At 64.5% G+C, this 115,343-nt stretch carries 99 protein-coding genes, 1 pseudogene and 1 riboswitch (2 of these 101 cut by a window edge); of the genes and pseudogenes, 58 read left to right on the top strand and 42 right to left on the bottom strand.

The annotated features are described in order from the left end of the window. Nucleotides 1–3,017, top strand: the 3' portion of a protein-coding gene (gene mfd / locus AC4CS3_RS04035) for a transcription-repair coupling factor (protein WP_490782307.1). Its footprint begins 712 nt before the window's first position; the window shows 3,017 of its 3,729 coding nt (coding positions 713–3,729); the start codon falls outside the window, past its left edge; it ends in the stop codon at nt 3,015–3,017. A 3-nt stretch (nt 3,018–3,020) separates the two neighbouring features. Next, entirely contained in the window at nt 3,021–3,827 is an 807-nt protein-coding gene (locus tag AC4CS3_RS04030; protein WP_490782306.1) for a metal-dependent hydrolase, read from the top strand. Nucleotides 3,828–3,836: 9 nt separating this feature from the next. Here the strand turns inward: AC4CS3_RS04030 and AC4CS3_RS04025 are convergent, their stop codons facing one another. The 9 genes from AC4CS3_RS04025 to AC4CS3_RS03985 form a co-directional block, all read right to left on the bottom strand. Beyond that, the gene (locus AC4CS3_RS04025) at nt 3,837–5,357 is read right to left on the bottom strand and encodes an OmpL47-type beta-barrel domain-containing protein (RefSeq protein ID WP_490782305.1); all 1,521 of its coding nucleotides are present in this window, start codon (nt 5,355–5,357) and stop codon (nt 3,837–3,839) included. After that, entirely contained in the window at nt 5,354–5,863 is a 510-nt protein-coding gene (locus AC4CS3_RS04020) for a hypothetical protein (RefSeq protein ID WP_490782304.1), read from the bottom strand. The genes AC4CS3_RS04025 and AC4CS3_RS04020 overlap by 4 nt, the downstream gene beginning before the upstream one ends. Before the next feature lie 16 nt (nt 5,864–5,879). Further along, nucleotides 5,880–6,719 carry a COG1470 family protein gene (locus tag AC4CS3_RS04015; RefSeq protein ID WP_490782303.1) on the bottom strand — a complete coding sequence of 280 codons (840 nt, stop codon included), beginning with the start codon at nt 6,717–6,719 and terminating at the stop codon, nt 5,880–5,882. 88 nt (nt 6,720–6,807) lie between these two features. After that, nucleotides 6,808–7,287, bottom strand: a complete 480-nt coding sequence (locus AC4CS3_RS04010) for a hypothetical protein (protein ID WP_490782302.1) — start codon at nt 7,285–7,287, stop codon at nt 6,808–6,810. A gap of 358 nt (nt 7,288–7,645) precedes the next feature. After that, a complete protein-coding gene (locus AC4CS3_RS04005; protein WP_236816379.1) occupies nt 7,646–7,870 on the bottom strand; it encodes a hypothetical protein in 225 nt (74 codons plus the stop codon). Between the two features lie 52 nt (nt 7,871–7,922). Beyond that, nucleotides 7,923–8,627, bottom strand: a complete 705-nt coding sequence (gene deoC, locus AC4CS3_RS04000; RefSeq protein ID WP_234750836.1) for a deoxyribose-phosphate aldolase — start codon at nt 8,625–8,627, stop codon at nt 7,923–7,925. 204 nt (nt 8,628–8,831) lie between these two features. Next, nucleotides 8,832–9,740 (bottom strand): FAD-dependent oxidoreductase, encoded by a 909-nt coding sequence (locus AC4CS3_RS03995; RefSeq protein ID WP_490782301.1) that lies wholly within the window; start codon nt 9,738–9,740, stop codon nt 8,832–8,834. A gap of 177 nt (nt 9,741–9,917) precedes the next feature. Then, nucleotides 9,918–10,865, bottom strand: coding sequence for an acetoacetate decarboxylase family protein (locus AC4CS3_RS03990; RefSeq protein ID WP_490782300.1), 948 nt, complete (start codon nt 10,863–10,865; stop codon nt 9,918–9,920). Between the two features lie 74 nt (nt 10,866–10,939). After that, the gene (locus AC4CS3_RS03985; protein WP_490782299.1) at nt 10,940–11,950 is read right to left on the bottom strand and encodes a LacI family DNA-binding transcriptional regulator; all 1,011 of its coding nucleotides are present in this window, start codon (nt 11,948–11,950) and stop codon (nt 10,940–10,942) included. Nucleotides 11,951–12,083: 133 nt separating this feature from the next. Here AC4CS3_RS03985 and AC4CS3_RS03980 point away from each other — a divergent pair, with 133 nt between their 5' ends. Next, nucleotides 12,084–13,553: a sugar porter family MFS transporter gene (locus AC4CS3_RS03980; protein ID WP_490782298.1), complete on the top strand. Its 1,470-nt coding sequence runs from the start codon at nt 12,084–12,086 to the stop codon at nt 13,551–13,553. 320 nt (nt 13,554–13,873) lie between these two features. Then, nucleotides 13,874–17,044, top strand: coding sequence for a GH92 family glycosyl hydrolase (locus AC4CS3_RS03975; RefSeq protein WP_490782297.1), 3,171 nt, complete (start codon nt 13,874–13,876; stop codon nt 17,042–17,044). Here the strand turns inward: AC4CS3_RS03975 and AC4CS3_RS03970 are convergent. The 3 genes from AC4CS3_RS03970 to nirB are packed head-to-tail and all read right to left on the bottom strand — an operon-like array spanning nt 17,041 to nt 21,887. Continuing rightward, the gene (locus tag AC4CS3_RS03970) at nt 17,041–18,201 is read right to left on the bottom strand and encodes a uroporphyrinogen-III synthase (RefSeq protein WP_490782296.1); all 1,161 of its coding nucleotides are present in this window, start codon (nt 18,199–18,201) and stop codon (nt 17,041–17,043) included. The two genes, AC4CS3_RS03975 and AC4CS3_RS03970, sit on opposite strands and share 4 nt — an antisense overlap. A gap of 10 nt (nt 18,202–18,211) precedes the next feature. Further along, complete coding sequence (gene cobA / locus AC4CS3_RS03965) at nt 18,212–19,246, bottom strand: uroporphyrinogen-III C-methyltransferase (protein ID WP_437772956.1); 1,035 nt, start codon at nt 19,244–19,246, stop codon at nt 18,212–18,214. A gap of 13 nt (nt 19,247–19,259) precedes the next feature. Further along, a complete protein-coding gene (gene nirB, locus AC4CS3_RS03960) occupies nt 19,260–21,887 on the bottom strand; it encodes a nitrite reductase large subunit NirB (RefSeq protein WP_490782295.1) in 2,628 nt (875 codons plus the stop codon). A gap of 280 nt (nt 21,888–22,167) precedes the next feature. On the opposite strand from nirB, the gene nirD reads away from it, so the two are divergent. Next, a complete protein-coding gene (gene nirD, locus AC4CS3_RS03955; protein WP_441412274.1) occupies nt 22,168–22,539 on the top strand; it encodes a nitrite reductase small subunit NirD in 372 nt (123 codons plus the stop codon). Here nirD and AC4CS3_RS03950 read toward each other — a convergent pair whose 3' ends face one another. From AC4CS3_RS03950 to AC4CS3_RS03925, 6 genes are all read right to left on the bottom strand, one after another. Further along, nucleotides 22,540–24,288 (bottom strand): phospho-sugar mutase, encoded by a 1,749-nt coding sequence (locus AC4CS3_RS03950; protein ID WP_490782294.1) that lies wholly within the window; start codon nt 24,286–24,288, stop codon nt 22,540–22,542. Between the two features lie 208 nt (nt 24,289–24,496). Next, nucleotides 24,497–26,158 carry a glycoside hydrolase family 32 protein gene (locus AC4CS3_RS03945; protein WP_490782293.1) on the bottom strand — a complete coding sequence of 554 codons (1,662 nt, stop codon included), beginning with the start codon at nt 26,156–26,158 and terminating at the stop codon, nt 24,497–24,499. A 106-nt stretch (nt 26,159–26,264) separates the two neighbouring features. Further along, a complete protein-coding gene (locus AC4CS3_RS03940; RefSeq protein WP_490782292.1) occupies nt 26,265–27,869 on the bottom strand; it encodes a glycoside hydrolase family 68 protein in 1,605 nt (534 codons plus the stop codon). Between the two features lie 547 nt (nt 27,870–28,416). Further along, nucleotides 28,417–29,148, bottom strand: a complete 732-nt coding sequence (locus tag AC4CS3_RS03935; RefSeq protein WP_490782291.1) for a YcnI family copper-binding membrane protein — start codon at nt 29,146–29,148, stop codon at nt 28,417–28,419. Nucleotides 29,149–29,264: 116 nt separating this feature from the next. Next, entirely contained in the window at nt 29,265–29,867 is a 603-nt protein-coding gene (locus tag AC4CS3_RS03930; RefSeq protein ID WP_490782290.1) for a hypothetical protein, read from the bottom strand. Between the two features lie 104 nt (nt 29,868–29,971). Then, nucleotides 29,972–30,772, bottom strand: coding sequence for a purine-nucleoside phosphorylase (locus AC4CS3_RS03925; RefSeq protein WP_490782289.1), 801 nt, complete (start codon nt 30,770–30,772; stop codon nt 29,972–29,974). Between the two features lie 145 nt (nt 30,773–30,917). Between AC4CS3_RS03925 and AC4CS3_RS03920 the strand changes: the two genes are divergently transcribed. Then, a complete protein-coding gene (locus AC4CS3_RS03920; RefSeq protein WP_345449641.1) occupies nt 30,918–32,333 on the top strand; it encodes an NAD(P)H-quinone dehydrogenase in 1,416 nt (471 codons plus the stop codon). A gap of 14 nt (nt 32,334–32,347) precedes the next feature. Here the strand turns inward: AC4CS3_RS03920 and AC4CS3_RS03915 are convergent, their stop codons facing one another. Beyond that, nucleotides 32,348–32,884, bottom strand: coding sequence for a hypothetical protein (locus tag AC4CS3_RS03915; RefSeq protein WP_490782288.1), 537 nt, complete (start codon nt 32,882–32,884; stop codon nt 32,348–32,350). Between the two features lie 145 nt (nt 32,885–33,029). Between AC4CS3_RS03915 and AC4CS3_RS03910 the strand changes: the two genes are divergently transcribed. Continuing rightward, on the top strand, nt 33,030–34,016 hold the full coding sequence (locus tag AC4CS3_RS03910; RefSeq protein ID WP_490782287.1) for a S66 family peptidase: 987 nt from the start codon (nt 33,030–33,032) through the stop codon (nt 34,014–34,016). Nucleotides 34,017–34,040: 24 nt separating this feature from the next. Here AC4CS3_RS03910 and AC4CS3_RS03905 read toward each other — a convergent pair whose 3' ends face one another. After that, on the bottom strand, nt 34,041–34,298 hold the full coding sequence (locus AC4CS3_RS03905) for a type II toxin-antitoxin system RelE family toxin (protein ID WP_490782286.1): 258 nt from the start codon (nt 34,296–34,298) through the stop codon (nt 34,041–34,043). Then, nucleotides 34,295–34,561, bottom strand: coding sequence for a type II toxin-antitoxin system Phd/YefM family antitoxin (locus AC4CS3_RS03900; RefSeq protein WP_490782285.1), 267 nt, complete (start codon nt 34,559–34,561; stop codon nt 34,295–34,297). Before AC4CS3_RS03900 ends, AC4CS3_RS03905 begins: the two co-directional genes overlap by 4 nt. Before the next feature lie 120 nt (nt 34,562–34,681). Here AC4CS3_RS03900 and AC4CS3_RS03895 point away from each other — a divergent pair, with 120 nt between their 5' ends. The 3 genes from AC4CS3_RS03895 (at nt 34,682) to AC4CS3_RS03885 (ending at nt 37,595) form a co-directional block, all read left to right on the top strand. Beyond that, complete coding sequence (locus AC4CS3_RS03895; RefSeq protein WP_490782284.1) at nt 34,682–36,472, top strand: HNH endonuclease signature motif containing protein; 1,791 nt, start codon at nt 34,682–34,684, stop codon at nt 36,470–36,472. Between the two features lie 47 nt (nt 36,473–36,519). After that, on the top strand, nt 36,520–36,705 hold the full coding sequence (locus tag AC4CS3_RS03890; protein WP_490782283.1) for a hypothetical protein: 186 nt from the start codon (nt 36,520–36,522) through the stop codon (nt 36,703–36,705). 131 nt (nt 36,706–36,836) lie between these two features. Further along, nucleotides 36,837–37,595 (top strand): tyrosine-protein phosphatase, encoded by a 759-nt coding sequence (locus AC4CS3_RS03885; RefSeq protein ID WP_490782282.1) that lies wholly within the window; start codon nt 36,837–36,839, stop codon nt 37,593–37,595. Nucleotides 37,596–37,607: 12 nt separating this feature from the next. Here the strand turns inward: AC4CS3_RS03885 and AC4CS3_RS03880 are convergent, their stop codons facing one another. From AC4CS3_RS03880 to AC4CS3_RS03870, 3 genes are read right to left on the bottom strand one after another with little or no spacing between them, the layout of a single operon-like run. After that, nucleotides 37,608–39,170, bottom strand: a complete 1,563-nt coding sequence (locus AC4CS3_RS03880; protein WP_490782281.1) for an FAD-dependent oxidoreductase — start codon at nt 39,168–39,170, stop codon at nt 37,608–37,610. Next, entirely contained in the window at nt 39,167–41,425 is a 2,259-nt protein-coding gene (locus tag AC4CS3_RS03875; protein ID WP_490782280.1) for a molybdopterin oxidoreductase family protein, read from the bottom strand. The genes AC4CS3_RS03880 and AC4CS3_RS03875 overlap by 4 nt, the downstream gene beginning before the upstream one ends. A gap of 1 nt (nt 41,426) precedes the next feature. Then, complete coding sequence (locus AC4CS3_RS03870) at nt 41,427–42,833, bottom strand: MFS transporter (protein WP_490782279.1); 1,407 nt, start codon at nt 42,831–42,833, stop codon at nt 41,427–41,429. A 292-nt stretch (nt 42,834–43,125) separates the two neighbouring features. Here AC4CS3_RS03870 and AC4CS3_RS03865 point away from each other — a divergent pair, with 292 nt between their 5' ends. Further along, nucleotides 43,126–44,535, top strand: coding sequence for an MFS transporter (locus AC4CS3_RS03865; RefSeq protein ID WP_490782278.1), 1,410 nt, complete (start codon nt 43,126–43,128; stop codon nt 44,533–44,535). Nucleotides 44,536–44,626: 91 nt separating this feature from the next. On the opposite strand, the gene AC4CS3_RS03860 is transcribed toward AC4CS3_RS03865, so the two are convergent. From AC4CS3_RS03860 to AC4CS3_RS03820, 9 genes are all read right to left on the bottom strand, one after another. Then, entirely contained in the window at nt 44,627–46,435 is a 1,809-nt protein-coding gene (locus AC4CS3_RS03860; protein WP_490782277.1) for an acetyl/propionyl/methylcrotonyl-CoA carboxylase subunit alpha, read from the bottom strand. Nucleotides 46,436–46,584: 149 nt separating this feature from the next. Continuing rightward, a complete protein-coding gene (locus AC4CS3_RS03855; protein WP_490782276.1) occupies nt 46,585–47,259 on the bottom strand; it encodes a Maf family protein in 675 nt (224 codons plus the stop codon). Nucleotides 47,260–47,437: 178 nt separating this feature from the next. Continuing rightward, nucleotides 47,438–49,960 carry an MMPL family transporter gene (locus AC4CS3_RS03850; RefSeq protein ID WP_490782275.1) on the bottom strand — a complete coding sequence of 841 codons (2,523 nt, stop codon included), beginning with the start codon at nt 49,958–49,960 and terminating at the stop codon, nt 47,438–47,440. A gap of 26 nt (nt 49,961–49,986) precedes the next feature. Further along, a complete protein-coding gene (locus AC4CS3_RS03845) occupies nt 49,987–50,673 on the bottom strand; it encodes a TetR/AcrR family transcriptional regulator (protein WP_490782274.1) in 687 nt (228 codons plus the stop codon). 37 nt (nt 50,674–50,710) lie between these two features. Next, nucleotides 50,711–51,151, bottom strand: coding sequence for a YbjQ family protein (locus tag AC4CS3_RS03840; RefSeq protein WP_490782273.1), 441 nt, complete (start codon nt 51,149–51,151; stop codon nt 50,711–50,713). Between the two features lie 88 nt (nt 51,152–51,239). After that, nucleotides 51,240–52,649 carry a dicarboxylate/amino acid:cation symporter gene (locus AC4CS3_RS03835; protein WP_490782272.1) on the bottom strand — a complete coding sequence of 470 codons (1,410 nt, stop codon included), beginning with the start codon at nt 52,647–52,649 and terminating at the stop codon, nt 51,240–51,242. A 255-nt stretch (nt 52,650–52,904) separates the two neighbouring features. Further along, nucleotides 52,905–54,590 (bottom strand): DUF885 domain-containing protein, encoded by a 1,686-nt coding sequence (locus tag AC4CS3_RS03830; RefSeq protein ID WP_490782271.1) that lies wholly within the window; start codon nt 54,588–54,590, stop codon nt 52,905–52,907. A 143-nt stretch (nt 54,591–54,733) separates the two neighbouring features. Further along, nucleotides 54,734–54,985, bottom strand: a complete 252-nt coding sequence (locus AC4CS3_RS03825; protein WP_490782270.1) for an acyl-CoA carboxylase subunit epsilon — start codon at nt 54,983–54,985, stop codon at nt 54,734–54,736. Continuing rightward, nucleotides 54,982–56,565, bottom strand: a complete 1,584-nt coding sequence (locus tag AC4CS3_RS03820; protein ID WP_490782269.1) for an acyl-CoA carboxylase subunit beta — start codon at nt 56,563–56,565, stop codon at nt 54,982–54,984. Before AC4CS3_RS03820 ends, AC4CS3_RS03825 begins: the two co-directional genes overlap by 4 nt. A gap of 211 nt (nt 56,566–56,776) precedes the next feature. On the opposite strand from AC4CS3_RS03820, the gene AC4CS3_RS03815 reads away from it, so the two are divergent. From AC4CS3_RS03815 to AC4CS3_RS03775, 9 genes are all read left to right on the top strand, one after another. After that, a complete protein-coding gene (locus tag AC4CS3_RS03815; RefSeq protein WP_490782268.1) occupies nt 56,777–57,673 on the top strand; it encodes an SDR family oxidoreductase in 897 nt (298 codons plus the stop codon). Nucleotides 57,674–57,720: 47 nt separating this feature from the next. Continuing rightward, on the top strand, nt 57,721–58,629 hold the full coding sequence (locus AC4CS3_RS03810) for a biotin--[acetyl-CoA-carboxylase] ligase (protein ID WP_490782267.1): 909 nt from the start codon (nt 57,721–57,723) through the stop codon (nt 58,627–58,629). Next, nucleotides 58,622–59,257 (top strand): PH domain-containing protein, encoded by a 636-nt coding sequence (locus AC4CS3_RS03805; protein WP_490782266.1) that lies wholly within the window; start codon nt 58,622–58,624, stop codon nt 59,255–59,257. The genes AC4CS3_RS03810 and AC4CS3_RS03805 overlap by 8 nt, the downstream gene beginning before the upstream one ends. Continuing rightward, nucleotides 59,247–60,410: an adenylate/guanylate cyclase domain-containing protein gene (locus AC4CS3_RS03800; protein ID WP_437772985.1), complete on the top strand. Its 1,164-nt coding sequence runs from the start codon at nt 59,247–59,249 to the stop codon at nt 60,408–60,410. The genes AC4CS3_RS03805 and AC4CS3_RS03800 overlap by 11 nt, the downstream gene beginning before the upstream one ends. Further along, the gene (locus tag AC4CS3_RS03795) at nt 60,410–61,168 is read left to right on the top strand and encodes a PP2C family protein-serine/threonine phosphatase (protein WP_490782265.1); all 759 of its coding nucleotides are present in this window, start codon (nt 60,410–60,412) and stop codon (nt 61,166–61,168) included. Before AC4CS3_RS03800 ends, AC4CS3_RS03795 begins: the two co-directional genes overlap by 1 nt. A gap of 143 nt (nt 61,169–61,311) precedes the next feature. After that, the gene (locus tag AC4CS3_RS03790) at nt 61,312–61,929 is read left to right on the top strand and encodes a hypothetical protein (protein ID WP_490782264.1); all 618 of its coding nucleotides are present in this window, start codon (nt 61,312–61,314) and stop codon (nt 61,927–61,929) included. A 71-nt stretch (nt 61,930–62,000) separates the two neighbouring features. Continuing rightward, nucleotides 62,001–64,259: an NAD-dependent DNA ligase LigA gene (ligA, locus tag AC4CS3_RS03785; RefSeq protein ID WP_490782263.1), complete on the top strand. Its 2,259-nt coding sequence runs from the start codon at nt 62,001–62,003 to the stop codon at nt 64,257–64,259. Beyond that, nucleotides 64,256–65,083 (top strand): inositol monophosphatase family protein, encoded by an 828-nt coding sequence (locus tag AC4CS3_RS03780; protein WP_490782262.1) that lies wholly within the window; start codon nt 64,256–64,258, stop codon nt 65,081–65,083. Before ligA ends, AC4CS3_RS03780 begins: the two co-directional genes overlap by 4 nt. A 16-nt stretch (nt 65,084–65,099) precedes the next feature. Next, on the top strand, nt 65,100–66,305 hold the full coding sequence (locus tag AC4CS3_RS03775) for an AAA family ATPase (RefSeq protein ID WP_490782261.1): 1,206 nt from the start codon (nt 65,100–65,102) through the stop codon (nt 66,303–66,305). Nucleotides 66,306–66,327: 22 nt separating this feature from the next. Here AC4CS3_RS03775 and AC4CS3_RS03770 read toward each other — a convergent pair. Beyond that, nucleotides 66,328–67,209 (bottom strand): annotated as a pseudogene (locus tag AC4CS3_RS03770) (NtaA/DmoA family FMN-dependent monooxygenase); the annotation flags it as partial. Between the two features lie 208 nt (nt 67,210–67,417). Here AC4CS3_RS03770 and AC4CS3_RS03765 point away from each other — a divergent pair. Both AC4CS3_RS03765 and AC4CS3_RS03760 read left to right on the top strand, forming a co-directional pair. Then, complete coding sequence (locus AC4CS3_RS03765; RefSeq protein WP_437772991.1) at nt 67,418–67,930, top strand: GNAT family N-acetyltransferase; 513 nt, start codon at nt 67,418–67,420, stop codon at nt 67,928–67,930. Between the two features lie 57 nt (nt 67,931–67,987). After that, on the top strand, nt 67,988–68,368 hold the full coding sequence (locus tag AC4CS3_RS03760) for a RidA family protein (protein ID WP_490782260.1): 381 nt from the start codon (nt 67,988–67,990) through the stop codon (nt 68,366–68,368). A 77-nt stretch (nt 68,369–68,445) separates the two neighbouring features. On the opposite strand, the gene AC4CS3_RS03755 is transcribed toward AC4CS3_RS03760, so the two are convergent. Continuing rightward, a complete protein-coding gene (locus AC4CS3_RS03755; protein WP_490782259.1) occupies nt 68,446–69,120 on the bottom strand; it encodes a response regulator in 675 nt (224 codons plus the stop codon). Further along, complete coding sequence (locus AC4CS3_RS03750; protein WP_490782258.1) at nt 69,117–70,946, bottom strand: sensor histidine kinase; 1,830 nt, start codon at nt 70,944–70,946, stop codon at nt 69,117–69,119. Before AC4CS3_RS03750 ends, AC4CS3_RS03755 begins: the two co-directional genes overlap by 4 nt. A gap of 226 nt (nt 70,947–71,172) precedes the next feature. Here AC4CS3_RS03750 and AC4CS3_RS03745 point away from each other — a divergent pair, with 226 nt between their 5' ends. The 11 genes from AC4CS3_RS03745 (at nt 71,173) to AC4CS3_RS03695 (ending at nt 84,519) form a co-directional block, all read left to right on the top strand. Continuing rightward, nucleotides 71,173–72,591 carry a CitMHS family transporter gene (locus AC4CS3_RS03745; protein ID WP_490782257.1) on the top strand — a complete coding sequence of 473 codons (1,419 nt, stop codon included), beginning with the start codon at nt 71,173–71,175 and terminating at the stop codon, nt 72,589–72,591. Nucleotides 72,592–72,728: 137 nt separating this feature from the next. Then, complete coding sequence (gene gatC, locus AC4CS3_RS03740) at nt 72,729–73,025, top strand: Asp-tRNA(Asn)/Glu-tRNA(Gln) amidotransferase subunit GatC (RefSeq protein ID WP_078105822.1); 297 nt, start codon at nt 72,729–72,731, stop codon at nt 73,023–73,025. Nucleotides 73,026–73,029: 4 nt separating this feature from the next. Further along, nucleotides 73,030–74,586 (top strand): Asp-tRNA(Asn)/Glu-tRNA(Gln) amidotransferase subunit GatA, encoded by a 1,557-nt coding sequence (gene gatA / locus AC4CS3_RS03735; protein ID WP_490782256.1) that lies wholly within the window; start codon nt 73,030–73,032, stop codon nt 74,584–74,586. Further along, nucleotides 74,586–76,094, top strand: coding sequence for an Asp-tRNA(Asn)/Glu-tRNA(Gln) amidotransferase subunit GatB (gene gatB / locus AC4CS3_RS03730; protein WP_490782255.1), 1,509 nt, complete (start codon nt 74,586–74,588; stop codon nt 76,092–76,094). Before gatA ends, gatB begins: the two co-directional genes overlap by 1 nt. Nucleotides 76,095–76,291: 197 nt before the next feature. Next, the gene (locus AC4CS3_RS03725; protein ID WP_490782254.1) at nt 76,292–76,939 is read left to right on the top strand and encodes a DUF5666 domain-containing protein; all 648 of its coding nucleotides are present in this window, start codon (nt 76,292–76,294) and stop codon (nt 76,937–76,939) included. An 82-nt stretch (nt 76,940–77,021) separates the two neighbouring features. After that, the gene (locus AC4CS3_RS03720) at nt 77,022–78,026 is read left to right on the top strand and encodes a LacI family DNA-binding transcriptional regulator (RefSeq protein WP_490782253.1); all 1,005 of its coding nucleotides are present in this window, start codon (nt 77,022–77,024) and stop codon (nt 78,024–78,026) included. A 282-nt stretch (nt 78,027–78,308) separates the two neighbouring features. Continuing rightward, nucleotides 78,309–79,631: an extracellular solute-binding protein gene (locus tag AC4CS3_RS03715; protein WP_490782252.1), complete on the top strand. Its 1,323-nt coding sequence runs from the start codon at nt 78,309–78,311 to the stop codon at nt 79,629–79,631. After that, nucleotides 79,628–80,593, top strand: a complete 966-nt coding sequence (locus tag AC4CS3_RS03710; RefSeq protein WP_490782251.1) for a carbohydrate ABC transporter permease — start codon at nt 79,628–79,630, stop codon at nt 80,591–80,593. The genes AC4CS3_RS03715 and AC4CS3_RS03710 overlap by 4 nt, the downstream gene beginning before the upstream one ends. Beyond that, a complete protein-coding gene (locus AC4CS3_RS03705) occupies nt 80,586–81,542 on the top strand; it encodes a carbohydrate ABC transporter permease (protein WP_490782250.1) in 957 nt (318 codons plus the stop codon). Before AC4CS3_RS03710 ends, AC4CS3_RS03705 begins: the two co-directional genes overlap by 8 nt. 51 nt (nt 81,543–81,593) lie before the next feature. Then, nucleotides 81,594–83,297 (top strand): DUF4091 domain-containing protein, encoded by a 1,704-nt coding sequence (locus AC4CS3_RS03700; RefSeq protein ID WP_490782249.1) that lies wholly within the window; start codon nt 81,594–81,596, stop codon nt 83,295–83,297. 37 nt (nt 83,298–83,334) lie between these two features. Then, nucleotides 83,335–84,519, top strand: coding sequence for a Gfo/Idh/MocA family protein (locus AC4CS3_RS03695; RefSeq protein WP_490782248.1), 1,185 nt, complete (start codon nt 83,335–83,337; stop codon nt 84,517–84,519). A 119-nt stretch (nt 84,520–84,638) separates the two neighbouring features. Here AC4CS3_RS03695 and AC4CS3_RS03690 read toward each other — a convergent pair whose 3' ends face one another. Beyond that, complete coding sequence (locus AC4CS3_RS03690; protein WP_490782247.1) at nt 84,639–85,595, bottom strand: LysR family transcriptional regulator; 957 nt, start codon at nt 85,593–85,595, stop codon at nt 84,639–84,641. Between the two features lie 115 nt (nt 85,596–85,710). On the opposite strand from AC4CS3_RS03690, the gene tdh reads away from it, so the two are divergent. From tdh to AC4CS3_RS03635, 11 genes are all read left to right on the top strand, one after another. After that, the gene (gene tdh, locus AC4CS3_RS03685; RefSeq protein WP_441414578.1) at nt 85,711–86,757 is read left to right on the top strand and encodes an L-threonine 3-dehydrogenase; all 1,047 of its coding nucleotides are present in this window, start codon (nt 85,711–85,713) and stop codon (nt 86,755–86,757) included. Nucleotides 86,758–86,816: 59 nt separating this feature from the next. After that, on the top strand, nt 86,817–88,025 hold the full coding sequence (locus AC4CS3_RS03680) for a glycine C-acetyltransferase (protein WP_490782246.1): 1,209 nt from the start codon (nt 86,817–86,819) through the stop codon (nt 88,023–88,025). A 6-nt stretch (nt 88,026–88,031) separates the two neighbouring features. Continuing rightward, a complete protein-coding gene (locus AC4CS3_RS03675) occupies nt 88,032–89,432 on the top strand; it encodes a 6-phospho-beta-glucosidase (protein ID WP_490782245.1) in 1,401 nt (466 codons plus the stop codon). A gap of 54 nt (nt 89,433–89,486) precedes the next feature. Continuing rightward, on the top strand, nt 89,487–89,957 hold the full coding sequence (locus AC4CS3_RS03670; RefSeq protein WP_437773009.1) for a pyridoxamine 5'-phosphate oxidase family protein: 471 nt from the start codon (nt 89,487–89,489) through the stop codon (nt 89,955–89,957). Nucleotides 89,958–90,031: 74 nt separating this feature from the next. Beyond that, nucleotides 90,032–91,144: an NAD(P)/FAD-dependent oxidoreductase gene (locus AC4CS3_RS03665; protein ID WP_490782244.1), complete on the top strand. Its 1,113-nt coding sequence runs from the start codon at nt 90,032–90,034 to the stop codon at nt 91,142–91,144. A gap of 11 nt (nt 91,145–91,155) precedes the next feature. Next, nucleotides 91,156–92,379, top strand: coding sequence for an imidazolonepropionase (hutI, locus tag AC4CS3_RS03660; RefSeq protein WP_490782243.1), 1,224 nt, complete (start codon nt 91,156–91,158; stop codon nt 92,377–92,379). A gap of 192 nt (nt 92,380–92,571) precedes the next feature. Then, nucleotides 92,572–93,504: an SIS domain-containing protein gene (locus AC4CS3_RS03655; protein WP_490782242.1), complete on the top strand. Its 933-nt coding sequence runs from the start codon at nt 92,572–92,574 to the stop codon at nt 93,502–93,504. Between the two features lie 8 nt (nt 93,505–93,512). Further along, entirely contained in the window at nt 93,513–94,463 is a 951-nt protein-coding gene (locus AC4CS3_RS03650) for an ROK family protein (protein ID WP_490782241.1), read from the top strand. Nucleotides 94,464–94,471: 8 nt separating this feature from the next. Beyond that, nucleotides 94,472–95,416 (top strand): 1-phosphofructokinase family hexose kinase, encoded by a 945-nt coding sequence (locus AC4CS3_RS03645; RefSeq protein ID WP_490782240.1) that lies wholly within the window; start codon nt 94,472–94,474, stop codon nt 95,414–95,416. After that, nucleotides 95,413–96,252, top strand: coding sequence for a class II fructose-bisphosphate aldolase (locus AC4CS3_RS03640; protein ID WP_490782239.1), 840 nt, complete (start codon nt 95,413–95,415; stop codon nt 96,250–96,252). The genes AC4CS3_RS03645 and AC4CS3_RS03640 overlap by 4 nt, the downstream gene beginning before the upstream one ends. A gap of 23 nt (nt 96,253–96,275) precedes the next feature. Continuing rightward, on the top strand, nt 96,276–97,067 hold the full coding sequence (locus AC4CS3_RS03635) for a DeoR/GlpR family DNA-binding transcription regulator (protein ID WP_345449690.1): 792 nt from the start codon (nt 96,276–96,278) through the stop codon (nt 97,065–97,067). Between the two features lie 14 nt (nt 97,068–97,081). Here AC4CS3_RS03635 and AC4CS3_RS03630 read toward each other — a convergent pair whose 3' ends face one another. Then, nucleotides 97,082–97,762 carry a histidine phosphatase family protein gene (locus AC4CS3_RS03630; RefSeq protein ID WP_490782238.1) on the bottom strand — a complete coding sequence of 227 codons (681 nt, stop codon included), beginning with the start codon at nt 97,760–97,762 and terminating at the stop codon, nt 97,082–97,084. 101 nt (nt 97,763–97,863) lie between these two features. Here AC4CS3_RS03630 and AC4CS3_RS03625 point away from each other — a divergent pair, with 101 nt between their 5' ends. Next, on the top strand, nt 97,864–98,628 hold the full coding sequence (locus tag AC4CS3_RS03625; RefSeq protein WP_490782237.1) for a CPBP family intramembrane glutamic endopeptidase: 765 nt from the start codon (nt 97,864–97,866) through the stop codon (nt 98,626–98,628). A 101-nt stretch (nt 98,629–98,729) separates the two neighbouring features. Here AC4CS3_RS03625 and AC4CS3_RS03620 read toward each other — a convergent pair whose 3' ends face one another. Then, complete coding sequence (locus AC4CS3_RS03620) at nt 98,730–99,368, bottom strand: VOC family protein (RefSeq protein WP_028266517.1); 639 nt, start codon at nt 99,366–99,368, stop codon at nt 98,730–98,732. 246 nt (nt 99,369–99,614) lie between these two features. Here AC4CS3_RS03620 and AC4CS3_RS03615 point away from each other — a divergent pair, with 246 nt between their 5' ends. After that, the gene (locus AC4CS3_RS03615; RefSeq protein WP_490782236.1) at nt 99,615–100,931 is read left to right on the top strand and encodes a bifunctional o-acetylhomoserine/o-acetylserine sulfhydrylase; all 1,317 of its coding nucleotides are present in this window, start codon (nt 99,615–99,617) and stop codon (nt 100,929–100,931) included. A 160-nt stretch (nt 100,932–101,091) separates the two neighbouring features. Beyond that, nucleotides 101,092–101,207: riboswitch (SAM riboswitch) on the top strand. 13 nt (nt 101,208–101,220) lie between these two features. Beyond that, nucleotides 101,221–102,342, top strand: a complete 1,122-nt coding sequence (metX, locus tag AC4CS3_RS03610) for a homoserine O-acetyltransferase MetX (RefSeq protein WP_490782235.1) — start codon at nt 101,221–101,223, stop codon at nt 102,340–102,342. Between the two features lies 1 nt (nt 102,343). Here metX and AC4CS3_RS03605 read toward each other — a convergent pair whose 3' ends face one another. Next, nucleotides 102,344–102,784 (bottom strand): hypothetical protein, encoded by a 441-nt coding sequence (locus AC4CS3_RS03605; RefSeq protein WP_490782234.1) that lies wholly within the window; start codon nt 102,782–102,784, stop codon nt 102,344–102,346. A gap of 67 nt (nt 102,785–102,851) precedes the next feature. After that, a complete protein-coding gene (locus AC4CS3_RS03600; RefSeq protein WP_490782233.1) occupies nt 102,852–103,694 on the bottom strand; it encodes an SGNH/GDSL hydrolase family protein in 843 nt (280 codons plus the stop codon). A gap of 69 nt (nt 103,695–103,763) precedes the next feature. Here AC4CS3_RS03600 and AC4CS3_RS03595 point away from each other — a divergent pair, with 69 nt between their 5' ends. Then, nucleotides 103,764–104,417 (top strand): alpha/beta hydrolase, encoded by a 654-nt coding sequence (locus AC4CS3_RS03595; protein ID WP_490782232.1) that lies wholly within the window; start codon nt 103,764–103,766, stop codon nt 104,415–104,417. A 73-nt stretch (nt 104,418–104,490) separates the two neighbouring features. Here AC4CS3_RS03595 and AC4CS3_RS03590 read toward each other — a convergent pair whose 3' ends face one another. After that, a complete protein-coding gene (locus tag AC4CS3_RS03590) occupies nt 104,491–104,721 on the bottom strand; it encodes an RNA-binding S4 domain-containing protein (RefSeq protein WP_345449698.1) in 231 nt (76 codons plus the stop codon). A 33-nt stretch (nt 104,722–104,754) separates the two neighbouring features. Between AC4CS3_RS03590 and AC4CS3_RS03585 the strand changes: the two genes are divergently transcribed. The 10 genes from AC4CS3_RS03585 to dusB all read left to right on the top strand — a co-directional run. Then, nucleotides 104,755–105,807, top strand: coding sequence for a DMT family transporter (locus tag AC4CS3_RS03585; RefSeq protein WP_490782231.1), 1,053 nt, complete (start codon nt 104,755–104,757; stop codon nt 105,805–105,807). Between the two features lie 83 nt (nt 105,808–105,890). Next, a complete protein-coding gene (locus AC4CS3_RS03580; protein WP_490782230.1) occupies nt 105,891–107,276 on the top strand; it encodes a glycine--tRNA ligase in 1,386 nt (461 codons plus the stop codon). A 2-nt stretch (nt 107,277–107,278) separates the two neighbouring features. Then, nucleotides 107,279–108,253, top strand: a complete 975-nt coding sequence (locus AC4CS3_RS03575) for a GNAT family N-acetyltransferase (protein WP_490782229.1) — start codon at nt 107,279–107,281, stop codon at nt 108,251–108,253. A 323-nt stretch (nt 108,254–108,576) separates the two neighbouring features. Continuing rightward, complete coding sequence (locus AC4CS3_RS03570) at nt 108,577–109,950, top strand: FAD-binding oxidoreductase (RefSeq protein WP_490782228.1); 1,374 nt, start codon at nt 108,577–108,579, stop codon at nt 109,948–109,950. Nucleotides 109,951–110,082: 132 nt separating this feature from the next. Then, nucleotides 110,083–111,555 (top strand): YibE/F family protein, encoded by a 1,473-nt coding sequence (locus tag AC4CS3_RS03565; RefSeq protein ID WP_490782227.1) that lies wholly within the window; start codon nt 110,083–110,085, stop codon nt 111,553–111,555. A 103-nt stretch (nt 111,556–111,658) separates the two neighbouring features. Further along, nucleotides 111,659–112,597, top strand: coding sequence for an ABC transporter ATP-binding protein (locus tag AC4CS3_RS03560; RefSeq protein WP_490782226.1), 939 nt, complete (start codon nt 111,659–111,661; stop codon nt 112,595–112,597). Further along, nucleotides 112,594–113,370, top strand: a complete 777-nt coding sequence (locus AC4CS3_RS03555) for an ABC transporter permease (RefSeq protein ID WP_490782225.1) — start codon at nt 112,594–112,596, stop codon at nt 113,368–113,370. Before AC4CS3_RS03560 ends, AC4CS3_RS03555 begins: the two co-directional genes overlap by 4 nt. Before the next feature lie 22 nt (nt 113,371–113,392). Next, nucleotides 113,393–114,565: a sensor histidine kinase gene (locus AC4CS3_RS03550; RefSeq protein ID WP_490782224.1), complete on the top strand. Its 1,173-nt coding sequence runs from the start codon at nt 113,393–113,395 to the stop codon at nt 114,563–114,565. After that, nucleotides 114,562–115,173 carry a response regulator transcription factor gene (locus AC4CS3_RS03545; protein WP_490782223.1) on the top strand — a complete coding sequence of 204 codons (612 nt, stop codon included), beginning with the start codon at nt 114,562–114,564 and terminating at the stop codon, nt 115,171–115,173. Before AC4CS3_RS03550 ends, AC4CS3_RS03545 begins: the two co-directional genes overlap by 4 nt. 58 nt (nt 115,174–115,231) lie before the next feature. Then, nucleotides 115,232–115,343, top strand: the 5' portion of a protein-coding gene (dusB, locus tag AC4CS3_RS03540; protein ID WP_490782222.1) for a tRNA dihydrouridine synthase DusB. 1,070 nt of this gene lie beyond the right edge of the window; only the first 112 of its 1,182 coding nucleotides appear in the window; its start codon is at nt 115,232–115,234; its stop codon lies off the right edge, out of view.

Below are 115,343 nucleotides of genomic sequence, written 5' to 3'. Positions count from 1 at the left end.
TGGACCAGATGCGCTGGTTCGCCGTGGCAGACCAGCGTTCGCTCTCCGGACCGAGCGTGCACCACCCGAGCGAATTGCACGCCCCGCCTTGCCGGGAAATCCTCATCACGCCGTCGGTCATGTCCCGGGCCGCCAAGCTCAAGGCCGAGATGCCGGCCGCCGCCGACATGCTGGAAAAGATCGCGGGCGGCATCGCCGTCGAGGGCATGGAGTCCCTGGCTCCGGTTTTGGTGGACGCGATGGTGCCTTTTGTGGACCAGCTGCCGGCAGGTTCCATCGGGGTGGTCATCGAACCGGAGAAGGTCCGCACCCGCGCGCATGACCTCGCGGCCACCAACGAAGAGTTCCTCGAAGCGGCCTGGTCCACGGCGTCCGACGGCGGGTCGGCGCCCCTCGATCTCGACTCGGTGTTGGGCTCCCAAGCCGCTTCAGCGTTGCATGCGGCCAGCTTCCAGTCCTTGACGGACACCCGGCACGCGGCGCTGGCCCACGGTGTTTCCTGGTGGTCCATCACCTCCTTGGCCACGGACGAAGAACTGGTCCTCGACATCGACGTCCTGAACCTGCACGCCCGTGAACCGCGCGGCTACCAGGGCGACGTCGCGGAGATGCTCGAATTCATCGGTTCCCACGTGCGGGACCAATGGCGCATTGTGGTGGCGACGGATGGCCCTGGGCCTGCCCAGCGTCTCGCCGAGTTGTTCCACGATGCCGACATCCCGTGCTCCCGCGTCGAATCCCTGGCCCACGAACCCCAAGCCGGAATCATCGAGGTGACCACCGCCGCCGTCGGACGCGGTTTTGTCCTGGACGGCCTCAAACTGGGGCTCCTCACGGAAGCCGACCTCCTGGGCCGCACCTCGGCCGGGTCCACGAAGGACATGCGGCGCATGCCCTCCAAGCGGCGCAACGCCGTCGACCCCCTCCAGCTGCACGCCGGCGACTTCGTGGTCCATGAACAGCATGGAATCGGGAAGTTCGTGGAGCTGATCCAGCGCAAAGTGGCTGGCTCCTCTGCCGGTCCGTCCGGGGGAGACGCGGGTCTTCGCGAGTACCTCGTGCTTGAGTACGCGGCGTCCAAGCGCGGTGCCCCCGGAGACCGGCTCTTCGTCCCGACGGACCAGCTCGACCAGGTGACCCGCTACGTCGGTGGCGATACGCCGTCGTTGAGCAAGATGGGCGGGGCGGACTGGGCGAGCACTAAGTCCAAGGCCCGCAAGGCAGTCAAGGAAATCGCGGGTGAGCTCATCAGGCTGTACTCGGCCCGCATGGCCTCGCGCGGGCATGCCTTCGCTCCGGACACGCCGTGGCAGCGGGAGCTGGAGGAAGCCTTCCCGTATGTGGAGACGCCGGACCAGCTCACCACCATCAACGAGGTCAAGGCCGACATGGAACGCGAGATCCCCATGGACCGCCTGGTCTCGGGCGACGTCGGCTACGGAAAGACCGAGATCGCGGTCCGGGCGGCGTTCAAGGCGGTACAGGACGGCAAGCAGGTTGCGGTGCTGGTTCCCACCACGCTGCTCGCCCAGCAGCATTATGAGACGTTCACCGAGCGCTTCTCCGGGTTCCCGTTGCGCGTCAAGCCGCTGTCCCGGTTCCAAGGTGCGAAGGAAGCCAAGGAGACCATAGAGGGAGTCGAGAACGGCTCCGTGGATGTGGTCATTGGCACGCACCGCCTGCTGTCCAAGGACTTCAAGTTCAAGGATCTCGGCCTGGTGATCGTCGATGAGGAGCAGCGCTTCGGCGTGGAGCACAAGGAAGCGCTCAAGAAGATGCGCACCAACGTGGACGTCCTCGCCATGAGCGCCACCCCCATCCCGCGTACCTTGGAAATGTCCCTCACGGGTATCCGCGAAACATCAACGCTGGCCACACCGCCGGAGGAGCGGCACCCGGTGCTGACGTATGTCGGGCCGTTCACCAACAAGCAGACGTCCGCGGCGATCCGGCGTGAACTCATGCGCGAAGGCCAAGTGTTCTTCGTTCACAACCGTGTGTCCTCGATTGAGCGCATCGCCGCCCAGATCCGGGAACTTGTCCCCGAGGCCCGCGTCGAAGTGGCCCATGGACAGATGTCCGAGAGTCGCCTGGAAAAGATCATCGTGGACTTCTGGGAGAAGCGCTTTGACGTCCTGGTCTGCACCACCATCATTGAGACCGGCCTGGATATTTCCAATGCCAACACCCTGATCGTGGACGGCGCGGACAAGTACGGCCTCTCCCAGCTTCACCAACTGCGTGGCCGCGTGGGCCGTGGCCGCGAACGCGCCTACGCCTACTTCCTGTACCCCTCCGAGAAACCCCTGGGCGAAGTGGCTCTCGAACGGCTCAAGGCCGTCGCGGCCCACAACGAGCTTGGCGCGGGCATGCAGTTGGCCATGAAGGACCTCGAAATCCGTGGTGCCGGCAACCTGCTGGGCGGGGAGCAGTCCGGGCACATCCAAGGGGTCGGCTTCGATCTGTACATCCGGCTGGTCGGCGAAGCCGTGGCCGAATACCGTGGCGAGGCCGAAGAGAAGGCCGCCGACATGAAGATCGAGCTGCCCGTCAACGCCCACTTGCCGCACGACTACGTGCCCGGCGAACGCCTGCGCCTCGAGGCCTACAGGAAGCTTGCCGGGGCCATCACCAACGAGGCGATCGACGAAGTGCTGGCTGAACTCGTGGACCGTTACGGCGAGCCGCCGCTGCCCGCGAAGAACTTGATCGCCGTCGCGCGCTTCAGGGTGGGTGCCCGCGAGGCCGGGCTGTCCGACGTCGCGCTCCAAGGCAACTTCATCCGTTTCTCGCCCGCCCAGCTGCCCGAATCGAAAGTCATGCGGCTCAACCGCATGTACCCCGGCTCGCAGATCAAGCCGGCCCTCGACGCCGTGCTGCTCCCCAAGCCCAAGACGGCGAGGATCGGCGGCCGCGACCTCCAGGACGCCGAGATCCTCGAGTGGGCCAACACGGTGATCGAAGCTATCTTCTTCTCGGCTTCGCCGACGTCCAGCGCTTCGCAGACCGCAGGCTAAGCGATGATGGGAGGACACCACGCCGCGTCCGGGGCCGCGGCGTGGATAGCTATCGCTTCAACCGGCCCGTACGCCTTGGGCTGGTACCCGCTGGACGCCACAGGAATCCTCATCGGAGCGATGACGACGGCGGGAACTGCTTTGGTATGCGATTGGGACCACCGCTCAAGCACCATCGCCCACTCCCTACCGCCGCTGTCCAACGTGATCGCCGTCGGGATCGAGAAGGCCAGCGGAGGGCACCGGCAGGGAACCCATTCGCTGTTGGGGGCCTCGGCCTTCGTGGTCCTCGCCGCCATGGCCGCCCAGTTCCAGCTGGATACTCCCGTGGGCCGTTTGTCCGTGGGGGCCGGACTGTTGTGCATGTTCATGATCAACCTGGCCGCCAAAGCACTCAAGCTGTTCCCGAATACCGGGTGGATCGCCAACTGGGTGTTCGCTCTTACCATGGCCGGGCTGGTCACGTGGTTCGCCCCGCATCAGTGGAGCTGGCTGCCCCTGTCCATGCTCACCGGCGTCGGGATCCACATTGTCGGCGACATGATCACCACCGGTGGAGTGCCGCTGCTGTGGCCCATCGTCATCAAGCCCCCGAAGTTCTGGCGCAAGCTGCCCCTCGTCAGCGGGATCTGGCGGTCCAACGGCGCCTTCTCCATCCCCTTGCTTGGCAAGGCCGGTTCGCGGCGGGAATGGCTGGTCCTGATTCCCGTGGGCGGCTACGCCATGGTTGGACTTGGCCTGGCGGCGTGGGCATTGCTCCGGAACCAGTGGCCAACCGTCCAGGCCCTCATGCTGGGCTTGGGCGGTTGACGGTGGATCTCAGAACCTCGAGGGGGAGCCGGCTGTGAAGGTGCCGGTCATCAGATTGCCTCCTTTGTCCGCGGCGCCTGCAGGCGGGGTGTAGGTCGGCATTTTCGGTTGGATGTTCCCTCCCGGGACGTTAGCCGCATCAGGCTGGCCGAGAGTTATGACGAGTGTCCCGGTGGACTGGGTCCAGGCCATGGTGGACACTGTGAAGATCAGGGGCGACGTAGTGCTTGCGTTGTAGCCGCCGACGAGGGCCACGCTGCCGAATGACGGCGGTGTGCAGGTTGTAGCGCCCGTGCTGGCGAACGTCAAGACTTGGCCGAGGCTGATGCTGACGGTCCCGTTTACGCTCTGGATGGCGGACGTGGAGTTCCAGCCGCTGCACAGAGTGTGTGGGTCCATGTCTGTCGAAAAGACGATGGTGAGCGTGTCTCCCGCGTCGGCTTTCTTTGTGGCGGCGCCGCCGTTGGCCATAGTGACGGAGCTGACCGTCGGCGGAAGGTCGATGGCTATGGCCTGCGTTTGGGTGCCACTGGAGTTGCCGGCCGCATCGGTAGCGGAGTAGTAAATATTGTGGGCTGCCTCCCCTGTGACGCTCACGGAGGCGGTTGCGCCGGCGACCGTGACTTGGGTGCCGGTGTCCACCTGGTAGGTGATGGATGCTACGCCTGAACCGCCGACGTCCGTGGCACCGAGGTTCACTGTCACCGGGCTGGTGGTGTAATCGCCCCGGGAGTTTGGCGATGGCGAGATTGAGGTGACTCCGACGACGGGCACAACGGTATCGATCTTGACGGTTTGGGTCTGCCGTGTGCTGGCGTTCCCGGCGACGTCCGTCGCGAAGTAGGACACTGTGTGAGTGCCGTCGCCGCCGCTCACATTCACCGCGGCTGTGGCCGCGTTGACCGTCACAGTGGTGCCGCCGTCGACAGCGTACTTGATGTTCGCGACGCCGGAACCGCCTGTATTGTCCACGGCGGCGAGATTGACGGTGACCGTACTGCTGCGGTTGAAGCCTGCGGCATTCGGCGCCGGGGAAACGGAGGTCACACTGATGGTGGGCGGAGTCGAATCAGTATTGACGCCTGCGCTCCGCGCGCTTTCGGCACCCGTCCACAAAGAGATGGCTGGTGTGACTGTGTAGTACCAGGTCCCTGCGGGCAGGTTCTGTTCGATGCAGCTGAGGCCGGACACCGTTCCAGCGCAGCCTCCTCCAGCGGCAATACCGGTACCTCCGGAGGCAGACGAGTATCGGGCCACGGTGTAGCCCGCCACTGCGCGTCCGCCCGCTGTGGTGGCGGCCGCCCAGCTGACCGTGACATTGGCGCCGCTCAATGACGCAGCGGGAGTGCCGCCTTGCGGCATGCTGTCGGCTTTGGCGGCGCCGAAATTGCTGCTGCTCAGCGATTGCCAGAAGGCGTTGGCCGCCGGGCCGCCCCAGGAAATGAACAGGACTGCCAATAGCGTCCAGGTCATGCGACGGCGAAGCGCATGCCTGTACCCGCGGCCTGCAGAGTGCTGGGGCTTGTTCATTTGCGGACCGCCATCGTCACTGGAAGGTGGAATACGGAGCCCTGGCAGCTGGATTGTGAAGCCGTCGACATCGATGCTGCGGCGGGCAGGGTGATCAGAACGGAAGTGTTCGCTGGTATCGACACCGTTGGAGTGAGAGGCGCGGCAGGAGCGTTGAACGTGACGCCCGTGGTGGTGCACAGCGGGTGGGATGCATCCGCAGTAACGGCTCCGTTCGCGGTGAAACTGTACACCTGCACCGCGAAGGCATTCGGATTGCTTGCCCGGACGATCACGTCGGCGCTACTGCCGGGAACGAGTGTGGTTGAGGGACTGTCACCTGCTACGAAGGCGTCCACGATGACAGTCTGCATGGTGGCGCTGGCGGCCGAGCCGCTGCCGATCCCGATCGTGGACCAATAGGCGTAGGCCGATCCGACACCCAGCACCAGGCTGAGAACGGCAGCCGTCGCGGCTGCTTTGGCTGCCGCCAAGGAGCCGGTCTTCATCCACCTTTTCGCTTTCATGTCAGTTGCCCGCATTTCAATTGCCCTGTCCCGTTCCGGAGTAGGAAAGCTGGAGGGTTGCGCCTTTGCAACCGTCTTGGTTCAGCGAAGTGTCCAGCATTCTTATCTGTGGCCACCGAGCTGCCGGAATTCCGCTCCCGGAGAGCGAGGAATTGCCGGGCGGGGCAGAGATCGGATAACTGCCGCTGAATTGGGTCACTGTGTAGTCCGCAGGACTGCACGGCCGGTTGTTGGCCACGGCCTGGGCGGTCCGGGTGACTCCCGTGACGGAAACGGTAAGGCCCGTGACATTGAGGCTGGAATTGCCCGGATTCGTCAATTGAAGATTAATCGGTACAGCGCTGCCCGGTGCCAGCAAGCCTGTGGGGCCGCCTGAGATGGTGAACGGCAAGTGCTGGCCGGCGGTCACTGTCAAAGATACGACGACGACGGCGGACTGTAGCGTCCCGCTGCTGCCCTTGAGGCTCAGGGAGTACGTACCAAGGGGTGAGGCGGACGTAGTGAACACGTCGAGGTTCGCTGAGGCCGATCCTGGCCCGGCGGTGACCACTGCAGGCGAAAACGATGCTGTGGCGCCCGCCGGTAGACCCGAGATTGTCAGTGAGACGTTGCCGACAAAACCGCCCGAGGGCTGGACCACGACGTTGTAGCTCGCCGACGTTCCCTGGGTGACGGATCTGCTGCTTGGGGCAAGCTGCAGCGTGATGGCTTTTGAGGTGTTTTGGTTTCCATTGCTGTTGGCGGCGAGCACGACGCCCGATGTGAGAGTCACCAAAAGGAGGCCTGCCAGAAGCACTTTGGCTCCCGCTCGGACGATGCGAAGCGGCGAGTGGAATAACTCCGGAATGCTCGGCACCTGGGCCTCCTCTAGGGTTCTGTGTGGTTTCTACTGCGATCGGACAGCACAAGCTGGTGGGCCCGCGATGGGCCCACCAGCTGGATGGCTAGTGGCTGGCGTAGGCGAAGTTGACGGTGACGTTTTTGCAAGCGTCCTGGTTGGTGGTCTTGTCGTTGAACGCGATCGTCGCACCGTGCCAGCTGTCCACATTCGTGCCGCTGGCTACTTCGTGGCCGACGGTCATTGTCGCGTTGGCGAGGGTGAAGTCGGTCGCGTCGCAGCCGACGGCAGCCAATCCGCCGTTGGTCACGCTCGCGATGCTCGCCGTCACATCCGCGACGTAAACCGGGCTCGAGTTCGTGTTGGTGAAATTGCCGCTCAGGGTCTGAGCTCCGCCGCCCGGCTCCAGACCGGTGACAACGCTAGTCTGATTGGCTGTGATGGTCGTGTTTGTCCCTGATGCTCCGGAACCGACACCGCTGCCGGTGTTGGTCCAGTAGGCGTAGGCTGCTCCGCCGCTTGCTGCTACGAGGGCGATTGTTGCTGCGGCCGCGTAGACTTTTCCCTTTTTGCTCAATTTGCGCATGAGTGAGACTCCTTTTTGAATTGGTGTTCCCCAGAACAGGCGACAGCGGCAATGAATTCGAATATTCCAACCCTTGCTTCGATTGCCCATTCAATCGATGACCAAATGCTTGCATGGGCGGTCTTTAACTAACAACGAGTGGTGTTACCCGTCTTTCGCAGTCAAAAGCGAGTGGTACTACTTGGTTTCGATCACCACTTCTGACCTTCTTTGCTGAAACAACGACGGCGACACACCCTATTTTGGGGCGTGTCACCGTCGTCCGCGTTCAAAAGAGGTCAGAAGTGGTGGAGTCGCATTTAAACTGCTGTGGCCCCGGACTGGAAAGTCCGGGGCCACAGTTTTTGCGGTTGTTTTCTTAGCTTTCGCCAGCCGAGTTGGAGCGGCCGAGAATGGTCTGCGGGATCCAGAAGGCAAGGCCAAAGAGGACCAGGCAAATGGCCATCGGCCAGGTGTTCTCCAGCGTCAGGAAAGTCAAGGAGTAGATGGCACCGAGGAACAGGACCATGCTGAATACAAAGAGCAGAATGCTCTGGCCCATAGGGTTTTCTTTTTCGATGGGCTGGCTGGCGTTCTGGGACATGCTTTCCTCCTCGGCCCCGGGGGGCTCAAAAACTATGGCGGCTGCCGGAAACTCAGTACGCGGATGAACCTTGTTCACCTTTGACGATGGCAATTCCGGAGCTCGCACCGATACGTGTTGCACCAGCAGCAATCATAGCCTGTGCATCGGCCAGGGAACGTACTCCACCGGAGGCCTTGACGCCGAGATCCGGGCCCACTGTCTTGCGCATGAGGGCCACGTCTTCCACCGTGGCGCCGCCACCGTTGAAACCGGTTGAGGTCTTCACGAAGTCCGCCCCGGCCTCCACCGATGCCTCGCAGGCCAGGACCTTCTGCTCGTCATTTAGCAGGGCAGTCTCGATGATGACCTTCAGGATGGCGCCACCGGCGTGGACAGCCTCCGCTACGGTCGTGATGTCATCCACCAATGCGCCTTTGTCGCCGGCACGGGCCGCGGCGATGTTGATCACCATGTCGATTTCATCCGCACCGTCCAACACGGCGCCACGTGCTTCGAAAGCCTTGACGTCGCTGGGAGTGGCGCCGAGCGGAAAGCCGACAACCGAGCAGGTGAGCACTCCGGAACCCTTGAGTGCCTTCGTCACGGTCTTGACCCAAATCGGATTGACGCACACCGACTTGAACTTGTACTCGGCCGCCTCGGCACAGACTTGGCGCACTTCGGCTTCGCTGGCTTCCGGCTTGAGAAGAGTGTGGTCGATGTATGAAGCGATGCTTGCACTGTTGTCCAGTGCGCTGGAGGCTTCGTTGCTCATGGAGGTCCTTCCGTGGCGGGCCCGGTGTGCCGCAAGGGTCGCGGCTCGTCAAATGACCATCTTGCCACACTGCCCGGCTGCCGCGGAGGCTCCCTCAGCGGGGCTGGCGGGCCGGGTATCGGGCTCCCTGAGACTCCCGCCCCAGCCCACCCTCAGGCCCCCAGCCTCGCCTTGGACCCGCTAGCCCCTCAGGCCCGCGTCCCCTCAGGCCGCTGCGGCGGAGCGTGCGGAACGCGGAGGCCGTGTAGGACTGGAAGTGCGGAGCCTGGCGTCTTCCTCAAGCCGGGCAGCGCAGTGTGCCGCGGCGGCATTCGAGGAGAAGACGAGCCCCAGGCGCATGCCGTCCCGCGAGGCGGCGTCCCCGATCGCCCAGATGCCCGGCACCGATGTGGAGAAATCGCGCCCCACCCTGATGCCGCCGTCGGGAGCTGTCTGCAGGCCCGCGCTTTCAGCGAGCCCATTGCGGGGGAGCCGTTCCTCGGCGAGCACCACAAGATCGCCGTTCATGCTGCTCCCGTCCTCGAAGACGATCCCGGTAGCAGGCAGGACTGAACCGGCGACGGAAGGCATGACGGCAGCTGGACGCAAAGTGGTTCGGATGGGGCGGACTCCGCGGGCGCGCAGCACGGCCTCGGCCTGGCCGGCCGCCGGACCGGTGCCAACCAGAATCCCCAGCGGACGACGGCCCAGGACCCTGGTGATGTCCTTGACCGCGGTGCCGATCTGCTCGGCGTCGTCGATGGTGGAGTAGTTGAGGCTGCAAGCTGCGCCTTGGACCGGCGGGTACATGGGGGACGAGCCGGTCGCAATCACCAGCTGATCGTAGGGGAACTCGAGGCCTTCGGTGGTGCTGACCGTGCGGGCCTGGACATCGATGAAGCTCGCGGCCTGGCCGAAACGCACGGAGACTTGGGGTAGGGCGGTTAGCTCCAGGAGGGCATCGGGGCACTCGTCGCGGTTGCTCAGGACGGTGATAGTGCCATGGAACACTGCCGTTCCGGGCTGTCGCGAAGTAGTGCTGCTGCCTGTCAGTCGACGGACCAGGGCCTGGGCTGCCGGCCCGGCTCCTGCGATGACGAGGTGGATGGTGCCTGCGGACGGGGTGATGGACATGGTGGGTCCCTTCGCTGAACTGAGCTGTGGTTGATGTGCCTGTGCCTAGCGTAGGCGGGGGGTTTTTCGGTGGTGTTTCCCTGTTGTTGCCATTTGGCGGTGGCCCGTTCCCTGATGGTTACCAGCCGGTAATGAGCTGGATCACACAGGCGCCGCCGCGGCGTCAATCCTGCACGCCTAGTGCGCTGTGAGGGAGCGGTCCGGAGGTGCCAGCCACTCCCTGCTCTGGCCAAGCCCGACTACGCTGTCCATCGTGCCTCCGCCGCGCAGGGCCGCCGCACCTGCTTCCGTGGTAGCCGTGAGGAACCACGCTTCGACGTGGTCGTCCAGGAGGCTATGAGCTTCGGGAAGCCAGGCGGTGAACACCGGCTTGGGTGCCACGTGGAGGGTTTTCAAGGGCGCGACGCCGGGAGCGTCGCCCAGGACGAGCCGCGCCTTGGCCTGCCCGCCGTAGGCGACGTTAGCGGTGCCCTCTACATAGCTGTCCGACTTCCAGAGCATTCCACGGAAGGCGCCGTAGTTGGCGACCGCGAGCCTCACCGGGAGCCCGACCGGAGCAGGCTTTGCGATTTCGATATAGCAGCCCAGCCTTCCGTCCTGGTCGTACTGGGCTGAGACGGTGGCGTCCGTGACTACGAAGTCGAGGTTGGCCTGATGCTTGGGCATGCCCCAGACTCCCTTGCCGCATTTGACCGAGATTTCGGTGTTGACCGGCAGGTCCACCACGAACTGGCCAAGCCTGAACGACTTCTGGAAGAGGAGCGGCAGAAACGGCGGGACGGGCCGGCTGCCGTGGGTGATGGCAATGGCCAGGGAATGTTCGATGTATGTGCCGATGTCCGTCGACGTGTGGTTGACCACCATGACCATCAGCAGGGCTTTGCCGCCGAGGCTGAAGGGTCGTATTTCCTTGCCTGGGAGCAGCCCGGCGGCGGCGCGTTTGTTGATGGAAAATGCCGCGATCAGCATGGGGGAGTCGTTCGACTTGAGCGGCATCACGTGATTGACGCCATCCGCTTTGGCGTACTGGCCGCTGAGTTTGATCTGGCGGCGTGGGACCGGGGAGGGGAGCAAGCTGTGGAGGGCCCTGTGCATCGCCGCGTGAAGCTGTGCGAAGTTTTTCATGGCCGTTCCTCCGGACCAAGATCGAATCTACGGCCATGGTCCCACCGTGCCGGGCATCTGTCCATGACGAGGAATTAGCGCCTGGGCGCCGCCGTTGAGCTACGGACTACCAGCTCGGGCGTGAGGCGCTCGTCCGCGATGGGAGCCTCGGGATTGTTGAGCCGGTTCATTGCCACGGCTCCGGCGATGTTTCCCAGTTCTATTGCGTGGAGATCGACCGAGGTCAGGTCGATCCCGTGGAGCCGGCCGGTCCGTGAATTGTCGTAGCCCACCAGTGACAGGTCTCCGGGAATGGCCATGCCCCTCGCGTAGGCGGCTTCTCGTGCTGCCAATGCGAACTGGTCATTGTGCGTGAAGATGGCTGTCGGGCGGTCCGCGGAGTCAAGGATTTCAACTGCGGCACGCATTCCGGCATCTTGCGTGAAGTCATCGGCCGGTACGGTCCGGGGAACCATTCCTGCGCCGCGCATTGTCTTCTCGTGGCTCCTTCGGCGGACCGTATGGCCGTCGTAGTCGGGTCCGGCCAGATGGGCGATCCGGGTGTGTCCAAGGCTGAGAAGGTGTTCGGTGGCGGCGCGGGCGCCGGCGTCGTCGTCCGAATACACGCTGTCGACGCCGGGTACGGGCCGCGCGACGCTGACGATCGGGACTATTTGTGCAAGTTCCTGCACCCGTTCGTCCGGGTCGAGCAGCGTTGCGGCGATGATGATCCCCACCCGCGCCTCAATCAGCGAGTCCACGGCTCCCGCGTCCACGCCGTCGATAGACTGGGAGACGCTGAGGATGAGCCGGTTGCGGGCTTGGGGGAGTGCCATCCTTACGCCGCTGAGGATATCGGCATAAACCTCGTTGTGGATGTCCATCAAATAGAGCCCGACGGCGGAGCGATGCTTGCGTGCAAGGTCGGCAGCGGCCGCGTTGGGCCGGTAACCGAGACGTTTTGCCGCGTCGAAGATTGCTTGCTTCGTCTCGCCGCTAACACCGGGAGCATCGCGGAAGGCGAAAGACACGAGCGTGCGGGAGACACCGACTTCACGAGCCACATCGCTCTGTGTAGCGGGACGGAGCTGCCGGTCAAGACCCATGCCCTCATCTTCCCACGGCGAGGAAGTCTCAATTAAGTCATTTGTTAGATTGACCTTACATTTAAGTCTTTCGCGCGTTAGTCTGTTATTCAGAGCGGGTGTATGACCCGCATCACAAGACAAAGGAGTCCTGATGTCTGCTACGCAAAGCCACAGGGGAGTCAGTAGCGCAGTCGCGCTTCCTCCACTGACCAACGGCCCGCATCGTAAGCGCCTTGGCCTGGTCGCACTGATTGCAACCTTCGGTGGCCTGCTCTTCGGTTATGACACTGGTGTCATCAATGGGGCGCTCCGGCCAATGACGGCCGAACTCGGCCTCACACCGTTCACCGAGGGCATCGTTGCCAGCTCACTCGTCTTCGCGGCGGCAATCGGCGCGCTTTCGGGCGGACGCATCTCCGACGGGTGGGGGCGCCGCAAGACGATCATTCTGCTAGCGGTGCTGTTCTTCGCCGGCACCTTGGTGTGCGTGTTCACGCCGAGCTTCGGGGTGCTCGTGGCCGGCCGCGTCCTGCTTGGTCTCGCCGTCGGTGGCGCTTCGGCGGTGGTCCCGGTGTTCCTGGCGGAGATGGCCCCGTATGAGATTCGCGGCTCCCTGGCGGGCCGCAACGAGCTCATGATCGTCGTCGGCCAGCTGGCTGCCTTCGTCGTCAACGCCATCATTGGCATCGTATGGGGCGACGTCCCCGGAGTGTGGCGCATCATGCTTGCGGTCTGCGCGTTGCCGGCGATCGCGCTGTTCTTCGGCATGCTCCGTGTGCCTGAGTCGCCGCGCTGGCTCGTCGAGAAGGGCCGGCACGATGAGGCCCTCAAGGTACTGCGGTCCGTCCGCTCCGAGGACCGTGCGCTCGCCGAGCTCGGCGAGGTCGAGAACGTCGCCAAGGAGGAGCGGGAAAGCCAGCAGATCGGCTGGCGTGCGGTCTTCAGCAACAAGAACCTGTTCCGCATTCTGCTCGTTGGCATCGGCCTGGGCGTCGCCCAACAGCTGACCGGGATCAACTCGATCATGTACTACGGCCAGACGGTGCTCGTCGAGTCGGGCTTCAACGAGAGCGGCGCGCTCATCGCGAACATCGCGCCCGGCGTGATCGCGGTGGTCGGCGGCGTCATCGCGTTGTCTTTGATGGACCGGATCGACCGTCGCAAGACCTTCATCCTCGGGCTCACTCTGACCACCAGCTGCCACCTGCTGATCGGGTTCGCCTCAATGATGCTGCCCGTGGGCAACCCGATCCGCCCGTACGTGATCCTCTTCCTGGTGGTTGCCTTCGTCGGGTCCATGCAGACATTCCTGAACGTCGCGGTGTGGGTCTACCTGTCGGAGGTCTTCCCGCTGCACATGCGCGGCTTCGGTACCGGCGTCTCGATCTTCTTCCTCTGGGTCGTGAACGGTTTCCTTTCGCTGTTCTTCCCGTCGCTGGTCGCGGGGGTCGGGATCACCGGCACATTCTTCCTCTTCGCCGTCGTCGGGGCGCTGGCCCTGGTCTTCGTCGTCAAGCAGGTCCCCGAAACCCGTGGCCGGACCCTGGAAGCGCTGGAGGAAGACGTCACCACCGGTGCCATCTACCTGGTCCACAAGAAGCAGGCACCGGTTGGTTCGTAGCGGGAAGGACCTGGGGTGTGTCTGATAGTTGGTGGGTCCAAGCGATCACGGCGTTTGCTGATCTGGCAGTAGCGACGTTCCTGTTCTTGTAGCCGGCGGCGTCGAGTGGCACGGGTCTGCTGCGGCACGATCCGTGCCATCGCCTCCGACCTCACCCTCCTCAGCGCCAACGATCACGCCAACAACGCTTGTCTGTCCGGCGCATTCGAAGGCCATCAGACGGCGTGCCGGAGCACGATTGACGCCACATGGATACTGGGATATCGTCGCATGGAAACGTTTCCACGTTCTTATTCGCTATGTCAAGGAGGACAGAGCAAATGAAGATTCGTATCCTGGCGAGACGGGCCAGAGGCCTGAAGGCGCACGCAGCGGCATCCCTTGCGGTCGCTCTTGCGGCGGGGCTGATCGGCCCGGCCCTTGTGGCGCAGCCGGCCTCCGCGGCTGGACCCATAGCCAACCCCGCCGCATCCGTCAACACCTTCATCGGCACCAAGGACGAAGGGAACACCTTCCCCGGTGCGTCGGCGCCGTTCGGCATGGCCCAGGTGAGTCCGACTGGCAAACATTTCGCGGGCTGGCAATATGACGACACGACGGTTCGGGGCTTCGGTCATTCCTACCTCTCGGGCGCCGGATGCTGGGAACAGGGCGGCCTGCTTTCCGTGCTCCCCACGACCGGCGAGGTCGGCCCCGGCAAATCGTTCGACACCTCCAACGGGCGCACCTTCGACCACACCCGATATGCCGCGACCCTCACCCACGACGGCGAGATCGGTACCGCCGGCTACTACAAGACCAGGCTCACCTCCTCCGGTGGAATCGACGTCGAAGCCACCGCATCCACCCGCGTCGGGGTGCAGCGATACACATTCCCCGCGACCGGCAACGCCAATGTGTTCCTCAACACCGGTCAGGCCAATCAAACTCTCAAGGTGAAGAACTCCTCGATCACAATCGTCGGCGACCGCACCCTCGTGAGCGAGATCCGCGTGCAGGGATTCTGCTCGGGGAAGGACTTCGAGTACACCACCTGGTTCGCTACGAGGTTCGACCGGCCCTTCGCGTCCTCGGGAACCTGGAATGAGACCGGCGGCATCCCGGGGTCGACCGCTCAGCCATCCGGCGCCGGGCAGAAGGGCGCCTGGGTGAGTTTCGACACCAGCGAGAACCGCACAGTTCAGCTCTCGACCGGACTCTCCTTCACCGGTATGGCCGGCGCCATCGCCAACCTCGTTAAGGAGGGACTCGATGACAGCGGAGCCGTCATCCCTTTCGACGCCGTTAAGGATGCGACGGTCGCGGGGTGGAACACCGAACTCCGGAAAGCCTCTACCTACGGAGGCACCGCCAACGACAATGTCACCTTCTACACCGCGCTGTACCACGCTTTCCTCCAGCCCATCACTTCGACGGACGTTGACGGCCGTTACCGCGGCTTCGACGACAAGAACCATGTGGCGGACGGCTGGACCTATTACCAGTGGTTCTCGCTGTGGGACACCTACCGCTCACAGAATCAGCTGCTTGCGATGTTGCAGCCGGAACGCGCGCGGGATATGGCCAGGAGCGTTCTGACGATTCAGCAGCAGGGCGGCTGGCTGCCGCGCTGGGCGTACGCGAACTATGAAGCCAATGTCATGACGGGCGACCCTGTCTCACCGTTCCTGGCCGACCTCTGGCGCTACGGCGCGGTGACCGGTGGTGTGACGCTCGCCGCCGAGGACACCCGGTCCGGCCGGGCGGTCGAACTCGACGAGAAGCTCCTGCTCAGCGCGCTGCTGGAAAACGTCGACACTGCGCCTCCCGCCGCGAGCCAGTTCGCCGGGCGCTCCGCCATAGCCGACTACATCGCGAAAGGCTATGTTCCGCACGCCCCCGGAGCGCCGAAGAAGGGCATGGACACCGACGAACATCACGGCGGCTCGGCGACCCTGGAGTACGCGGTGGGCGACTGCGCGGTCTCGCTCGTCGCCGGACGGCTCGGCGACAGTGCCTCGGCCCAGCGTCTCGCCGCTCGTGCGGGCAACTGGAAGAACGTGTGGAACGCGGCGGCGACCGAGACGGGGTACACAGGCTTCCCCCGCGCGAAGAACGCCGACGGCAGCTGGGGCGCCGCCGCCGGGGGATTCGAGGAAGGAACGGCGTGGCAATACCAGTGGCTTGCCTGGCAGGATGCGGACGGACTCGCGGACGCCATCGGCGGAGTCGTTCAGGCCATCAGCCGCCTCGACAAATTCTTCGACATTGGACGCGTCTTCACCGATCCGGCCGGCGCCGCGAGGGGATCCTGGGTCACCGGAGCGCTTGACTACAACCGGATCGAGTACAACCCGAACAACGAACCGAACCTGCACGCCGCGTGGATGTACAACTTCTATGGGGAACCTGCGAAGGCGTCGGCGGTGAACCGGGCGGCCCAGACGCTTTTCACCAACAAGCCGAATGGTGTCACCGGAAACGACGATCTCGGAACCATGTCGGCTTGGTACGCCTTCTCGGCGCTCGGCATGTATCCATCGGTCCCTGGCTCCGGTGATCTGCTGCTGCACGCTCCACGCTTTCCGCGGCTGGACCTCGACCTCGGCGACAAGACTCTGACCATCAAGGCAGACGGCGCCGACGGATCGAAACTGCAGTACATTGACGGCGTCTCGTTCAACGGCACTCCACAAAGCGCGAGTTACACCAACTGGGATCGGCTGAAGGAGGGCGGAACGCTCGAGGTGACGCTCACCGCCGACGCGTCCACGACCTGGGGAGAGGCCAGCGCCGACCGTCCGAAGGCTCCGTGTTCGTCGGATGTCGACAAGGTTGCGCCAACGGTGCGGTTGAACACGGCACCGGCGACTCCGGCATCCGGCTGGCACACCGTCGGGGTCACCGTTTCGGTCGCCGCGGATGACAACGGCTCGCGGACGCCAAGCGTCGAGACTCGTCTCGACGGCGGTGAGTGGCAGCCATACACTACGGAGATCCTCTTCGCGGCGGAGAGTGTTCATACTCTCGAGGCGCGCGCGATCGACAAAGCCGGCAACATCTCGGAGATCGCACGTGCGCGTGTGGCAATCGACATGACCGCCCCCGTGACCACAGCTCAATCACTCGCCGCCGATGCGAAGGTCACAACGGCCAAGCTCGTGTTCGATGCGGAGGACGCCCTCTCCGGCGTTGCATCCACCGAATATCGAATCGGCGAAGGGGAATGGAAGCCAGCGCCCGCGGACGGGGTGAAGTTCGACAACGTCGGAAGTCATTCGATCTCGTACCGCTCGACGGACCTCGCAGGCAATGTGGAAGTGGCGCGATCGCTGATCGTGACCGTCCGAGACGGCGGTACCGATCCCGTGGTTACGACGACCTTCACTAGGGACGGCAGCCTTGCCACGACAGGATTCGGCATGGCCGGGCTGGGGCTGCTCGCTACGCTGCTCGTGCTCGCCGGAACGGCAATCGCGATCGTTATCCGGCGCCGTCGAGCGAGATCCTAGACGCGGAGCCGGTAACCCCGTTTGACCACGGTTTCCACGAGCTTTCCGTCCGGGAGCGAGGACCGCAAACGGCTCACCGTCATGTCCAGGGCATGGACCGAGCCACGCAGTTCCAGAAGATCGGAAAGCGCCTCGCGGGACAGCACGGCACCCCCGGCTCCCAAAAGCGCCCGCAGCAGGAGCAGCGGAGCCGGGGCCAGTTCCACCACGGAACCATCGATCCTCAAGCAGCGGCCGCGCAGCTCGATGTTCCCTGCAGGAGTGTCGAGCCGGCGCACATGGTTCAGGGCCAGATGTTCGGTGACGAGCCGGATGAGCGCACCCATGCGGTAGCGGTCCGGGATGAGGGGGGCAAGCCCGGCGTCGATCAGCGGCTGTGCAGTGACGGGCCCGACGGCGGCGACCGTCACCTGGGTCTTGAGGGCCTCGATCAGCTGGCGGTACATGCCCATTTCGTGGGCAGTGCTCCACATGGCGTCTACGGCCGGTGCGCTCGTAAAGGTGAGCACGTCCAAGTCTCCACTGCAGGCGGCTTCGATCAGGCGCGGCAGCTTGTCTTCGCCGTCGGGCTTTACCCAGCGGTAGGGGGTGACGGTGAGGACCGTTGCCCCGGACATGCGGAGGCGCTCCAACTGGCGCACATCGGTGTAGCCGTGCAATTGCACGGCGACGGTCTTGCCGCGGACGCCTTCCTGAAGGAGCATGTCCACCAGTGTGGCGGTGGTTTCGTCACTGCTGATCCCGACGTCGGCAAGGCCTGCCGCGCGGACCGCACCACGGGCTTTTGGTCCGCGCACGAACATGCGGCAGGCAGCCAGGACGTCGAGAAGTTGCTCGCCGATGCCGAAGGAGTCCGCAGCCTCGCACCAGCGCCGCATGCCGTAGGCAGTGGTGGCGATGCAGATATCGGGCTTGGCCGCGATGATCGTTTTCGTGTCCTCGATGAGCGTGACGTCTTCCTGGACCGGCGCGATCTTCAAAGCCGGAGCGTGCAACACGGAAGCGCCGCGCCGTTCAAGCGCCTCAATCAAGTCACGTGAACGCCTGTGTGAAGTCACTCCGATGCGGAAACCGTCCAGCGGCGCATCGTCGTTTGGTACGGGGGCGGCCAACGGCGAGCCTGCATCGATGGAATCTAGGGCATTCAACGTAGTCATGTGTGTTCTTTCAGGCTTCGAGGAGGGAAGCTGCGAGGAGGTTGAGGTCTGCGGTGGCTTCGGTGTGATTGCGGTTGGCTTCGGCAACCCGGACCACTTCGCCAATGACCAGGACGGCCGGGTTGGTGCAGCCTGCGGCCGCGGTTTCAATGGTGCCGAGTTCGGCGATCGTAGTGCGTTGTCCGGGGCGGTAACCGCGCTCGACGACGGCCATGGGCATTGCCGGGTCCATCCCGGCCCGGCGGAGCCCGGCGGCGAGCTGCGGGAGGGTCCCGATGCCCATGAGGACCACGATGGTCCCGCCGAGCCCGGCCAGGTGCGTGTGCTCCTTCTCGGTCAGAGGTGCGTGGCCCGAGACAACCGTGAACATGTGGCTGACCTCGCGGTGCGTGACGGGAATGCCCGCGGCCGCCGGGACAGAGATGGCGCTCGTGACGCCCGAGATGACGCGGACGGGGATGCCCGCCCGCACACAGGCGCTGACTTCTTCGCCGCCGCGGCCGAACACATAAGGATCACCGCCCTTGAGCCGGACCACATTCTTCCCGGTCAGGGCGGCGTCGACCATGAGTTTTTCGATGTCGCATTGGGCTACCTTGTGGTGCCCGGGGCGCTTGCCGACGTCCACCATTTCCGCGGACGTCAGTTGCGCCAGTTCCGCGTAGGGGGCGAGCCGGTCGTAGAAGACGACGTCGGCGTCCCGCAGCGCGTTGACCGCGCCGATGGTCAACAGATCGAGCGCGCCGGGGCCGCCGCCCACCAAGGTGACGTGGCCTGACTCGCCTGCGGCCGGTTCGCTGGCGACCGGGATCCCCGTTTTCCGGCAGCGTTCGAGCAGGGGTTCCCAGCCGGGCTGGCCGTCGTCGACGGCCGCGACCAGAAAGGGGCGTTCGGGCAGCGGGCCGTCAGCGTCGGCTCCGTCGGGGGTGCTGAGCCGATGGACGACGGCGCCGGCGGCTTCGTAGCGCCGGACGGCCTGCCGCGCGGCGTGAGCGGAGCCTATGACCAGAACGTCGCGGCCTGTGAGGTCGATGGTGAGCTGCATGGCTTCTTGCTCCTTAGTCCTGGCCGCGAACGGGGATCGTGCTGGCGATGAGGACGCCGCCTTTTTCCTCGTTGGTGGCGGGGCGGATCTGGCCGCGTTCGGGGACGAAGGTGATGGCTTCGTCTTTCTGGTCGGGGGCGTTGACGAAGGAGCGGAAGCGGCGAAGGCGTTCTGGGTCTTTGAGTGTTTCGGCCCATTCGTCCTGGTAGGTGTCGATGTGGCGGGCCATGGCGGTTTCGAGGTCGTTGGCGATGCCGAGGGAGTCGTGGATGATGACGTCTTCGATGTGTTTGAGGCCGCCCTCGAGCTCCTCCTGCCAGCGGGCGGTGCGCTGGAGCCGGTCCGCGGTGCGGATGTAGTACATGAGGTAGCGGTCGATGTATTTGATGAGGGTATCGTCGTCCAGGTCCTGGGCGAGGAGTTGCCCGTGGGCGGGCAGGAAACCGCCGTTGCCGCCTACGTAGAGGTTCCAGCCTTTGTCGGTGGCGATGACGCCGACGTCCTTGCCGCGCGCTTCGGCGCATTCGCGGGCGCAGCCGGAGACGCCCATTTTGAGTTTGTGCGGGCTGCGCAGGCCGCGGTAGCGCATTTCCAGGTTGATGGCCATGGCGACGGAGTCCTGGACGCCGAAGCGGCACCAGGTGGAGCCCACGCAGGATTTCACGGTGCGCAGGCTCTTGCCGTACGCCTGACCGGATTCGAAGCCGGCCTCGACGAGTTCCTTCCAGATCTCCGGGAGTTGTTCGAGGCGGGCACCGAACATGTCGATGCGCTGGCCGCCGGTGATTTTCGTGTAGAGACCGTACTTCTCCGCGACGCGGGCGATCACGCCCAGGCCCTGCGGGGTGATTTCGCCGCCTGCGATGCGAGGGACCACGGAGTAGGTGCCGTCTTTTTGCATGTTGGCCAGGGCTCGGTCGTTGGTGTCCTGCAGGGTGCCGCGCCCGGCGCCCAGGACGTATTCGCTGTTCTGGCTGGCAAGGATGGAGGCGATTGTCGGTTTGCAGATGTCGCAGCCCGCTCCGGTGCCGTATTTGGCCAGGATGTCTTCGAAGGAGTCCAGTTCCAGGACGCGGATGGCGTCGAAGAGTTCCTGGCGGGAGAGGCTGAAGTGCTCGCACAACGCCTTGGAGACTTCGATGCCGGACTTCTTCAGCTCCCCTTCGAGGAGCTTCTTGAGCATCGGCACGCAGGAGCCGCACTGGGTGCCGGCCCGCGAGCACGTCTTCAGTTCGCCGAGTTCCCGGACGGGGGTGTTGCCGTCGCAGGAGCCGCAGCCGTTGATCGCGTCGCGGATGTTCCCGGCGGGGACGTTGTTGCAGGAGCACAGGATCGCGTCATCGGGCAGTTCGGTGTCGGGGGCCTCCCCGCCGCCCGCGGCAGTGAGGTAGGCGCCCGGTTCGGCGGGGAGCTCCCGGCCGAGCATGGGGCGCAGGCTCATGTAGGGGGTGGCGTCGCCGACGAAGATGCCGCCGAGCAGGGTCTTGGCGTCGTCGGTGGTGACGATCTTCTGGTATACGCCGCGGGCGGGGTCGGCGTAGACGATTTCCAGCGAGTGTTCGGTTGTGGCGAACGCGTCGCCGAAGCTGGCGACGTCCACGCCGGAGAGCTTGAGCTTGGTGGCCGTGTCGAAACCGGGGAAGGTCGCTTGTCCGCCGTGCAGGCGGTCGGCCACGATCTCGGCCATCGTGTTCGCCGGTGCTACGAGGCCCAGGCACATCCCGCCGAAGTTCGCCACCTCACCGATGGCGAAGATTCCGGGGACCGGGGTGGCGCAGTGGTCGTTGATGACCACGCCGCCCTTGTTGCCGAGTTCGAACAGCTGTTCTTTGCCAGCGGTGGGGTCTTGAGCGGCGCGGAACAGTTCATCGCGGGGGCGGATGCCGATCGACGCGATGACCATGTCGGCGGGAATGATGCGCCCGTCTTTCATGAGGACGCCGGTGACCTGGCCGTCGTCGTCGGACAATACTTCGGCGGGGTAGGTTCCCGTAAGAACTTCGAGTCCCTTGGCAGTGACCAGCCGGCCCAATGCCTGGCCGGCGCCCTCATCAAGCTGGGCGTTCATGAGCCAGCGCGAACCGTTGATGACGGTGGCCTGCGCGCCCAACTCCATGGTGCCCGCCGCTGCTTCCAGACCGAGGAGGCCACCGCCGATCGTCACGGTCTTGACGGTCCGGCCAAGCTTATCCGTGAGTTCGACGATGGCCTTGTTGATGGCCCAGACGTCGTCGAGCGTGCGGTAGACATGGGCGAGCTCACCGCCGGGGAAGGGGAGTTCCGCCGCGTCCGAACCGGTGGCCACCACCAAGTGGTCGTAGTCGTAAGTGTTGCCGGCCGCGGTTTCCACGGACTTGGCTTCGGGGTTGATCTTGATTACCCGCTCGCCAGTGCGCAGATCCAGCGCCTCGTGGTCCCACATGGACATGTCGCCCAGTGTGAGGTCATAGTCCACATCGGTCAGGGCCTTGCTCAACGTGACCCGGTCATAGGGAAGATGCGCTTCCTCGGTCAGGACCGTGACGTGCCAGCCCTCGAGACCGCGGGTATGCATCGCATCGGCAAAACGGTGGGCGGCAGGGCCTCCGCCGGCGACAACAATACGGCGCAGGTTTTCTGGGGTGGAAGTGTGTCCGGTCACTGGTGGCCTTTCGCATACGCCGCAGAACGTGCTCCGCAACTTGTCACTTCAGACTACGGACGGGCAGTTTCTCTTCAGTTTCCCTTTTGTTTCGTGGTCTTAACTTCTGGGTCACGATTGGATGTCGGGACGTGTGAGGTCTCTTTTACGCACCGGACACATTGACTGCATTCCGGTGAAACACTCCCCGCCTACCTTGAAGGTATGGCCGCTCGGTGGCCAACGCCTGAAAGGAACGGGCAGCATTTGTCCGGCCGCAGGCATAGCGAGAGGGGTTGACATGACCGTCATTCTGGAACGGGAAGAACAACTGATGGGCGCGCCGACCGCGTCCGGCTGGCACCGCGTATGCCCCTTGGACGAACTTGAGCCAGCTTGGGGCGAGGCAGCTTTGATCGACGGCGTGCAGGTGGCGCTCTTCCGCGTCGACGCCGACAATGTCTACGCAGTCGCCCAGCAGGACCCTGCAACCTTGGCCAACGTCATGGCCCGCGGCATCACCGGTTCCCGGGGATCACGCCCCACCATCGCCTCGCCGTTGCACAAAGAGGTCTACGATCTGCAGACCGGTGAGTGCTATTCCAACCCCGGGCTGCGGCTTCCGGCATTCAGGACCCGCATGGTTGACGGCTTCATCGAAGTCGAACTCTAACTAGAGCCCCAGCGCTTCGCGGACGTCCGCGAGTATGTGGTCCAAAGTGGTCCGCGCGGCGTGGCGGGTTTCTGCGAGTTCCGCCGCGGAACCGACCGATTTGATGACCTCCAGGTAGCACTTGAGCTTTGGCTCGGTGCCGCTGGGCCGGATGATGACGCGGCTGAGGTCCTTGGTCAGGTAGAGGAGGCCGTCCGTAGGCGGAAGTTGTTCGCTTCCCTCGGCCAAATCCACAAAGGTCTCGATGGCGGAGCCGCCAAAGGACTCCGGCGGATCGGCCCGGAGCCGGTTCATCATGGCGTCCAGCAAACCAAGGTCCGCCACCCGGATGCTGAGCTGGTCACTCGCATGCAGGCCGTGCACCAGGTAGATCTCGTCCAAGGTGTCGAAGATCGTCTTTCCTTCGGCCTTGGCAGCCGCCGCCAGTTCTGCGATGAGCAAGGATGCGGAAATGCCATCCTTGTCCCTGACAAGTTCGGGCGCCACGCAGTAGCCCAGGGCTTCCTCATAGCCGTACACAAGTCCCGGTACCCGGGAAATCCACTTGAATCCCGTCAGCGTTTCCTCATGGGCGAATCCAGCCGCCGCCGCGATGCGGGAGAGCAGCCGCGACGAGACGATTGAATTGGCAAAAACGCCCCGGTTCGCGTCGCCTTGCCGGGCATCCGCGGCGTGCCGGGCCACGACGTGTGCCCCAAGCAGGGCGCCCACTTCGTCGCCCCGCAACATCCGCCAAGCACCCGTATCAGGGTCCTTTGCCGCTACAGCCGCGCGGTCGGCGTCGGGGTCGTTGGCCAGCACGATGTCGGCATCCAAGCGCGCCGCTGCCGCCAAAGCCAGATCCAGCGCGCCAGGCTCTTCCGGGTTGGGGAAACTGACCGTGGGAAAGTCCGGGTCCGGTGCTGCTTGCTCTTCGACGAGCGAGACGTCCGTGAAGCCGGCCGCGCTGAGAACCGAGACCGCGGTTTCACCGCCCACGCCATGCATAGGGGTCAAAACGATCTTCAGCTCACGGGCCGGGAAATTCTCGACGTCGGCCAAGCCAGCCATCGCGGCCTCATACTCGCCGGTGATGGAATCGGGCAGCTCAGTCCAGCCGGATTCAGCCAGTTCAATGGAATCCAAGGGACCCACGGCTTCGATGCTTGCGGCGATCTGCGAATCGTAAGGTGCCACGATCTGGGATCCACGGCCGCTTTCCTCCACGGCCCGGCCGCCGAGGTACACCTTGTAACCGTTGTCCTGCGGAGGGTTATGGCTCGCTGTGACCATGACGCCGCCGTCGCAATCAAGGGAACGGACCGCGTAAGCCAGCAGTGGGGTGGGAAGCGCTGAAGGCATCAGGAAGGTGTCGATCCCGGCGGCCGTGAAGATGGCAGCAGACTCCAGGGCGAAGACATCCGAGTTGTGCCTCGCGTCATAGCCGACGACGGCGCGCGGCCGCGTTCCGGGGGAAGCGGCCTCAACGGCATCCTTGAGGAAGGACGCCAAACCTGCCGCTGCCCGCCGCACCACCACGCGGTTCATCCTGTTGGGACCGGGACCGAGGGCTGCCCGGAGTCCCGCGGTACCGAACTGCAGTGTTCCACTGAAGCTGTCTTCAAGCTGTTGACGGGCTGCAGCGACGCCGCTGGAGGCGAGTCCGGTCAGCTCGGACAGGGCTGCCGCAGTGATTGGGTCCGGATCCTGGGCAGCCCATTCGCCGGCGTCGGATATCAGCTTTTCAAATTCGGCATCGCTCGATGTCATAGGGATAAAGCTATCGTCAAAGAGAATGAATGCCGAGGTCAAGGGCTATGTCGACGGTCACAGTATGGACACCCCACCCAACTAGCTAGCAGTAGGTGTCGCCATGAGGCGTCTAAACGACAACAACTGCGGGGGCCCACGCCGCTAGGGTTCCCTGGCCGAGCTTGCGAGGCGAGGGTGGCGGTGGGGACAATTGGGCTGCAGAGCGTCAGGGTTGCATCCGGGTGCTGGTCAGCACGAAGCCCGCGGTGCCTCCCGAGCTGAAGGCGGCCGCACCCGTGTTGCCCCATTGCGGAAAGAAAATGTCCGAGATGACTACCGAGCCGTCCTGTGTGAAGACCTCCACGGACGAGGAATCCAGGAGGATGCGGAGCCGGACCTTGCCGTCCTTCATGGGCACGGATGCTTGGTGGTAGGGGCTGAATTTCGGCGAGAAGTTGGAGGTTCCGGCCGCGGAACGGTCCACTTTCAGGGTCTGGCTTGCGCGGTTGTACGAGATCCGGAGGCCTGCCTTTCCGTCTGACGAGGCCCGCAACACCATGCCGGCGTCCGCTGAGCCCGCAACGTCCATTTCGGCGTCGATAAGCTGGGTTCGGGACCCGAATTCGCTGCCGAGGGACTCCGTGGAGTCAGTGACGGTGAGGTTTTCGCCATGTACTTCACTGGTCTTGGCGTTCGTGAGGGCATCCGCGGCGGGCGGGGCGATGGTCGAATGGAGCTCGAAGCGGCTTCCGGTAGCTGCGAGCGTGAGTTGGCGGGGGATGGCCATGGATCCGCGCCACGGGGTGCTCGGGACGGACTGCGCATAGTCCCAATTCCCCATCCAGCCGAGCAGTACCGGCTTTCCACCGGGAGCCGCGGAGATGGTGTTGGCGGCGTAGAAGTCCGCTCCATGGTCCAGCCATTGCGAGTCCGTCAGTGGGTCACCCGGCTTCGCCGCGTTTTCCGCCGTGAACCGGGTGCCGTCGAAATCGCCCACGAAGTACTGCATGCCGGAGCCTCCCGCGATGCCTCCGGGGTTGATGCTCACGATCATGACCCACTTCTTCAGTCCGTTGCCGCCGTCGACGTCCATCTGGAGAAGTTCGGGAACTTCCCAGAGGCCGCCCTGGGCGCCCACCCCGGAGAAATCGCTGAGGAAGCTCCAGTGCAGCAGATCCGTGGATTTGAACAGTTTCACCACTTGGGCGTCCGCTACCACCGTGGTCATGACCCAGTATTTGCCGGGCTCATACCAAGTGATCTTGGGATCGCGGAAGTTGTTCGACGCCGGCTGCAGGCTGAGCACCGGATTGCCTTTGTACTTGGTCCAGGACGTCCCATGGTCGAGGCTGTAGGCCACGGACTGGGCCTGGCTACCCTTGGGCAGGGCCCCGCCTTCTCCGTATGAGCTGGTGTAGAGGGCTACCAGCGGCGGGTTTTCAGCGGTGCCCAAGCCGGAGGCGTTCTTGGTGTCCGGAACGATCGCGCCGGAAAAGATTTCCTCGCTGACGGAGCCTTCCATGGCTACGGGCTGTTGGGTCCAGTGCACCAGATCGGTGCTGGTGGAGTGGCCCCACGACATATCTCCCCAGAAGTTGCCGTGCGGATTGTGCTGGTAGAACGCGTGATAGGTGCCGTTTTCGTAGACAAGCCCGTTGGGATCGTTAATCCAGTTTTGCGACGCTGTCAGGTGCGCGGCGGGCCGCCACGGGTCCGATTCGGACGGTGCGGGTGCAGAGGTTCTGACAGCGGATGGCGGGTTCGTCGCGGACCGCGAGGAGTCCGGCGTCGGAGTGCAGGAGCTCGCGAACATTGCCACGACGACGGCGACGACGGCGAGTACCGCCTTGCGGGCGGGCTGGAGCGGGCGTTGGGGAGAGTGGAGCATGGGACTTCCTGGGTTGTGGAGCGGGGCGCCCGGGGTGAACCGGGCGCCCCATAATCGCCGGGCAGGCAGCAAATCCTCTGCCCGCCCGGCCGGAATTGACGGTGGCCTACTTGTAGAGGCCTTCCCCTCCAACGCGGACGTTGGTGGGGAGGTAGCCGAACGGGCCGAGGCCGTTCTTGCCGAAGCTGCGGTCAACCTGGGTGACGCCACCGGCGAAGTTGATCTTTACCGTGGGGGAGAGGGACCCTCCACGGACTCCGTCGACATTGTCGATGAATGACTGCACCAGGCCACCCGGCTGCACGTAGTGCGAGTAGGCCTGGAACTGACGGCCGTTCTGCTGTGCCGACTGGGTGCCGCTTGGGTTGTTCGCCGGGAGGTTCAAGTCGGTCGGCGAGCCGAGCGCGAGTCCCGAGTTGTTCACCGGCTGGAAGTCCGAACGGACACCGTTGCCAACAAAGCCGTAGACGCCGTCGGGACCACGCATGCCATCGGCGTAGGTGAACTGGTGGCTGATGGTGAACAGGTAGTACTTGTTCTTGCCGTTTTCGTTCTGGATGAAGATCTGAGGGCGCTCGGTCTGGTCGTTGACGCAGTTGGCGGACAGGATCGGCGGCAGGAAGTGCCACTGGGTCAAGTCCTTGTTGTCGGCGACAGCCAGGCCGACGCTCGCGGTCTGGAACCACGAGCCGGTGGTGGTGTTGACCGTGTTGGTGTTCTCGGCGTGGGGATCGCCTTGCTGGTAACCAAGATCGGCATCGGTGCACTTGTAGGAGCCGCGGTTTCCGGCGGTGTTGCCCTCGAAGACCATGAAGGTCTGGCCCGGGTGGGCCGGGTCTTCGAAGGTGTACGGGTCACGGAAGGCGAAGCCGGCGTTCTGGGCCTTGGTCTGGTACAGCTTCCCGTCCGGCTCGAGCAGCTTGGTGTGCTGGAACCCGTCGAAGGTCACACCGTTCTTGTCGGCGTGGATGTTGCCGAGGGCCTTGGCGATGACTGCGTCCGGAGCGATCCCGCCGCCTCCCGCGTTGCGCTCTGCACGGTCGTAGAACGTGGTGGCCGTGTAGAACACGTTGACGTGGTCACCCTGCATGAGGCGCGTGGAACCCGACCATTCGGTGTTGCCGATGGAGGTGTTGTCCAGGAACAAGTGGCCGCCGTAGTTCCACTTGTCCTTCGCGGGGTCGGCGTTGGTCTTGCGGAAGAAGTAGCCGATGCGGGCGTTCCAATGGCGCTGGTCGAAGCCGTATCCCGCGTGGCGGTCGGCGACGAGGGAGAAGATGACGTCCCAGCCCTTGTAGCTGATCTGGTTGGCGTTCTGGTCTGTCAGGGACCAGGTGTCCCAAACCCAGACGTCGTCGTTCATGGCCGGGAAGTCCTTGGGGATCTCCGGCATGGTGACGCTGGGGCTCATGGAGTTCTGACCGGGGGTCACGTTCGGGTTGCTCTGGGCCATGATCTGCTTAGCATCCGCCCGCGTCCATTTGGACGTGAAGCTTGCTGCGGGATCAAAGGCTTCCTGCGTGTGGACCGTCGGCAGCGGGAATCCCGGCGTGGGAGCCGGCATTGTGGTGGCCGGCTTGTCGGCAGGCAGGTTCGCCTGGGCTGCCGGGGATGCCATCAGTACCGTGGCGGCCACACCGGCAGCGACCGCAAAAGCGGCTGCCGACCGCAGTCGGCGGCGCGGCCTGTGGGGGTTTGAGTGAGATTTCATGCTTGCTCTTCTCGCGGAGGTTGGACTACGGGGATTGGGCGCAAGCCCTTGTCCGAACTCCGGCGTTCCCGGTAACACCGATGGCGTCGTCAGGAACGCCATCGTCTCGGGTGGATGAGGATTCATAGGAAGCCCCCATCCTTCGGTCCTGGCACGTCGACTTGCCGGGACCGATCAAAGCTTGACGCGGGCTGAATGTGGCCGCAACTCGTGTTTCGCGCGGCATTCCGGGCCATAGGCCACATGTCCGACATATGTGCGCAAGCGCTTACATTTTTACACCGCGCGCGTGCCATGGAAAGCGCGGCGGGTCAAATATTTCTGAATAAATCTGATTTATTCAAAAAGTTCACACGCCATTAACACTTGGGTGAATTGACTTGACAGGAGTCGGAAAATTGCCGTGACGACGGCTGTCGCGTGCTGCTTGCTTGGATCGGGGGCGCGTGAGCTGGCGGGCAACCCGACCGCTCCTACCATCTCGCTTCAGATGCAAAACTGCCCGCGCCGGGATCCGACGCGGGCAGGTCCGTGGTTGGTGGTGGCGCTATTTGGCCTTCGTGGAGCGGGTTCGCACCAGGGCGCTGACGCCGGCAGCGAGGCCAATGAGGCCTGCCGCGAGTCCGAACCAACCGGCCGTGGATCCGGCGTCGCTGGATGTCGTAGCCGCAGATGACGGGGCCGGGGTCACGGACGGGGAGGACGTGGGAGCCGCCGATGCGGCTGCGTCGCTGGCGGTGGTGACGAACGAGGGAGCCGGGTGCTCGGGCTCTGGCTGTCCCTCAACGGTCTTCTCGTCCCACTTCACTACAGTGCCGTCGGTGTACGTCTGGGTAGCGGGCAGGGTGATGGTGGTGCCGGCGTCGGGCAGTACGCCGACGGAGATCGAGAACGCCTGATATTCATTCTGCCCGATCTGGTGTGCTGCGTCCGCAGTCCAGACGACCGAACTGACAGCCTTGGTCACCGTTGCTCCTGCGACCGTGACGGGTTTTGGCAGGGTGGTGGTGACGAGCTCGGCCGTCCAGCCCTCGACCGGCTTCACGGACACCGAGTTGAAGGGTGTGTCGGTGGGGAGTGAGACTTCGAGCTTGTTGGTCTTGGCCGTCGGGGACTCGTTGGGGACGTTGAAGGTCAGGTGGGTGTAGCCGCCCGCTGCCGGGTCGTCGGGATTGACGTTGACGTGTGCGGACGCGGCCGAGACGCCGAAGGCGAGCAGCCCGGCGACCATGGTGGCGGCGCAGGCGGTTTTGAGGGTACGGCGGTGGGAGGTCTTCATGGCAATGGTGCCCTTTCGCAAAGGAAAAGCGGTTGGGACCGGGGCGGATGGAGGTCCGGACCGGTGAAGGCAAGGAGTTGCCGCCCGTCCCTGCCCGTGTGTGAAAGGGGAGAGTCTTAGGCGGCGGACGCCAGGGCTGGTGGACCGCGCCGGGAAGGAAGCCGGAGGCCGGGAAGGCCCCGAGGACGAACATCGGGGCTCGAACGGGGGCTGGGGGCGCGAAGTGGCTGGACCACTGTGGCGGCGGGTAGTTGGACCAGCGGGCGCAGCCACGCAGCCAGCGCCCATAGTGCTCGTTCGCCGCGAGCGAGCACCAGCGCCGTGCCCAAGGTTGCCACGGTGTGCGCTGCGAGCATCTGCCAGTCGCTTGCCGCGGCGGTCGAGGCGATGGCGCTTACGGTTTCCGGAGCGGGCGTCAAGGAAACATGTCCTGTGTGCCCGGGCTGAAGCTGCGCCGCAGAGGAAGCGCCTGACAGAGCGCAGAACGCCCAGTGAAGGCAGAGCTGCCCGGCCCCCAGCAGCCCGGCTAGGGCGGGCAGCGAAAGTCGGACGCGCGTCAGGATGGCGACGGGCAGGATTGTCAGGGCACAGAGCGCCGTCAAAATGGCTGGTGCCGGGAGCGTGCCGCCACCAGCCAGGTGGCCGCCTGCGGCCAAGCCCAGAATGATTGAGCCGATCAGGCTGGTTCTCAAGAACCGGAAAGGCGCGGACGTCGTCATCGGCGGTCCTTTCCGGTTCGAGCGCTACGGCGGAGAATCACTCAAATTCTACTGTGCTACGAACTCCGGAATCGCCGGGGAGCCTTGGCTCCCCGGCCACTCGATCAAAGCTTGGCGATGATGTCCGCCAGGAGGCGCGAAATGCGTGCGCCTGCCGTCTGGCCCGCCTCGATGACTTCCTGGTGGCTCAGCGGTATCGGGCTGATGCCTGCGGCCAGGTTGGTCACGAGGGAGATACCGAAGACCTCCATGCCTGCGTGCCGGGCGGCGATAGCTTCCAAAGCGGTGGACATGCCCACCAGGTCCGCGCCGATTCGCTTGGCGTATTGGACCTCAGCCGGAGTTTCGTAGTGCGGGCCGGTGAACTGGGCGTAGACACCTTCGTCGAGCGTGGGATCCACTTCGCGTGCCAGGCCGCGGATGCGCGAGGAGTACAGGTCCGTAAGGTCCACGAACGTGGCACCTTCAAGGGGAGAAGCCGCGGTCAGGTTGATGTGATCACTGATCAGCACGGGCGTGCCGGGGGTCCAGGCTTCGTTCAGGCCGCCGCACCCGTTGGTCACAACGAGGGTCTTGCATCCGGCTGCCGCGGCTGTGCGCACGCCGTGCACAACGGCCCGAACGCCCTTGCCTTCGTAGTAGTGGGTTCTCGCGCCGAGGACGAGGGCCCGCTTGCCCTCCTTCGTCAGGACCGAGCGGATGGTGCCTACGTGCCCCTCGACCGCAGGAGCGTGGAAGCCGGGAACTTCCGACGCCCTGAGGGTCGCCGTCGTCTCGCCTATGAGATCCGCAGCCGCGCCCCAGCCTGAGCCGAGCACGAGCGCGACGTCGTGGGATTCGACGCCGGTCTCCGCCGCGATGTAGTCGGCCGCAGCTTTGGCGGCCTCGAATGGGTCTGTTTTCATCAGCTCTGTGTTACTCACTGGTACAAACTACAGTGCTGCGCGCGCTGTTGAACAGGGCGCAGTTGGGCAGCGTAGACGGCCTCTGAGGGGTTCTCAGGTGGGGCTTAGTGGCAGGTCCGCCCGCATTAAGTGAGAATTGAACATTGTGACCATGCATCCTGACTTCAGCTCACCACGAATCGCGATCCTGGGCGGAGGTCCAGGCGGATATGAAGCGGCCATGGTCGCGGCCCACTTGGGAGCGCGGGTAACCCTCATCGAGCGCGCCGGGCTCGGCGGCTCAGCCGTCCTCACCGACGTCGTACCTTCCAAAACCCTGATCGCGACGGCGGATCTCATGACCCGCGTCGGCGAGGCGGGGGAGCTGGGAGTCAAGTTCGCCGTCGACGGCAGCGATGTGGCGCCGGGCATGCGCGCGGATCTTGGCCACATCAATGACCGCGTGCTGCACCTCGCGCGGGAGCAGTCCGACGACATCCGGGTGGGCCTCGAGCACCTTGATGTGGAAATCCTGATGGGTTCCGGAAAACTTTTGGACAACCACACCATCGAGGTCACCACGGCGGACGGCACCAAGACAATCACCGCCGACGCCATCCTCCTGGCGGTCGGCGCGCACCCCCGCGAACTGCCCACGGCCAAGCCGGACGGTGAGCGCATCCTGAACTGGGCGCAGATCTACAACCTCGAAGAACTTCCGGAAGACCTGATCGTCGTCGGGTCCGGCGTCACCGGCGCCGAATTCGCCTCGGCCTACAACGGCCTTGGTTCGAACGTCACCCTGATCTCGAGCCGCGACCAGGTTCTGCCCGGCTCGGACACCGACGCAGCCCAGGTCCTTGAAGGTGTCTTCAAGCGCCGCGGCGTGCGCGTTTTGTCCCGCTCACGCGCGGAGGCGGTTGAAAGGACCGACGCCGGTGTGAAGGTGACGCTCGGCGACGGTTCGGTGGTGACCGGTAGCCATTGCCTGGTGTGCGTGGGTTCTATTCCCAACACGGCCGGAATCGGGCTGGAAGAGGCGGGCGTGGCTGTCACGGAGTCCGGCCACATCAAGGTGGACGGCGTCTCCCGCACCACCGCGCCGAACATTTACGCCGCTGGCGACTGCACGGGAATTCTGGCTCTCGCCTCGGTCGCTGCCATGCAGGGCCGCATTGCTGTTGCGCACTTCCTGGGCGACGCCGTCATGCCGATCAAGCTGCACCAGGTGGCCTCCAACATCTTCACTTCACCGGAAATCGCCTCTGTGGGCGTCTCCGAGGCCGACCTCGAATCAGGCAAATACCAGGGCGACGTGGTCATGCTGTCCCTGCTGAGCAACGCCCGCGCCAAGATGCGCAACACCAAGGACGGCTTCGTCAAGATCATTGCGCGCAAGGGTTCCGGAACGGTGATCGGTGGCGTCGTCATCGGCCCCAATGCCTCCGAGCTCATCTTCCCGATCGCTGTTGCCGTCAAGCAGAAACTGCACGTCGACGACCTCGCGAGCACCTTTACGGTGTACCCCTCGCTGACCGGTTCCATCTCGGAAGCGGCGCGACGGCTGCACGTGCATATGTGACGGTTGCAGCGGGCCTAACGCCGTAGAACCCCACTCAGCTTGTCCAGTGATTCAGGGTGCGCGGCAATCTCCAACTTGCCTTCGTCCGTCAACACGGTCATTGCCTGAATTCCATTCACCTGGATGTACTTACGGTCCTTGCCGCTGAGTTTTTGGCGCTCTGGTGGCAGATCCTGGACCTTGATCGTCGTCGCCCGTCCTGACGGCTCCAGGGTGTCGTACACCGCCGGCTGGAAATGGATAGACCCGGCGCTTGGCGTCGCGATCCCTTGGTTCCAGATGCCGCTGAGCGAACCGGGCCGGGAGTCCGGGTAGCGGATGTAGACCATGATTTGGCCGGTTTCTTCGAGCCGGGCTCTGGTCTTTCGGCTTCGCCGGATTCCGAAGACCGCAAGAAGCCAGTAGCCCAATGTCCACACAAAGGCGGTGATAGCGGAGTCCCCTAGGCTGTGCCGTCCAACTGCCATCCAAACAGCTGTGGCGAACACCAAGAAAAGAACATAGCCGATGGCCATGGCAAGATATGGGTGCTGCCGGGCCCATTCCTTCATGGGCCAATACTAGGTAAGCGCGGCACCCTGCAACAGGGCCACGATGACTCTTGGTCAAGGTCCGCGGAACTGGATACGTTGCCTCAGGTGAAAACCTCCGCTTAGCGGCGTGGTTGTGCGCATTGCGTTTGCTAGCGTCGAGCACATGCCTTCTATCTACCCGCCCAAATTTCGTCGCGGTGACCTGGTGCGCGTGGTCGCGCCCGCGCTAAGCCGCGCTGTGGTCATGGAGCACGACAACACCACCCACATCGAAAGGCGTTTCGCCGAGATGGGGTTGCGGCTTTCCTTCGGGGACCACGTTGACGAAATGGATGGGCTTCTTTCGTCGTCGGTGCAATCGCGTGTTGACGATCTTCATGCCGCCTTCTCGGATCCGGAAGTAGCGGGAATCCTGACAGTGATCGGCGGATTCAGCAGCAACGAATTGCTTCCACATCTCGACTGGGAGCTCATCGCGGCGAACCCGAAGATACTGTGTGGCTACTCAGACATCACGGCCCTTCAAAACGCCATTCACGCACGAACCGGACTCGTTACCTACTCCGGGCCGCACTGGTCCACGTTCGGCATGCGGGACCACTTTGAGGAAACTCAAGCGTGTTTTGTGGACGCGCTCTTTGGCGAGGCGCCCATGGACGTGCGTCCCGCCGCGACTTGGACCGATGACGCTTGGTTCCGAGACCAAGACGGGCGAACGCCAATTCCCAGCGGCGGCTGGTGGCCGTTGCAGGGTGGTGCTGCGAGCGGGCGGATTGTCGGCGGAAATCTGTGCACGCTGAATCTCCTGCAAGGAACTGCGAACATGCCGTCCTTGGAAGGTGCGTTGCTCTTCTTGGAGGACGACTTCGAAAGCCACCCGGCCACGTTTGCTCGGGACCTTGCGTCGCTTTTGCAGACGCCTGACGCAGCGGGCATACGGGGATTGGTGATAGGTCGCTTCCAGCGGGCAAGCCGAATGACCCGGGAGCGGCTGGCGTTGATCGTGGCCAAACAATCCGTTCTTGCAGGCTTGCCGGTGCTCGCCAATGCCGATTTCGGCCACACCTCGCCTATCTTCACGTTCCCGATCGGCGGTGAGACCGAAGTTTCTGTCGGTGAATCGAGCGCTTTGAGGATCACGCGCCACTGACGACGGCGAAATTTGTAGCCGGACTTACTCCCGGTAGATTTCGCGGCGATGACCGGCCTGAACGACGACGATCACGAGTCGGCCGTCGTCGATCCGGTAGAGCACCCGATAATCTCCCGTCCGGACGCGCCACTCGACCCGCCCTGCCAGCTTCTTGGCGCCGGGCGGGCGCGGAGTCTCGGCCAGCAACTCGATGGCTGCTTGGACCCGGCGGCGGCCCTCGGGAGGAAGCTTGCGCAGTTGCCGAAGGGCCGCTGGCAGGACCGTGACGTTGTAGCTCACGTCAGGCCCAGATCGCGCTTGACGTCCTCCCAAGGGATAGGCGTCTGACCGGTCTGTTCCATCTCTTCCCATGCCAGGTCGACGGCCCGGATATCTTCGAGTTCTTCCGCGGCTTCACGAAGATGCTCTAGCTCGGCGGAATCGATAACTGCGGCGACCCGAATTCCGCGGCGAGTGAGGAATACCGGTTCGCGCTCGCGATGGGCGGTGTCCACAATAGTTGCCAGGTGGTTCCGGGCCTCGGTGATGGCTATGTCGGTCATGCATTCGATGATACGGCAAATGCGGCAAAATGTACGTTGCGTACAGAACTGTCGATTACGTAGGTTCGTTCCAGATCGGAGGCGGGCTATTTTGTCGGTGCCTCCTGGCAGAGTATTGTCATGGAAGCGATCGGACATCTCACCAGCCGCCAGGGTCCTGCGCCCGGCAGCGGGTTCGTCGTGTTCCATAAGGCGCGAGAACCTCGGAAGGTGCCTGCGGCTGGTCACGCGCCGGAGCTGCGCCGGCTCGCTCTGCTGGATCCGCGCGAGGACTGCTTCGGCGATCACGGCGAGGATCGCGGCGGTCCGCAGCGGGTTCTGGAGGGTGCTCTTGTAGCGTTGCGCTCCTTGGCACGGACCGCGGTCGACGACGCCGGGCCGCTGGGGCTGCAGGACTCCGCCGCGTTTGCGTCCGGTGTGGAGGAACTCTCCCGCACCCTGGACTACTTGCAGCTCGTCGCCGCGGGGCAGTTGGACCGGGTGCGGCAGCAGGAGCTGGCTGGCGGGACCATCAGTACGACGGGCTGGGGAGCCGAAGCCCGGGAGGCCGGTTCCAGCGATGGTCCCCGCAGCCCCGAAACTGAAGGCGGAGCAGCCGGGGTCAGTGCCGACGTCGAGGGCGGCGGGCTCGCTGCGGATGACGCACTCGGCGGGTTCCGCGAGTTCAGGAACACCGGCGAGCACCTGCGCTCGCTTTTGCGGATCGGCGCGGCCGAGGCCCGGCGCCGCCTTGCCCTGGCGGAGGACCTGCTGCCCGGTCGCTCGCTCACGGGGCAGCGGATCCAGCCGCGGTATGGGGAGGTGGCTGCGGCGTTGGCTTGCGGGAGCATCGCGTCCCGGCCGGCCACCACCATCACCATGGCTCTGGAACGGGTCCGGCCCCTGTGCAGCGCCGAGACTGCTGCTGACATGGAAAACGCGTTGACCATGACAGCGGTCGAGAACGATGCCGATTTCCTGGCCAGGATCGCCCGCCGCTGGACCGAAGCCATCGACCAGGACGGTGCCGAACCCAGCGAAGAAGCCTTGCGCCACCTCCAGGGCGCTTTCCTCCGGAAACCCAAACACGGGCTGCAGCATGTGGAAATCTTTGCTACCCAGGACCAATACGAGCACCTGCTCACCGTGATGAACACCGCCACCAATCCCCGGACCCGCACGTCGGGGGAGCCCGGACCGGGGGACAATACCGTGGACGCCGACGGCGGGAGCGCACCGGCAAATGCTCCGGCCGACGGTCTTCCTGGTGGTTCAGGCGATGATGCCGCGTCCCTGGATCGCCGCACACGGGCGCAGAGACTTCTGGACGGGTTGCTGGGCGCCTGCAAGATTGCCCTCGCCACCGGGGCGCTGCCTGCGGCCGGCGGCCAGCGCCCCCAGATCATGGCCACCATCGACCATCGGGATCTCCTGGCACCGCTGAAGGAAGCCGGGCAGCTCACCTTCCTGGGCCAATCCGGACAAGCCGGGCGCGCCGGCGGGTCGCACCAGGGCACGGGGAGCTTTACGTTCACTGGTCCGGTCCCGGCGGCCACATTGCGGAAGATCGCCTGCGATGCGGACATCATTCCCGTCGTCTTGGGCGGGGAAGGCCAGGTCCTCGATATCGGCCGGGCCTCCAGGATCTTCCCGGCCCACATCCGCAAAGCCATTACCGCCAGGGACAAAGGCTGCGCGTTCCCCTCGTGCACGATGCCGGCCCCGTGGTGCGAAGCCCACCACATCACGTACTGGTCCCGGGGTGGACCAAGCAGCGTCGACAATGGTGTCTTGCTTTGCAGCCATCACCACCATCTGATCCACAAGGAAGAATGGCACATCCAAGTCCAAACAGGCGTGCCCTGGTTCATCCCGCCACCCCACATCGACCCACGCCAAAAAGCGCGCAAAAACCACTATTTCCAGGTGTGACCACGTTTCTTGGTATTGATCCTCAAGGCCTGTGCAAGAGTGTGGGGATGGAAATTCGTAACCGTGAGATCCTCGTCGATGAACTCACGGCTGTCATGCGCGGGTACGAGGCGGCCAACAACACACACGACATCGAGCGGGTTCTGCCGTACATAGACAGCGACGCTACCTACTGGCTGCGCACACACGAAGGCTGGCAGATTGTCCACGAACAACTGACGGCCGATTCGTAATAGCGCACCGGGAGGCGCCGTTGCGTGCGGCGAAACGGGGTAGCCAGATCCCGCGCTTGTGTCGCGAATTGGTGATTCCGAACGACCCCGAAGGAAAAGTACTCTCTGGTTTACTAGGGCACATGGGGGACTTGGCAGAAAACATAGATCGCACGCTCAAAGTCGACGGCTTGGTCAATGGACGAGACCTCGGCGGTCTACGGCGCGTAAACGGGACGGTTACTCCACGGGGCGTGTTCTTTCGGAGCGAGAACGTCGATTGGATCACCGGGAACGGATGGCAACAGATCCATGATGCCGGGATCCGGACCGTGGTCGACCTTCGTCAGCAAAGCGAATGGGACACGGACAACAAGGAGCGGCCCGGCTGGCTCACCACTATCCACGTTGACCTTGACGGCTTGGAAAACAAAGAGTTCTGGGCTAACTACTGGGACAGCGGCCTGGTGGGTACAGCTCTCTACTTTCTCCCGCACCTTGTGGCCATGCCCGAACGCGCCGGCGCCGCCATATCCGCTGTGGTCAACGCACCGCCGGGAGCGGTCCTCTTCCATTGCATGGGCGGCAGGGACAGGACGGGCTTGCTCGCCATGGCTCTGCTTCATGCAATCGGCACCGATCCCGAGTGCATCGTCGATGACTATCTGGAAACCGTCAGGCTAGGCGATTTGCGGGCAGCCAGAGGCAAGCGAAACAACGTCGAACCTAGGCTTGAGCAACTATGCCGGCAGCACGGCACAACCACCGAAGGCGCCTTCCGGGATGCGTTGGCAAATTTCGACCTCCAAACTTTCCTCGACGCCGCAGCTCTCACCGACGAAGACCGCGCGGGTCTGTTCACTTGGCGCGGCGCGACTACCACACCCCCAAACCGGGAAGGGTTGGCCTGAGCCCCCAAACCCCTACGCCGCAACCCCCTGAAAGTGCTTCTCAATAATCCCCTTGATGTCCCCATGGCACCCGCCACACCCAGTGCCCGCGCGGGTCGCTTTGGAAACCTCCGGCACGGAAGAGCAGCCATGCAGCACGGCTTCCTCGATGCTCGCACCGCTGACGCCCGCGCAGCGGCACACGGTCCGCTGCGGGTCATTATTCGAAGCAGATGAATCCAGTTGGTCCGGCCCATCCAAGCGAAGCAGGAGTGAACGGTCTGCGGGCAGCTCGGAGCCGCGTTCGAACAGCATCACGAGCTCCGCGGCCGTGCGCGGCATGCCTACGGTCACGAGTCCTTCGAGCGCGCCGCCCCGCGTCGTCATTTTGACGTAGCGGCCGTGTTCCGGATCGGCCCATTGGGCAACCTGGCGCCGCGGCATTCCCTCGGAGACACCGACGGACAACAGCTCGTCATCCCACGGTTCGGCGCTGTTGTCGCCGGCGACCGCCAGGTTGATGCCGCGCGCCTTCAACACCACGACGCCGGGCTTCTCCTGCGGTAGCGGTGCCAAAGTGTCGGCAGCGCCCTGGCCGCCCTCTGCAAGGAGGATCAGGTACTCGGCAAGCCACTCGGCCTGCCGCCAGCCCGGACCCACCAGCCCGGAAGGACCCAGCGCGGTGCGGCATTCGGCGCACGCGGCATCGGCGCAGCGGACTTCGGCGCAGTCGCCTATCGCGAACATGTGCGGCTCGTGATAGGTCCGCAGGTGGTGATCCACCAAGATCCCGGTGGCTGCAGGCAACCCACAACCTTCGGCCAGTTCGATCCGTGGGCGAACGCCGCAGGAAAGGACAAGAAGGTCGCCTTCGATCCGTGACCCGTCGTTGAGCACCAGGGCCGAAAACTTGCCGTCGGGACCATTGTGCTCCACCGCAGTAGAGCGGGCGTTGCCCACCATGGTGATCCCGCTGCTGCGCAAGCTCGCCGCGAGAACGGCTCCACCGCCGCGGTCGATATTGCGGCCCAGCGGGAAGGAACCGTTGTGCACCACTGTGGTCAGGGCGCCTTCTTCCGCCGCGGCCAAGGCAGTTTCCAGGCCAAGCACGCCGCCACCGAGGACGATCACGCGCTTGCCGGCAGTCACGGCGTCGCGCAGTTGCCCGGCATCTCGGAGATCGCGGAGGGCCGTCACCCCTAAAGGGAGCACAGGATGCGAAGGATCAGGGTTGATACCGGTGAGGTTCGGAATGACGGGCCTCGAGCCGGTGGCGAACACCAAGCGGTCGTAGCCGGGCGTGGTCCCGTCCGATAGGACCACTTGCTGACGTGCACGGTCGATCCGCTTGACGGTGACGCCCAGCCGGACCTCGACGCCGTCGGTCGCCAAATCGCCAGCGTCCGCCATCGCGAGAGCGTCCGCGGTGGTCCGCCCCACGCCGAGTTCTGCCACCATGACGCGGTTGTACGCGGCCTCGGCTTCCTGCCCGACGACGAGCAACTCGACAAGGTCGCTGCGCACGGCCGGCAACAACTCGTCCACCAGCCGGGACGCGACCGGTCCGAAACCGACCACCACAATTCGCTCGCTCACGATGCCTCCTTGACCTGCATTGACAAGCTCTCCTGCATTGACGAGCCGACGGCCGCCGGCACAGCCAACTGGGCACCCGACTGGGCAGCCAACCCCGGTTCGGCATGTGCTAGTGCCGCCTTCCGGACCCAGACCGTGCTCGTCTTGAACTCCGGCATGCCCGAAATGGGATCCGTGACCGCCTCAGTGAGACGGTTGGCGCTTCCCAGTCCAGGGAAATGGAAAGGCAGAAAGACCGTGTCCGTCCGGATGCTGTTGCTGAGCTCCACCTTGCACAGGACCTCACCGCGCTCGTTGGAGACCCGGACAAAGTCGCCGCCGGAGATGTCCCTGACGGCCGCCGTCGCGGGGTGGATCTGCAAGAGCGGCTCCGGCTGCGCGGCCGCGAGTTCGGCCACGCGGCGGGTCTGGGCGCCCGATTGGTAATGTTCCAGCAGCCGTCCGGTGACGAGCGTCAGCGGATCGGGATCAGAGCCGACGACGGCGGATCGCCGGGACCGCTTCTGCGGTGCCACCGGGACCATCACCGCGCGTCCGTCGGCGTGCGCGAAGCTGTCGAGGAAGAGTCGGGGCGTTCCCGAACTGCCGGTGGGATAAGGCCAGTAGGCGGCTTCTCCGCGGTCCAGCATGGCGTAGTCGATTCCGGAGTAGTCGGCCAGACCCCCTACCGAGGCGAGCCGGAGCTCCTCGAACACGGTCTCGGGATCGTCGCTGAACGTTGAAGGAGCGTCGAGCGATTCGGCGAGCCGGGCCATGAGCCACAATTCGCTGCGAACGCCTGGGGGAGGGGTGAGCGCCTTACGACGGCGGAGCACGCGGCCCTCGAGGTTGGTCAGGGTGCCTTCTTCCTCGGCCCATTGGGTGACCGGGAGGACCAGATCGGCTTCCAGCGCGGTCTCGGACATGAAGAAATCGCAGACAACCAGGAAGTCCAGGCTGCGCAGGCCCTCGATCACCGCGCCGGCGTCGGGGGCTGACACCGCCACGTTGGCGCCGTGGACGAAAAGGCAACGGACGCCGTCGGGCTGTCCCAAAGACTTCAAGAGCTCCACGGCGGGCAGTCCAGGGCCGGGGATGAGGGATTCGTCCACGCCCCACACTTTGGCGACATGGGCGCGGGCGGCGGGATCGGTGATCTTGCGGTAGCCGGGGAGCTGGTCGGCCTTCTGGCCATGCTCGCGGCCACCCTGGCCGTTACCTTGGCCCGTCAGTGTGCCATAGCCGCTGCGGGAGGATCCCGGCAGGCCCAAGAGGAGACTGAGGTTGATCGCCGCTGTGGCTGTGTCCGTGCCGTCGACGTGCTGCTCGACTCCGCGGCCGGTGAGGATGTAGCTCCCGCCGCGCCGGGCGCCGTCGGCGAGGCGGCGGGCGGTGTCCCGGATGAGCGTGGCGGGCACGCCGGTGATCGACTGGACGCGCTCCGGCCAGAAGCCGGCGAGGCTACGAACGATCGCAGGGTAGCCGGTGGTGCGGGACTGGAGGTATTCGGTGTCAGCGAGGCCTTCGTGCACTACCACGTGGGAGATGCCCAACAGCAGTGCGAGGTCCGTTCCCGGGGTCGGCTGCAAGTGGATGCCGCCGCCGTCGCCGGTGAATGCGGCGGTCGCGGAACGGCGGGGATCGGATACGATCAACCCGCCGGAATCGCGCGCGCCCTGCAAGTGCTGGACGAATGGCGGCATGGTCTCGGCAACATTGGAGCCGAGAAGGAAAATGACGTTCGCCGAATCAAGGTCTTCCACGGGGAACGGGAGGCCGCGGTCCACGCCGAACGCGCGGTTTCCGGCTGCCGCGGCGGAAGACATGCAGAAACGTCCGTTGTAGTCGATGCGCGAGGTTCCCAGGGCCAAGCGGGCGAACTTGCCCAATTGGTAAGCCTTCTCGTTGGTGAGTCCGCCGCCGCCGAACACGCCGACGGCGTCGGGCCCGTACTGCTCGCGGGTCTGCTTGACGGCTCCGGTGACCAGCATGAGTGCCTGGTCCCACGTGACCGGCCGGTGGACCCCGTCGGACCCTTTGAGCATGGGCTCCGTGACGCGTCCGGTGTGGTTCAACAACGACGGCGATGTCCAGCCCTTGCGGCACAGCCCGCCCCGGTTGGTGGGGAAATCGCGGCCGGAGACTTCCAGGAGCGGAAGTGCCTTTGCCGCAGGAGCGGGGTCTGACCCCGGCTGCGCCGAGGGCGCCGCCGGGGTCAGGGTCATGGCGCACTGCAGCGCACAATACGGGCAGTGGGTGTTGGCGCCATTGGGCATATTAGATGTGTCCCATCGCGTTACGGTTGGCCTTCCGGAGGTAGCAGACCCAGCAGACGATGAGCATCAGCACGTAGGCGCCGACGAAGCCATAGAACGCGGGGGTATAGGAACCGGAAGCGCTGGATGCGTTGAGTACCTGGGGGATCACGAATCCGCCGTAGGCGCCGATCGCCGAAATCAGGCCGAGGGAGGAAGACGCGAGGCGTGCCGTGCTGGCGGCGCTCGCCCCCGAGCGGGCTGCCCGGCTGGATGTAGCGAAGATGACCGGAATCATGCGGTAGGTGGCGCCGTTTCCGAAGCCGCTTGCCGTGAAGAGGAACAGGAACAGGACCAGGAAGAGCCAGAAGTTCTTGAGCGGAAGCGTCCAGATCATGGTCAAGGTGATGACGGCCATCGCTGCGAACGCCGTGACGGTCATCCGGGCTCCGCCCATGCGGTCGGCCATGCGTCCACCGTAGGGGCGGGCGAGGGAGCCGACCAACGGGCCAAGGAAGGCGAGCGAGAGGACAACCGCGCCGAGGTGCATGGAGGAGAAAGCCGGGAAGTAATCCTTGATGAGCTTGGGGAAGACTCCCGAGAAGCCGATGAACGAGCCGAAGGTTCCGATGTACAGGAAGGCCATGACCCACAGGTGCGGTTCCTTGAGTGCGGCGATGGAGCCTGCAACGTCACCCTTGGCGCTGGTGAGGTTGTTCATGTACTTCCAAGCGCCGAACGCGGCGACAAGGATGAGGGGAATCCAGATGAGGCCGGCCATTGGCAGGTTGACGGTGCCGGCGGCCAGGAGGGTGACGGCGATAGGGACGACGAGCTGCGCGACGGCGGCGCCGAGGTTTCCGCCGGCGGCGTTCAGGCCCAGCGCCCAGCCCTTTTCGCGGGCAGGGTAGAAGAAGGTGATGTTTGCCATCGAGCTGGCGAAGTTGCCTCCGCCGAAGCCCGCAAGGCCAGCTACGAGCAGCATGACGCCGAACGGAGTGCCGGGGGTCGAGACACACAGGGCGAGGCCCGCCGTCGGGATCAGCAGCAGGAGGGCCGAGACGATGGTCCAGTTGCGGCCACCGAACCTTGGAACCATGAAGGTGTAAGGGATGCGCAGGGTGGCACCGACCAGGCTGGGGATCGAGATGAGCCAGAAGATCTGGTTGGTGTCGAACTTGAAGCCTGCGGCCGGGAGCTGGACGACGACGATCGACCAGAGCTGCCAGACGACGAAGCCGAGGAACTCGGCGAAGATGGACCAGTACAGGTTGCGCTTGGCGATGGATCGGCCGGCAGCTTCCCACTGCTCCTTGTTCTCTGCATCCCAGTTGGCAATCCAGCGGCCAGGACGGTGTTCAAGCTCGGGGACGAGGGCTGTGGGCGCCTGCTCGTTGGTGAGGATTTCGGTGCTTCGGTCAACTGTCACGGAGTGCCTCCTTTGTGGGGACGTTGTACTTCCACGTTAGGTACGGCGCGTTTCGCGGACCGTCGCGGTTTGTAAACGTGCTGTGACATTTGCCTATCGGAGGGGGTCACCGGTGCGTGAGGCGATGGTGAGGTTGTGTGGCGCGGACCACAGAGTGAGACTTTCCAAAGCGTCCGCATATTGGACTTGATTGTCCATTTGTTGGATACCGGGAACTATTATTGAACTCTCAATAATCTTTGCCGGCAGGCTCAGGAACGCCGGGCCGGCGTGAACGGAAAGCAACTACTACATGTCTTCCATCGCTGAATCCACGGAAAGCGAGTCAGTCAAGCCGGTCAACTCGCGGGGACGGGTGATCTTCGCCAGCCTCATCGGGACGTCCATCGAGTTCTACGATTTCTACGTTTATGCCACGGCTGCTGTCCTCGTCTTTCCCAAACTCTTCTTCCCGACGGCGGACGAGACCACGCAGTTGCTGAGCTCCTTCGCGGTATTCGGTGTCGCTTTCGTCGCCCGCCCGCTCGGCTCCATAATTTTCGGCCACTTCGGTGACAAGTTCGGTCGCAAGGGAACGCTGGTTGCGTCCCTCCTGACTATGGGTATCGCCACGTTCCTGATCGGTTGCCTCCCGACGGCGCAGGTCCCGGGCTGGACCTTCCTGGCCCCCACGTTGCTGGTAGTGCTGCGTTTCGCCCAAGGCCTGGCTCTCGGTGGTGAGTGGAGCGGCGCCGCGCTGCTCGCAACCGAAAACGCGCCGGCCAAGAAACGCGCCATCTATGGAACGTTTCCGCAGATGGGCGCGCCGATCGGCTTCATCCTGGCCAACATCATCTTCCTGGTCTTCAGCTACACCCTGACTCCCGAGGCCTTCGCCGCCTGGGGCTGGCGCGTGCCGTTCCTGCTCAGCGCCGTCATGGTGATCCTCGGCCTCTACGTGCGCCTCAAGCTCATTGAAACTCCCGCGTTCACCAAGGTGCTGGAGTCGAACGAAGTGGCCAAGCTGCCCATCGGACGCGTTTTCAAGAAAAGCTGGCGCCCGCTGATCCTCGGTACCTTCATCATGTTGGCCACGTATGTCTTGTTCTACCTGATGACCACGTTCACGCTGACCTACGGCACCAAGCCCACGCTGGCGGGCGCCCAAGCCGCAGCGGTCAAGGCCGGAAAGCCCATGACCGACGCGGCCACCGCGGCGTTCGTCCCGGGCTTGGGCTTCAGCCGGAACGACTTCCTCTGGATGCTGATTGCCGGCGTCGTCTTCTTCGGCATTTTCACCCTTGTGGCGGGCCCCCTGGCCGAAAAGTATGGTCGGCGCAAGATGCTTCTGGCGGTCACCGCGGGAATCCTGGTGTTCGGCTTGCTTTTCGTGCCGCTGTTCGGCGGCGGCTTTGTCGGCACTATGGCGTTGCTGATCATCGGTTTCACGCTGATGGGCCTCACGTTCGGCCCCATGGGGGCGCTGCTTCCGGAACTGTTCCCCACCAACGTCCGCTACACCGGATCTGCCGTCAGCTACAACATGTCCAGCATCCTCGGCGCGGCTGTGGCTCCGTTCATCGCGGTCTGGCTCTGGGAATCGGCCAAGGGCAGCACGGTCCTGGTGGGTGTCTACCTCAGCGCCATGGCAGTGTTGACGCTCGTGGCACTGTTCCTGTCCAAGGAAACCAAGGACACGGACTACGAGAACAACGTAGCCTGACCCTGTATTAACAGGCTCGCGATTAGCAGGCTCGCGCTAAATGGCTCCGGCCCCGCACCAATGGTGCGGGGCCGGAGCCGTTCGAGTCTGTTTAGTCTTCGATCGTCGCGATAACGGCGCCCGCGGAGACGGTCTCGCCCGCCTTGGCCACCAAGCCGTGAATGGTGCCGGCCTTGTGGGCGGTGAGGGGCTGTTCCATCTTCATGGCTTCCAGGACCACGATCAGATCGCCCTCGGCAACCACGTCGCCGGCGGCTACAGCCACCTTGACGATGGTGCCCTGCATCGGCGAAGTGAGGGCGTTGCCGCCCGCGACTGCAGCTGTGGCGCCCGCAGAGCGGGAACGCTTCTTGACCTTCGTGCCCTTGGCGCCCGCGCTGGCAACCGAGGAAACCGAGCCGAGAGTCGCGGGAAGGACAACTTCCAGCCGTTTGCCGCCAACCTCGACGACGACGCGCTGGCGCTCACCGGCGTCGGCGGCTTCTGTTCCGGTTCCGGTAGGCGTCCATGCGGGGATGTTGTTGACGAACTCGGTCTCGATCCAGCGCGTGTGCACCTTGAACGGGCCTTCGGCCGGAGCGAACGCGGGATCGGTCACCACTGCGAGGTCGAAAGGAATGACGGTGGGGATGCCTTCAACGACCATTTCCTCGAGGGCACGGCGGGAGCGCTGGAGGGCCTGTTCGCGGCTGGCGCCGGTGACGATCAGCTTGGACAGCATGGAATCGAAGTTCCCGCTGATGACGTCGCCCTGTTCGACGCCGGAATCGATGCGGATGCCCGGACCCGTCGGATTCTTCAGGGTGCTGATGGTTCCCGGTGCGGGCATGAAGTTGCGGCCCGGGTCTTCGCCGGTGATGCGGAATTCGAAGGAGTGGCCGCGGACCTCAGGATCGCCATATCCGAGTTTCTCGCCCCGGGCGATGCGGAACTGCTCACGGACCAGGTCAATGCCCGTGACTTCCTCTGAAACACAGTGCTCCACCTGAAGCCGGGTGTTGACCTCAAGGAAGGAGATGATGCCGTCCTGGCCCACCAGGAATTCGCAGGTTCCCGCGCCCAGGTAGCCGGCTTCTTTCAGGATGGCCTTGGAGGACTCGTACAGTCGCTCGTTCTGCTCGGGGCTCAGGAACGGAGCAGGGGCTTCTTCAACGAGTTTCTGGTTGCGGCGCTGGAGGGAACAGTCGCGGGTGGAGACCACCACAACGTTGCCGTAAGCATCGGCGAGGCATTGGGTCTCGACGTGGCGCGGGGAATCCAGGAAGCGCTCGATGAAGCACTCGCCCCGGCCGAAGGCGGCAATGGCCTCGCGCACTGCGGACTCGAAAAGCTCGGGGATTTCCTCGATGGTGCGGGCAACTTTGATGCCGCGGCCGCCACCACCGTAGGCAGCCTTTATGGCGATCGGGAGCCCGAACTCCTGGGCGAAGGCCAGGATCTCGTCGGCGGATTCCACGGGGTCGGCCGTGCCGGGAACCAGGGGAGCGCCGACCTTTTCGGCGATGTGGCGGGCCTGCACCTTGTCGCCCAGCGCGGAAATGGCGTCCGGAGACGGGCCGATCCAGGTGATGCCGGCGTCGATGACTTTGGCGGCAAACTCGGCGTTCTCGGCGAGGAAGCCATAGCCGGGGTGGATGGCGTCGGCACCCGACTGCCTGGCGACCTCGATCAACTTGTCCATCACTAGGTATGACTCAGCAGCAGTGTTGCCGCCCAGCGCGTAGGCCTCATCCGCCAGCCGGACGTGCAGGGCGTCGCGATCGGGGTCCGCGTAGACGGCCACGGAAGCGATTCCTTCGTCCCGGGCTGCGCGGATAATGCGGACCGCGATTTCGCCTCGGTTGGCGATCAAGACCTTGGTGAGAGGGCTGGAAATGGGCTGCGCCGGATTAGCTGACAAGTTGACTCCTTCTGTCCTTCAGGGAGCCTAGCGTGATTTTGAGGGTTCCGCCCATATTGATGGGGGATTCCGTGTGTGAAATGGCCTGTCTTTGTAGGGTTGCTACAAAGGCCGGAGTCCGGCTGGCGGACGGGCGCCTCGGAGCGTCCCTATTCGTTGGTCCCTCCGGAACCGTTGTGGGTCCAGAGTTCGGTGATTCCAACGTTCGCCTGCCCCAGCAGATCGCGGAGGGTCGAGATGGAGAGCCCGACGACGGCGTGCGGGTCGCCGTCGACCTTGCGGATGAAGGCCCCGCCCAAGCCGTCGATCGTGAACGAACCGGCGCAGTGCAGGGGCTCGCCGGTTGCGATGTAGGCGTCGATGTCCTTCTCGCTCATCTCGGCAAAGTGGACTTCCGCGCTGGATACGGCGCCGACTGTTGCTCCGGTGCCGACGGCCGTCTCGCCGTCGTTCATGTCCGCTGCGGTTTCGCGGCAGTCCACGAGCCAGTGCCCGGTGTGGAGTACACCCTTGGAGCCGCTCATGCGCAGCATCCGTTCCTTGGCGACGTCCACCGTGTACGGCTTCCCGTGCGACTCGCCGTCGAATTCGAACACGGAATCGCAGCCGATCACCAAGGCGCCCTCAGCGTCCGGAAGGGAGGCAACGGCCTCGGCCTTGGCGCGAGCGAGGAGGAGAGCGGTGTCATGCGCGTCTGTCACCCCGTACCGGGCTTGCACGGCATCCTCGTCGACGTCCGAGACGAGCACCTCGTGGTTGATGCCGGCCTCGGTGAGGAGCTTGGTGCGGGCGGGCGACTGGGAAGCCAGGATCAATCGGGTCACGGCTCAAGCGTAGTACGCGGCGCCTTCCACCGACGCTCGCTCACTTATGTGGGTGTTTGGCCGGACGCTCGCTCACCGAGGTGAGCGAGCGTTTGGGGAAAGGGCCTTAAAGGTGAGCGGGCGTCGGTTCTGAACACAGAACCGACGCCGCGCTCAGGCCGCTAAGACGACCAGGCGCTTAATGGACCAGCTCCTTGGCCCCGCCTGCCGCCGTCGAGCGCTGCAGCTTGGCGCCCTCGACGTCGACGTCGGGCAGGATCCGGGACAGCCACCGCGGCAGCCACCAGGCCGTCTCGCCCAACAGGTACATGACGGCCGGAACAATGGTCATCCGCACCACGAACGCATCCACGAGCACGCCGAACGCCATCGCGAAACCGAGCGGCCGGACCATGGTCAGGTGGCTGAAGATGAAGCCGGCGAACACGCTGACCATGATAACGGCGGCGGCCGTAACCACCGCTGAGGCATGGCTGAAGCCGCTTCGGACCGCCTGCTTCGCGTTCTCACCGTGCATGAACGATTCACGCATGCCTGAGGTGATGAACACCTGGTAGTCCATGGCCAGGCCGAACAGCACACCAATCAGGATGATCGGAAGGAAGCTCAACACGGCTCCGGGATTGGGCACGTCGAACACGGTGCCCAGCCAGCCCCACTGGTAGACGGCCACCACGGCGCCGAACGCTGCCGCGAGCGAGAGCAGGAATCCGCTGGTGGCGAGCAGCGGGACGACGATCGAGCGGAATACCAGGAGCAGGAGGACCAGCGAGAGCCCGACGACGATCGCCAAGTAAGGCGGTAACGCCGCACCGAGCTTCGCCGAGACGTCGATGTTGCCGGCGGTCTGCCCCGTCAGCCCGATGGTGGCGCCTGTGGCCTGCTGGATTTCGGAACCCTTGGCGCGCAGTTCCGAGACCACCTGGACGGTGCTGGCACTGGCGGGGCCGTCCTTGGGGATGACCTGGAAAACGGCAGTGCGGTGATCCGGGCTGAGGGCTACCGGAACGGCCGCCACGACGTTGTCCACGCTGCGCAGCTTGTCCGCGACGTCGAACTGCTTGGTCTTGGCCTGGTCGTCGCTGAGCCCGGACGGGAACGTGCCGACAACCACGATGGGGCCGGTCATGCCCTCGCCGAAGCTCGTCCGGGTGAGGTCATAGGCCTTGAACGCTTGCGAGTCGACCGGTTCCGAACCGCCGTCGGGCAAAGCGAGGCGCAGCTGGGAAGCCGGGAGGGCCAGCACCCCGAGCAGCACGACGCCGGCAAGCAGCGAGACCACCGGGTGCCGGGTCACGAGCCCGCCCCACCCGCGGCTGCTTCGCCGCTGGTCCTCGGCGCGGTCCGCCGAGGCATGCTCCGGCTCCGCGTTGTGGCGCTCCGCCTTGGCCCACGTCCGCTTCGAGATCAGTTTGCGGCCCACCAGCGAGAGGACCGCCGGGGTCAGTGTTAGGGAGACGACGACGGCGACTGCCACTGTCGCGGCGGCCGACAGGCCCATGACGGCCAGGAACGGGAGCCCCGGAACGACCAGCGCGGCAAGCGCGATGACGACGGTGAGACCCGCGAAGAGAACGGCGTTGCCTGAGGTGCCGGTGGCAAGGGCGACTGATTCCTCTGCGTCCATCCCTGAAAGCAATTGCCCGCGGTGACGGTTGACGATGAAGAGCGAGTAATCGATTCCGACGGCGAGGCCCAGCATGAGCGCGAGCATCGGGGAGATGGAACTCATGTCGATGACGCCGGTGAGGGCAAAGGTTCCGCCGACGCCAACGGCCACCCCAATGATCGCCATCAGGAGGGGCAGGCCGGCGGCGACGAGCGTTCCCAGCATCACGATGAGGGCGATCGCAGCCACGGCGATGCCAATGATTTCGGAGACTCCGAACAACTGGGAGACGTCCTCGGTGATTTCCTTGCTGGCCAGGGCCGTGACACCTGCCGAGGAGACTCCGTGGACGATGTCCTGGACTTGCTGCCGGACCGCGGGGGTCAGGCCGTTGATGGAGGTCTTGAACTGGACCTGGGCGATCGCCGCTTTACCGTCCTGGGAGACGAAACGCATGCCTTGGGATGCTGTCACCTGGCGCTTGGCCAACGCAAGGGCGGCGGCACCGTCAGTGGCTTGTTTCTGGCCGGCGTCGAGCTTTTGGCGTCCGGCCAGAAGTTCGGCCTTCTGCGGGGCGAGCTGGGCCTGGATCTGCGCAGCGGGCATGCCCGCAGCGGTCATTTGCTGCTCGGCGGCCTTCAGTTGGGCATCGCCTGCATCGAGCGTGGCCCTCGCCTTGTCCAGCTCAGCTTGCCCGGCGGCCGCTTTCTGTTCCCCGGCAGCAAGATCGGACGGTGCCTTGTCCAAGGTGGCTTGAGTCGTGAACGGGTTGACCGTTGACTGCACATCGGGCAGTTTTTCCAGCTGGGCGAGGGCCGACGCGATGGCCTCCTTGCCGGCTTGGTTGAATCCGGCGTCGCCGGCTTCGAAGACGATCCCTGCGGAACCACCCGAAGAAGCCGGAAGGTCCTTTTTGAGCTTGTCCAGCATCTGCTGGGTCTCGGTACCCGGGATCTGGAAGTTGTTAGACATAGTGCCGTGGAAGGCAGCTGCGGAGCCGCCGACTGCCACGAGCACGGCCAGCCAGAGGGAGATCACCAGCCAGCGGTGACGGTAGGAGAACTTGCCAAGGCGGTAGAGCAGGAGTGCCATATCGGAACCGATCTGTCGGTGTGTGGTTATGCCGATTGTTGGGGGTCAGCCGCGGGCTGAGTGCTGTGCGACGCCGGTCGCTGCGGAACGGGTGCCGTGAAGCCTGAACCGAGCAGGCCAATTGCATCGATCAAGTGCTGACGCAGGCTCGCGAGGGATTCAGGGGAAAGATCCGGGCCGTGTTGTTCGAACCAGACGCTCATGGCTGCCTTGCCGCAGGAAATGATGGACCCGGCCAGGGCCCGCAAATAGAGCTCATCGACGTCCGGGCCAAGGCGAAGACGGGCGGCGTCGATGATCTGCATGGTGCAGTGGTCCCAGGCTTCCAGTTCGGAACGCACCAGGGCACGGTTGTCGTGTGTGAGGCTGAAGAGCTCGGCCATGGGAGAAACCGTCATGGGGTCGGCCAGCGCCATGAGGGCCGCCCGGGCGGAATCGAGGATAGGTTCGTCCGAAGGGCGCAATCGGAACTGTTCCAGGGCATGATCCAGGAAGCCTTCGGTCACTGAGGCCAAGGCGGCTTCGAGGCTGGGGAAGTAGTTGAAGAAGGTGCGCCGGGACACGCCGGCCTCTTCCGAGATGTCTTCCACGGTGAAATTGCCGGCCCCCCTGCTGCGCAACATGGCGAGGGCTGCGTCCGCGATCGCTTGGCGAGTGGCCAGTTTGTTCTGTTCCCGGCGCGAAGGCAGGGCGGCGGTGTCGGAGGTTGTCACGCACTTACACTAAGTGCAACTTTGCACTCAGGGCAAGTTAAATCTCCGGTGGTGCCGAGTGTTCCTGGGGCGCGGCCGACGTCGTGGGCTGCTCGGACGGCTTGGCTGCGGCGCTGGTGAGGTAGATCGACTGGCCTGTGGCGCCGGGCTCGCCTTCGGCAAGCGGGATAGCGAACACCGCGGTGCCGTAGGCGCACACTTCGGTCCAGTTGCCGCCCATCTCGGACGTGTCGAAGCGCATGGCGACAATTGCGTTGGCGCCCCGCTGCTGGGCCTCGTTGACCATGCGGGTCATGACTTCCTGGCGACTTTCGTAGAGTGCCTTGGTCATTTCAGGCAGTTCGCCGCCGCCGAGGGAGCGGAAGCCGGCCATTACTTGGGCGCCGATATCCCGGGAGCGGACGGTGAGGCCCATGACTTCGCCGAAGACGGCGTCGATCCTGTGGCCCGGAATCTTGTTTGAGGTGACTATCAGCATGGACAGAGCCTATCCAGAATCCAACCACTGTTAAAAGGGCAAATCCCCGGGGAATTCCCCGGGGATTCGTCCGCTCGACGATGGGCCGCTAGGCCTTGGCGCCAGCGAGTTCGTGAGCGTCGGATGCCTCCGCAGAGTCAGCCTCCGCGGCGAATGCCGTTCCCTTGCGGGGTGCGTTGTAGAGCGATTCGTCCAGGATTCCCTGCCGTTTGGCGACAATAGCCGGAACCAGCGCTTGTCCAGCGACGTTGACGGCCGTGCGGCCCATGTCCAGGATGGGGTCGATCGCCAGGAGGAGCCCGACGCCGGCGAGCGGCAGTCCCAGCGTGGACAGGGTCAGAGTGAGCATGACGACGGCGCCAGTGGTGCCTGCCGTTGCCGCGGAACCAAGGACCGAAACCACTACGATCAGCAGGTACTGGCTGAAGTCCAGGTTGATGCCAAAGAACTGGGCAACGAAGATCGCGGCGACGGCCGGGTAGATGGCGGCGCAACCGTCCATCTTGGTAGTGGCGCCGAGCGGCACAGCGAACGATGCGTAACCCTGGGGAACTCCGAGGTTGCGTTCGGTGACGCGTTGCGTGAGCGGCAGCGTGCCGATCGAGGAACGCGAGACGAATGCCAGCTGCACGGCGGGCCACACGCCCGAGAAATACTGCTTGACGGACAGTCCATGGGTCTTGACCAGAATGGGGTAGACGACGAAGAGCACCAGGGCCAGGCCTGCGTAGATGGCCACCGTGAACTTGCCGAGCGAACCTATGGTGTCCCAACCGTAAACGGCCACTGCGTTGCCGATCAGGCCGATAGTACCCAGCGGGGCGATGCGGATGATCCACCAGAGGACCTTCTGGATGACCGCCAGGGCGGAAGCGTTGAGGTTCAGGAACGGTTCGGCCTGCTTGCCGACCTTGAGGGCTGCGACGCCGACAGCGATGGCGATCACCAGGATCTGCAGCACGTTGAAGCTGATCGACGTGCTGGCGACGCCGTCCGTGACGCTCGTGCTCGCGCCGATGCCAAGGAAGTTCTTGGGGAAGAGTCCGGTGAGGAACGCCCACCAGTCGCCGGACTTTCCGGCGTACTCGGCCTTCTTGGTGATGCCGGTGCCGGAGCCCGGCTGCAAGAGCACGCCAAGTCCGATGCCGATCATCACTGCGATGAGCGAAGTGATGGCGAACCAGAGCAAGGTGTTCCACGCCAATTTCGCTGCGTTGGACACCTGGCGGAGGTTCGCGATGGAGCTCACCACTGCCGTGAAGATCAAGGGGACGACGGCGGTTTGCAGCAGCGAGACGTAGCTCGAGCCGATGGTCTGCAGCGTGGCGCCGAGCCCGTTGGGAGTCTTCGTGGTGCTGCCGGTGGCTTTGGCCAGGAGACCGAGTGCCAGGCCGATCACCAGGGCCGCGATGATCTGGACGCCGAAAGACGTTGCCCACTTGGGAAGCCGGGACCCAGTCTTTCCGGCGGAAGTCAAAGTGTTGGATGAATTGCTCACCGGAACAAAATAGGCCCCGACAAATACCACCGCGACCCGACGTTGAGAAATGTTACGTTCTTAAATTCGAGCAACTACCAAATAAGCCTGCGAATTCGCCGCCGTTCCACCCATTTATGAAGTTATTCCCGGACGGAATGTGGGGAATGTAACAGCGTTTGTGCCCTTGACGACAGGCATCCGGCAGCGTGCGTCAAAGCGACGAAGGAGCAGCACGCAGAGGATGCGTGTCGCCAAGGGCGACCGCACCGCGGACTACCCCAGCAGAGCGCGCTTGAGAGTATCCAGACCAACAGAGCCGATATTCAGCGCGTTCGTGTGGAAGGATTTCAGCTCGAATCCGTCGCGGCGTTCGAGTTCAGCCCGGATTTCTTCCCATAGCCGTTGCCCTACCTTGTACGACGGAGCCTGCCCCGGCCAGCCGAGGTACCGGGTGAATTCGAACTGGAGCTGGCCCGCGCTGATGGGAAGGTTGGCCTTGAGGAATTCGAAGCCTTTTTCCGAGGTCCAGGTGCCGCTGCCCCAGCGTTCTGTAACTTCCAGCTCGAGGTGGACACCGATATCGAACACCACACGGGCCGCACGCATGCGCTGCATGTCCAGCATGCCCATGTGGTCGCCCGGGTCCTTGAGGTAGCCGAGCTCCAGCATGAGCTTTTCGGCATAGAGGGCCCAGCCTTCACCGTGCCCGGAGACCCAGCAGACGTTCCGTCGCCAGTTGTTGAGCAGTTCGCGGCGATAAACGGCAGTGGCCACCTGGAGGTGGTGGCCGGGGACGCCTTCGTGGAACACCGTGGTGGTTTCGGCCCAGGTGGTGAAGGTGTCTTCGCCAGCGGGGACGGACCACCACATGCGGCCGGGCCGGGAGAAGTCGTCAGAGGGACCTGTGTAGTAGATGCCGCCTTCGTCCGTGGGCGCAATGCGGCATTCGAGCGTCTTCATGATGTCCGGGATCTCGAAGTGCACGTCGGCCAGTTCGGCTACTGCGCGGTCGGAGAGGTCCTGCATCCAGGCCTTGAGGGCATCGGTGCCCTTGATTTGCCGCTCGGGATCGTTGTCGAGGATGGCTTTGGCTTCCTCGATGGACGCGCCAGGCTTGATTTGCTCGGCTACGCCCTCCTGTTCGGCAATAATCCTGTCGAGTTCCTGCACGCCCCAGGCGTATGTTTCCTCCAGGTCCACAGTTGCTCCGAGGAACAAACGTGAGGCCAGGGCGTAGCGTTCGCGGCCCACCGCGTCCTTTTCGGGAGCAAAGGGCAGAAGCTCCGCTTCGAGGAAGGCGGCGAGGCGCGAGTAGGCGGAGCGCGCGACGGCGGCACCGGCGTCGAGCTCTTCCTGCAGTTCCGCCGGCAGTGGCTGCCCATCGAGGGAGGCTTCCGAAGCGAGCTTGGCAAAGAAGCCGTCCTCGGCCGCGTACTTGCTGGTCTGTTCGATGACGATCTTGACTTGGCGGGCTGCGGAGACCCTCCCTGCCTCCTTGGCCGAACGAAGGGAAACGATGTACCCGTCGATCGCTTCAGCAATGTTGGCCGCGCGGCCGGCGATGTGCTCCCAGTGTTCGGCAGTGTCGGTAGGCATGAGGTCGAAGATCGCGCGGATGGTTTGGGCCGGAGACTCGATGTTGTTCAGGTCCGCGGCGTCCCAGCCTGACTCGTGGATCTCGAGGGCCAGTCCGAGCCGTTCCCGCATCGCGTCAAGGGTGACGACATCGGAGGCGTCCGTCGGTTCGAGGGCCGCCAGCTCATCGAGGGTGCCGCGCGCTGCCTTGGCAAATGCCTCCGCGCCGGCAGGCGAGAAGTCCTGGTACTCGGTTTCGTGTCCGGGCAGGCCGAGGGTGGTGGCGAGGGTCGGGTTGAGGGCAAGAAGGGTGTCCGTGTAGGCGTCGGCGACCGCATCGATGGCAGTCTGGAGGCGTGCCGGAGCTGTGTTAGGAGTAGTCACCCCAAGAGCCTAACCGCGACAAGACTCTTGTGAAAGGGTTGTTGCAGAGTTCCCCCACAGTACGGGCCTCCGCCTGGGCCCACGCTACCGAGGGGCCCCAGACGAGCCTGCGAGTCTGGGGAGGTTAGGGAGGCGGTGGGGATTTAGCCCCTGCTGCGCTTCCAGGAGCCTGGCCCTGGAGTGGGGTCCATGCGAAGTTGCTGCCGTCGCAGCCAGTGCCGCGTGCTGGGTTTCGGAGTTTCGGCTTCCTCCGGCGATCCAAGGGAGGCGACGACGGCGGCAAGCGCCGCGAGCTCTTCCGGCGTCGGGTTTCCCTTGACGACCGAAAGCAGCGGTTCGACCGGTGCCGCGCCCGCGGAACCAGTGGAGTCAGGAAGGTTCTGCTCGGCGCTCACAGGGGGATGTTTCCGTGCTTCTTGGTGGGCAGGCTGGCGCGCTTGTCGCGAAGGGCACGGAGGCCCTTGATGATCTGGATGCGGGTCTCCGACGGCACGATGACGGCGTCGACGTAGCCAAGCTCGGCCGCCTGGTAGGGGTTGAGGAGTTCTTCCTCGTACTGGCGGATGATCTCGGCACGCTTGCCTTCGACGTCGCCACCGGACTCGGCGACGGCGGCAAGGTCGCGACGGTACAGGATGTTCACGGCACCTTGGGCGCCCATGACGCCGATCTGGGCCGTCGGCCAGGCCAGGTTGAGGTCGGCACCGAGCTTCTTGGAGCCCATCACGATGTACGCTCCGCCGTAGGCCTTGCGGGTGATGACCGTCAGCTTGGGCACGGTGGCCTCGGCGTAGGCGTAAAGCAGCTTGGCTCCGCGGCGGATGATGCCCTGGAATTCCTGGTCCTTGCCGGGCAGGAAGCCGGGGACGTCCACCAAAGTGATGATGGGAACGTTGAAGGCATCGCAGTGGCGGACAAAGCGGGCGGCCTTTTCCGAAGCGGAGATGTCCAGGGTGCCGGCGAACTGCATGGGCTGGTTTGCCACGATCCCGACCGTGTGGCCTTCAACCCGGCCATAGCCGATGATCACGTTGGGGGCGTAGAGCGACTGCATTTCGAGGAAATGGGCGTCATCCACAATCTGCTCGATGACCTTGCGCATGTCGTAGGGCTGGTTGGCGGAGTCCGGGATGAGCGTGTCCAGGGCGAGGTCGTCGTCGTCGAGCTCCAGTTCCTGTTCGTGTTCCAGAACGGGTGCCTCGGAGAGGTTGTTGGACGGCAGGAAGTCCAGGAGTTCCCGGACGAACTCGATCGCGTCGGCTTCGTCGCTGGCGAGGTAGGTCGCAGTGCCGGTAGTGGCGTTGTGTTGGCGCGCGCCGCCGAGGGTTTCCATGTCCACGTCTTCGCCGGTGACGGTCTTGATGACGTCCGGGCCGGTGATGAACATGTGGGAGGTCTTGTCCACCATCACCACGTAGTCGGTGAGGGCGGGGGAGTAGGCGGCGCCGCCGGCGCACGGGCCCATGATGAGGGAAATCTGGGGGACGACGCCGGAAGAATGGACGTTGTTGCGGAAGATGTCGGCGAACATCGCCAGCGAGGCGACGCCTTCCTGGATGCGCGCGCCGCCGCCGTCGTTGATACCCACCATCGGGCATCCGTTGCGGAGCGCGAATTCCTGGACCTTGACGATCTTCTCGCCGTTGACCTGGCTCAGGGAGCCGCCGTAGACGCTGAATTCCTGGCTGTAGATGGCAACTAGGCGGCCGTCAACGGTTCCATAGCCTGAGACGACGCCGTCGCCGAGGGGCTTCTTCTTCTCCATCCCGAACGCGGTGGAGCGGTGGACGGCCAGGGCGTCGAACTCCACGAAGGAGTCTTCATCGAGGAGCATGTCGATGCGTTCGCGGGCGGTGTTCTTGCCGCGGGCATGCTGCTTCTCGATCGCTTCGGGGCCGGAAGGTTGTTCTGCACGGGCCTGGCGGTCGCGGAAGTCGGCAATCTTTCCCGCTGTCGTTGTCAGATCGTGGCTCATCAAATGTCTCCGGCTCTGTAGCTGATTTACGCTGGCACTGCTTCGTTAGGCTTGCGCTCTTAAGTAGCATCCGTACAAAGTGCGGGCCCTGTTGGCTAGTCTAATGACGCAAAAGCCACAGACCGCTGTAGAAACCCTACAATTTTCGGACTTCAAGTCGAGCATTCAGCGATGTTACTCACCAGTAACATAGTTGGGTTACAGTGTCCTCATGACCTCAAGGAACGATGCTTCTGCAAACCCGGCCCTTCCCTACCAGGCGCGTGGATCACTGAAGGGCCGCACCATCCTGATGTCCGGCGGCAGCCGCGGCATCGGCCTGGCAATCGCAACCCGTGCGGCCCGCGACGGCGCCAACATCGTCATCATGGCCAAGACCGGAGAACCCCACCCCAAGCTGCAAGGAACGGTCTTCACGGCCGCCGAGCAACTGGAAGCAGCGGGCGGACAGGCGCTGCCGCTCGTTGGGGACGTCCGCAACGACGACGACGTTGCCGCGGCGGTTGCCGCCGCCGTCGAACGCTTTGGCGGAATCGACGTCGTCATCAACAACGCCTCGGCGATAGATCTCTCCCGCACCGAGGCGATTGACATGAAACGCTATGACCTCATGCAGGACATCAACGTCCGGGGCACCTTCCTGCTGTCCAAGCTCGCGCTTCCGGCCCTGCGGAAATCGGGCAACGGGCACATCCTGACTCTTTCCCCGCCGTTGAACCTCGACCCGAAGTGGGCCGGCATGCACTTGGCCTACACCATGGCCAAGTACGGCATGAGCCTCACCACGCTGGGACTGGCCGAAGAACTCAAGAACGACGGCGTGTCGGTCAACTCGCTCTGGCCTTGCACCCTGATCGACACTGCTGCCATCCGGAATATGCCTGGCGGGGAACAGATCGTCCAAGCCGCCCGAGGCTCGGACATCATGGCCGACGCTGCCCACGCTGTCCTGACCGGGGCGCACCTGGCCGCGGACTCAGGCGGTTCGGCAAGTTCGGGCAACTTCTACACGGACGAACAGGTGTTGAGGGCTGCGGGTGTTTCGGACTTCAGGCCCTACAGCCTGGGGGCCCCGGAGGAGAAGCTGGTGCCGGATATCTTCCTCTAAGCGGACAACTTCTTCCGGGACCAGCCTGGCTGGATAGGATTCTGTCTATGGACGTCGAACAGCCTGCCAGCACCGAACCACGTGCCCCGCGCTTGGGCCTGGACCGTGATGCCCTGCTTCATCCCGACTTCCTCGCGGCCGCCGGTATTTCGCAATTGAAGATCGTGGAGACCACCGGCTCCACCAACGCTGATCTGCTGCGCGCCGTTACCACGGAGCCGAAGGAATGGTCCGACCTCGCAGTCCTCACCGCCGAGCACCAGACGGCGGCGCGGGGCCGTCTCGACCGTCATTGGGAATCTCCCGCACGTTCGGCGATTTCCGTTTCGATCGTCCTGCGCCCCGTGAATTCCCAAGGCCTGCCCGTCCCGACCCAGAGCTACTCCTGGCTCTCCCTTCTGGGTGCGCTGGCCTTGCGTGAGACCCTCCTGGAAACCGCCGGCGTGCCTGCCGAGATCAAGTGGCCCAACGACGTCCTCGTCCGGGGCAAAAAGATCGCCGGCATCCTTGCCCAGATGGGGCCGATGGGCGATGGCTCGGTTCCGGCGGTGATCCTGGGTACCGGTCTCAACGTCACGCTCGGCGAGGATGAATTGCCTGTCCCCACGGCAACCTCCCTTCTGCTTGAAGGTGCCACCACCACGGACCGCACGGTCCTTCTTCGCAACTATCTCTCCCGCTTCGCAACGCTGTACCGCAGTTTCTGCAACGCCGACGGCGACCCTACAGCGGGATTGGCCGGAGGCTCCTCCCTGCACAAGCGGGTAGAAGCTGTCATGGTCACCTTGGGACGCGAAGTTAAAGCTCATTTGCCCGGCGACCACGAATTGGTGGGGCATGCGTCCAGGTTGGATGAATATGGTTCCCTTTTAGTGGTGGACCATGGTGGCCGCGAGCACGTCGTGACCGCCGGCGACGTCGTCCATCTGAGGGCTACCGAAAGCGGTTATGCGTAAAGAGCTCCTGCGTGGGGAGCAAGTCATCGTGATCACGCGGCAGCAGCCCAGGATGCTCTTTGGTCCCGTCCTGGCATTCATACTTGTCCCCGCCGCCGCCGCGTTCGCCTGTGCATGGATTGTCAAGGGCGGACCGGGCAAGTTGCTTCCGGTCATCACAAGCGACTGGACCCAATGGTTGGTTACCGCGTGCCTGGCCCTAGTGGCGATCGTGCTGCTCGGCTACAGCCTCCCGCGATTCATCCGCTGGCGCGGCATACGGTACATCCTGACAAGCGGCCGGATAGTTGCTCGTTTCGGAATGCTTCGCCGCGGCGACTGGCAGGTTCCGCTGGCTGCGGTGCGTAGCGTGGGGATTCAACAATCGCTGCTCCAACGGATATTGCGCTCCGGGAATATATCCTTGGATACCGGGCACCCCGGCGAGGCCGTCCTCGCGGACGTCCCGGAGGTCGGCAAGTTTCGAAGTTTCATCCTGGATGCCATGGCCGAGCTTCCGACGAATGTCAGGTTCGGCCCTGGCGCCGTGCAGGAGGCCGGCGATTTTGACAGTTTTGCTGGACCAGTTGACTACCCGGATGCCGCGTTGCCCTGGGATATGAGAGAAGGTGGAAGAGATGAGCGTTGACGAGCAGGAGCCTGAGTACATGGACCACGAGCCCGACGCCGTGCCCGAACCTTCCGTGGACCAAGCACTAACGGGGGTCCTCCCCGTAGTGTCCCCGCCAACCGGCGCCCTGTCTTCAGAACGGCTTGCCATCAAGGCCCTGGAAACCAGGCTCCTGGGCGGCGAACGCAAACTCCGGCGACGCGAAGTGGCGGCCGGAGCAGGCGTCTCGCTGTTATCTGCCCGCAAGCTGTGGCGAGCGCTGGGTTTCCCCAACTTCGGCGACCAGGACGTCGCGTTCACTGAGCGCGACCTCGCTGCGCTTTCCACCATCCTTGACCTTGTCCGCGCAGGAAAGCTGACCGAGGAAGCCGCCATTTCCGTGACGCGCGCGATCGGCCAGATGACCGACCGGATGGTGGTGTGGCAAGTCGAGGCCCTCATCGAAGACATGGTGATGCAGCAAGGCATTCCCGACGCCGTTGCCCGCAAACAGTTGGTCAATGAACTGCCCAACCTTGTGGATGCCATGGAAGAGATCCTCCTTTACTCGTGGCGCCGCCAGATGAACGCCGGTGTGCAGCGCCTGGCCGTCCGTGCAGAGGCAGGTCTTCAGGCCAGCGAAGCCGGCCGCGAAGGGGACGAAGACGATGCCCCTTTGCCCTTGGCGCGCGCCGTGGGCTTTGCCGACCTCGTCTCCTACACGAGCCTGTCACGCCGCATGAACGAGAAAACCCTGGCCCAGTTGGTCCAGCGCTTCGAGAACAAATGCGCGGAAATTATCTCGATCGGCGGCGGACGCCTCGTCAAGACCGTCGGCGACGAAGTCCTCTACATCGCCGAGACGCCGGCCGCCGGCGCTGAGATCTCCTTGGCCCTCGCCCAGGCCTTCACGGAAGACGAAATCCTGCCGGAAGCCCGCGTCGCCATGGTCTGGGGACGGATCCTTTCCCGCCTCGGCGATATTTACGGCCCCACCGTCAACCTCGCGGCCCGCCTCACCGCTTTGGCCGAACCCGGCACAGTCCTCGTGGACGAGATGACGGCAGCAGCTCTCGGCCAGGACGAACGCTTCGTCCTGGTTCCGCAGACGGCCGAGAACGTTCGTGGTTTCGGGGAAATCCTCCCCGTCCGGCTTGCCCGCGGCCTTGGCAAGGGACTGGTTCTCGACTGATGAATTCACCCTCCGCAGCGACCTCCCCTGAGCCCGGATTCACGTTGAGCTATGGCTACGGGACGGACCGCGGACTCAGCCGGGAACTCAACGAAGATTCGCTCATCGCGGAGGATCCGGTCTTCGCGGTCGCTGACGGCATGGGCGGCCATGAGGCGGGCGAGATTGCCAGCGCGTTGTGCGTACGGACCCTCGGCAGCATGCCTCAATTGGCGTCGGGAGTCCGCTCGGCGACCGCTGTTGCCATGCAAGAGTGCATCCTTGCCGCCGACTCCCAGATCCGGAATGCGACGGGTGGCCGCGCCGGAACTACGCTCACCGGCGTCGTTGTCGCCGAGCACATGGGCGTTCCGTATTGGCTGGTCATGAACATCGGCGATTCGCGCACGTATCGCTTGAGCCGGGGCGATTTCAGGCAGGTGACCGTGGACCATTCGGAAGTCCAGGAACTCGTGGAGGCCGGAAGCATCACGCGTGAAGAAGCCACGGTGCATCCGCGCCGCCATGTGGTGACCCGCGCCCTCGGCACAGGCGGCGAAAACGAAGCGGACTTCTGGTTGCTGCCCATCCAGGATGGGGACCGGATGCTGATCTGCTCGGACGGACTCACCGGGGAGCTGAGTGACGAGCACATGTCCCGGATCCTGAGCGCGGTGGAGAAGCCCCAAGACGCGGTGGATGCCCTCATTCAGCAGGCGTTGCTGAGTGGCGGACGGGACAATGTCACCGCGATTGTGGTGGATGCCAGGATCGAGTAGAACGACGCCGAAGGGACCGGCACAGGCTCCTGCCGATGGCGTTTTTGGGGGACGGGATTTGCGACACGCCCGGACTTTGTAGGAAGATTCCGGTCAATACCACCCCAACTCCGGGCGGCCTGTGCCGTCCTGCAGAGGTAAACATGACACAACGCTCCTCCGCGCGCTCTGGCGGCGCGACCCGTACCGCCGTGCGACGCCCGTTCTCCGTTGCCCTCGCGGGCATTGCCATGGCTGTGGTGATGTGCGCTTTCCCGTTGCTTTCGGCCCACGCCGAGACCGTCGGTCCTCCCGGCCAGGGACAAGTTTCGCCCGCCCCGGCCCCGGACCCGGCACCAACCGAGCCCACGCCAACCCAGCCGAAGGTCGTGGACCCCGCGCCCACCAAGCCACCCGTCGTCGCGCCGGTGGTCCCGGCACCCGCCCCGGTGGTGCCGGCACCCGCCGCGCCCGAACCGGCCCCCATGACACAGGTGACCCTGGAACCGGAACCCAGCGTGGCGCCGTCGGAGGCTCCGGTGGCCTCGAGCTCGGCTACCCCGTCGGGCAGCCCGACGGCTAGCGCCTCGCCGTCGGCGTCGTCCAATTGGAATACCCCGATCCAAGACGGCCTCAAGGCGACCCAGGCTGCCGCGGTGAGCGGTACAAAAGGGCCGGGTTCTGACATGTTCGCCGTGATCGCCATCATGGGCGGCGTGCTTTTGGTGGCGGCGGGCGGCATTGCCTTCGCTTTGTGGAGCCGTCACCGCTTCTCGCACTGATTCCTGCTTGTGGTCCCTGCTTCCCGTCCGGGGGGCCATATTTTGTCGCTGCTTTGCGGCAAGATAGGTACGTGAGCACAGCAGAGAGCGAAACCGCAGTTCCAACGGAAGCCGTACGGGAAGAGTACGAAAACCTCGCAGACCTCGTCCGGAAGTACCGCTATGCGTACTACCAGGAAGATGCGCCGACTGTTTCGGATGCCGAGTTCGACTCCCTCTACCGCCGCCTTGAGGAGCTCGAGGCTTTGCATCCCGAGCTCGTGTCCAACGATTCGCCCACGCAGGAAGTGGGCGGAGAGGTTTCGGCCGCTTTCGCCGCCGTCGAGCACCTCCAGAGAATGTACAGCCTGGAGGATGTCTTCTCGCTGGACGAGTTGGAAGCTTGGGTCCGCAAGGCTGAGGCTTCGGTCGAAAAGCTGGGCACCGCGGCTACCCGCATTGCGTGGCTGACGGAGTTGAAAATCGACGGCCTGGCAGTGAACCTGCTCTACCGCGACGGCAAGCTTGTACGTGCCGCCACGCGCGGAGACGGCACCACGGGCGAGGACATCACCCACAACGTGCTCACCATCAAGGAGATCCCGCGCCAGCTCAGCGGCAGCGGATTTCCGTCCGAGGTGGAAATCCGGGGCGAAGTCTTCATTCCGTCCAAGGCTTTCGCCGAATTCAACGAGGCGCTGATCGAAGCCGGCAAGGCGCCGTTGGCCAATCCACGCAACGCCGCGGCCGGCTCGCTGCGCCAGAAAGACCCCGCGGAAACCGCCAAGCGTCCGTTGAGGATGTTCGTCCACGGCATCGGGGCCCGCGAAGGCCTTGACTCCACGAGCCAGTCGGAAACGTACAAGCTGCTGGAGGAGTGGGGCCTGCCGGTCAGCCCCTATTTGAAGGTTCTGGACTCCTTCGAGGAGGTCCTCGACTTCATCAAACACTTCGGCGAACACCGGCACGACCTCCTGCACGAGATCGACGGCATCGTGGTCAAAATCGACGACTTCGCCACGCAGCGTGCCCTCGGCTACACCTCTCGGGTGCCTCGCTGGGCCGTTGCCTACAAATACCCGCCGGAGGAAGTCCACACCAAGCTGCTGGACATCCAGGTCAACGTCGGCCGCACCGGCCGCGTCACTCCCTACGGGGTGATGGAACCGGTCAAGGTGGCCGGATCCACCGTGGAGATGGCCACCCTGCACAACCAGGACGTGGTCAAGGCCAAGGGCGTCATGATCGGCGACATCGTGATTCTGCGGAAGGCCGGCGACGTCATTCCTGAGATCGTTGGGCCGGTATTGGCGTTGCGAGACCAGCAGGATCCTCCCGTCCGTGAGTTCGTGATGCCCACGGAATGCCCGTCCTGCCACACGCCCCTGGCTCCGGCGAAGGAAGGCGACGTCGATATCCGCTGTCCCAACGCGAAGTCCTGCCCGTCCCAGCTACGCGAGCGTGTCTTCCACGTGGCGAGCAGGGGCGCTTTCGACATTGAGGCACTGGGGTGGGAAGCAGCCATCGCGCTCACCCAGCCTGCGGAACCGGAAACTCCGCCCCTGCGCAGCGAGGCGGCCTTGTTCAGCCTCACACCGGAGGATCTCGCCGAGGTCCGCATCCAGCGTGAGAAGCGCTCCAAAGGCGTGGGCACGGGAACGTTCGAACTGTTGCCCTACTTCTATTCCAAGGCCACCGCCAAGACACCCTCCAAACCCACAGCCACCACGGACAAACTGTTCAAGGAACTCGAGAAAGCCAAGACGCAACCCCTCTGGCGCGTCCTGGTTGCCCTGTCCATCCGGCACGTCGGCCCCACTGCGTCCCGCGCCCTGGCCACGGCTCTTGGCAGCATGGAAGCAATCCGGGCCGCCTCTGAGGAGGAACTGGCCAACGTCGACGGGGTGGGACCGACCATTGCCGCGGCACTCAAGGAATGGTTTGCCGTTGACTGGCACCAGGAAATCGTTGATAGCTGGGCAGCTGCCGGTGTGCGCATGGTTGACGAACGCGACGCCGGCATCCAGCGGAACCTGGCAGGACTCACCATCGTGGTGACGGGCTCCCTCCCCACGCTGAGCCGGGACGAAGCCAAGGAAGCCATCATCCTCAGGGGCGGCAAGGCGGCCGGCTCGGTTTCCAAGAACACCAGTTACGTCGTGGCCGGGGAGAACGCAGGCTCCAAGCTGGACAAGGCAGAGCAGCTTGGCATCCGGGTGTTGGACGAGGATGGCTTCAAGGCATTGCTCGACGGCGTCCTGGAACCCGTCGGCGGCACGGCTCCGGATGATGAAGACGCAGCCGTTTCCCTGGCTGGCGCTGCCGCGGCGGAAGCGGACGCCGCCGAATGACGGCCGATGTCTTGGAGCTTCTCGCTGTCGCCCACGCGGCCGCCGCGGCAGGAGCGGGGGTGCTCGCGGCCAGGCCTGCGGGCCCCAACTCGGCCGGGAACCTCGGCGTGGTGAACAAAGGTGACGCCGGCGACTGGGTGACGGCCTTCGACGTCGCGGCGGAGAACGCTGTGCGGGGTGCAATTACCGCGGCCCGCCCGCACGACACCATCACGGGCGAAGAGCACGGCACCACGCGGCCCGAGGAGCCCAGTGGCTACCGATGGTCGATCGATCCGCTGGACGGCACCACCAACTTCATCCGGAATATCGTCTACTACGCCACGTCCGTGGCCGTTGCTGATGCCGACGGCGTCTGGCTGGCCGGCGTTGTCAACGCCCCGGCGCTTGGACGCATCTACTCGGCGGCACGCGGCCACGGAGCGTGGCTTGAAGAAAACGGGGAGCGCACCCAGTTGAGTGGACCGCTGCTGGGCCGCACAGGACTGATTGTGGCCTCCGGGTTCAGCTACGATCCCGCCACGAGGGCCGAGCAGTTCGCCGGGCTCGGAAACCTCATGGAAGGCTTCGCCGATCTCCGCAGGCTCGGCTCCGCCGCATTGGATCTCTGCCTCGTGGCCGATGGAACCCACGACGCCTTCGGGGAGCGGGGGCTCAACGAACACGACTACGCGGCAGGTGCCCTGATCGCCGAGGAAGCCGGCTGCTGGGTCCGCCGCCCACGGCTGACCAGCCCGCTGGACGGCGGCCCCACAGATGCGGACCGTTTGGAAGCGTGGACTTGCGCGGGAACTCTCGAGCTCTCTGGCAAGTTCCCGCTTTAGGATCGCGGAGTCTTCGATGATACGGACGCTGGCGATTTCGAACTACCGTTCCATCCGGGACCTGACCATGGAGCTGCATGGCCTGGACTTGGTCACCGGCTCCAATGGCAGCGGCAAATCCTCGCTTTACCGTGCTTTGCGGCTCCTGTCGGAGTGTGCCGGGAGCGATTCCGCGAACGTCGTGGGTTCCTTGGCCCGCGATGGGGGACTCAGCTCAACGTTATGGGCCGGACCAGAAACCATCAGCGATGCCATGCGGCGGGGTGAAGCGCCGGTGCAGGGAACAGTCCGGAAGGAATCCGTCAACCTGAAACTGGGTTTCTCCGGAGATGGCTTCGGCTATCTGATCGACCTGGGACTGCCCGTTTCCGGTTTCGCCTTTGACGACGCCATAGGCAGGCCCGTCCCGTCCGCGTTCAACAGGGATCCGGAGATCAAGCGCGAGCTGGTGTTTTCCGGCCCTGTAGCCAGGCCCGGGTCGGTGCTCGTGGACCGCAAAGGGGCCGTTGCCCGGCTGAGGGGCGAGAAGGGCGAATGGGTGGAGTTGTCCCGTCGCCTGCACGCTTACGAAAGCATGCTCACAGAAGTCTCTGACCACGACAGGGCACCGGAGGTACTCAGGGTCCGGGACATGGTGCGGTCTTGGCGCTTTTACGACCACTTCCGTACTGACCATGAAGCTCCAGCCCGTCAGGCGCAAATCGGCACCAGGACTCCCGTCCTCCACCATTCTGGGAGTGATCTTGCGGCAGCCTTGCAGACACTTCGCGAAACCGGCCAGGACGGTCTGCTCGACGACGCGATCGGCAGCGCTTTCCCAGGCAGTAGGCTGCGGATCGCCGTCGTCGACGGTCGCTTCAGCGTCGAGCTCCAACAGCCGGGCATGCTTCGTGCCATGGCGGCCGCTGAACTGTCCGATGGGACACTCAGGTATCTCATGTTGGTTGCGGCACTTCTGACACCGAGGCCGCCGGAACTCATGGTGCTCAACGAGCCGGAAACCAGTCTGCATGTGGATCTGATGCCGGCCCTGGCCCAGCTCATCGTTCAAGCCGGCGAGCGCAGCCAGCTGATTGTGGTCTCCCATTCTGCGCCCCTGATCGCTGCCTTGCGGGAGAGCGGACGCGTGCATCAGCACGAGCTGTACAAGGACGTGGGGGAGACCAGGATCAAAGACCTCGGTGCACTTGAAGGACCGCCATGGAGATGGCCCCGCCGCTGACTCGTGCACCGAGCTCCCGATGTCAGACCCCTGCGAGCGACCCGATCTCCGAGAAGCGGTTGGCCGGGCGTTTCAAGCCGTAGTGGTCCCGCAGCGTGCTGCCCGTGTATTCGGTGCGGAACAGCCCCCGGTCCCGCAGCACCGGCACCACCCGGTCAACAAAGGCCTCAAGCCCTGAGGGCAACACGGCAGGCATGATGTTAAAGCCGTCGGCCGCGCCGTTTTCGAACCACAGCTGGATCGCGTCGGCCACTTGCTCCGGTGTTCCAGCAAAGGTCAGATGGCCACGGCCGCCTCCCAGCCTGCCGATCAGCTGGCGCACCGTGAGTTTCTCGCGGCGGGCCAGCTCCACAATGAGGGTATAGCGGCTCTTCGCTCCTTCGATCGAGTCCTCGTCTGGGAGATCCGCGGGAAGCTGGCGGTCGAGGGGCAAGTCCTCAGGGTTCACGCGGAGCGTCTTGGCCAGCTCGGCCCTCGCGTATTCGGGGCGGATCAGCTCACCCAGTTCACGTTCCAGGCGCAGCGCTTCGGCTTGCGTGGAACCGATCACCGGGACAATTCCCGGCAGGATCTTGATGCTCTCAGCCGCCCGGCCAAGCGCGACGGCCCGAGTCTTCAGGTCTCCGTAGAACGCCTGGGCATCTTCCAGGGTTTGCTGGGCCGTGAATACGGCCTCGGCGTACCTGGCGGCCAGGCCCTTGCCGTTTTCGGAAGAGCCCGCTTGGACGATCAAGGGATGGCCTTGGGGAGAGCGCGGCAGATTGAGTGGTCCGCGGACACGGAAGTGCTTGCCCACGTGGTTGATGGGCCGGACTTTGGCCGTGTCTGCCCAGACGCCGCCTTCCTTGTCCGCAAGCACGGCGTCGTCCTCCCAACTGTCCCAGAGCTTGGCGGCCACCTCCAATCCGGCGCCACGCGAAGCAATGTTTGAGGCGCCTTCGACGCTCGCTCACTTATATGGGGTTTTCGCTCGACGCTCGCTCACCTATATGGGTTTTCCCTCGACGCTCGCTCACCTATATCTGAGCGAGCGTTGGGTCAAGCGTGATAGTTCGGTCACGGAAACGGCGCTTTTGAACCCCGGGCGCTGCGGACCCGACTACCATGGATCAGTGCATTCGCAGATTACCGTCCGTCCCGCCCTGCCCGAAGACTACGACGCCGTAGCCCGAGTCACGATGGCGTCTTACGTGACCGCTGGCTACTACGGCAGCCCGGATCACCCGTACTTGGAGAAGCTGCGCGATGTGGCCGGCCGCGCCCGGTACGCCGACGTTTTCGTCGCCGAGCGCGATGGTCAGGTTATCGGCTCCGTCACGTCGGCCAGGGCCGGCGGCGACTTTTCGGACATTGGCCTTCCTGACGAACTCGAAATGCGCACCTTGGTGGTTGATCCGGAGGTTCAGCGCTCGGGCGCGGGACGCGCCCTCGTCCAGGCAGTAGTCGACCAAGCCCGTTCCATGGATGGCATCAACGCCGTTTCCCTCACGACAGGCGCCACGTGGGAAAGCGCGAATGCCCTTTACGCCAAGACCGGATTCGAGCGCGAGCCGGAGCGTGATTGGTTCGTACCTGGGACCGACATAAAACTGTTCGTTTATCGGCAGGATGTCCGCCAGCCATAAAGTTTCCTCGTAAACCCCGGCTATCGGGCCGGGTGCGGAAACTGAGAAAGGCGCGGCATGCGCAAGACATTCGGCACGGGCTCGGTCTGGGAACAGACCCTTGGATACTCCCGTGCGGTCCAGGTGGACAATACACTCTTCATTTCGGCCACGGCGGCGTCCGGGCCTGATGGCATCGTCGGCGACGACTTCTACTCGCAGACCAAATACATCCTCGAAAAGCTGGGTGCGGTCCTGTCCGACGCCGGGTTCGATTACGAGGACGTTGTGCAGTCCAAGCTCTACCTGACCGACATCAGCAAGTGGGAAGACGCCGGCCGCGCACACGGCGAGGTCTTCGGCGAGATCCGTCCCACCCTTTCCCTGGTCCACGTCCTGCCGTTCCTCGACCCGGAAATGCTGGTCGAAATCGAACTGGTAGCCCAGAAGAGCGCCTAAGCAGCCCAACTGACTCGCAGTAGGTGTCGTTTTGACGCCTCATAACGGCATCTACTGCGAGTCAGTTGGGTGGGCAGCTACTTGGGGGAGAGCCGGGCGGGGACGCCATAGCGGTGTTCGGGGCGGCCGGTGCTGCCGTAACGCAGCTGGATCTCGACGGCGCCATCATCTGCCAGCGAGGACAGGTACCGTTGCGCCGTGGCGCGCGAGACCCCCACCCGTTCGGCCACTTCCGTGGCCGAGTATTGTTCTCCCGGTGCCAAGGATTCCAGCACGGACGCTTCGGTCGCCGAACGAGGCTTTCCCGACGGCGCCACGTCACCGGCCACGAGCGCCCGCTTGGCCCGCTCGATCGTGTCCTGGTCCACGGCATGTTGGCGACCGAGGATCCTCCGGTATCTGGCATACGAACGCAGTTGCTGCGACAGCGATTCAGCGGTGAACGGTTTCAGGAGATACGCCAAGGCCCCTCGGCGCAGGGCGGTCCTGATGGACCCCGCATCGGACGCCGCAGTCAGCATCATGGCATCCACATCGAGTTGCCCCAGCAGATCCAGGCCCGAACCGTCCGGCAGATAAACGTCCAACAACACAAGGTCCGGCCGAAGGCTATGCACGGACTGCAGCGCCTGCGCCGTGGATCCGACTGGCGCCAGGGCCAGGAAACCGGCCACGGAGTCCACGTAGGCGGCATGGAGCTTGGCGACGTGGAAATCGTCATCCACGATCAACACCCTGAAGTCTTCGCTCACTGGTGTCCTTCCTTGCGTTCAGCAGCGGGTCGTTCGGCCCGGACGGCATCGTCCGGCGTGCCCGTCACGCCCGGCATCGTGGCCATAAAGACGGCGCCAGGGCCGCCTGTCGAACCCGGGTCCAGGACGCGCACATCGCCACCGCGACGGCGGGCGAGTTGCCGGACCAGCGCGAGGCCGAGTCCCTGCCCGCCGGCCCTGGCGATACCGCCCTCGGCGGGCTCCGCCGTCGTGAACCCTTCCACGAAAACCCTTTCGGGCTCGACACCGCCGAGGCCGTCGCCGGAGTCCGCGACGACGATGTGCAGCGTGCCGCCGTCGGGCCCAGCTTCGTCGAGCAGCTCAAGCTCCACCCAGCGTTGGGTCGAAGAGCCGGCGACGGCGGCGTTGACGGCATTGTCGATAAGGTTGCCGAGCACCGTGGTGACGTCCTGTGGCTCGGTGACGTGTTCCCGCACCAAGGTCTCGGGGCCGATCCGCAACGCCACCCCTCGCTCGTGCGCTTCCACGCTCTTCGCGCCGACGAACGCCTGCAAATACGGATCCTGGAGGAGCTCCGCTTGCTGGACAGGAAACTTCAGGGGGCCTGTGGCGGAGATCCTGGCGAGGTAGTCCTTGGCCTGGCCGTGTTGGCCGATGCTCATGAAGCCGGCGATCGTATGGAGCTGGTTCGCGAATTCGTGGCGTTGGGCCCGTAGCGCGGCGGACATGGTGCCTACGGCGTCGAGCTGGCGCGTCAGCTGCTGCAGCTCGGTGCGGTCCCTGAGCATGACCACCCAGCCGAGATCCTCTTTGCGGTGCAGCGCCTTGCGGGCGTTGGCAACCAAGACCCGGCCGCCCGCCACGATTTCCACTGCCTCGGCGTCGTGCGCAGAGGGTTGAGTGAGGGCCTTGAGCTGCGCCGGGACGGCGGCCCTTTCCCAGTCGGTGCCCGCCAAGTCAGTGCCCGCCAAGTCAGTGCCCGCCAAGTCAGTGCCCGCCAGGTCGGTGCCGGACCGGGTCGGGCCGGCCGCGGCGGGGGAGCCAGGGGTTCCCGACGCTTCCGGCATGCCGAGCAGCCGCCTCGCCGCGGCATTGAAGACGGTGATGCGGCCATCGGCGGAAATGCCGATCACGCCGTCGTCCACGCCCTGAAGCACGGCCACCTGGTCATGCACAAGGGTGCTGATCTCTTCGGGTTCGAGGCCAAGGGTCAGTCGCTGCAAACGACGACGGAGGAGGAACGACGCGAGGACGCCGGCCACCAGGGAGCCCGCAGCGGTCAGGGCAATCGGGACGATGTCCTCGGCAAGGCTTTGGCCGAGAGACTCCATGGAGTAGCCGACGCTGACTTCGCCCACCACCGTCGCCGCGGAACCTGGAGCGAAGACCGAGACCTTGGCGCCCGCCGATGGTCCCAGTGTTCCGGTGTTCCGGGTGGTGACTTCCTTCCCGGAGAGGGCATCCGAGGGGTCCGTGCTGACCCGTTCGCCGAGACGGACCCGGTCCGGGTGGGCCAGCCGCAGGCCGGTCTCGTCCGTGACCACCACGAACAAAGCACCGGTTCGGCTCCTGGCAGCCTCGGCAGCAGCTTGGATGGGTCCGGCCGCGAGAACGGTGGCGGGTGGGGTTCCGGGCTCTTTGCTGATGGCTTCGACCTGGGAGCGGAGCGCGGGGTCCGAGGCCACGGTGCGTGCCAAAGTCAGCGCCTGATTCTCCGCCTCCGTGCCGATCCGTCCATAGACGAGCCACGCATGCACGGTGCCACTAAGGAGCACGACTAAGAGGACGACGCCGAGTTGCAGGAGCAGGGTCTGCGTCGAGAACCGCAGGGCAAGCCTGGGCATGCTGCCTCCTTCCGGCGGGAATTGGCCGGCTGGAGCGGGGCAGCAGCGGCGCTGTATTTCTACGTCTACCTCTCCATTGAAGCATTGAGCACAATGAGCAAAATGCTCTCAATCAGCAGTATGTCCATCAAATCCCACAAAGGCCTTGCCGTGAGCGTCGCCACTATACGTTCTGTATCGCGCATCACATCGACGTGATGCCGTTCACAGTTGTAAGGAGCCGGCTGTGCTGGTATTGCTTGGATTCGCAATGATTGCGGTGTTCATGGTCCTGATCATGACAAAGAAGTTGACGCCCGTTCTGGCGCTGATCATCGTTCCCACCATCTTCGGCCTGTTTGCCGGTGCCGGTCTTGGCATCGGAAGCATGGTGATGGACTCGATGAAGTCCATGACGTCAACGGCCGCCCTCCTGATGTTCGCGATCGTGTATTTCGGACTCATGATCGACGTCGGCCTGTTCGACCCGCTGGTGAAGTTCATCCTCCGCAAGCTGGGCAACGACCCCGCCAAAGTGGTCCTGGGCACCGCCATCCTCGCTGCCGCGGTATCGCTTGACGGCGACGGCTCCACCACCTTCATCCTCACCACCGCAGCGATGCTGCCCGTGTACCTGCGTTTGAAGATGAGCCCGGTGGTCCTGACCTGCGTGGCCGGCCTGGCCAACGGCACCATGAACATCCTGCCGTGGGGTGGCCCCACGGCCCGCGCCGCCACCGCCCTCAAGATCGATGTCAACGACGTGTTTGTCCCGATGGTTCCCTCCCTCATCGCAGGCCTCGTAGTCGTCTTCGTGTTCTCCTGGCTCTTGGGCCTGCAGGAACGCAACCGCCTCCGCGCCACGGCTCCCGAGATCTGGGGCGACGTCGCCGACGCTGGTGACATGTTCGACGGCGGCACGCACCGCGGTGGTACTGGCACCGGCGGAGGCTCCGGCGTCGTGGTCCTGGAACGCACTGAAACCCTTGTTGACCTCGCCGACACCGGCTTGACCGCCACCGCTCTCGATCCCAGCCGCAAGACCCTGCGCCCGAAGCTCTTCTGGTTCAACCTCGGACTGACGGTCGTTGTCATGGTGATGCTCGTGGCCAACCTGGTGCCGCTGCCGTACGTCTTCATGGTGGGGTCCGCGATTGCCCTGTTGGTGAACTTCCCCAAGGTCAAGGAACAGGGCGCGCAGCTGGTGGCCCACGCACCGTCCATCGTGGCCGTGGTCAGCATGGTCATGGCGGCGGCCGTCCTCACGGGTGTCCTCAACGGCACCGGCATGGTCAAGGAAATGTCGGCGTGGCTGGTCCACATCATCCCCGCCGAGATGGGTCCGTTCATGGCCGTCATCACCGGCCTGCTCAGCATCCCGATGACGTTCTTCATGAGCAACGACGCCTTCTACTTCGGCGTCCTGCCGGTCCTGAGCGAAACCGCCGCGCACTACGGCATCAGCGGCGCGGAAATGGCGCGCGCCTCCATCACCGGCCAGCCCTTCCACCTCCAGAGCCCTTTGGTCCCCGCAATCCTGCTGCTGGTGTCCTTGGCGAAGGTTGAACTGGGAGACCACCATAAAAAGGTCCTCTGGCGCACGGCGGTCATCTCCGTCGTCATGCTCGCCGTCGGCATGCTGACGGGAGCCATCGGCATCGGGTAAGAAACCAACAAAGCAACGCGGGGTCACTTACGGCCCATTCGGGACCTCCGGATGGGCCGTAAGTGACCCCGCGTTGTTCGTCGTCCAAGCCACGTAGACTAGTCCGGAAAACCATTTGAACTTTGCAGGGGAGATCCATGGCTGCGATCAACCGTGACGACGTCGCGCATCTTGCGCGTCTGGCTCACATTGAAATGAGTGCCGAAGAGCTGGACAGGATGGCCGGCGAGCTTGCCGTCATCGTGGATTCGGTGAAGTCCGTCAGCGAAGCCGCCGGGGACGATGTCCCGGCCACGTCCCACCCGATTCCGTTGAGCAACGTGTTCCGTGAGGACGTCGTGGGCCACACCTTCACGGCCGAGCAGGCGTTGTCCGGGGCTCCGGATTCCTTCGAGGGCCGCTTCAAGGTTCCGGCAATCCTGGATGAGGACTAAGCGAATGACTGAATTGAACAACTCCGAACTCATCCGCCTGTCCGCGGCACAGTTGGCCGCCAAGCTGGCCGCGCGGGAGGTCACGTCCGTCGAGGTCACTCAGGCGTACCTGGACCGCATTGCCGACGTTGACGGGCAAGTCAACGCATTCCTGCACGTCAACGCCGAAGAAGCGCTCGCCGTCGCAGCCGAAGTGGACGCGATCCGCGCCGCCGGCGGCGCCGAAGCCGAAGCGCTGCACGAGCTCGCCGGCGTACCCATCGCCGTCAAGGACCTCATCGTCACCATTGGCCAGCCCACCACGGCCGGTTCCAAGATCCTCGAGGGCTGGCACAGTCCCTATGACGCCACCGTCATCAAGAAGCTGCGCGCCGCGAAGATGCCCATCCTGGGCAAGACCAACCTGGACGAATTCGCCATGGGTTCCTCCACGGAACACTCGGCGTACGGTCCCACCCGCAACCCGTGGGACCTGGACCGCATTCCCGGCGGCTCGGGCGGTGGCTCCGCGGCCGCCGTCGCCGCTTTCGAAGCTCCGCTTGCCCTCGGCACGGACACCGGCGGATCCATCCGCCAGCCCGGCGCTGTCACCGGCACGGTTGGCATGAAGCCCACCTATGGTGCCGTTTCCCGCTACGGTGCCATTGCCATGGCGTCCTCGCTGGACCAGATCGGCCCTGTTTCACGGACCGTGCTGGACTCGGCCCTGCTGCAGGAAGTCATCGGCGGTCACGACCCCTTCGACTCCACCTCGCTGACGGACCCCTTCGATACCCTCGTTGCCGCTGCCAAGACGGGAAACGTCACGGGCATGAAGATCGGCATCATTAAGGAACTCCACGGCGAGGGCTACCAGGCCGGCGTCGAGAACCGTTTCAACGAGTCCCTTCAGCTGCTCAAGGAGGCCGGCGCGGAAATCGTCGAGGTTTCCTGCCCCAACTTCAAGTACGCGCTGGGCGCCTACTACCTGATCATGCCGTCCGAGGTTTCCAGCAACCTGGCCAAGTTCGACGGCGTGCGCTACGGCATGCGTGTCCTGCCCGAGGAAGGCCCCATGACGATCGAACGCGTCATGGCAGCTACCCGCGCCGCCGGTTTCGGCGATGAGGTCAAGCGCCGCATCATCCTGGGCACCTACGCCCTGAGCGCCGGCTACTACGACGCCTACTACGGTTCGGCGCAGAAGGTCCGCACGCTCATCCAGCGTGATTTCGACGCCGCGTTCGCGCAGGCCGATGTCCTGATTTCGCCGACGGCTCCCACTACAGCCTTCAAGCTGGGGGAGAAGCTCGACGATCCGCTGGCCATGTACCTCAACGACGTCGCCACCATCCCGGCGAACATGGCCGGTATCCCCGGATTGTCCCTTCCTGGCGGCCTGGCCGACGAAGACGGCCTGCCCGTAGGCATCCAACTGCTGGCGCCTGCCCGCGAGGACGCCCGCCTGTACCGCGTGGGCGCTGTCCTTGAATCCTTGCTCGAAGAGAAGTGGGGTGGCCCGCTGTTGGCGAAGGCACCCGTTCTCGGTTCCAGCTCCACCACCGCCGGAGGTTCCAACTGATGTCTACTGACGCCATCCTCAGCTTCGAAGAGGCCATGGAGAAGTACGATCCCGTCCTTGGCTTCGAGGTCCATGTGGAGCTCAACACCAAGACCAAGATGTTCTCCTCCGCCCCGAATGTCTTCGGCGACGAGCCGAACACCAACGTCAACGAGGTTGACCTTGGCATGCCCGGCGTCCTGCCCGTGGTGAACAAGACGGCGGTAGAGTCTTCCATCAAGATCGGCCTTGCCCTGAACTGCAAGATCGCCGAGTCCTGCCGCTTCGCCCGGAAGAACTACTTCTACCCGGACACCCCGAAGAACTTCCAGACGTCCCAGTACGACGAGCCCATCGCGTACGACGGCTACCTGGACATCGAGCTCTCGGACGGCACTGTGTTCCGCGTCGAGATCGAGCGCGCGCACATGGAGGAGGACGCCGGCAAGCTGACCCACATGGGTGGCGCCACCGGTCGCATCCAGGGCGCCGACTATTCGTTGGTGGACTACAACCGTTCCGGTGTTCCGCTCGTCGAAATCGTCACCAAGCCGATCGAGGGCGCGGGTAGCCGGGCACCTGAGCTCGCCAAGGCCTACGTGGCCGCAGTACGCGAAATCGTCAAGAACCTCGGCGTTTCCGACGCCAAGATGGAACGCGGCAACGTCCGCTGCGACGCCAACGTCTCGCTGCGCCCGCACGGCCGCGAACGTTTCGGCATCCGTTCCGAAACGAAGAACGTGAACTCGCTGCGCGCCGTCGAGCACGCCGTCCGTTACGAAATCCAGCGCCACGCAGCCGTCCTGGACTCCGGCGAGCCGGTCATCCAGGAAACGCGCCACTGGCACGAGGACACGCGCACGACGACGTCGGGCCGGGCCAAGTCCGACGCCGACGACTACCGCTACTTCCCGGAGCCGGACCTCGTTCCGGTCCTGGCATCCCGCGAATGGGTCGAAGAACTCCGCGCCACGCTGCCCGAGCCGCCCGCTGCGCGCCGCAAGCGGCTCCAGGCCGACTGGGGCTATTCGGACCTCGAGTTCCGCGACGTCGTGAACGCCGGCGTCATGGACTCCATCGAGGAGACCATCGCCGCCGGTGCCAGCGCCTCCGTGGCCCGCAAGTGGTGGATGGGCGAGATCGTCGGACGCGCCAAGACAGCCGACGTCGATCCTTCCGAACTCGGCGTCACGCCGGAAACCATCGTGGAGCTCAACAAGCTCGTCGAGGGCGGCAAGATCAACAACAAGATGGCTTCCCAGGTACTCGACGGCGTCCTCGCCGGCGAGGGCACCCCGGCTGAGATCGTCGAGAAGCGCGGCCTCGCCGTCGTGTCCGACGACGGCCCCCTGCTGGAAGCGATCGACGCCGCACTGGCGGCCCAGCCCGACGTCGCGGAGAAGATCCGCAGCGGCAAGCTTCAGGCCATCGGTGCGATCGTCGGCGGAGTCATGAAGGCCACACGCGGACAGGCCGACGCCGGCCGCGTCAAGGAGCTGATCCTGGAGAGGCTCGGCGTCGAAGGCTAGGGCCCACCGCCTCACCCGCGCCTCACCCAACTAGGTCGCAGTTAACGTCGTTATGAGCCGTCAAAACGACAACAACTGCGACCTGGTTGTGTCTGGATCCACAGCCCTCACACAGCTTCAAGCGTCATTATGGAGTCATCAGTTCTTTGCTGCCCGCCCCTTACCGGCCCGGGGAGGAGCGGAGAAAGGATTCGGCCATGTCCACCATGACTCCAGGGCTTCGCAAGGCTCTTATCGCCGGCGGTATCGCCGTCGTGCTGACCGGCGGTGGTGTGGCCGCAGTCTGGGCTGCCGGCCAGATCATCCCCGCCTACGTAGTGAGCGCGACGCCGACAAGCACGGCATCGCCTGCCTCCCCGTCGCCCGGGGCTACTTCGCCCGCCACCCCTTCGCCCGCCACCCCTTCGCCCGCCACCCCGTCGCCCGGCAAGGCCCGGCCGTTCCCGGTGCTTCCACGCGGCTTCGCAGGCCCGGGGATCCACGGTGAGTTCACGGTCAAGAACAACGACGGCAGCTACACGACCGTGGTGACTCAGCGTGGCACCGTGCAGTCCGTCAGCGATTCGAGCATTTCCGTGAAGAGCGACGACGGCTTCACGCAGAGCTACACGATCACATCGTCTACCACCATCGTCAGGTTCCCTGCTGCCGGGACAGGCACGCAAGGCCGCCGTCCATCGCTTCAAACCATCAAGGCCACCGACCTGAAGGCGGGGGACATCGTCGCAGTCTCCGGTACGAAGAGCGGCAGCACGGTCACTGCCACACGCATTATCGGGGGCACCTTGCCTGCTGCGCCCAATGATGGCGGACGACGGCTTGGCTATGGGAGCGTCTCTTCCTGACCCTGCGCCCGCTCGTCTGGCTATGATGCTACTACCGCCGAACCGCGCCCAAGGGTCGGTGTCTTAGCCCAAAAGGAGACGAATGCGCCCCACGATCAAGTCCGTGGCGGCGGCAGCCGGGGTTTCGACGGCGACTGTTTCCTACGTGCTTTCAGGCAGGAGCGGCAAAGACGGCAGCAGGAGCGGGTCCGGGGTGGCCCCCGCTACCGTGCTGCGGGTTCAAGAGGCTGCCCTGGCTCTCGGATACCGCCCCAACCAATCGGCAAGGGCTATCCGCACTGGCCGAACGAACCTGCTCATGTTGTCACTGACCATGATCTCGGATCCGTGGGCACTGGATGTTAGCCGTGCCGTTGGTACGGCCGCCGCCCAACGGGGCATTACGCCTATGATCCTGGCCGACACCGACTGGCGGGTGGCACTCAAACGCCAAAACGCGGACGTGACATTCATCGACGGCGCCGAAGAGCCCGGGGATGCCGAACTGCTGGCGCAGGCGGCGAGATTGCAGCGCTTGGTGGTCTTCAGCGACACCATGGAACCTGAAGGGTTCGACGTCGTACGGCCCGTGGCCGGTTCGTCTTGCGACCGGGCGGTGGATCACCTCACGGGGCGGCACCACCGGGTGGGTTGCCTGATCTCCTCGACACATTCGACAAGCACCCTCGACATCCGCTTTGGCGCCTACACCCGCGGCCTGGCCCGGGCTGGTTTGGACTACCGGGACGACTACGTCGAGACGTATGACCGCGACGGGCTCAGCGCGTTCGACGCAGCGTTGCGGCTCCTGCAGCGGGCGGATCGTCCGACCGCGATCTATGCGACCACGGACTTCGCGGCGATAGCCGCCATCCATGCGGCCCAGCGGCTGCAACTTCGCATTCCCGGAGACGTTGAAGTGCTCGGTATCGGCAACACCACTGAAGGCGAGCGCATGACGCCGTCGTTGACCACCGTTGGTCCCGAGGGCTTTTTCGATGGCTTGGCCGCATTCCTGCTCGACCGGGCAGAGAATCCCGATGGGCCTGCCGGCATTCTGGAATTCCCCTGGAAGCTCATCGTGAGGGACTCGGCGCCCTCGGTGTGAAAGCCAGGGCCTTCGGTGTGAACCGGGGCCCTCGGGCTAAGCCCGGACTATCCACGCAGCGTGTCGAGGCACGTGCCCGATGATCACACAGTCCGCCTTTCCTGCACTTTGGTGACGTTTTCTGCCCGTAAAAGTTAAGGAAAGATCATCCGAGATCTTGCCTTTAAACGATTAACATGATGTGATCAACTGCACAACACCAGTTGGGTTGGCTGTTCGCCGAATGCGGGCCCGCCCCCCGAAGGACCGTCGGTCTTCTGACCAAGACATCGGAGAATTCTTATGAACCACAACGTGACCCGCAGGTCATTCCTTTCCTTTGCGGCTGCCGGTGCCGCCGTCGTTTCGCTCGCCGCCTGCGGCGGGAACAGTGCCGCCGGGGGTAGCGCAGCCAAGGCCGCCTACGCTGCTCCCGCAAAGGACCTGAACGCCGAGCTCAGCTACGCCATCTGGGACGCGGCACAAAAGCCCGCGATGCAGAAGATCGTGACCGAATTCAACAAGCAATACCCGAACATCAGGGTCACCATCGACGTCACGCCGTCGAAGGGTTCGGTCTACTGGACGAAGATCCAGACCCAGGCAAGCAGCAACACCCTGCCGGACGTCTTCTGGATGAATGGTCCGCACATCAAGCTTTACGCGCAAAACAACCAGCTGTTGCCCTTGGACGGACTGGTGTCCGGCAAGGCAGTGGACACGGCCAATTACCCCAAGGCGCTGGTGGATCTGTACACCGTCAACGGGGCGTTCTACGGGGTGCCCAAGGACTTCGATACCAGTGCGCTCTTCTACAACAAGGCCCTCTTCAAGGAAGCCGGGGTGTCCGAACCGACGTCCAACTGGACCTGGGACGACGTGAAATCCGCCGGCGCCAAGCTGTCCAAGTTCTACCAGGGCAAGGGCGTCTACGGATATGCCGGTGACCTCACGGGCGGCCAGACCAGCTACTACAACACGATGATCGAAGCCGGTGGGACCATCATCTCGACTGACGGCAAGAAGTCCGGATACGACTCAGCCGGCTCAATCGCCGGCCTCCAGTTCTGGCGCGACTTGATCGAATCCGGCGTATCTCCCTCGATGCAGCAATTGACGGACACCTCTTCGAGTGACATGTTCACGTCCAGGAAATTGGCTATGACCATGGACGGCTCCTGGACCGTCGGGCCGGCCCAAAAGGCCCTCGGTGACGATCTGGGCATTGTCAGCCTCCCGAAGGGGCCGAAGACCAACCAGAGCGTGATCCACGGACTTGCCAACGTGATTCCCGCCAATGCGAAGAACCCTGCCGCGGCCCAGGCGTTCGTGGCCTTCCTGGGAACCCAGGATGCTGCCAGGATCCAGGCGGGAACCGGAACCGTCATCCCGGCCTTCAACGGCACCCAGGATGCTTGGGTCAAGTCTGTTCCCTCTGTTGACCTCAACGTCTTCCTTGACCTGGCCAAGGATGCCTCGCCCTACCCGGCGTCGGCCAATACGGCAGCCTGGAACGAACTCGAGAACACCCTGCTGCCGCAGGCGTTCGCCGGGACCAAGCCGGTTGCGGACGTCGCCAAGGACCTTGCCAGCCAGATGAATGCCGCGCTGGCCAAAGAATCATGAAAGCCCAGACCCTGACGCCGGCGCCCAAAAACGGCAGTGCCAAAAGCGGCCGGGCCGTCCAACCCGCCGGGGATCGCCGCAAAGGAAAATTGAAGTCGGATGGCTGGTGGCCATGGTTGTTCGTGGTGCCTACTGTTGCGGGCATCGGCGTGTTCTATCTTTGGCCGATCGTCCAGACGTTCTACTACAGCTTCACCAAGTGGGGTGTCTTCGGCGGAACCAAGTTCATCGGCCTGGACAATTACGTGCGGATGTTCGCGGATTCCACTATTCCGCAATCAATCCTCAATACGCTGATCTATACGGTCGTCGTGCTGCTGGGGATTCCCATTGCGGTCATCCTTGCGTCGCTGATCGAGCGTCCCGGCCTGCGCTTTGCGGCCCTGTACCGGACGCTGTACTTCATTCCCTACATCACCATGCCGGCCGCCGTCGGGATCGTGTGGAGGTTGATCTACAACGGTGACTTCGGTCCCATCAACTGGTTCCTGGGCTTGTTCGGGATCCAGGGGCCTTACTGGACATCGACGCCGGGGTTTGCACTCCTTGCCGTGGCTACCGTGGGGCTTTGGATGTCGCTGGGATTCAACCTCATCATCATCAGCGCGGGACTGCGCGAGATCCCTCGGGAGCTCTTCGAAGCCGCGGAAATGGACGGGGCCAGCCGGGTCCGCCAGTTCTTCAGCATTACCGTTCCGCTGCTGACGCCCAGCATCTTCTTTGTCACGATCGTCACCGTGATCAGCGGCTTCCAGCTGTTCGATTTGCTGTACGTGATGATGGGGAAAGCGAACCTGGCCATGCCTCAGACGCAAAGCCTCGTGTATATCTTCTACAACCAGGCCTTCCTGCAGAACGACAAGGGCTATGCGGCAGCCATCGGCATCCTGATCCTGGTCATCATCGCTCTTCTGACCGCTTTCCAATTCCGTATCCAGAAGAGGTGGGTCAACTATGTCTGAATCGATGCTCTCCACAAAAAGCGGTGTCGAATCGCGACAGATCGCTTCAGCAAGGCCTTCTCACGCTGGAGGCAAACCCTCCGAACCCGCGGGCCGCGACGGCAAGGGCGCCAATCGCAAAGGCGCCAGAGGCGGCAAACAAGGCTCGAACGTCCTGGCACACTGTGTACTGAGCATCGGCGGGTTGGCCATGATCTCGCCTCTCCTGTACCAGATCGTGATGTCGCTTTCGACGAACGCCGAAGTCCAAAGCACGCCACCCACCCTGTGGCCCAGCGTCGTCCAATGGCATAACTTCGCGGACGTCTTCACCTCCATGAATTTCGGTTCACAGCTCTGGGTGACGGTAGCAATCACTGTGATCAGGGTGATCGGCCAGGTGCTCCTCTGCTCTTTGGCGGGTTACGCCTTCGCTCGGATGCAGTTCCGGTTCAAGGGGCTCATCCTGGCCATAGTCTTGTCGATCATCATGGTGCCGTCGCAGTTGTTCCTGATCCCGCAGTACCAGATCATCCAGAACCTGGGGTGGCTGAACAGCATCGCCGGCATCGTGGCTCCGGGCATCTTCAGCGCCTTCGGCCTGTTCCTGATGCGCCAGTTCTTCATGGGGCTCCCGGACGAACTCGAAGACGCAGCACGGCTCGACGGTGCCAATCCGTTCCAGATCTTCTTCCGGGTCATGCTGCCCCTCGCGGCAAACGGCTTGTGGGCCCTGGTCATCATTACCGTGCTGTGGTCCTGGAATGACCTCTTGTGGCCTTTGGTGGTGACGTCGACGGCGAACGCCGCACCGTTGAGCGTCGGGCTTTCGAATCTCCAGGGTGAGCACGCCAACAATTACCCGATCCTCATGGCGGCATCGCTCATGGCCATGGCGCCGATCCTGATCATGTTCCTGCTCATGCAGAAGCGTGTGATGGCAGGCATCGGCCGCTCCGGACTCAAGTAAAAACCAAGTGGGCACCCACGTAGAGACTCACGTAGGAAAGGATCGCAGCCCTTGACGGAACAGAACCCGGTCCAGCTGGACGGCTGGTCATTCGTGCTGGTGGACTCCTTGGAAAAGGTCTACCCGGACGCTCCACCACGGCCGTTCGACAGGACCATCCCGATGTCCGTTTTCCCCGGCGAGACTGCGTCGATCCAGGTGGCACTCCGGCCGCCCATGAAACACGATTTTCGGCTGTCAGGGGCGTTGGAAGTTGCAATCGATGGTCCGGCGGCAGGAATTGCCACCATTTCGCAGGTTGAACTGGTGCCGTGTTCATTGGCGGCATTCCCGCAGCATGACGCTGGCTATGACCGGGACACTCCCGGTTTGTATCCCGACCTTTTGCGACCCACCCCGGATGGTCTGATCAAGCCCCTCTACGGGCAGTGGACCGCCGCATGGATCGACTTCGTGGTGCCATCCGCGGTGAATGCGGGCGATCACGAATTCGGGATCTCGGTACGCGACGTGGAGGGCCGCCTGCTTTTTAGCACCCACATCGGCGTCACGGTGGTGCCCGCGCAAGCCCCGCAACTGGAGATCGTGAACGCACACTGGTTCCACTGCGACGGCTTGGCGAGCCATTACGGCGTCGGCGTCTTCAGCGAAGAGCATTGGTCGATCATCGATGCCTTCATCGGGTCCGCGGCAAGGATGGGAGCCAACTCGCTGCTGACGCCCACGTGGACTCCTCCGCTGGACACAGTCGTCGGGGGAACCCGGCTGCCCACCCAACTGATCGGGATCCGCGAAGATTCCGGCTACCGCTTTGATTTCAGCAAGCTGCTGCGATGGGTGGACCTTTGTGCCAAACATGGCATCCAGTACCTGGAAATTGCCCACCTGTTCACGCAATGGGGGGCCAAGGCGACGCCGGCGATCTATGTCGAGACTGCCCACGGAATGGAGCGGCGCTTTGGCTGGGACGTGCCGTCGACGTCGCCGTCTTACCGGGAGCTGATGGCCGGGCTGCTGCCTGCCCTGCGTTCCTTCCTGGCAGAGCACTGGTCTCTTGACCGGGTCATTTTCCACATTTCCGATGAACCAGCAGGTGCGCAAGCCCTGTCGGGATACCAAGAGGCAAAGGACGTTGTCGCGGATCTCCTGGACGGGCTGACGGTGGTTGACGCCCTGAGCGACTTTGAGTTCTACAGTAGCGGCGCAGTGCCGAATCCCGTGGTGGCAAGCGATGCCGTGGCACCGTTCCTGGCGGCGGGCGTGAAGGATCTGTGGGTCTATTACTGCGTTGCGCAGGACAGCGGCGTTGCCAACCGGTTCATTTCCATGCCTTCCGTGCGAAACCGGGTGTTGGGCCACCAGCTCTTCGCCCTGGCATGTGCGGGCTTCCTGCATTGGGGATTTAACTTCTACAACACGGCCCACTCGCTGGCGCCGATCGACCCGTTCAAGGACACCTGTGCCGGAGGAGCTTTCCCGGGCGGCGACGCCTTCATGGTCTATCCGGGACCGGATGGAGTGCCGTGGGAGTCGATCCGTTACAAGGTGTTCGCCCAGGCCATGTGGGACCACCGGGCACTCTCTCTCCTGGCAGAGCTGGCCGGTCGCGAGGAGGCGCTGGCGCTCATCGATACGGATGGCTCGGGCGGGAGCCTCGCCATGGACAGCTTCAGCTACGACCCCCTCCATTACCGAAGGGTTCGCGAGCTGGTCAACCAAGGAATCGCGCAGCGCGTGGGTCAAACAACCCCGTGACGCCGGCGCATCAACTTATCTAGTTAGGAAAGTACTTATGGACCTCAAAGTAGGCATCGTCGGATTCGGCTTGCGGTCGTCGCTGTGGCGCCACGCGCACAAGCCCGGCCACGGTTCGGAAGTCACCGTCGTGTGCGATCTGGGCGAGCGCGGCAGGGTGGACGCGGCCGAGAAGATCCCGACGGCGGTAATCACCGACGATCTGGACGTCCTGTTGGCCTCCGGCCTGGACGCGGTCCTGGTCCTGACTCCCGACAACCAGCACGCCGCCGTCGCCGTCCGGACGCTCAAAGCCGGCATTCCCACTTTCTGCGAGAAACCGCTTGATGTCACGTTGGAGGCAGCCGACCTTATCCTCCAGACGGCCTTCGACACCGGAACGCGACTCTATGTGGGCCACAACATGCGGCACATGCCGGTGGTGGTGCAGATGCGCGACATCATCCAGGCCGGGACCATCGGTGACGTCAAGGCAGTCTGGTGCCGGCACTTCGTGGGAAACGGCGGGGACTACTATTTCAAGGACTGGCATGCCCAGCGCGCGAACACCACAGGGCTGCTGCTGCAAAAGGGCGCGCACGACATCGACGTCATCCACTGGCTCGCCGGGGGATACAGCACCAAGGTGCAGGCGATCGGCGAGTTGGCCGTTTACGGGGACGTCGCTTCCCGCCGGGACAACACGGCACGCCGGATGGGTGATTGGTTCTCCGTGGCCAATTGGCCCCCCACCGAACAGACGGACCTCGCCGAGACGATCGACGTCGAGGACATCTCGATGATGAACATGGTCCTGGGCAACGGCGTACTCGCCTCGTACCAGCAGTGCCATTTCACCCCGGACTATTGGCGGAACTACACGGTGATCGGCACCAAGGGCAGGATCGAGAACTTCGGTGACGGAGCCGGCGACCAGATCTATGTATGGACCACCCGGACAACCTCCGGTTTCGCCGAGCCCGACCAGAAGGTCTTGGTCCGCGACGGAGAAGGCGGCCATGGCGGTGCGGACCCCTTGCTCATAGCTGAGTTCCTGCGCTTCGCCAGGGATGGCGGAACCACTGCGACTTCGCCGATCGCAGCCCGGGAGGCCGTGGCGGCGGGCGTGCTCGCCACCGAGTCCCTCCGCGGCGACGGTTGCGCGAAGCGGGTTCCGGCCCTGCCCGAAGGGCTCGTGGAGTACTTCAACGCGGGCCAGTCGGCCCGGGTACGGGAACTCTAGCGTCGCGAGCCCCCAACTGGTCCCCACCGCCACCCTCGCCTCGCAAGCTCGGCCAGGGAACCCTGGCGGCGTGGGCCCTCCCAGTCGTTTTGGGGCCTCATAACCGCAACAAATGCGAGTCAGTTGGGCTGGGAGGCGCCAGGTGAGGTACCCCCGGCGAGTTCGGTCATGACGGTCTGCAGCGCTTCGCAGACCGTCATGACCGATTTCCGTTTCAGGGTTTCCGGCCTCGCGAGGATGTCGATCTTGCGCACGGAATTCACCCCCGCGAGCGGACGCAGCACCACGCCGGCGTCCAGTACCCGCTGGGCCGTGAACCGCGGGAGCAGACCAATCGCGCCACCGTCCGCCACGAGCGAGGCCACGGTGGAGTAGTCGTTGATGCGGTGCAGGACATCCGCCGGACGCCCACTGACGGCGACGACGGCGGCCAGCACGTCCGCGGGGGAGTAGCCGGCGCGGCTGGTCACCCAGGGCTGCCCGACGACGTCGGCCGGCCTGAGTTCGCGGCGCGCCGCGAGCGGGTGTCCGGCAGGCAACGCGACGTCGAGCGGCTCGTCGGCGAGCGGGATCACGGCGACTTTGTCGGTGGGCCACCCGGGGCTGTGCTCCATCCGGTGCGCCAGCACAAGGTCATATCGGGCGGCCAGGCCCGGAAAGTCTTCCTGGGCAACGTCTTCGTCGGCGAGCTTCACGCGCGGAACGCTGCCTTCCGGACCCGCATTGCGCGCGGTGGTCAGCAAGGCCGCGAGCGGAGCGAACAAAGCCTGTCCTGCACTGTGGAATGCGCTCACGGTCACGGTGGAGCCCGGCGAGTCGTGGTACGCGCCGATGGCTGCCCGGGCGTCGGCCATGGCGCTCACGACGGCGGCTCCGGCGTCGGCCAGGACCCGGCCCGCATCGGTGAGCACCAGGGCCCGGCCCTCCTTGCGGGTCAAGGGCACGTCCACCGACTTCTGCAGGAGCGCGAGCTGCTGGGAGACGGCCGAGGGAGTGACCATGAGCGTCTCGGCCACGGCCTTGACACTGCCGAGATCTCCTAGTTCCCTGAGCATTTGGAGCTGATGTACTTCCATTTAGCAAATGCTAAATCGTTGATTGAGAAAAACCTAGTTGTGCTAAACCGTCCGTGGGGTTTCAATGAAGTGAAACGGCACACAAACGGCCCAATCCCTTGAGTTAGGAAGACCCATGAAGGCTCTCTACAAGTCCGGTCCCCACGCTGGTTTTGAACTCGTCGAACGGCCCGAGCCGGAGGCAGGTCCCAGCGACGTCAAGATCCGCGTCATGACCACCGGTATCTGCGGAACGGACCTGCACATCCAGTCCTGGGACGCGTGGGCGCAGGGCATCATCGAGACTCCGTTGATCGCGGGGCACGAGTTCTACGGCGAAGTTGTCTCCGTCGGAGAGGACGTCCGGGACGTCAAGGTCGGTGACCGTGTGTCCGGTGAAGGCCACGTGGTCTGCGGCATCTGCCGCAATTGCCGTGCAGGCCGCCGCCAGATGTGCATCCACACGGTGTCCGTGGGCGTGCAGCGCGACGGCGCCTTCGCAGAATATGTTGTCATCCCGGAGACCAACGTCTGGGTCCACCAGGATCCTTCGATCACTCCTGAGCTCGGCGCCATCTTCGACCCCTTCGGCAATGCCGTCCACACCGCCCTGAGCTTCCCCCTCGTCGGTGAGGACGTCCTCATCACAGGTGCCGGACCCATCGGACTCATGGCAATCGCCGTCGCGCGCCACGCCGGTGCCCGCAAGATCGCCATCACGGACGTCTCCGCTCCCCGCCTCGAACTCGCCCGGAAGATGGGCGTGGACCTCGCCGTCGATGTGTCGAAGATGCGTGTCAAGGATGCCCAGCTCGAGCTCGGCATGCGCGAAGGATTCGACATCGGCCTGGAAATGTCCGGACATCCCACGGCACTGCCTGAGATGATCAACAACATGAACCACGGCGGACGCATCGCCATGCTTGGCTTGCCCAGCCAGTCCATTGACATCGACTGGGGCAAAGTGGTCACCCACATGCTGACCCTCAAGGGCATCTACGGCCGCGAGATGTACGAAACCTGGTACGCCATGAGCGCCATGCTGTCCTCCAACCCCGTACTGCACAGCCACATTTCCGCCGTCGTCACGGACAAGCTGTCCGCCACCGACTGGGAAAAGGGCTTTGAAATCGCCCGCGCCGGCACGGGCGGCAAGGTCGTCCTCGACTGGACCGAAATCTAAGACACCGTAAAGTCCTCCCCAAGACCCCAGTACCAGAGACCCCAGTACCAGGAGCCACCATGTACTCAAGCATCAAAGACCAGTTGCAGGGCGAACTTGATGAGATCCGCACCGCGGGCCTCTTCAAGACCGAACGCCACATTGACTCGCCGCAGGCCAGCCACATCTCCGCAGGCCAGCTCGGCCAGCCGGCGAACACTGTCCTGAACTTCTGCGCGAACAACTACCTTGGCCTCGCAGACCACCCGGACATCATCGCCGCCGCCAAGTCCGCTATGGACGAGCGCGGCTTCGGCATGGCATCCGTCCGCTTCATCTGCGGCACCCAGGACCTGCACCTCGAACTCGAGGCGCGCGTCTCACAGTTCCTCGGAACCGAAGACACCATCCTCTTCTCCAGCTGCTTCGACGCCAACGGAGGCGTTTTCGAGTCCCTGTTCGGGGCCGAGGACGCCATCATCTCCGATTCCCTGAACCACGCCTCCATCATCGACGGCATCCGGCTCAGCAAGGCCAAGCGCTTCCGCTACGCCAACCAGGACATGGCTGACCTCGAAGCCAAGCTCATCGAGGCCTCAACCAGCGAGACCCCGGCCCGCCGCAAGATCATCGTGACGGACGGCGTCTTCTCCATGGACGGCTACCTTGCTCCGCTCGAGGCCATTTGCGATCTCGCGGAAAAGCACGACGCGCTGGTCATGGTGGACGATTCCCACGCCGTAGGCTTCATGGGAGCAACCGGTGCCGGAACCCCGGAACACGCGGGCGTTTCCGACAGGATCGACATCTACACCGGCACGTTCGGCAAGGCCCTTGGCGGTGCTTCGGGCGGCTACGTCTCCGGCCGCAGCGAAATCGTCGCCATGCTGCGCCAGAAGGCCCGCCCGTACCTTTTCTCCAACTCCCTCGCCCCGGCAATCGTCGCAGCCACCATCAAGGCCATTGAACTGGTCCAGGGTTCGGGCGAGCTCCGCTCCAGGCTCTTCGAGAACGCCGCCTTGTTCCGCCGCCGCATGAGCGGGGAAGGCTTCGAACTGCTCGACGGCGAGCACGCCATCATTCCGGTGATGTTCGGCGACGCCGTGGCGGCCGCGAAGGTCGCCGACGAGATGCTCCACCACGGAGTGTTCGTCACGGCGTTCAGCTACCCCGTGGTGCCCAAGGGAGCTGCCCGGATCCGCGTGCAGCTCTCGGCCGCACACAGCTCCGAGGACGTCGAGGCGTGTGTCGAGGCCTTCGTGAAGAGCCGCGCAGCCGCGGGGCTCTGAGTTCCCATGATCCTCACCATCCTGGGCGGCGGGGGATTCCGGGTACCCCTGGTCTATTCAGCACTGCTGTCTGACCACGGGCCCGGCCGGGTCACCGAACTAAGGCTGTTCGACGCCGACCCCGCGCGCCTGGGCGTGGTGGCCAGGGTCCTGGCCGACATGGCCCAGGGGGTGCCTGACGCGCCCGCAGTGGGGATGTTCACGGAGCTGTCCGAAGCCTTGCCCGGCACGGACTTCATCTTCTCCGCCATCCGCGTGGGCGGACTCGACGGGCGCGCCGCCGATGAACGTATTGCCCTGGAGCATGGGGTCATAGGGCAGGAGACCGTTGGCGCCGGCGGGATTTCCTATGCCCTGCGGACCATTCCCGTGGTTCTGGACATCGCCGAGGCCGTGAAGAAACATGCTCCGGACGCCTGGTTCATCAACTTCACCAACCCGGCCGGGGTCATCACCGAGGTCATGACGCGGGTCCTCGGCAACAAGGTGGTGGGGATCTGCGATTCGCCGGTGGGACTGGCCAGGCGATGCCTGCTCGCAGCCGGAGTCCAGCGCGGCGAGGCAGCCTTTCGGGACGGTTCCGTGCAGATCGACTACATCGGCCTGAACCACCTGGGCTGGCTGCGCGGGCTGGTAGTCGACGGTGAAGATGTCCTGCCGCGGCTCCTCGCCGACGACAGCGCCATCGAATCGTTTGAAGAGGGCCGGCTTTTCGGCGCTTCGTGGATCAAAGCCTTGGGCGCGGTTCCCAACGAGTATCTGCATTACTACTACTTCAGGCGGGAAGCGCTCGACGCCGACCGGCGCGCCGAAACCACCCGCGGCGCCTACTTGGCGCGGCAGCAGTCGTCCTTCTACAGCGGGCTAGCGGAAGCGAACGACGGCGGTTTGGGGCCCGCCGAGGGGGTCCCGTCGTCGAAATCGGCCCTCAGGCTCTGGGAAAAGACCAAGCTCGATCGCGAAGAGACGTACATGCAAAGCAACAGGGACGCCGCCGGTACGTTCGAACGCGACGCCGAGGACCTGGTATCCGGCGGTTACGAGGCCGTAGCCTTGGCGATCATGCGTGCCATCAGCCAGGGCGAAACGGCCCGACTGATCCTGAACCTCCCCAATAACGGCACCCTGGCAGAACTCGACGCCGACGCCGTCATCGAGGCGCCCTGCCTCGTGGACGCAGGCGGAGCCCGCTTGCTCCCGGCCAAGGCTCTTCCGGACTACGCGCGCGGGCTCGTCGTCAACGCCAAAGCGGTGGAACGCGCCACCATCGACGCTGCGCTCACGGGTTCCAGGCGGTCCGCCTACAAGGCGATGGCCATGAACCCGCTCGTGGACTCGGTCAGGGTTGCAGAAGCGCTCCTGGACGACTACATCAGTCATTTCAAGGAGCTCCAATACCTGCGCTGAACCCCTTCGCCTAAGCCCTGTCCCGCAGAGGATCGGAGGCCTAGTATCTGCAGCATGGACAAAGATGCAGCACAACGTGTAACCGAGGTGTTGGATTCGCAGCAATGCTGGAATCTCCTGAGGGGCGTGTCTGTCGGCAGGCTGGCCGTGTGGCTCGGAGACCACCCTGACATTTTTCCGATCAACTACACCGTGGACCAGGGGACGGTTGTCTTCAGGACGGGAGCGGGCACAAAGCTCGCCGCGGCTCTGGGCGAGTTCCCGGTGGCCATGGAGGTGGACGGAGTCGACCCGAACACCGGAGTCGCGTGGAGCGTTGTGCTCCATGGCAAAGCGGCGCCCGTCAAACAGCTCGACGACGTCATCAACTCGTTCTCGCTGCCCCTGTTTCCTTGGGAATCCGGCAAGAAGGACCATTTCGTGCGGGTTCCCGCGGATTCGATCTCCGGGCGACGCTTCACAGTCACGGAACCGCTCACGTGGTGGACCCCCTACAGCGGCATCAAGCCGTCCGCTCTGGAATAGGCCCGCTGGGACGGGCGCGGCGAGTCCCGAGCCGGCCCCTCGCATCTGGGCGTATGCGCTGACAGGATGGGGGGATGGCTGCGAATTATGATGTGGTAATTGTCGGTGGAGGGATCGCCGGGTTGTCGCTGGCTTCAGCGCTGGCCGGCCGGTGTTCGGTGGCACTCGTGGAAGCCGAACAGACACTGGCCTACCACACGTCCTCCCGCTCAGCCCGGCAGCTGATCCCAAGCTACGGACCCGCCGTCGTACAGGAACTCACCGTCCGCACGCTGGAGCTGATGGCAGCCCGCGATGCAGCATTGCCGGTACCGGTGCTGGAACCGCGCTCGTTCATGTTGGTGGGCGACGAAGCCACCGTCAAGGCAGAAGCCAGCGGGCACATGCACCCCATCACGCACGCCGAAGCCCTTGAGCTGTGCCCGGCGCTGAATCCCGGAGCCTTCACGGCCGCAGGCCTGGACGCGGGGTCGTTCGCCTGTAATGCGCCGGTGCTGCTGGAAGACCACCGCCAACGCGCCGAGGCCGGGGGAGTGGATATCATCACCGGCGCCCGGGTCCATTCTGCCCAACGGCTCGGTTCCGGCTGGCAATTGGGCGCCGGGCTGGAAGGTTTCCAGTCCGCCGTCGTCGTCAATGCGGCAGGTGCCTGGGCGGACGAACTCGCGGTCCTCAGCGGGGTGGAAAAGCTGGGCTTGCAGCCGTTCCGGCGCACGGCGGCAATCGTCGACGTCGAACGCCCGCTTGCGCCAGGCACCCCGATGGTCGCGGCGGCGGATGATTCCTACTACTTCCGGCGCGAGGGGGAGCAAGTGCTCATTTCGCCATCGGAGACGGTGCCGAGCGGGCCTGAAGACGCACAGCCGCGGCCCGGCGACGTGGAAGAGCTCGTGGCCCGGCTGAATTCAATCACGTCGCTGGGCATCCGCTCCGTGGCAAAGGCATGGACGGGCTTGCGCACTGAAGCTGCCGACGGGGTTCCGGTGGTGGGGTTCGACGCCGAGGCTCCCGGTTTCTTCTGGCTTGCGGGCCAAGGCGGTTACGGTTTCCAGACGTCCTCGGCAATCGCCGAGCTCGCCGCCGCGGAGATCCTGGGATCGGCGAGTGTTGCCTCCGCGCCGGGCATCAGTCCGGCATCCCGGACACCGAGGGAGCTCGCGGCGGCCCGTTGGTCCATCCGCCGATGAACAATAGGTTCATGAGCGGGCAGACGAGCACACTGATCAGCAACATCGGCGAACTGATGACCCAGGACGCGGAGCATCGCGTTCTCAAGGACGCCGCCGTGGTGATCGAAGGGGAGCGGATTTCCTGGATCGGTCCGGCGTCGGAGGCTCCCGCGGCTGATGAGCACGTGGACGCGGAAGGCCGCGCGGTGCTCCCGGGCTGGGTGGACTCGCACTCGCACCTGATTTTCGCCGGCGACCGCACGGCCGAATTCGAGGCCAGGATGGCCGGCCAGAGCTACAGCGCCGGCGGGATTGCTGTCACCACGGGCGCCACGCGCGCCGCGAGCGACGAGGAACTGACCCGCCTCGCTGCCGGGCGCGTGGCCGAAGCCGTCTCCCAAGGCACCACCTATCTCGAGAGCAAGACCGGCTACGGACTGGACCTGGAGAACGAGGCACGCAGTGCACGCATCGCGGCAGCGACCGTGGATGAAGTCACCTTCCTCGGCGCGCACTTGGTTCCGGCCGGAGCCGACGCCGAGGCATACACGGACCTCGTCTGCGGTCCGATGCTCGACGCCGTTCGCCCGTTCGTCAAGTGGGCCGACGTTTTCTGCGAGCGCGGCGCTTTCACCGAAGAACAGTCGCGTCGCGTCCTGACCGCTTGCCGCGATGCGGGCCTGGGCCTGCGTGTCCACGGCAACCAATTGGGTGAAGGCCCCGGCGTGCAGTTGGCCGTGGAGTTCGGTGCGGCCAGCGTTGACCATGTCAATTACCTTTCAGCGGCCGACATCGAGGCGCTCGCCGGAACCTGGAGCGGCTGGGATGCCTCCACCGGAACGGGCGCGCGGGGCACGGTGGCCACGTGCCTGCCCGCTTGCGATCTTTCCACCCGCCAGCCGCTTGCCCCGGGCCGTGCGTTGATCGACGCGGGGGTGCAGATTGCCTTGGCCGCGAACTGCAACCCCGGCACCTCCTACACGAGCTCCATCGCCTTCTGCGTCACTACTGCGGTGTTGCAGATGCACCTGAGCGTCCACGAGGCCGTCCGGGCGGCCACGTATGGCGGTGCGCTGGCGCTGGGCAGGGAGTCGGGGAACGACGTCGACGGCGAACGGGCGGTGGGTTCGATCGCCGTCGGGCACCGCGCCGACCTCCACATGCTCAAGGCGCCGTCGGCGACGCACCTCGCGTACCGGCCGGGTATTCCGCTGACTTTCGCGGTGTGGCGGGCAGGCGTGCGGGCGGTCTAACGGCGCTCTCGAGTCAACAAGGCAGGGCCTCTCCAGATGGAGGGGCCCTGCTTTTGCTTTGGGCGGCCTGGGCCCGTCACGATCCTTGTGCGATTGAATATGATCGTTTAGTGTTTATATGGATCATAAAACGTCAAATGGTTGAGCGTTGAAGAGTGCGTCGAAGAAGCGCGGACAGGAATGGTAAGTGCGATGAGTAACAACACCCTCGGGGCCTTCATGGAAGAAGAGCTAGTTTCGCAGCCCGAGGTCTGGAAGCGGGCCATCGAGCAATGCAAACTTGAGCAAGCCAAGGCAGGGCACCAGCTTCCCGCCGACGGTGAGCGGATCGCCGTCGTCGGTTGCGGTACCTCATGGTTCATGGCGCAAAGCTATGCCGCTGCCCGCGAAGCCGCAGGCAAGGGCGTCACCGACGCGTTCGCCGCGTCCGAAGCCTTCCTCAATCACAACAGCGCGGGCCGCCAGTACGACGCCGTGATCGCCATCACCCGCTCCGGCACCACCACGGAGGTACTCGAGCTGCTCGAAGCCTTGCGTGGAAAAGTCCGCACTATCGCGGTGATCGGCGACGTGAATTCACCCATCACCACCCTTGCCGACGCCGTGATCGGCCTTCCCTACGCGGACGAGAAATCGGTGGTCCAGACCCGCTTTGCCACCACAGCCCTCGTGTACCTCCTGACGAGCCTGGGCATCGAACTCGGCTCGGCAATCGAGGATGCCCGCACTGCCGTCACCGAGCCTGTTTCCCAGGAGTTGCTCGACGCCGAACAGTTCACCTTCCTCGGTACCGGCTGGACCGTTGGCCTGGCCCACGAAGCCGGACTCAAGATGCGCGAAGCAGTGCAGGGCTGGACCGAATCCTATCCGGCGATGGAGTACCGGCACGGTCCCATTTCCATTGCCGCCCCGGGCCGGGTGACGTGGATCTTCGGCCCGCAGCCCGAGGGCCTCGACGGCGACATGGGCCGCACAGGCGCCCTCTACGTCAACACCGGCAAGCATCCGCTCGCCGAGCTGGCCCGGGTCCATAAGGTCACCTTGGAGCGGGCACGCGTGCGCGGCCTCAACCCCGATCTGCCGCGCAACCTCACGCGCTCTGTTGTCCTGAACGCCACGGCCTAGGCAATCCCATGGTTCTCGGAGCCGCTGAATCCGCAGTCCTGGCCTTCGATGTCGGCGGGACGGATCTGAAGGCAGGCCTTGTCGACACAGCCGGGAATGTCCTTGGCCTGCGCCGCACCGCTACGCCGCGTGATCCCTTGCGACCGGGCGAGGCGATCCTGGACGCAGTCGAGGCATTGGCTTCGGAATTTGCCGCTGAATTCCCCGAACGCCCGGCGAAGGCCGCGTGCATTGTGGTTCCGGGAATCGTTGATTCCGACAGCGGAGTGGGGATCTATTCAGCGAACCTGGGCTGGCGGAACTTTCCCTTTGGGGAAAAGGCCGCGCAACGCCTCGGGCTGCCGGTCTCCTTCGGCCACGATGTCAGCACGGCCGCCGAAGCCGAATTCCGGTTCGGAGCGGCCCGCGATTTTCGCAACGTCGTGGTGATGGTCGTGGGCACCGGGATCGCCGCCGCCGTCATCTCCGACGGGTACCCGGTGCGCGCAGGCGGCTTCGCCGGGGAACTGGGCCACGCCCTCGTTCCGGACCCGGACGGTCCGGGCCATACGATCCTCGAGGCCGTCGGCTCCGCCGGGGCGATCGCCCGGCGTTACAGCGACAAAGCCGGAACTCCGCGCGCCGGTGCCCGTGAAGTCCTCGAACGGGCCACAGCGGGCGATGCGCTTGCGGCCAGGATCTGGGCCGACGCGGTGGATGCCCTCGCTTTCAGCCTCAGCCAATGCGTCAGCATCATCGGCACCGAAGCGGTGGTGGTTGGCGGCGGGCTTGCCGAAGCGGGTGAAGGACTCCTGCAGCCACTGCGTTCGCGCCTCGATGAGCTGCTCGATTTCCAGCGCCGGCCCATCATCATGCGCGCCCAGCTCGGCCAGGATGCAGGGTTGCTCGGCGCCGCCATGAGGGCACGGGCCCTGCTCCCGGCCGCGCAGGCCGCCTCCGGCACTGGGACGGGGCGGTGAACCAGGCCATGAAAAAGGTCATCACGGTCACGCCTAATCCGGCCATCGACCTCAGCTACCACGTCGCCGGGATCATCCCCGGAGCAAGCCATCGCGTTGCCGCACCCCTCTGCCGCGCAGGCGGAAAGGGCCTCAATGTTGCGCGCGTGGCCCACCAACTGGGCCATCCCGTGCTGGCGCTCGCGCCCTCGGGCGGCACGTCCGGTGCCGAATTCGCCGCCGAACTGCTCAGCAGCGGCGTACCGCATCGCCTGATTCCGGTCGCCGCGGAAACACGGCGCAGCATTGCGCTCGTGGACACGGTGGGCGGCGAAACGTCCATCTTCAATGAAGAGGGGAGCGCCCTCCAACCGCGCGAATGGCAGGCGCTGGCCGCCGCCGTCGTCGACGCCCTCGACGGGCAAAGCGCGGGAGTGCTTGTCGGTTCCGGCAGCCTGCCACCCGGCGCGCCGGCCGACTTCTACCGGGCCCTGGTGCGCCTGGCGCACGACGCCGGGATTCCCGCCGTCGTCGATACTTCCGGTCCCGGGATCATCGCCGCCGCGCGGGCCGGGGCGGACCTCCTCAAGCCCAACAATCACGAACTCCTTGAAGCAACAGGGGACAGCAGCCTCGATGTCGCGGCACGGCGATTGATCGCCCTCGGGGCCAAGACGGTCCTGGTCAGTGCCGGCGCTGAAGGCATGCTCGCGTTCCACCATGCGTCCCCCGGAGGCTACTGGAGCGCCCGGCTCCCGGAACCGCTCAGCGGCAACCCCACGGGAGCCGGCGACGCCGGAGTGGCAGCGGCCGCCGTCGCGCTCGCCGACGGGATCACGGACATCCCCACGATCCTCCGCCGGGCGACAGCCTGGTCCGCCGCCGCGGTGCTCATGCCAGCCGCCGGTGAGATCTCACCGCTCTACGCGGACCTCGAAGACCAACTCATTCTCAGCTGGAAGGAGACCCTGTGACGCTCGTCAGTACACGGGAACTCATGGATACCGCCGCGACCAACGGAATCGGACAGGGCGCCTTCAATGTCATCCACCTCGAAACCGCCGAAGGCCTCGTTGCCGGGGCGGAGACGGCTGGTGTCCCACTGATCCTGCAAATATCGGAGAACTGCGTCCGTTTCCACGGCGGACTCGTCCCGATTGCCCGGGGTGCCATGTCCATCGCCAGGGACTCTTCGGTGCCCGTGGCCCTGCACCTGGACCACGCCGAATCCGAAGAGCTGGCCATGCAGGCTGTCGACCTCGGGTTCGGGTCCGTCATGTACGACGGCGCGCACTTGCCTTATGACTCGAACGTTGAAGTCACGCGTCGGGTCGCCTCGTACGCCCAGGACCACGGGGTCTACGTCGAGGCCGAGCTCGGGAAGGTGGGAGGCAAGGACGGTGCCCATGCCCCGGGAGTCCGCACGGATCCGGCCGAGGCCCGATCCTTCGTGGACGCCACCGGCGTCGACGCCCTCGCCGTCGCCGTCGGTTCCTCGCACGCCATGACGGAACGGAGCGCAGCCTTGGACTTGGCCCTCATCACCCGGCTCAAGGAGGCCGTCCAGCTGCCGCTCGTCCTTCACGGATCCTCCGGCGTAGCAGATGAAACGCTGGTGGCGGCAATCCGGGCCGGTATGACTAAGATCAACGTATCCACACACTTGAACGGGTTCTTCACCCGCGCCGTCCGTGAGTACCTGGATGCCAACCCCTCGGTGGTGGACTCCCGCAAGTACATCAAGGCCGGACGGGACGCCTTGGTGTTGGAAACCGCACGTCTGCTGACGCTGTTCGCGAAAGTGAACTAGTCCCAATTTCCGGAAGGTTCGTGATGACCCGCAACGATCGACTGACAGCCATCCTTGATCTCCTCGCCGAGTCAGGGCATGTTGAGGTCGAGGATATCGTGACCCGACTGGCCGTCTCGCCGGCCACGGCACGCCGTGATCTGGACAGCCTCGCCAAGCAGCGGCTCCTAAGCCGAACCCGTGGCGGAGCAACCACAGGATCGGTCGCCTACGAACTTCCGGGGCGCTACAACAGGGATGATCACGCCGAGGCAAAGCAGCAGATTGCCTTGGCAGCCTCGGAGCTCATCATGCCCGGGGCCGTGATCGGACTCAGCGGCGGCACCACCAATACGGCCCTGGCCCAGGTGCTGTCCACCCGCGAAGACCTGAACGCGCCCTCCAACAGGCCCATGCTGACGGTGGTCACCAACGCCATCAACATCGCTGCCCAGCTTGCCGTGCGTCCCAACATCAAGATCATGGTCACCGGCGGCATCCTGAACCCGCGTTCCTACGAACTTGTCGGGCCCTACACCGATGTCATCATGCAGAAGGTTGCCTTGGACATCGCCTTCATCGGCGTCAACGGAGTCGATCCGAAAATCGGCCCCACCATCACCGACGAGGGAGAAGCCATGGTGAATACCGTCATGGCCCGGCGCGCCACCGACTCCTATGTCCTCGCCGACTCCACGAAGATCGGCAAGCGTGCCTTCGCGGCCATGGCCGGGTACGATTTCCGCCGGCTCATCACGGATTCGGGCATCACGGCAGAGGATAAAGCTGCATTTGAAGCCGGCGGCACCGAAGTAATCGTGGCCAAGGACGCCTAACGGCGTTGTGCCCGTCAGAAGACCATCGGGGGAGCGTTCAGCACGGTTTCGTCCGTACTGCGCTGCACCCACTGGCTGAACGGCGTGTCGAGATCGTATTTGTCCTGGTCGTTGCGGATAAGTGTCCGTAGCTCCGCGTTGCCCGGGTTGTTGAGGGACTCGAAGTACTCCACCGACCAGTGGAACCATCGCATGCAGAAGAGCCGCATGGTGAGGCCATGGGTTACCAGCAGGGTGTTGGGCGCGTAGTGGGGTTTTTCCCAATGCCGGTACAGGGTTTCCATGAAGGACGAAATCCGGTCGTAGACATCGGAGCCTGATTCGCCCTCGCGGAACCGGTAGAAGAAATGCCCGTAGAGGTTGCGGAGCTCCTTCTGGTCCCCGATGTCTCCGGCAATCTGGAAGTTGGCCCAGTCCTGTTCACGCAGCCGGGGCTCCTCGATGACCCTTTCCGTGAGGCTGCCCAGATTCAGTGCCTCGAGGGTCTGGTATGCCCGAAGGTACGGCGAGACGTAAACGCACACGGGTTCGTCGTCGAGCTTCCTGCGCAATGCCTCACCCGCGGCCCGTGCCTGCTCGATGCCAAGCCGCGTCAGCGGGATGCGGTAATCGGGCACACGGTTGTAGATGGAAGTGTCGGCGTTGGCGGCGGACTGGCCGTGCCGGATCATGAAGATTCGTGCTGGCGCGCTCATCCCACCAAGCATAGGGTCAGGAGACGCCCGGTCCATGCAAGCGGACATCCGGGGAGCCGGCTCCGAGGGAAACATCAGGCAAATGCAGGCAAGATAGGAGCATGCTCCTAGCCTCAACGCGCCGGTTGCGCGCCGAAGTACTGATTGTCCTTGGCCTGTCCCTCGGCCAATCGGCCGTGTACTCCGTGGTGCAGTTGCTGGACAAGATGACCCAGGGGCCTTTGGCCCATGCGACGTCCACCCTCAACCGCTCGCAGAGCACGCGCGGGTACTTCGATCTCACCTACCAGCTGTTGGATATCGCGTTCGCGCTTGTCCCTGTGGTGTTGGTGTTCTACTTTCTGTCTTTGCATCGCCAAACGGCGGAAAGCCCCTCGGGTTTCACCCGGCTGGGCTTCACCTTCGCCCGCCCGGGCCGCGACGCGTTGCAAGGACTAGGCCTCGCCGCGCTGATCGGGATCCCGTCGCTTGGCCTCTATGCGGCCGGCCGAGCCCTGGGGATCACGACAGCGATCATCCCCAGCGGCCTGGACTCCTACTGGTGGACCGTGCCGGTGCTGGTCCTCTCCGCGGTGCGGCACGCCGTCGTCGAAGAAGTGATCGTGGTGGGCTACCTCCTGGACCGGTTCGGGAAGTTCGGGTGGAGCACCCCGCTGGCGATCTTGCTCAGCGCGCTCCTTCGCGGCAGCTACCACCTGTACCAAGGCTTCGGACCTTTCATCGGCAACGCCGTCATGGGCCTCGTGTTCGGCTGGATATACACGAAGACCAAAAGGGTCATGCCGCTCGTGGTGGCCCACGCCCTCCTGGACATTGTGGCGTTCGTCGGCTTCAGTGTCTTCGGCAAGGCCATCGGGCTGGGCTAGGTGTCGAGTTAAAAGGTTTCGGCCGCCATTGCGGGGTGACGTCATTGGCACCCGCATAATGGCGGCCGAAGTTTTCCGGGCCTTCCTGGCCCGTTGGTCCGTCAGATCGTGACGGCTCCGTTGGCGGTTTCGAACGTTACCGACATGATTCCCGGCGTTCCGTGCGGAGCCATCCATTGGACTGCGACGTCCTCAAGCGGCTTCTCCACGGGTTCTCCGAGCCATTCGGTAACCCGCTCCGCGGAGCCGGCAATGGTGAGGCTGGACATCTTGACGTCGCTTGGGTACACGAGGGACGGGTGAAGCGCAGGGTCGCCCTCCCAGCGGAGCAGGTACGGAACCTGGGGATCGGCGATGAGTCCCAGGATGCCGATCTGCGACCAAACGAGTTCGCGGCCGTCCGGAAACTTGCGGTTGCCGGGGACAGCAGCGCGTCCGAGCCGCTGTTCGAACGGGCTCAGGTCGTCAACAGCGACGCACCAGCCCATCCAACCGCCTCCTGCGGCGGAGCGTGCACGGACTGCTTGTCCAAAAGGTGCCTTGTCGGATGCCGGGTGGTCTAGGACCTCGACAACTTCGAGGTATTTGTGGTCAGCAAGGGGGATGATCATGTTCCGGGTACCGAAGCGCGGATGCACTCCGCCCCGGACTGCGTCCACTCCCAATGCTGCGGAAATTCGCTCGGTGGTGGCCAAGAGGCCATCTCGTTCACAAGCGTAAGAGACGTGATCCATGCGCATGGCTTCATCTTGGCACTTTGTGATGGAGCTCTCAGCTAAGTCAAGCCTAACCAAGGTGGGATGTATCGAAAAGGCGGCTCAGAGTCACTTCAGGACGCGCCGGGACCGAAAACTACCGTGTTCGTCACAAAGCTTCCGGAGCCCGCAACACCGTCCCTAGACTGGCGGCAACCGAACGCCGGCGGGCTGAATACTTCAGCCCGGCAGGTTGAAGCACGGCAAAAGCCCAGACAACCAGGAGTCCGCATGTCCCAAGGATGGTCATTCGAAACGCGCCAGATCCACGCCGGCCAGGAGCCGGACGCCGCCACCGGCGCCCGGGCGCTTCCCATCTACCAGACCACTTCGTTCGTCTTTCCCAGCGCGGAAAGCGCGGCCAACCGCTTTGCGCTGGCCGAGCTGGCGCCCATCTACACCCGGATCGGCAACCCCACGCAGGATGCGGTGGAACAGCGCATAGCGAGCCTGGAGGGGGGCCTCGCGGCACTCCTGCTGAGCTCCGGGCAGGCCGCGGAAACGTTCGCCATCCTCAACGTCGCCGAGGCGGGCGACCACCTGGTCGCCAGCCCGAGCCTCTACGGTGGCACGTACAACCTGCTAGCGCACACGCTGAAGAAATTCGGAATCTCAGTCACCTTCGTCGAGGACCCGGACAACCTCGACCACTGGCGCGACGCCGTGCGGCCGAACACCAAGCTGTTCTTCGCCGAAGTCGTCTCCAACCCCCGCCAGGACGTTTTGGACATCGAGGGCGTCTCCCGCATCGCGCACGAAGCCGGAGTCCCGCTTGTTGTGGACAACACCCTCGCCACGCCCTACTTGATCCGGCCGATCGAGTGGGGCGCGGACATCGTGGTGCATTCGGCCACCAAGTACCTGGGCGGGCACGGGTCCGCCATTGCCGGCGTCATTGTGGACTCGGGCAACTTCGATTTCGGCAAGGACCCCGGGCGGTTCCCCAACTTCAACACTCCGGACCCCAGCTACAACGGCCTGGTCTATGCCCGCGACCTCGGCAAGGACGGTGCCCTCGGCGCGAACCTCTCCTACATCCTCAAGGCCCGGGTCCAGCTCCTGCGGGACCTCGGCTCGGCGGTTTCCCCGTTCAACGCTTTCCTGATCTCCCAAGGAATCGAAACCCTCAGCCTGCGGGTGGAACGCCACGTGGAGAACGCCACCAAAGTGGCGCAGTGGCTCGAAGGGCGCGACGACGTCGAATCGGTCGCGTACGCGGGGCTGCCTTCCAGTCCGTGGTTCGAACGCGGGCGGAAGTACGGACCCCGCGGCACCGGCGCGGTGGTGTCCTTCACCATCCGCGGCGGGATCGACGCCGGCAAACGCTTCGTGGACGCCCTGGAACTGCATTCGCACGTGGCAAACATCGGGGACGTCCGATCCTTGGTCATCCACCCCGCGTCCACGACACACAGCCAGCTGACCCCCGAACAGCAGGCCGTGGCCGGAGTGACCCCGGGCCTGGTGCGGCTGTCCGTCGGGATCGAGCACATCGACGACATCCTCGCCGACCTCGAGTCAGGATTCCGGGCAGCGAAGGGCCGCTAGTACCGCTCCGGATGGCGCAGGAGGCCGGCGGGCGACGCCGCATGAATCTTCGCCGGCTGGCCTCCTTGGTCACTGCTTCGTGAACAAAACACGGTCAAGTGTCACAAAGGTGTCATAATCTTCGTCAGGAGGGGTCCGGTTTTCCTAGACTCTTCCTATAGGTCATGAGTGCCAGCGACAGCCCCGGCTTGCTGGCCGGCAACCCTCCAATCGCGGCGGGGTGCCCCGGGTGAAGACCTGGCCCTTCGCTGTGTTGGCGGCGGGCAAGCGCGATGTGAGGTGTCAACGAATGACAATTGCTGCAACAGCCATACCCCTTTCCGGTACCCAGGACGGAACCCTCAAATATGTTTCCGTGGGCGGGCTCGAACTGGAGGCCGGAGGTTTCCTGCCGGAGGTCCTCCTTGCGTACGAAACATGGGGGCGGCTCAACGCCGACGCTTCCAACGCTGTCCTGGTGGAACACGCCCTGACGGGCAGCACCCATGTGGCCCGTGGCGAGAGCGACGAAGATGGCTGGTGGGAGCAACTCGTTGGTCCGGGCGCCACCATCGACACGGACCGCTACTTCGTGGTCTCCGTCAACATCGTGGGAGGCTGCTACGGCAGCACCGGGCCGTCGTCGAGCGCTCCTGACGGCAGGCCGTGGGGCTCCCGCTTCCCGCTCGTGACCCTGCGGGACAGCACCGTGGCCGAAGCCCGGCTGGCCGACGCTTTGGGGATCCACAGCTGGCACACGGTCGTGGGCGGGTCCATGGGCGGTGCACGCGCACTGGAATGGGCCGTCAGCTATCCGGACCGCGTCAAGCGATGCGCCGTGATTTCGATCGGGGCGTACAGCACTGCCGAACAGATCGCGTTCGCGCAGGCCCAGACGCTCGCCATCCGGCAGGACGCCGACTTCAACGGCGGCGACTACTATGGCCAGGCCGCGCCCGAGGCAGGGCTGGCCCTTGCCCGGCGGATCGCCCACATCACCTACCGTTCGGCGGATGAGCTGGACTTCCGCTTCGGCAGGAACGCCCAAGGCGGCGAGGCACCCCTCCAGGCTGCCGCATTAGGGGACCGAGGCCGTTACCAGGTGGAGAGCTACCTCGACCACCAGGGCAGCAAGCTGGTCCAGCGCTTCGACGCCAACAGTTACATCGCCATCACCGAGGCCCTCATGAGCCACGACATCACCCGCGGCCGGGGCTCATTGGAGGACGCGCTGTCCGTGGCAACGGCGAAGTTCTTCGTTGCCTCGGTGGACTCGGACCGCCTCTACTTCCCGGAACAATCCCACGAGCTGGCCAAGGCCTTGCCGGGAGAAGTTCCCGTTCACGTGATCGAGGCGCCGATCGGGCACGACGGTTTCCTCACCGAGATCGGCCAGCTCGGCCCCCAACTGCGCGAAGCTTTCTTCGGCTGAATCAGCCGTTCATGATCTCCTGGCGGAGCTTCATGTAATCCTCCATGGCGATTTTCCCGTCGCTGTAGTCCTGGTCCAGTTCGGCCAGTTTCCGTGCCCGGTAGCCTTGGGGCGCGCTGTTCGGCTGGGGCGCGCTGTTCGGCTGGGGCGGGCTGTTCGTTTGCGGAGCAGCCGACGACGGCGGAGCGGCCTGCGGTACGGGCGTCGGCACCGGGGGTTGCGGCTCAGCCGGGAAGATTACCGGGGGTTGCTCCGGGTATCCGACGGGGTAGTTCTGTGGAGGATAGGGCTGACCGGGGTAGTTCTGTGGAGGATAGGGCTGACCGGGGTAGTTCTGTGGAGGATAGTCCCGGAGCCTGCGTTGGCGCGATCGGTTGTACATGCGGATCCCCATCGGAATCAGCCAAGAGCAGACGATGATCCAGAAGATCAAATTGTTCACGGTAGAGGCCTCCTAGGTCTTTCACCAGCTTAGCCTCGCTCCCTGTGACCCGCCCTGTGGTTCCCGCTCAACTCCGGGGCAGGAAGGTGTCGGCAGGACCGAAGACGGGTCCCGGCGTCGGGCGTTTCGGCAAGATACCGTCGCCGGAGGACTGGTGCCGGATCCGCCGGATGACCCAGGGGACAAAATACTCGCGTGCCCATACGAGGTCGCCCGAGCAGGCTTCGCGCCAACTGCGCTGGGGGAGCGGCTTGGGGAACAGCGGCTCGAGGTTGTGCGGCACATTGAGTGAGTCGAGGAGCATCGCGGCGATGGTGTGGTGGCCGAGCGGCGAGAAATGCAGGCGGTCTTCGTCCCACATCTGGGAGTTGGAGAGTTGGCGCAGGGACCACATATCAGCGATCACGGCATCGTGGCGGCCGGCCACGGTGCGGAGGTTTTCGTTGTAGATGGCCACCTTGCCGCGGATCCGGCCAAGTACTGACGACACGGTGTCCGGGCCGTTGAAGAGAACCACGGTGGCGCCTTCGGAACTCAGGGTCTGTACGGCGGCATCGAGTTTCTCGGCCAGGGCGTCGGGGTCGCCGCCGGGACGGATAAGGTCGTTGCCGCCTGCGGAGATGCTCACGAGGTCCGGCTTGAGGTCCATGCACGGGCCAAGTTGTTCGTCGAGGATCTGCTGGAGCAGCCGCCCGCGGATGGCCAGGTTGGCGTAGGCGAAATCCCGGTGTCCCCTGCTCAGTTCCTCGGCTACGCGGTCGGCCCAGCCGCGATGTCCCCCTGGATTGTTGGGTTCCGGGTCGCCGATGCCTTCGGTAAAGGAATCACCCAATGCCACGTAGCGCGTCCACGGATGAATCCGCTCGTCCGGCTTTGCCTCCACCGTGGAATCAGTGTCACTCACGTTCATATCCTGCCTCTTGCTGCAACGCTACGCGCCCGTAGCTTGTTACTCATGGGTAACTGCAAGAATAGTCCCATGAGTCAAGCTTCTGCCTTTCCCGCCCCGGTCGTTTTGTGGTCCCACGACGAGGAGGAGCGGGCTGGAAAGCCGTTGTTGGTCCTGTTGCACGGTTACGGCTCCAACGAGCAGGACCTCTTCAGCCTTGCCGGGCTGTTGCCCCAGGACTTCGTCGTCGCTTCGCTCCGCGCGCCGATCGCGACGGGCCCTGGCTTCACGTGGTTCCCGCTCACGGCGTCCATCGACTACTCCCTCGACGCCGTCAAGGACGCCGCGGAGTACGTGTTTTCCTGGCTGGACTCGTTCAAGTCCAACCACAGCTCGGTGACGCTCCTCGGGTTTTCCATGGGTATGGCCATGGCCACCTCGCTGCTCCGGCAGCGCCCGGCGGACTTTGCCGCCGTCGTCGGGCTTTCGGGCTTCGCCGTCGACGCCGATGCCGACCCCGCATTCCGCGACGCCGAACTGGACGGTTCCGTGCCGCTCTTCTGGGGCCGGGATCAGCAGGATCCTGTCATCACCCCGGACAAGGTCGAATACACCATGGGGTGGGTGCGAAAGCACACGGACCTCACCAAGGTGCTCTACACAGGCATGTGGCACGGCATCAACCAGCAGGAAATCGGCCACGTGGCCGAATTCCTGGAGCACAAGGTCCTCGCGTCCGTCTGAAAGCAACGCGGGGTCACTTACGGCCCATTCTGAGGCACGTAATGGGCCGTAAGTGACCCCGCGTTGCCAAAAGCTAGGAAGCGGCGGTGATCCGCACCGTCTGTCCGTTGACGGTCACGGTGTCGCCTACATGGAGTTGGCGGCCGCGTCGATCGTCGATCTCGCCGTTGACTTTGACGAGGCCGTTCTTGATGAGTTCCGTGGCTTCCACGCCGTCCTCCACTAGGTTGGCGAGCTTCAGGAGCTGACCAAGGCGGATCATGTCGTCGCGGATGGGGATTTCTTCGATTTCCGGGTTGCTCATACAAGCAATGATGCCTGAAGTAAGGTGGTGAAAATGCCGCAGTCGTCCCGCCCCGCGTCCCGAAGTACGTCCCGCCCTTTGCTCACCGGACTGCTCCTCGCCGTGGCCACTGGGCTCGTGATCCCCCTTCAGGGCCGGATCAACGGCGCCCTGGGAGCAACGCTCGACGACGGCATCGCGGCCGCCGTCGTGAGTTTCAGCACCGGGCTCGTACTGATTGTCGCGATCGGACTGGCGCTGCCGAAGGGCCGCGCCGCCCTGCGAAGGATCCTGCCTGCCCTCAACGAGCGGAGCTTTCCGCGGTTCTATGTCCTGGCCGGCGGTATCGGCGCCCTGTTCGTGTTCGCGCAATCGTTCACGGTCGGCTTGCTTGGCGTGGCCTTGTTTACGGTCGCCGCGGTCACTGGCCAGACCCTGAGCGGACTGCTCGTGGACCGGCTCGGCATCGGTCCCGGCGGCAAACGCTCGATCACCGGGGTCCGCATCCTCGGCAGCGTCCTGACGATCGCCGCCGTCGTCTGGGCCGTCTCGCCGCGCCTCGGGGCAGCCGCCGACGTCGGGTCCTTGCTGCTGCCGATCCTGTTGCCGGTCGTGGCGGGTTGCCTCATGAGTTTCCAGCAGGCGATGAACGGCACGGCGACCGTGCACTACGGCAGCCCTATAGCCGCGACGCTGGTGAATTTCGTGGCCGGAACGGTTATTCTCTGGATCGCCTGGCTCGTCAAAGTGTCCTTGATTGGTCCTGGCCACGCCTTGCCTGCCGAATGGTGGTATTACTTGGGCGGGCCGATGGGTTGCGTCTTCATCGGCCTGGCTGCTTTGTTGGTCCGCAGCCTCGGTGTCCTGGTGACAGGGCTCGGGATGATCGCGGGGCAGCTGCTTGGATCCCTCGCTCTTGACCTGGTCCTGCCGGCTCCGGGAACCGTGGTTGCGTTGCCCACAATCCTTGGCACCTTGCTGACGCTGTTCGCCATCATTGTTGCTACATTGCCTTGGCCGAAGGGTGCGCTCTCTTCCCGCCGCCCCGGCAAGGGCCAGCCGGGCCAGTCCCGGAAGCCGGACAGCAACCAAAGGCCGGTAGGCTAGGACACGCAGCTTCCTGCACAGCATTACCTTCGCGCACAGCCACGGACCGCACCCAGCGGCCCTGTAGAACATTGGAGTTACCCATGGCAGCAAAATCCGTCCTCGACCAGGTCATTTCCCTCTCCAAGCGGAGGGGCTTCGTGTTCCAGGCCGGTGAAATCTATGGTGGCTCCCGGTCCGCATGGGACTACGGCCCCCTCGGTGCCGAACTCAAGGAAAACATCAAGCGCCAGTGGTGGCAGAGCGTTGTCCGCGGCCGCGAAGATGTTGTGGGCCTCGACTCCTCCGTGATCCTGCCCCGCCAGGTATGGGAAGCCTCCGGCCACGTCGAGGTGTTCTCCGACCCCCTTGTCGAGTGCCTCTCCTGCCACAAGCGCTACCGCGCCGACCACCTCGAGGAAGAGTACGAGGAAAAGAAGGGCCGTCCCGCCGAAAACGGACTCAAGGACATTGCCTGCGCCAACTGCGGCACCCGCGGACAATGGACCGAACCGCAGGAGTTCTCCGGCCTGCTCAAGACCTTCCTTGGCCCCGTGGCCAGTGAAGAGGGCCTGCACTACCTGCGCCCGGAAACCGCGCAGGGCATCTTCGTCAACTTCAGCAACGTGCTCACCACGTCCCGCAAGAAGCCGCCGTTCGGCATCGGCCAGATCGGCAAGTCCTTCCGCAACGAGATCACGCCGGGCAACTTCATCTTCCGCACCCGCGAGTTCGAACAAATGGAGATGGAATTCTTCGTCGAGCCGGGCACCGACGAAGAATGGCACCAGTACTGGATGAAGGAACGCATGTCCTGGTACACCGATCTGGGCATCCGGCCGGAGAACCTGCGTTTCTACGAGCACCCGTTGGACAAGCTCAGCCACTACTCCAAGGGCACCACGGATATTGAATACCGCTTCGGTTTCCAGGGCTCCGAGTGGGGCGAGCTCGAGGGCATCGCCAACCGCACCGACTTCGACCTCTCCACCCACTCGAAGGCATCCGGCCAGGACCTCAGCTACTTCAACCAGGCCACCAACGAGCGCTACACGCCGTACGTGATTGAACCGGCCGCCGGCCTGACGCGTTCCTTCATGGCCTTCCTCGTGGACGCCTACACCGAGGACGAGGCACCCAACGCCAAGGGCGGCGTCGACGTCCGCACCGTCCTGAAGCTTGACCCGCGCCTGGCACCGGTCAAGGCAGCCGTGCTGCCCCTGAGCCGCAACGAGGACCTGTCCCCGAAGGCGAAAGACTTGGGTACCCAGTTGCGCAAGAACTGGAACATCGACTTCGACGACGCCGGCGCCATCGGCCGCCGCTACCGTCGCCAGGACGAGATTGGTACCCCGTTCTGCATCACCGTCGACTTCGACACGCTTGATGACCAGGCCGTCACCATCCGTGAGCGCGACACCATGAGCCAGGAACGTGTGTCCCTGGACAAGGTGGAGGGCTACCTGGCCGCACGACTGATCGGCGCCTAAGCGTGTCCATCGAATACCGGGAATGGCGTGAGAGCGACGACCTCGCGCTCCTGGAAATGTGGGGTGGGCCCGAGACCCTGCCGGCCCAGCAATTCCGCGCAGCCCTGGCGCCGTCGAGCAACAGCGGTCAAGGCCAGCCTTGGCGCAGGTGCATAGTGGCGGAAGACGTCGTTGACGGCATCGGCATCCCGGTTGCGGCAGGTGTGGTCCACGAGGCCTCCCTGCACCCGGAACGGCTCTGGGCCTACATCGAGGTTGCCAAGGACCACCGCCGGAGCGGGATAGGGGCGACGCTCCTGACCATGCTGCGGCGCGAAGCCGAGCAGGCGCCGTCGGGGGTCACCAAGCTGCGCAGCAAGGTGGAGCCCGGCACGGCCGGCGCCGCCTTTGCCGAGTGGGCTGGACTTGCTCCTATCCAGCGTTCGCAGCTTGTGGTGGTGGATCCCGAGCCGCTCAGGCTTCCGGTGTTCGGAGACGGCTCCGAAGCAGCGGCCTCCGAGCAGGTGGAAGACCTCGCCACGGGATCCGTCGAACTGAGCGACGTCGTAGGCCGGTACTACACCGCCGTGCACCACTGGGACAACCCCGGCGAGCTCGGCATCCCCACTGTGCAGCGGCTGTTCCTCGACGAACTGACGGGGGCACACGGGGCGGTCGTGCTGCGTGCGCCTAAGGCGAGTGCATTTGGCTCCGGCGTTCCGGCCACACGCAAGGGCAAGCTGCAGGCCTTCGCCATCAGCTACGCCCAGGGCAGCTCGGACGAGCCCTCGGAAGTATTCCTCGGCCACGATCCGCTTTTGCAGGATGACGAGGCGCGCGCCGCAATCCGTGACCTGCTGGCGCTCATTGCCTATCAGCACCCCGTGCTCCTCGAGGTGGACGATTCCATGACAGCCGTGCGCGCCGTCGTCGATCCCTTGCTCGAAGTGGGCAAGGCGAAGCTCCGCGGAGCGGACACCCTGGTGGTCAGCGAATAGCTGTTGTTCTCCGCCCGGCCCAACTAATCCCCACCGCCACCCTCGCCTCGCAAGTCCCCGCCGGCTCCCAGCCTTCGCAAGCTCAGGCAGGGACCCTCGCCGGCGGGGCCCCACGGCCAGGGAACCCTGGCGGCGTGGGCCCCCGCATTTGTTGTCGTTTTGAGCCCTCATAACGACAACAAATGCGAGTCAGTTGGGTGAAGCCTTGACGAGGCCGTGGCCTGGGTGTAGGCATGACGACGTAAGCTCCGGCCGATTCGTCTGGCGGGAAAGCGGCGGGTGGAACGGATCCGGTCTCCTGAAGAGAATCGGCGGTAACACCCATGAATGGAACAGCCCTGGACGGACTGCGCGAACAGCTCCGCGGGCAACTCGTCACTCCAAGTGATCCTGACTATGATTCCGCCCGTGCCGTCTATAACGGGATGATCGACAAACGTCCGGCAGGGGTTGTCCGTGTGGCCCAGGTAGCGGACGTCATTGCTAGCGTGAATTTCGCCCGGGACAATTCCCTGCCCTTGGCCATCCGCGGCGGCGGCCACAGCGCTCCCGGTTTCGGGACCTGGGACGATGCCCTTGTCATCGATTTCGTCAACCGCACCGGAGTCCGTGTGGACCCCGAAGCCGGTACAGCCCGTGCCGAAGCGGGAACGACCTGGGCAGATTTCAACCACGCCACCCATGCCTTCGGGTTGGCCACCACCGGCGGGATCGTCGGATCCACCGGCATCGCAGGCCTGACCTTGGGTGGCGGCATCGGCTATCTTGCCCGCAAGCACGGACTGTCGTGTGACAACCTGATCTCCGCTGACGTGGTGACAGCGGACGGCAAGTTCGTGACGGCCAGCGAGACCCGGAACGAGGATCTTTTCTGGGCGCTGCGCGGAGGCGGAGGAAATTTCGGAGTGGTGACGTCGCTGGAGTACAAGCTGCACCCGGTGGACATGGTCCACGCTGCGATCATCATCTACGGCATGGAGCACGCTGAGACCGTTGCGAAGTTCTACCGCGACTACATGGACACTGCCCCTGAGGAGTTCGGGGCGTTCCTGGGCTTCCACCAAGGGCCGCCCGTACCGTTCCTGCCCGAGGAGTGGCACGGCAAACCAGTTTGCGTGGTCATTGGCATGTGGACGGGTGATCCTGGAGAAGGAGCGGCCCGCTGGCAGCCGTTCCTGGATGTTGCTCCCGTGGCGGGTTCGCTGGTGGGGCCCATGCCGTACCCGGCACTCAACTCGGCATTTGATCCACTGCTTCCGAAAGGGATGCAGGCCTACTGGAAGGCGGATTTCCTCTCCGAGCTCAACGACGGCGCCATTGCCGCCCATCTTGAATACGGAAGCAAAGTTCCGAGCGTGCAGACGTCCGTCCACGTCTACCCGATCGACGGTGCGGTGCAACGCGTGGGTCAGACGGACACCGCCTTCGTCAACCGCGGCGTCAAGTTCTCTCCGGTGATTGCCTGCATGTGGAACGACCCCGCAGACAACGCGGCGAATATCGACTGGGTCCGCAGTTACGCCGCTGCATTGCGACCGCACTCCTCGCCGGGAGGCTACATCGGCTTCATGGACGGTGATGACCAGGGCCGGATCAATGAGAACTACGGGGTCAACTACGAGCGGCTCCAAGCCATCAAGGGCAAGTACGATCCAGAAAACCTCTTCCACGTGAACCAGAACATCAAACCCGCCTGAACCCGAGAACCAAGCCCAACTGACTCGCAGTTGTTGTCGTTTTGACGGTTCATAACGACAACAACTGCGAGCTAGTTGGGTGGGACGCAGCGCTGCCCCACGTAGGCTTGTGGGCATGAGGTTTTGCAGCTAATGGGTCACGGCCATTCACACGGACATACAGAGCATTTCGAGCCAAGCCCGCAGGCACTCGCGGCACGCAAGCGGGCCAACTGGCTCCTCGTAGCCGTGCTGGCTCCGATTGCCGTCCTCACGATCGTTGCCATGCTCGTCATGTGGCCGTCCGGGAGCAAGGAAGGCATCACGTTCGCTAGCCCTTACGCGGCCGCTCCCGGGGTGACGTTCGATACCGGCAAGATCCAAGCCGTCACCCAGGAAAGCTGCACGCAAGGGACCCAGGCTCCGGGCACGAACGGCACGAACGGCACAAACGGCGCGAACCAAAGCAGCGGTGCACAGCCGCAGGGGTCCCAATGCACCTTCGCGTCCACCCAACCGGATAACGGCGGCAGCCCTGTGAAAGTGGTCATCAACCCGGATGTCGCCAAGTCCCACGGCGTCAAAGTGGGGGACAGCATCCGCTACCTGAACCTCTCCAGGGTGCAGGGCGCAGCGGCGGGCAACGGCTCGCCGTCGTACGTTTTTCTGGATTTCGTGCGGACCGTTCCCATGGCCCTTCTGGCTCTCCTGTATGCCGTGGTGGTCATTGCGGTCGCGCGCTGGCGCGGCTTCAGGGCGCTCCTTGGACTGGCCGGAGCCTACGTGGTGATGGTCAGCTTCATGCTTCCGGGATTGGTGGAAGGCAAACCGCCACTGCTCGTGGCTTTGGTCGGCTCCACGGCCATCATGATGGGGGTGCTCTATTTCGCCCACGGATTCTCGGCCAAGACCTCCACCGCGTTGCTGGGCACGATCTTCGGCCTCGGTATTACGGCGCTGCTGGCGGCCTGGGCCACGGATGCCGCCAACCTGACCGGGATCGCCACCAGCGAGGGCGCCACGCTCGTGAACATGTCGGACAAGATCTCCCTGTCCGGCATCATCCTGTGCGGGCTGATTATCTCCGGGCTCGGAGTCCTCAACGACGTGACCATCACCCAGTCCGCTGCCGTGTGGGAACTCTACGAGCTGGCGCCTGAAACCGGCGCGCGCAAGCTGTTCAGCTCAGCCATGAGGATCGGCCGGGACCACATCGCCTCCACCGTCTACACCATCGCCTTCGCCTACGCCGGTGCTGCGCTGCCCCTCTTGATCATTGTCATGCTGTACGACCGCCCGCTGGTCGATTCCCTCACCAGTGCCGAGTTGTCCGAGGAAGTCATCCGCACACTGGTGGGCTCCATCGGTCTGGTGCTTGCCATCCCGGTGACCACCTTGATCGCCGTCCTGGTGGTCAAAGCGACCGGTCCGCGGCGGCTCGCGGCCGCCGGCACGGGGGATGCGAAAGCCGCCGGCACGGGGGATGCGAAAGCCGCCGACGACGACGGGAAGGTCCGCGAGCTTGAAACCGCTCGGTCCGCCGATGCCTTCGAATCGTTCGACACCGGCGAACTTGCCGCCGTCGTCATGACCAGGCGGGCACGCAGGGAAGCCGAGCGCCGCTAGCCCCCGATGACATTTGTCATCCCTCATTGGTGACACACGCCCGGGCACCGGACGTGGATCTCGGCTTTGATGGGTAGTGGAGTAACCAAACCCAAGGAGAGTCATGACAACAGCGAGTGTGCCGGCCGTCCACGCCGCCGGACTGCACAAGAGCTTCGGGAAGGTCCATGCCGTCCGCGGTCTGGACCTCACCGTGCAGCCGGGGGAGGTGGTGGCGTTCCTCGGTCCCAACGGGGCGGGCAAGACCACCACCGTCGACATGATCCTCGGATTGAGCGCCCCGGACCAGGGAAGCGTTTCCATCTTCGGCCACAGTCCGCGGGGAGCCATCGCCCGCGGCCAGGTGGCAGCGGTGATGCAGACCGGCGGCTTGCTGCGGGACATCACCGTGCGCGAGACCGTGCAGCTCAACGCGGCCATGTTCGACTCCTCCCGGCCCGTGGACGAAGTCCTGGCGCGGGCGGGCATCCTGGAGATCGCCGACCGCAAGGTGGAAAAGTGCTCAGGCGGCCAGCAGCAACGGCTGCGCTTCGCCATGGCCCTCGTCTCCGATCCCGGATTGCTGATCCTGGACGAGCCCACTACCGGCATGGATGTCGCGGGACGCCGCGACTTCTGGAACGCCATCAGGACCGACGCCCAGCGCGGACGGACCGTCATCTTCGCCACGCATTACCTAGAAGAAGCCGACGCCTACGCGGACAGGATTGTCCTGGTCCGGCAAGGCAGCATCGTGGCGGACGGCACCGCCGCCCAGATCAAGAACCTAGCCTCCGGCCGCACCGTCAAGGCATCGCTTCCTGTAACGGAGCGCGGACTGCTGGCTGGGATGCCGCCTGTGGAGAGCATGGATTACGACGGCGGCCGCCTCACCGTCCGCACTGGCGACTCGGACGCCGTCGTGCGGTACCTGCTCAATAACACGGGCGCCCATGACGTCGAAGTGGCGGCGAACAACCTCGAGGAGGCCTTCGTGGCCCTCACCGGAGACGATGCCGTACCGGAATCCACGAGCATCACTTTTGAAGGAGACCTCGTATGAGCACGGCAACAGTCGTCCAGGAACGGAAGCCGTCCACCGGCGGGGTCAACCGCACCTTCCTCTGGATCGAGATCAAGCGGATGCTCCGAAACCGTCGGACCATCATTTTCACGGTATTCATGCCGGCCATCTTCTTCTTCATTTTCGGCTTGTCCAACAAGGACAAGCTCCTGCCCAACGGACACAGCTACGGCCAGTACATCCTCATCAGCCTCACGGTCTATGCTGCGATGACCGCTGCTACGGGCGCGGGTAGCCAAGTGGCGGTGGAACGTGCCCAAGGCTGGAGCCGCCAGCTTCGCCTCACGCCGCTCCTGCCAGGGGCGTATATCGCGGTGAAAGCAATGGCCGCGCTGACGCTGTCCCTCGTTGCCGTCGTGGCCCAATTCGTCATCGGTGCCTTGGCCGGTGTCACCATGGATGCCCAGACCTGGCTGACAGCGGGCCTTGTCGCTTGGCTCGGCTCCCTGGTCTTTGCGGCGCTTGGCTTGTTCGTCGGATACCTCATGCCGAGCCAGAACGTCATGCAGATCCTCGGCCCGGCCCTGGCCATCCTTGCCATGCTCGGTGGACTGTTCATGCCGATCGAGATCATGGGGGAGACCTTCGGGAACATCGCCAGGTTCACGCCCGCATACGGGATCGGACAATTGGCCCGGAGCCCCATCACCGGCGAGTTCGACTGGGCGTGGATCCTCAACGTGCTCATCTGGCTCGTGATCTTCGTGGCCGGGGCTGCCATGGCGTTCCGCCGCGACACGAAACGTGTCTGAACAGGCCGCTAGGGTAGGCGCCATGACCAGCAATGCCCGCGGAACCTCCTTCAGGGATGTGATCACCGGAAGCGTGTTCACCGGCACCCTTTTCAAGCGAGGCAACATGTTCCGCGGTCCTGGGCCACGGGGCTGGTTCATCGGCGCGGGACTCTCCATCCTGCTCTGGGCCTGGCCGACGTGGAACATCGTGTGGTCCGTGGACGAGCCGCTGGCCTGGAAAGTGGCGGCGTCGGCGTCCCTGATCGTGTTCTTCGCCGCCTACGTCTTCCTGCCCCAGATCAGCTGGCGGCTGGGCGTCCGGGCCGGCATCGTGTCCGTCTGCATCCTGCTGGCGCTGAACGGCGTGATCATCCTCCTGATCGGAAGGGAAGCCTTGTGGACGTGGACCTTCCTCGCCTGCGCCATTGCCATGACGTCCCTTCCGCCACGCACCGATTTCTTCCTCATCGTCGCCTTGTCCCTCGTCTCTTTCACCACCCAGCTGGTGACGGGCAACGGGGAGCAGGCCTTGCTCCAGGCCGGGATCATCTTGTCCCTTGGCCTCATGATGTCCGCCTTCGCGCGGCTGATCCGGCAGACAGCACGGCTCCGCGAAGCGCAGACTGAACTGGCTGACGCGGCCGTCGCAGCAGAGCGCAGCCGCGTGGCCCGGGACATGCACGACATCCTGGGGCACTCCCTGACGGTGATCGCCGTGAAGGCTGAGTTGGCTGGCAGGATGCTGGACACCGTCCCCGGCGACCCTGCCCGGGGCCGGGCAGCCGCCGAAATTTCCGCGGTGCAGGACTTGGCCCGCGGTGCGCTCGCCGACGTCCGGGCCACAGTGGCCGGTTATCGCGGCGTCAACGTCCTTGCGGAGCTCGCCGTCGCCCGGACGGCCTTGGAATCGGCCGGGATCGACGCCGAACTGCCGGGAACCGTGGAACAGGTTCCGGCGCGGCACAGGGAGCTCTTCGGCTGGGTGCTGCGCGAAGGCGTCACCAACGTGGTGCGGCACTCCGGTGCCGCGCGCTGCCGCGTCCGGTTGACGGCGTCGAGCGTCCTGGTGGAGGACGACGGCGTCGGCCCGGCCTCCGGGGGCCGCTCCGGGAACGGACTGGCCGGGATCCGCGAACGCGTGGGTGCCGCCGGGGGAACGGTCACCATTGGCCCGAGTGACCTGGGAGGGTTCAGATTGGCGGTTGAGGTATGAACATCCGATTGGTGATCGCAGACGACCAGGCGCTCGTGCGCGGGGCTCTGGCGGCTTTGCTGGGACTGGAACCGGACATCGAGGTGGTCGCGGAACTGGGCGACGGGACCGGGGTGGCGGCCGCCGTCGTCGAGCACTCCGCCGACGTGGCAATGCTCGACGTCGAGATGCCTGGCCTGGACGGGATCAGCGCGGCTGCGGCCGTGCGGCGGGCCGCGCCGTCGTGCCGGGTCCTCATGGTGACCACCTTCGGACGGCCCGGTTACCTCAAGCGCGCCATGCAGGCCGGAGCCTCCGGATTCGTCGTCAAGGACACGCCGGCGCGGCAATTGGCCGAAGCCGTGCGCCGCGTCCATCAGGGGCTCAGGGTGGTGGACCCCGTGCTCGCGGCGGAATCATTGACCGCGGGAGACAGCCCGCTGACCGAACGCGAGGGCGAGGTGCTCAAGGCAGCGTCCGGCGGCGGAACGGTTGCCGATATCGCGAAGTCGGCGATGCTTTCCGAAGGGACCGTGCGGAACTACCTGTCCGCCGCGATGGCCAAGACCGGCGGCCGGACCCGCGCCGAGGCCGTGCGCATCGCCGAGGACAACGGCTGGCTGCTCTAGCGGCCCGGCTCGTACTCGGCCGGTCAGTCGATTTGCCCCGCTTTGAGACAATGGACGGGTGACTGTAGTAGCAACGCCCCCTTCGCCCAAGCTCGAACTGCCCCCGCTGCAGCTCGGCCGGATCACCGTGGACACCCCCGTGATCCTTGCCCCGATGGCCGGGATCACGA

Source organism: Arthrobacter sp. SE2, from assembly GCF_058244265.1.
This window is presented reverse-complemented; position numbering and strand designations above follow the sequence as displayed.

Coding starts and splice junctions, on each gene's coding strand:
- AC4CS3_RS03595 (WP_490782232.1), top strand. CDS start 103,764: ATGAGTCAAGCTTCTGCCTTTCCCGCCCCGGTCGTTTTGTGGTCCCAC.
- AC4CS3_RS03935 (WP_490782291.1), bottom strand. CDS start 29,148: ATGAAGACCTCCCACCGCCGTACCCTCAAAACCGCCTGCGCCGCCACC.
- AC4CS3_RS03645 (WP_490782240.1), top strand. CDS start 94,472: ATGAAAAAGGTCATCACGGTCACGCCTAATCCGGCCATCGACCTCAGC.
- AC4CS3_RS03980 (WP_490782298.1), top strand. CDS start 12,084: ATGTCTGCTACGCAAAGCCACAGGGGAGTCAGTAGCGCAGTCGCGCTT.
- AC4CS3_RS03570 (WP_490782228.1), top strand. CDS start 108,577: ATGAATGGAACAGCCCTGGACGGACTGCGCGAACAGCTCCGCGGGCAA.
- AC4CS3_RS03655 (WP_490782242.1), top strand. CDS start 92,572: ATGAGTAACAACACCCTCGGGGCCTTCATGGAAGAAGAGCTAGTTTCG.
- AC4CS3_RS03985 (WP_490782299.1), bottom strand. CDS start 11,950: ATGGGTCTTGACCGGCAGCTCCGTCCCGCTACACAGAGCGATGTGGCT.
- AC4CS3_RS03580 (WP_490782230.1), top strand. CDS start 105,891: ATGGCAGCAAAATCCGTCCTCGACCAGGTCATTTCCCTCTCCAAGCGG.
- AC4CS3_RS03705 (WP_490782250.1), top strand. CDS start 80,586: ATGTCTGAATCGATGCTCTCCACAAAAAGCGGTGTCGAATCGCGACAG.
- gatC (WP_078105822.1), top strand. CDS start 72,729: ATGGCTGCGATCAACCGTGACGACGTCGCGCATCTTGCGCGTCTGGCT.
- AC4CS3_RS03820 (WP_490782269.1), bottom strand. CDS start 56,565: ATGAGCCACGATCTGACAACGACAGCGGGAAAGATTGCCGACTTCCGC.
- AC4CS3_RS03910 (WP_490782287.1), top strand. CDS start 33,030: ATGCCTTCTATCTACCCGCCCAAATTTCGTCGCGGTGACCTGGTGCGC.
- AC4CS3_RS04005 (WP_236816379.1), bottom strand. CDS start 7,870: ATGTCCCAGAACGCCAGCCAGCCCATCGAAAAAGAAAACCCTATGGGC.
- AC4CS3_RS03950 (WP_490782294.1), bottom strand. CDS start 24,288: ATGACATCGAGCGATGCCGAATTTGAAAAGCTGATATCCGACGCCGGC.
- AC4CS3_RS03715 (WP_490782252.1), top strand. CDS start 78,309: ATGAACCACAACGTGACCCGCAGGTCATTCCTTTCCTTTGCGGCTGCC.
- nirD (WP_441412274.1), top strand. CDS start 22,168: ATGACCGTCATTCTGGAACGGGAAGAACAACTGATGGGCGCGCCGACC.
- AC4CS3_RS03600 (WP_490782233.1), bottom strand. CDS start 103,694: ATGAACGTGAGTGACACTGATTCCACGGTGGAGGCAAAGCCGGACGAG.
- AC4CS3_RS03695 (WP_490782248.1), top strand. CDS start 83,335: ATGGACCTCAAAGTAGGCATCGTCGGATTCGGCTTGCGGTCGTCGCTG.
- tdh (WP_441414578.1), top strand. CDS start 85,711: ATGAAGGCTCTCTACAAGTCCGGTCCCCACGCTGGTTTTGAACTCGTC.
- AC4CS3_RS03550 (WP_490782224.1), top strand. CDS start 113,393: ATGACCAGCAATGCCCGCGGAACCTCCTTCAGGGATGTGATCACCGGA.
- AC4CS3_RS03760 (WP_490782260.1), top strand. CDS start 67,988: ATGCGCAAGACATTCGGCACGGGCTCGGTCTGGGAACAGACCCTTGGA.
- AC4CS3_RS03810 (WP_490782267.1), top strand. CDS start 57,721: ATGGACGTCGAACAGCCTGCCAGCACCGAACCACGTGCCCCGCGCTTG.
- AC4CS3_RS04030 (WP_490782306.1), top strand. CDS start 3,021: ATGATGGGAGGACACCACGCCGCGTCCGGGGCCGCGGCGTGGATAGCT.
- AC4CS3_RS03945 (WP_490782293.1), bottom strand. CDS start 26,158: ATGCTCCACTCTCCCCAACGCCCGCTCCAGCCCGCCCGCAAGGCGGTA.
- AC4CS3_RS03690 (WP_490782247.1), bottom strand. CDS start 85,595: ATGGAAGTACATCAGCTCCAAATGCTCAGGGAACTAGGAGATCTCGGC.
- AC4CS3_RS03800 (WP_437772985.1), top strand. CDS start 59,247: ATGAGCGTTGACGAGCAGGAGCCTGAGTACATGGACCACGAGCCCGAC.
- AC4CS3_RS03975 (WP_490782297.1), top strand. CDS start 13,874: ATGAAGATTCGTATCCTGGCGAGACGGGCCAGAGGCCTGAAGGCGCAC.
- AC4CS3_RS03680 (WP_490782246.1), top strand. CDS start 86,817: ATGTACTCAAGCATCAAAGACCAGTTGCAGGGCGAACTTGATGAGATC.
- AC4CS3_RS03635 (WP_345449690.1), top strand. CDS start 96,276: ATGACCCGCAACGATCGACTGACAGCCATCCTTGATCTCCTCGCCGAG.
- AC4CS3_RS03875 (WP_490782280.1), bottom strand. CDS start 41,425: ATGCCCAATGGCGCCAACACCCACTGCCCGTATTGTGCGCTGCAGTGC.
- hutI (WP_490782243.1), top strand. CDS start 91,156: ATGAGCGGGCAGACGAGCACACTGATCAGCAACATCGGCGAACTGATG.
- AC4CS3_RS03665 (WP_490782244.1), top strand. CDS start 90,032: ATGGCTGCGAATTATGATGTGGTAATTGTCGGTGGAGGGATCGCCGGG.
- AC4CS3_RS03590 (WP_345449698.1), bottom strand. CDS start 104,721: ATGAGCAACCCGGAAATCGAAGAAATCCCCATCCGCGACGACATGATC.
- AC4CS3_RS03940 (WP_490782292.1), bottom strand. CDS start 27,869: ATGAAATCTCACTCAAACCCCCACAGGCCGCGCCGCCGACTGCGGTCG.
- AC4CS3_RS03995 (WP_490782301.1), bottom strand. CDS start 9,740: ATGTCCATCACCCCGTCCGCAGGCACCATCCACCTCGTCATCGCAGGA.
- AC4CS3_RS04020 (WP_490782304.1), bottom strand. CDS start 5,863: ATGAAAGCGAAAAGGTGGATGAAGACCGGCTCCTTGGCGGCAGCCAAA.
- AC4CS3_RS03565 (WP_490782227.1), top strand. CDS start 110,083: ATGGGTCACGGCCATTCACACGGACATACAGAGCATTTCGAGCCAAGC.
- AC4CS3_RS03560 (WP_490782226.1), top strand. CDS start 111,659: ATGACAACAGCGAGTGTGCCGGCCGTCCACGCCGCCGGACTGCACAAG.
- AC4CS3_RS03990 (WP_490782300.1), bottom strand. CDS start 10,865: ATGAAAAACTTCGCACAGCTTCACGCGGCGATGCACAGGGCCCTCCAC.
- AC4CS3_RS03795 (WP_490782265.1), top strand. CDS start 60,410: ATGAATTCACCCTCCGCAGCGACCTCCCCTGAGCCCGGATTCACGTTG.
- AC4CS3_RS03930 (WP_490782290.1), bottom strand. CDS start 29,867: ATGACGACGTCCGCGCCTTTCCGGTTCTTGAGAACCAGCCTGATCGGC.
- deoC (WP_234750836.1), bottom strand. CDS start 8,627: ATGAGCAACGAAGCCTCCAGCGCACTGGACAACAGTGCAAGCATCGCT.
- AC4CS3_RS03900 (WP_490782285.1), bottom strand. CDS start 34,561: ATGACCGACATAGCCATCACCGAGGCCCGGAACCACCTGGCAACTATT.
- AC4CS3_RS03650 (WP_490782241.1), top strand. CDS start 93,513: ATGGTTCTCGGAGCCGCTGAATCCGCAGTCCTGGCCTTCGATGTCGGC.
- cobA (WP_437772956.1), bottom strand. CDS start 19,246: ATGCAGCTCACCATCGACCTCACAGGCCGCGACGTTCTGGTCATAGGC.
- AC4CS3_RS03840 (WP_490782273.1), bottom strand. CDS start 51,151: ATGCTGATAGTCACCTCAAACAAGATTCCGGGCCACAGGATCGACGCC.
- gatA (WP_490782256.1), top strand. CDS start 73,030: ATGACTGAATTGAACAACTCCGAACTCATCCGCCTGTCCGCGGCACAG.
- AC4CS3_RS03915 (WP_490782288.1), bottom strand. CDS start 32,884: ATGAAGGAATGGGCCCGGCAGCACCCATATCTTGCCATGGCCATCGGC.
- AC4CS3_RS03805 (WP_490782266.1), top strand. CDS start 58,622: ATGCGTAAAGAGCTCCTGCGTGGGGAGCAAGTCATCGTGATCACGCGG.
- AC4CS3_RS04025 (WP_490782305.1), bottom strand. CDS start 5,357: ATGAACAAGCCCCAGCACTCTGCAGGCCGCGGGTACAGGCATGCGCTT.
- AC4CS3_RS03710 (WP_490782251.1), top strand. CDS start 79,628: ATGAAAGCCCAGACCCTGACGCCGGCGCCCAAAAACGGCAGTGCCAAA.
- AC4CS3_RS04010 (WP_490782302.1), bottom strand. CDS start 7,287: ATGCGCAAATTGAGCAAAAAGGGAAAAGTCTACGCGGCCGCAGCAACA.
- AC4CS3_RS03585 (WP_490782231.1), top strand. CDS start 104,755: ATGCCGCAGTCGTCCCGCCCCGCGTCCCGAAGTACGTCCCGCCCTTTG.
- AC4CS3_RS03780 (WP_490782262.1), top strand. CDS start 64,256: ATGACGGCCGATGTCTTGGAGCTTCTCGCTGTCGCCCACGCGGCCGCC.
- AC4CS3_RS03620 (WP_028266517.1), bottom strand. CDS start 99,368: ATGCGCATGGATCACGTCTCTTACGCTTGTGAACGAGATGGCCTCTTG.
- AC4CS3_RS03775 (WP_490782261.1), top strand. CDS start 65,100: ATGATACGGACGCTGGCGATTTCGAACTACCGTTCCATCCGGGACCTG.
- metX (WP_490782235.1), top strand. CDS start 101,221: ATGACAATTGCTGCAACAGCCATACCCCTTTCCGGTACCCAGGACGGA.
- AC4CS3_RS03970 (WP_490782296.1), bottom strand. CDS start 18,201: ATGACTACGTTGAATGCCCTAGATTCCATCGATGCAGGCTCGCCGTTG.
- gatB (WP_490782255.1), top strand. CDS start 74,586: ATGTCTACTGACGCCATCCTCAGCTTCGAAGAGGCCATGGAGAAGTAC.
- AC4CS3_RS03890 (WP_490782283.1), top strand. CDS start 36,520: ATGGAAATTCGTAACCGTGAGATCCTCGTCGATGAACTCACGGCTGTC.
- AC4CS3_RS03895 (WP_490782284.1), top strand. CDS start 34,682: ATGGAAGCGATCGGACATCTCACCAGCCGCCAGGGTCCTGCGCCCGGC.
- AC4CS3_RS03865 (WP_490782278.1), top strand. CDS start 43,126: ATGTCTTCCATCGCTGAATCCACGGAAAGCGAGTCAGTCAAGCCGGTC.
- AC4CS3_RS03555 (WP_490782225.1), top strand. CDS start 112,594: ATGAGCACGGCAACAGTCGTCCAGGAACGGAAGCCGTCCACCGGCGGG.
- AC4CS3_RS03625 (WP_490782237.1), top strand. CDS start 97,864: ATGCTCCTAGCCTCAACGCGCCGGTTGCGCGCCGAAGTACTGATTGTC.
- AC4CS3_RS03750 (WP_490782258.1), bottom strand. CDS start 70,946: ATGCCCAGGCTTGCCCTGCGGTTCTCGACGCAGACCCTGCTCCTGCAA.
- AC4CS3_RS03615 (WP_490782236.1), top strand. CDS start 99,615: ATGTCCCAAGGATGGTCATTCGAAACGCGCCAGATCCACGCCGGCCAG.
- AC4CS3_RS03630 (WP_490782238.1), bottom strand. CDS start 97,762: ATGAGCGCGCCAGCACGAATCTTCATGATCCGGCACGGCCAGTCCGCC.
- AC4CS3_RS03545 (WP_490782223.1), top strand. CDS start 114,562: ATGAACATCCGATTGGTGATCGCAGACGACCAGGCGCTCGTGCGCGGG.
- AC4CS3_RS03815 (WP_490782268.1), top strand. CDS start 56,777: ATGACCTCAAGGAACGATGCTTCTGCAAACCCGGCCCTTCCCTACCAG.
- AC4CS3_RS03925 (WP_490782289.1), bottom strand. CDS start 30,772: ATGAAAACAGACCCATTCGAGGCCGCCAAAGCTGCGGCCGACTACATC.
- AC4CS3_RS03675 (WP_490782245.1), top strand. CDS start 88,032: ATGATCCTCACCATCCTGGGCGGCGGGGGATTCCGGGTACCCCTGGTC.
- AC4CS3_RS03670 (WP_437773009.1), top strand. CDS start 89,487: ATGGACAAAGATGCAGCACAACGTGTAACCGAGGTGTTGGATTCGCAG.
- AC4CS3_RS03850 (WP_490782275.1), bottom strand. CDS start 49,960: ATGGCACTCCTGCTCTACCGCCTTGGCAAGTTCTCCTACCGTCACCGC.
- AC4CS3_RS03720 (WP_490782253.1), top strand. CDS start 77,022: ATGCGCCCCACGATCAAGTCCGTGGCGGCGGCAGCCGGGGTTTCGACG.
- AC4CS3_RS03790 (WP_490782264.1), top strand. CDS start 61,312: ATGACACAACGCTCCTCCGCGCGCTCTGGCGGCGCGACCCGTACCGCC.
- AC4CS3_RS03725 (WP_490782254.1), top strand. CDS start 76,292: ATGTCCACCATGACTCCAGGGCTTCGCAAGGCTCTTATCGCCGGCGGT.